At 73.7% G+C, this 113,018-nt stretch carries 108 protein-coding genes (1 of these 108 running past the window's edge); 65 read left to right on the forward strand and 43 right to left on the reverse strand.

From position 1 onward, the window contains the following. Positions 1-155: 155 nt before the first annotated feature. The 3 genes from GNZ18_RS37705 to GNZ18_RS37715 form a co-directional block, all read right to left on the reverse strand. A complete protein-coding gene (locus GNZ18_RS37705; RefSeq protein ID WP_156221867.1) occupies positions 156-350 on the reverse strand; it encodes a DUF397 domain-containing protein in 195 nt (64 codons plus the stop codon). An 80-nt stretch (positions 351-430) separates the two neighbouring features. Then, positions 431-613, reverse strand: a complete 183-nt coding sequence (locus GNZ18_RS37710; RefSeq protein WP_156221869.1) for a DUF397 domain-containing protein — start codon at positions 611-613, stop codon at positions 431-433. Beyond that, a complete protein-coding gene (locus tag GNZ18_RS37715; RefSeq protein ID WP_156221871.1) occupies positions 604-1,419 on the reverse strand; it encodes a helix-turn-helix domain-containing protein in 816 nt (271 codons plus the stop codon). Before GNZ18_RS37715 ends, GNZ18_RS37710 begins: the two co-directional genes overlap by 10 nt. A 160-nt stretch (positions 1,420-1,579) precedes the next feature. On the opposite strand from GNZ18_RS37715, the gene GNZ18_RS37720 reads away from it, so the two are divergent. The 4 genes from GNZ18_RS37720 (at position 1,580) to GNZ18_RS37735 (ending at position 3,543) form a co-directional block, all read left to right on the forward strand. After that, on the forward strand, positions 1,580-1,972 hold the full coding sequence (locus GNZ18_RS37720) for an ATP-binding protein (RefSeq protein WP_156221873.1): 393 nt from the start codon (positions 1,580-1,582) through the stop codon (positions 1,970-1,972). A 56-nt stretch (positions 1,973-2,028) separates the two neighbouring features. Continuing rightward, positions 2,029-2,337 (forward strand): hypothetical protein, encoded by a 309-nt coding sequence (locus GNZ18_RS37725; protein WP_156221875.1) that lies wholly within the window; start codon positions 2,029-2,031, stop codon positions 2,335-2,337. Positions 2,338-2,378: 41 nt separating this feature from the next. Next, a complete protein-coding gene (locus GNZ18_RS37730; protein ID WP_156221877.1) occupies positions 2,379-3,161 on the forward strand; it encodes an SOS response-associated peptidase in 783 nt (260 codons plus the stop codon). Between the two features lie 70 nt (positions 3,162-3,231). Further along, entirely contained in the window at positions 3,232-3,543 is a 312-nt protein-coding gene (locus GNZ18_RS37735; protein ID WP_214616756.1) for a TraR/DksA family transcriptional regulator, read from the forward strand. Between the two features lie 3 nt (positions 3,544-3,546). Here the strand turns inward: GNZ18_RS37735 and GNZ18_RS37740 are convergent, their stop codons facing one another. Further along, positions 3,547-4,380: a methyltransferase domain-containing protein gene (locus tag GNZ18_RS37740; RefSeq protein WP_214616755.1), complete on the reverse strand. Its 834-nt coding sequence runs from the start codon at positions 4,378-4,380 to the stop codon at positions 3,547-3,549. A 361-nt stretch (positions 4,381-4,741) separates the two neighbouring features. On the opposite strand from GNZ18_RS37740, the gene GNZ18_RS37745 reads away from it, so the two are divergent. The 7 genes from GNZ18_RS37745 to GNZ18_RS37775 all read left to right on the forward strand — a co-directional run bounded on the left by GNZ18_RS37745 (position 4,742) and on the right by GNZ18_RS37775 (position 11,982). Beyond that, positions 4,742-5,347, forward strand: a complete 606-nt coding sequence (locus GNZ18_RS37745; RefSeq protein ID WP_214616754.1) for a sigma-70 family RNA polymerase sigma factor — start codon at positions 4,742-4,744, stop codon at positions 5,345-5,347. A gap of 110 nt (positions 5,348-5,457) precedes the next feature. Next, entirely contained in the window at positions 5,458-5,754 is a 297-nt protein-coding gene (gene rsrA, locus GNZ18_RS37750) for a mycothiol system anti-sigma-R factor (protein WP_156221884.1), read from the forward strand. A 356-nt stretch (positions 5,755-6,110) separates the two neighbouring features. After that, entirely contained in the window at positions 6,111-7,040 is a 930-nt protein-coding gene (locus GNZ18_RS37755) for an NAD-dependent epimerase/dehydratase family protein (protein ID WP_312874971.1), read from the forward strand. Positions 7,041-7,314: 274 nt separating this feature from the next. Continuing rightward, the gene (locus GNZ18_RS37760; protein WP_156221886.1) at positions 7,315-7,521 is read left to right on the forward strand and encodes a hypothetical protein; all 207 of its coding nucleotides are present in this window, start codon (positions 7,315-7,317) and stop codon (positions 7,519-7,521) included. Positions 7,522-7,584: 63 nt separating this feature from the next. After that, entirely contained in the window at positions 7,585-8,931 is a 1,347-nt protein-coding gene (locus GNZ18_RS37765; protein WP_156221888.1) for an HD-GYP domain-containing protein, read from the forward strand. Between the two features lie 11 nt (positions 8,932-8,942). Then, the gene (locus tag GNZ18_RS37770; RefSeq protein WP_156221890.1) at positions 8,943-10,292 is read left to right on the forward strand and encodes an HD-GYP domain-containing protein; all 1,350 of its coding nucleotides are present in this window, start codon (positions 8,943-8,945) and stop codon (positions 10,290-10,292) included. A gap of 349 nt (positions 10,293-10,641) precedes the next feature. Then, entirely contained in the window at positions 10,642-11,982 is a 1,341-nt protein-coding gene (locus GNZ18_RS37775) for an acetyl-CoA carboxylase biotin carboxylase subunit (RefSeq protein WP_214616751.1), read from the forward strand. 1 nt (position 11,983) lies between these two features. Here GNZ18_RS37775 and GNZ18_RS37780 read toward each other — a convergent pair whose 3' ends face one another. Next, positions 11,984-12,487, reverse strand: coding sequence for a GNAT family N-acetyltransferase (locus tag GNZ18_RS37780; RefSeq protein WP_156221892.1), 504 nt, complete (start codon positions 12,485-12,487; stop codon positions 11,984-11,986). Positions 12,488-12,579: 92 nt separating this feature from the next. Next, complete coding sequence (locus GNZ18_RS37785; RefSeq protein ID WP_156221894.1) at positions 12,580-13,362, reverse strand: hypothetical protein; 783 nt, start codon at positions 13,360-13,362, stop codon at positions 12,580-12,582. 156 nt (positions 13,363-13,518) lie between these two features. On the opposite strand from GNZ18_RS37785, the gene bioD reads away from it, so the two are divergent. Then, positions 13,519-14,244: a dethiobiotin synthase gene (gene bioD, locus GNZ18_RS37790; protein ID WP_312874972.1), complete on the forward strand. Its 726-nt coding sequence runs from the start codon at positions 13,519-13,521 to the stop codon at positions 14,242-14,244. Between the two features lie 43 nt (positions 14,245-14,287). Here the strand turns inward: bioD and GNZ18_RS37795 are convergent, their stop codons facing one another. From GNZ18_RS37795 to GNZ18_RS37805, 3 genes are all read right to left on the reverse strand, one after another. Next, positions 14,288-14,923 carry a Uma2 family endonuclease gene (locus GNZ18_RS37795; protein ID WP_173391007.1) on the reverse strand — a complete coding sequence of 212 codons (636 nt, stop codon included), beginning with the start codon at positions 14,921-14,923 and terminating at the stop codon, positions 14,288-14,290. Positions 14,924-15,029: 106 nt separating this feature from the next. Then, complete coding sequence (locus tag GNZ18_RS37800) at positions 15,030-15,758, reverse strand: GntR family transcriptional regulator (protein WP_242885886.1); 729 nt, start codon at positions 15,756-15,758, stop codon at positions 15,030-15,032. A gap of 112 nt (positions 15,759-15,870) precedes the next feature. After that, positions 15,871-17,043 carry an 8-amino-7-oxononanoate synthase gene (locus GNZ18_RS37805; RefSeq protein WP_156221900.1) on the reverse strand — a complete coding sequence of 391 codons (1,173 nt, stop codon included), beginning with the start codon at positions 17,041-17,043 and terminating at the stop codon, positions 15,871-15,873. Between the two features lie 75 nt (positions 17,044-17,118). Between GNZ18_RS37805 and GNZ18_RS37810 the strand changes: the two genes are divergently transcribed. After that, positions 17,119-18,786 carry a sensor histidine kinase gene (locus GNZ18_RS37810; RefSeq protein WP_214616746.1) on the forward strand — a complete coding sequence of 556 codons (1,668 nt, stop codon included), beginning with the start codon at positions 17,119-17,121 and terminating at the stop codon, positions 18,784-18,786. Between the two features lie 9 nt (positions 18,787-18,795). Here GNZ18_RS37810 and GNZ18_RS37815 read toward each other — a convergent pair whose 3' ends face one another. Continuing rightward, positions 18,796-19,050, reverse strand: coding sequence for a WhiB family transcriptional regulator (locus GNZ18_RS37815; RefSeq protein WP_156221904.1), 255 nt, complete (start codon positions 19,048-19,050; stop codon positions 18,796-18,798). 294 nt (positions 19,051-19,344) lie between these two features. Continuing rightward, on the reverse strand, positions 19,345-20,286 hold the full coding sequence (locus tag GNZ18_RS37820) for a diacylglycerol/lipid kinase family protein (RefSeq protein ID WP_214616745.1): 942 nt from the start codon (positions 20,284-20,286) through the stop codon (positions 19,345-19,347). An 89-nt stretch (positions 20,287-20,375) separates the two neighbouring features. On the opposite strand from GNZ18_RS37820, the gene GNZ18_RS37825 reads away from it, so the two are divergent. Continuing rightward, positions 20,376-20,843, forward strand: a complete 468-nt coding sequence (locus GNZ18_RS37825) for a hypothetical protein (RefSeq protein WP_214616744.1) — start codon at positions 20,376-20,378, stop codon at positions 20,841-20,843. A 32-nt stretch (positions 20,844-20,875) separates the two neighbouring features. On the opposite strand, the gene GNZ18_RS37830 is transcribed toward GNZ18_RS37825, so the two are convergent. Together GNZ18_RS37830 and GNZ18_RS37835 are read right to left on the reverse strand one after the other, a co-directional pair. Beyond that, positions 20,876-21,688: an RNA polymerase sigma factor SigF gene (locus tag GNZ18_RS37830; protein WP_214616743.1), complete on the reverse strand. Its 813-nt coding sequence runs from the start codon at positions 21,686-21,688 to the stop codon at positions 20,876-20,878. Further along, positions 21,685-22,113 carry an ATP-binding protein gene (locus GNZ18_RS37835; RefSeq protein ID WP_214616742.1) on the reverse strand — a complete coding sequence of 143 codons (429 nt, stop codon included), beginning with the start codon at positions 22,111-22,113 and terminating at the stop codon, positions 21,685-21,687. The genes GNZ18_RS37830 and GNZ18_RS37835 overlap by 4 nt, the downstream gene beginning before the upstream one ends. Positions 22,114-22,952: 839 nt before the next feature. On the opposite strand from GNZ18_RS37835, the gene GNZ18_RS37840 reads away from it, so the two are divergent. Continuing rightward, on the forward strand, positions 22,953-23,423 hold the full coding sequence (locus tag GNZ18_RS37840; RefSeq protein ID WP_214616741.1) for a GNAT family N-acetyltransferase: 471 nt from the start codon (positions 22,953-22,955) through the stop codon (positions 23,421-23,423). A gap of 30 nt (positions 23,424-23,453) precedes the next feature. On the opposite strand, the gene GNZ18_RS37845 is transcribed toward GNZ18_RS37840, so the two are convergent. Beyond that, positions 23,454-24,869 (reverse strand): M1 family metallopeptidase, encoded by a 1,416-nt coding sequence (locus tag GNZ18_RS37845; protein WP_156221909.1) that lies wholly within the window; start codon positions 24,867-24,869, stop codon positions 23,454-23,456. 126 nt (positions 24,870-24,995) lie between these two features. Beyond that, positions 24,996-25,397, reverse strand: coding sequence for a superoxide dismutase, Ni (gene sodN / locus GNZ18_RS37850; protein ID WP_214616739.1), 402 nt, complete (start codon positions 25,395-25,397; stop codon positions 24,996-24,998). A gap of 183 nt (positions 25,398-25,580) precedes the next feature. On the opposite strand from sodN, the gene sodX reads away from it, so the two are divergent. Continuing rightward, positions 25,581-26,045, forward strand: a complete 465-nt coding sequence (gene sodX / locus GNZ18_RS37855; protein ID WP_312874973.1) for a nickel-type superoxide dismutase maturation protease — start codon at positions 25,581-25,583, stop codon at positions 26,043-26,045. On the opposite strand, the gene GNZ18_RS37860 is transcribed toward sodX, so the two are convergent. Together GNZ18_RS37860 and GNZ18_RS37865 are read right to left on the reverse strand one after the other, a co-directional pair. Then, positions 25,940-26,509, reverse strand: coding sequence for an ABATE domain-containing protein (locus GNZ18_RS37860; protein WP_214616738.1), 570 nt, complete (start codon positions 26,507-26,509; stop codon positions 25,940-25,942). The genes sodX and GNZ18_RS37860 overlap by 106 nt on opposite strands. A 153-nt stretch (positions 26,510-26,662) precedes the next feature. After that, entirely contained in the window at positions 26,663-27,883 is a 1,221-nt protein-coding gene (locus tag GNZ18_RS37865) for an NAD(P)-dependent malic enzyme (protein WP_372492368.1), read from the reverse strand. A gap of 395 nt (positions 27,884-28,278) precedes the next feature. On the opposite strand from GNZ18_RS37865, the gene GNZ18_RS37870 reads away from it, so the two are divergent. From GNZ18_RS37870 to GNZ18_RS37885, 4 genes are all read left to right on the forward strand, one after another. Beyond that, a complete protein-coding gene (locus tag GNZ18_RS37870; protein WP_214616737.1) occupies positions 28,279-29,187 on the forward strand; it encodes an ABC transporter substrate-binding protein in 909 nt (302 codons plus the stop codon). Positions 29,188-29,191: 4 nt separating this feature from the next. Further along, a complete protein-coding gene (locus GNZ18_RS37875; RefSeq protein WP_156221915.1) occupies positions 29,192-30,178 on the forward strand; it encodes an amino acid ABC transporter permease in 987 nt (328 codons plus the stop codon). Then, positions 30,175-30,957: an amino acid ABC transporter ATP-binding protein gene (locus GNZ18_RS37880; protein WP_281378241.1), complete on the forward strand. Its 783-nt coding sequence runs from the start codon at positions 30,175-30,177 to the stop codon at positions 30,955-30,957. The genes GNZ18_RS37875 and GNZ18_RS37880 overlap by 4 nt, the downstream gene beginning before the upstream one ends. A gap of 83 nt (positions 30,958-31,040) precedes the next feature. Continuing rightward, positions 31,041-32,009, forward strand: a complete 969-nt coding sequence (locus GNZ18_RS37885; protein ID WP_156221917.1) for a zinc-binding dehydrogenase — start codon at positions 31,041-31,043, stop codon at positions 32,007-32,009. A gap of 42 nt (positions 32,010-32,051) precedes the next feature. On the opposite strand, the gene GNZ18_RS37890 is transcribed toward GNZ18_RS37885, so the two are convergent. From GNZ18_RS37890 to GNZ18_RS37915, 6 genes are all read right to left on the reverse strand, one after another. Continuing rightward, the gene (locus GNZ18_RS37890) at positions 32,052-32,771 is read right to left on the reverse strand and encodes a helix-turn-helix transcriptional regulator (RefSeq protein ID WP_214616734.1); all 720 of its coding nucleotides are present in this window, start codon (positions 32,769-32,771) and stop codon (positions 32,052-32,054) included. A 1-nt stretch (position 32,772) separates the two neighbouring features. Then, complete coding sequence (locus GNZ18_RS37895; RefSeq protein WP_156221920.1) at positions 32,773-33,597, reverse strand: DUF4097 family beta strand repeat-containing protein; 825 nt, start codon at positions 33,595-33,597, stop codon at positions 32,773-32,775. Positions 33,598-33,707: 110 nt separating this feature from the next. Next, a complete protein-coding gene (locus GNZ18_RS37900; RefSeq protein WP_156221922.1) occupies positions 33,708-33,893 on the reverse strand; it encodes a DUF6104 family protein in 186 nt (61 codons plus the stop codon). A gap of 118 nt (positions 33,894-34,011) precedes the next feature. Further along, the gene (locus GNZ18_RS37905; protein WP_214616732.1) at positions 34,012-37,728 is read right to left on the reverse strand and encodes a multifunctional oxoglutarate decarboxylase/oxoglutarate dehydrogenase thiamine pyrophosphate-binding subunit/dihydrolipoyllysine-residue succinyltransferase subunit; all 3,717 of its coding nucleotides are present in this window, start codon (positions 37,726-37,728) and stop codon (positions 34,012-34,014) included. A gap of 263 nt (positions 37,729-37,991) precedes the next feature. Continuing rightward, a complete protein-coding gene (locus GNZ18_RS37910) occupies positions 37,992-38,663 on the reverse strand; it encodes an AIM24 family protein (RefSeq protein ID WP_156221925.1) in 672 nt (223 codons plus the stop codon). Positions 38,664-38,797: 134 nt separating this feature from the next. Then, positions 38,798-39,718 (reverse strand): glutathione S-transferase family protein, encoded by a 921-nt coding sequence (locus tag GNZ18_RS37915; protein ID WP_156221927.1) that lies wholly within the window; start codon positions 39,716-39,718, stop codon positions 38,798-38,800. Between the two features lie 159 nt (positions 39,719-39,877). Here GNZ18_RS37915 and GNZ18_RS37920 point away from each other — a divergent pair, with 159 nt between their 5' ends. Then, entirely contained in the window at positions 39,878-40,546 is a 669-nt protein-coding gene (locus GNZ18_RS37920; RefSeq protein ID WP_156221929.1) for a DedA family protein, read from the forward strand. 42 nt (positions 40,547-40,588) lie between these two features. Here the strand turns inward: GNZ18_RS37920 and GNZ18_RS37925 are convergent, their stop codons facing one another. Further along, a complete protein-coding gene (locus tag GNZ18_RS37925; RefSeq protein ID WP_156221931.1) occupies positions 40,589-41,662 on the reverse strand; it encodes an NAD(P)H-dependent amine dehydrogenase family protein in 1,074 nt (357 codons plus the stop codon). A 251-nt stretch (positions 41,663-41,913) separates the two neighbouring features. Here GNZ18_RS37925 and GNZ18_RS37930 point away from each other — a divergent pair, with 251 nt between their 5' ends. Further along, positions 41,914-42,819 (forward strand): SDR family oxidoreductase, encoded by a 906-nt coding sequence (locus tag GNZ18_RS37930; protein WP_156221933.1) that lies wholly within the window; start codon positions 41,914-41,916, stop codon positions 42,817-42,819. A 95-nt stretch (positions 42,820-42,914) separates the two neighbouring features. Here GNZ18_RS37930 and GNZ18_RS37935 read toward each other — a convergent pair whose 3' ends face one another. Continuing rightward, the gene (locus tag GNZ18_RS37935) at positions 42,915-43,760 is read right to left on the reverse strand and encodes a sirohydrochlorin chelatase (protein WP_214616729.1); all 846 of its coding nucleotides are present in this window, start codon (positions 43,758-43,760) and stop codon (positions 42,915-42,917) included. A 548-nt stretch (positions 43,761-44,308) separates the two neighbouring features. On the opposite strand from GNZ18_RS37935, the gene GNZ18_RS37940 reads away from it, so the two are divergent. From GNZ18_RS37940 to GNZ18_RS37965, 6 genes are all read left to right on the forward strand, one after another. Then, positions 44,309-44,722, forward strand: a complete 414-nt coding sequence (locus tag GNZ18_RS37940; RefSeq protein ID WP_156221935.1) for a roadblock/LC7 domain-containing protein — start codon at positions 44,309-44,311, stop codon at positions 44,720-44,722. A gap of 33 nt (positions 44,723-44,755) precedes the next feature. Then, positions 44,756-45,412: a GTP-binding protein gene (locus GNZ18_RS37945; protein ID WP_156221936.1), complete on the forward strand. Its 657-nt coding sequence runs from the start codon at positions 44,756-44,758 to the stop codon at positions 45,410-45,412. Between the two features lie 140 nt (positions 45,413-45,552). Continuing rightward, positions 45,553-48,102 carry a sensor histidine kinase gene (locus tag GNZ18_RS37950; protein ID WP_312874974.1) on the forward strand — a complete coding sequence of 850 codons (2,550 nt, stop codon included), beginning with the start codon at positions 45,553-45,555 and terminating at the stop codon, positions 48,100-48,102. Beyond that, positions 48,099-48,545, forward strand: a complete 447-nt coding sequence (locus GNZ18_RS37955) for a roadblock/LC7 domain-containing protein (protein ID WP_156221938.1) — start codon at positions 48,099-48,101, stop codon at positions 48,543-48,545. The genes GNZ18_RS37950 and GNZ18_RS37955 overlap by 4 nt, the downstream gene beginning before the upstream one ends. A 235-nt stretch (positions 48,546-48,780) precedes the next feature. Beyond that, positions 48,781-49,134: a DUF742 domain-containing protein gene (locus GNZ18_RS37960; protein ID WP_312874975.1), complete on the forward strand. Its 354-nt coding sequence runs from the start codon at positions 48,781-48,783 to the stop codon at positions 49,132-49,134. Next, the gene (locus tag GNZ18_RS37965) at positions 49,115-49,720 is read left to right on the forward strand and encodes a GTP-binding protein (protein WP_156221940.1); all 606 of its coding nucleotides are present in this window, start codon (positions 49,115-49,117) and stop codon (positions 49,718-49,720) included. The genes GNZ18_RS37960 and GNZ18_RS37965 overlap by 20 nt, the downstream gene beginning before the upstream one ends. A gap of 28 nt (positions 49,721-49,748) precedes the next feature. On the opposite strand, the gene GNZ18_RS37970 is transcribed toward GNZ18_RS37965, so the two are convergent. Further along, positions 49,749-50,471 (reverse strand): cupin domain-containing protein, encoded by a 723-nt coding sequence (locus GNZ18_RS37970; RefSeq protein WP_312874976.1) that lies wholly within the window; start codon positions 50,469-50,471, stop codon positions 49,749-49,751. Between the two features lie 164 nt (positions 50,472-50,635). On the opposite strand from GNZ18_RS37970, the gene GNZ18_RS37975 reads away from it, so the two are divergent. Beyond that, entirely contained in the window at positions 50,636-52,561 is a 1,926-nt protein-coding gene (locus tag GNZ18_RS37975) for an elongation factor G (protein ID WP_156221942.1), read from the forward strand. Between the two features lie 50 nt (positions 52,562-52,611). Here the strand turns inward: GNZ18_RS37975 and GNZ18_RS37980 are convergent, their stop codons facing one another. Then, positions 52,612-53,184 carry a Uma2 family endonuclease gene (locus tag GNZ18_RS37980; protein WP_156221944.1) on the reverse strand — a complete coding sequence of 191 codons (573 nt, stop codon included), beginning with the start codon at positions 53,182-53,184 and terminating at the stop codon, positions 52,612-52,614. A gap of 243 nt (positions 53,185-53,427) precedes the next feature. Here GNZ18_RS37980 and GNZ18_RS37985 point away from each other — a divergent pair, with 243 nt between their 5' ends. Together GNZ18_RS37985 and GNZ18_RS37990 are read left to right on the forward strand one after the other, a co-directional pair. Further along, on the forward strand, positions 53,428-53,991 hold the full coding sequence (locus tag GNZ18_RS37985) for a DUF1707 SHOCT-like domain-containing protein (RefSeq protein WP_156221946.1): 564 nt from the start codon (positions 53,428-53,430) through the stop codon (positions 53,989-53,991). A gap of 127 nt (positions 53,992-54,118) precedes the next feature. Further along, positions 54,119-56,647 carry a hypothetical protein gene (locus GNZ18_RS37990; RefSeq protein WP_156221948.1) on the forward strand — a complete coding sequence of 843 codons (2,529 nt, stop codon included), beginning with the start codon at positions 54,119-54,121 and terminating at the stop codon, positions 56,645-56,647. A 261-nt stretch (positions 56,648-56,908) separates the two neighbouring features. On the opposite strand, the gene GNZ18_RS37995 is transcribed toward GNZ18_RS37990, so the two are convergent. Then, positions 56,909-57,094, reverse strand: coding sequence for a hypothetical protein (locus GNZ18_RS37995; protein WP_156221950.1), 186 nt, complete (start codon positions 57,092-57,094; stop codon positions 56,909-56,911). Positions 57,095-57,209: 115 nt separating this feature from the next. Continuing rightward, positions 57,210-59,126, reverse strand: coding sequence for a DUF8508 domain-containing protein (locus GNZ18_RS38000; protein ID WP_216651571.1), 1,917 nt, complete (start codon positions 59,124-59,126; stop codon positions 57,210-57,212). 176 nt (positions 59,127-59,302) lie between these two features. On the opposite strand from GNZ18_RS38000, the gene GNZ18_RS38005 reads away from it, so the two are divergent. Continuing rightward, on the forward strand, positions 59,303-59,950 hold the full coding sequence (locus tag GNZ18_RS38005; RefSeq protein ID WP_156222071.1) for a class I SAM-dependent methyltransferase: 648 nt from the start codon (positions 59,303-59,305) through the stop codon (positions 59,948-59,950). A 31-nt stretch (positions 59,951-59,981) separates the two neighbouring features. On the opposite strand, the gene GNZ18_RS38010 is transcribed toward GNZ18_RS38005, so the two are convergent. From GNZ18_RS38010 to GNZ18_RS38020, 3 genes are all read right to left on the reverse strand, one after another. Further along, positions 59,982-61,085 (reverse strand): prenyltransferase/squalene oxidase repeat-containing protein, encoded by a 1,104-nt coding sequence (locus GNZ18_RS38010; protein ID WP_156221952.1) that lies wholly within the window; start codon positions 61,083-61,085, stop codon positions 59,982-59,984. Next, positions 61,075-61,839, reverse strand: a complete 765-nt coding sequence (locus tag GNZ18_RS38015; RefSeq protein ID WP_156222073.1) for a class I SAM-dependent methyltransferase — start codon at positions 61,837-61,839, stop codon at positions 61,075-61,077. Before GNZ18_RS38015 ends, GNZ18_RS38010 begins: the two co-directional genes overlap by 11 nt. Positions 61,840-61,928: 89 nt before the next feature. Beyond that, complete coding sequence (locus GNZ18_RS38020; RefSeq protein WP_312874977.1) at positions 61,929-63,215, reverse strand: glycosyltransferase family 4 protein; 1,287 nt, start codon at positions 63,213-63,215, stop codon at positions 61,929-61,931. Positions 63,216-63,489: 274 nt separating this feature from the next. On the opposite strand from GNZ18_RS38020, the gene GNZ18_RS38025 reads away from it, so the two are divergent. From GNZ18_RS38025 to GNZ18_RS38035, 3 genes are all read left to right on the forward strand, one after another. After that, positions 63,490-64,539, forward strand: a complete 1,050-nt coding sequence (locus GNZ18_RS38025) for a glucose 1-dehydrogenase (RefSeq protein ID WP_156221954.1) — start codon at positions 63,490-63,492, stop codon at positions 64,537-64,539. Positions 64,540-64,568: 29 nt separating this feature from the next. Continuing rightward, positions 64,569-66,011, forward strand: coding sequence for a sugar porter family MFS transporter (locus GNZ18_RS38030; protein WP_312874978.1), 1,443 nt, complete (start codon positions 64,569-64,571; stop codon positions 66,009-66,011). 148 nt (positions 66,012-66,159) lie between these two features. Beyond that, on the forward strand, positions 66,160-67,242 hold the full coding sequence (locus tag GNZ18_RS38035; RefSeq protein ID WP_156221956.1) for a hypothetical protein: 1,083 nt from the start codon (positions 66,160-66,162) through the stop codon (positions 67,240-67,242). A gap of 90 nt (positions 67,243-67,332) precedes the next feature. On the opposite strand, the gene GNZ18_RS38040 is transcribed toward GNZ18_RS38035, so the two are convergent. The 3 genes from GNZ18_RS38040 to GNZ18_RS38050 form a co-directional block, all read right to left on the reverse strand. Beyond that, positions 67,333-70,143, reverse strand: coding sequence for a hypothetical protein (locus tag GNZ18_RS38040; protein ID WP_156221957.1), 2,811 nt, complete (start codon positions 70,141-70,143; stop codon positions 67,333-67,335). A gap of 105 nt (positions 70,144-70,248) precedes the next feature. Next, the gene (locus tag GNZ18_RS38045) at positions 70,249-70,815 is read right to left on the reverse strand and encodes a dihydrofolate reductase family protein (RefSeq protein ID WP_156221959.1); all 567 of its coding nucleotides are present in this window, start codon (positions 70,813-70,815) and stop codon (positions 70,249-70,251) included. A gap of 41 nt (positions 70,816-70,856) precedes the next feature. Continuing rightward, positions 70,857-71,684: a metalloregulator ArsR/SmtB family transcription factor gene (locus GNZ18_RS38050; RefSeq protein ID WP_156221961.1), complete on the reverse strand. Its 828-nt coding sequence runs from the start codon at positions 71,682-71,684 to the stop codon at positions 70,857-70,859. Positions 71,685-71,895: 211 nt separating this feature from the next. On the opposite strand from GNZ18_RS38050, the gene GNZ18_RS38055 reads away from it, so the two are divergent. Next, positions 71,896-72,996, forward strand: a complete 1,101-nt coding sequence (locus GNZ18_RS38055) for an SCO2583/SCO2584 N-terminal domain-containing protein (RefSeq protein WP_156221963.1) — start codon at positions 71,896-71,898, stop codon at positions 72,994-72,996. On the opposite strand, the gene GNZ18_RS38060 is transcribed toward GNZ18_RS38055, so the two are convergent. Beyond that, positions 72,983-74,209 (reverse strand): cytochrome P450, encoded by a 1,227-nt coding sequence (locus GNZ18_RS38060; protein WP_312874979.1) that lies wholly within the window; start codon positions 74,207-74,209, stop codon positions 72,983-72,985. The genes GNZ18_RS38055 and GNZ18_RS38060 overlap by 14 nt on opposite strands. A 234-nt stretch (positions 74,210-74,443) precedes the next feature. On the opposite strand from GNZ18_RS38060, the gene GNZ18_RS38065 reads away from it, so the two are divergent. The 8 genes from GNZ18_RS38065 to GNZ18_RS38095 are packed head-to-tail and all read left to right on the forward strand — an operon-like array spanning position 74,444 to position 82,755. Beyond that, a complete protein-coding gene (locus tag GNZ18_RS38065; RefSeq protein WP_156221965.1) occupies positions 74,444-75,457 on the forward strand; it encodes a 3-oxoacyl-ACP synthase III family protein in 1,014 nt (337 codons plus the stop codon). A 14-nt stretch (positions 75,458-75,471) separates the two neighbouring features. Next, positions 75,472-76,224, forward strand: a complete 753-nt coding sequence (locus tag GNZ18_RS38070) for a glycosyltransferase family 2 protein (RefSeq protein WP_214617360.1) — start codon at positions 75,472-75,474, stop codon at positions 76,222-76,224. Next, positions 76,221-77,381 carry a cytochrome P450 gene (locus tag GNZ18_RS38075; protein ID WP_312874980.1) on the forward strand — a complete coding sequence of 387 codons (1,161 nt, stop codon included), beginning with the start codon at positions 76,221-76,223 and terminating at the stop codon, positions 77,379-77,381. Before GNZ18_RS38070 ends, GNZ18_RS38075 begins: the two co-directional genes overlap by 4 nt. Further along, on the forward strand, positions 77,378-78,940 hold the full coding sequence (locus tag GNZ18_RS42830) for a class I adenylate-forming enzyme family protein (RefSeq protein WP_246251200.1): 1,563 nt from the start codon (positions 77,378-77,380) through the stop codon (positions 78,938-78,940). The genes GNZ18_RS38075 and GNZ18_RS42830 overlap by 4 nt, the downstream gene beginning before the upstream one ends. Then, positions 78,937-79,887 carry an NAD-dependent epimerase/dehydratase family protein gene (locus GNZ18_RS42835; protein ID WP_312874981.1) on the forward strand — a complete coding sequence of 317 codons (951 nt, stop codon included), beginning with the start codon at positions 78,937-78,939 and terminating at the stop codon, positions 79,885-79,887. Before GNZ18_RS42830 ends, GNZ18_RS42835 begins: the two co-directional genes overlap by 4 nt. A gap of 31 nt (positions 79,888-79,918) precedes the next feature. Continuing rightward, positions 79,919-80,659: a Clp protease N-terminal domain-containing protein gene (locus GNZ18_RS38085; protein ID WP_156221969.1), complete on the forward strand. Its 741-nt coding sequence runs from the start codon at positions 79,919-79,921 to the stop codon at positions 80,657-80,659. A 41-nt stretch (positions 80,660-80,700) separates the two neighbouring features. Beyond that, positions 80,701-81,582: an alpha/beta fold hydrolase gene (locus tag GNZ18_RS38090; protein WP_156221971.1), complete on the forward strand. Its 882-nt coding sequence runs from the start codon at positions 80,701-80,703 to the stop codon at positions 81,580-81,582. Between the two features lie 60 nt (positions 81,583-81,642). Then, on the forward strand, positions 81,643-82,755 hold the full coding sequence (locus GNZ18_RS38095) for a DUF4037 domain-containing protein (RefSeq protein ID WP_216651572.1): 1,113 nt from the start codon (positions 81,643-81,645) through the stop codon (positions 82,753-82,755). Here GNZ18_RS38095 and GNZ18_RS38100 read toward each other — a convergent pair. Beyond that, positions 82,688-84,214 carry a PucR family transcriptional regulator gene (locus GNZ18_RS38100; protein WP_156221973.1) on the reverse strand — a complete coding sequence of 509 codons (1,527 nt, stop codon included), beginning with the start codon at positions 84,212-84,214 and terminating at the stop codon, positions 82,688-82,690. The genes GNZ18_RS38095 and GNZ18_RS38100 overlap by 68 nt on opposite strands. A gap of 128 nt (positions 84,215-84,342) precedes the next feature. Here GNZ18_RS38100 and uraD point away from each other — a divergent pair, with 128 nt between their 5' ends. The 11 genes from uraD to GNZ18_RS38155 all read left to right on the forward strand — a co-directional run bounded on the left by uraD (position 84,343) and on the right by GNZ18_RS38155 (position 94,731). Next, a complete protein-coding gene (uraD, locus tag GNZ18_RS38105) occupies positions 84,343-84,924 on the forward strand; it encodes a 2-oxo-4-hydroxy-4-carboxy-5-ureidoimidazoline decarboxylase (protein ID WP_312874982.1) in 582 nt (193 codons plus the stop codon). Beyond that, a complete protein-coding gene (gene uraH / locus GNZ18_RS38110; RefSeq protein ID WP_312874983.1) occupies positions 84,921-85,235 on the forward strand; it encodes a hydroxyisourate hydrolase in 315 nt (104 codons plus the stop codon). The genes uraD and uraH overlap by 4 nt, the downstream gene beginning before the upstream one ends. Positions 85,236-85,240: 5 nt before the next feature. After that, positions 85,241-86,107 carry a factor-independent urate hydroxylase gene (pucL, locus tag GNZ18_RS38115; RefSeq protein ID WP_156221975.1) on the forward strand — a complete coding sequence of 289 codons (867 nt, stop codon included), beginning with the start codon at positions 85,241-85,243 and terminating at the stop codon, positions 86,105-86,107. A 17-nt stretch (positions 86,108-86,124) separates the two neighbouring features. After that, complete coding sequence (locus tag GNZ18_RS38120; protein WP_156221977.1) at positions 86,125-87,003, forward strand: FAD binding domain-containing protein; 879 nt, start codon at positions 86,125-86,127, stop codon at positions 87,001-87,003. Next, positions 87,003-87,515, forward strand: coding sequence for a (2Fe-2S)-binding protein (locus tag GNZ18_RS38125; protein WP_156221979.1), 513 nt, complete (start codon positions 87,003-87,005; stop codon positions 87,513-87,515). Before GNZ18_RS38120 ends, GNZ18_RS38125 begins: the two co-directional genes overlap by 1 nt. Further along, complete coding sequence (locus tag GNZ18_RS38130; protein ID WP_156221981.1) at positions 87,512-88,873, forward strand: 8-oxoguanine deaminase; 1,362 nt, start codon at positions 87,512-87,514, stop codon at positions 88,871-88,873. The genes GNZ18_RS38125 and GNZ18_RS38130 overlap by 4 nt, the downstream gene beginning before the upstream one ends. Then, the gene (gene pucD / locus GNZ18_RS38135; protein WP_156221983.1) at positions 88,873-91,170 is read left to right on the forward strand and encodes a xanthine dehydrogenase subunit D; all 2,298 of its coding nucleotides are present in this window, start codon (positions 88,873-88,875) and stop codon (positions 91,168-91,170) included. The genes GNZ18_RS38130 and pucD overlap by 1 nt, the downstream gene beginning before the upstream one ends. Beyond that, positions 91,167-92,480, forward strand: coding sequence for an allantoinase AllB (allB, locus tag GNZ18_RS38140; RefSeq protein ID WP_156221985.1), 1,314 nt, complete (start codon positions 91,167-91,169; stop codon positions 92,478-92,480). The genes pucD and allB overlap by 4 nt, the downstream gene beginning before the upstream one ends. Continuing rightward, positions 92,477-93,472 (forward strand): allantoicase, encoded by a 996-nt coding sequence (alc, locus tag GNZ18_RS38145; RefSeq protein ID WP_156221987.1) that lies wholly within the window; start codon positions 92,477-92,479, stop codon positions 93,470-93,472. Before allB ends, alc begins: the two co-directional genes overlap by 4 nt. Positions 93,473-93,541: 69 nt before the next feature. Next, positions 93,542-94,429 (forward strand): hypothetical protein, encoded by an 888-nt coding sequence (locus GNZ18_RS38150; RefSeq protein ID WP_156221989.1) that lies wholly within the window; start codon positions 93,542-93,544, stop codon positions 94,427-94,429. Then, positions 94,426-94,731 carry a hypothetical protein gene (locus GNZ18_RS38155; RefSeq protein ID WP_156221991.1) on the forward strand — a complete coding sequence of 102 codons (306 nt, stop codon included), beginning with the start codon at positions 94,426-94,428 and terminating at the stop codon, positions 94,729-94,731. Before GNZ18_RS38150 ends, GNZ18_RS38155 begins: the two co-directional genes overlap by 4 nt. Positions 94,732-94,803: 72 nt before the next feature. On the opposite strand, the gene GNZ18_RS42840 is transcribed toward GNZ18_RS38155, so the two are convergent. The 3 genes from GNZ18_RS42840 to GNZ18_RS38170 all read right to left on the reverse strand — a co-directional run bounded on the left by GNZ18_RS42840 (position 94,804) and on the right by GNZ18_RS38170 (position 97,800). Continuing rightward, on the reverse strand, positions 94,804-95,040 hold the full coding sequence (locus GNZ18_RS42840) for a DUF397 domain-containing protein (RefSeq protein WP_312874984.1): 237 nt from the start codon (positions 95,038-95,040) through the stop codon (positions 94,804-94,806). Between the two features lie 126 nt (positions 95,041-95,166). Continuing rightward, complete coding sequence (locus tag GNZ18_RS38165) at positions 95,167-96,612, reverse strand: S1 family peptidase (RefSeq protein ID WP_156221993.1); 1,446 nt, start codon at positions 96,610-96,612, stop codon at positions 95,167-95,169. A 474-nt stretch (positions 96,613-97,086) separates the two neighbouring features. Next, positions 97,087-97,800 carry a TetR family transcriptional regulator gene (locus GNZ18_RS38170; RefSeq protein ID WP_156221995.1) on the reverse strand — a complete coding sequence of 238 codons (714 nt, stop codon included), beginning with the start codon at positions 97,798-97,800 and terminating at the stop codon, positions 97,087-97,089. A gap of 257 nt (positions 97,801-98,057) precedes the next feature. Here GNZ18_RS38170 and GNZ18_RS38175 point away from each other — a divergent pair, with 257 nt between their 5' ends. Continuing rightward, positions 98,058-99,668, forward strand: coding sequence for an MFS transporter (locus GNZ18_RS38175; protein ID WP_156221997.1), 1,611 nt, complete (start codon positions 98,058-98,060; stop codon positions 99,666-99,668). Positions 99,669-99,748: 80 nt separating this feature from the next. Here the strand turns inward: GNZ18_RS38175 and GNZ18_RS38180 are convergent, their stop codons facing one another. Next, on the reverse strand, positions 99,749-100,315 hold the full coding sequence (locus GNZ18_RS38180) for a class I SAM-dependent methyltransferase (protein ID WP_156221999.1): 567 nt from the start codon (positions 100,313-100,315) through the stop codon (positions 99,749-99,751). Between the two features lie 55 nt (positions 100,316-100,370). Between GNZ18_RS38180 and GNZ18_RS38185 the strand changes: the two genes are divergently transcribed. Beyond that, positions 100,371-101,165 (forward strand): AraC family transcriptional regulator, encoded by a 795-nt coding sequence (locus GNZ18_RS38185; protein ID WP_156222001.1) that lies wholly within the window; start codon positions 100,371-100,373, stop codon positions 101,163-101,165. Between the two features lie 2 nt (positions 101,166-101,167). Here the strand turns inward: GNZ18_RS38185 and GNZ18_RS38190 are convergent, their stop codons facing one another. Beyond that, positions 101,168-102,388 carry an RNA polymerase sigma factor gene (locus tag GNZ18_RS38190; RefSeq protein ID WP_156222003.1) on the reverse strand — a complete coding sequence of 407 codons (1,221 nt, stop codon included), beginning with the start codon at positions 102,386-102,388 and terminating at the stop codon, positions 101,168-101,170. 285 nt (positions 102,389-102,673) lie between these two features. Here GNZ18_RS38190 and egtA point away from each other — a divergent pair, with 285 nt between their 5' ends. From egtA to egtD, 4 genes are all read left to right on the forward strand, one after another. Next, on the forward strand, positions 102,674-103,915 hold the full coding sequence (gene egtA, locus GNZ18_RS38195; protein ID WP_312874985.1) for an ergothioneine biosynthesis glutamate--cysteine ligase EgtA: 1,242 nt from the start codon (positions 102,674-102,676) through the stop codon (positions 103,913-103,915). After that, positions 103,903-105,252 (forward strand): ergothioneine biosynthesis protein EgtB, encoded by a 1,350-nt coding sequence (egtB, locus tag GNZ18_RS38200; RefSeq protein ID WP_246251202.1) that lies wholly within the window; start codon positions 103,903-103,905, stop codon positions 105,250-105,252. The genes egtA and egtB overlap by 13 nt, the downstream gene beginning before the upstream one ends. After that, the gene (gene egtC / locus GNZ18_RS38205; protein WP_216651573.1) at positions 105,252-105,992 is read left to right on the forward strand and encodes an ergothioneine biosynthesis protein EgtC; all 741 of its coding nucleotides are present in this window, start codon (positions 105,252-105,254) and stop codon (positions 105,990-105,992) included. The genes egtB and egtC overlap by 1 nt, the downstream gene beginning before the upstream one ends. Positions 105,993-106,072: 80 nt before the next feature. After that, the gene (gene egtD / locus GNZ18_RS38210; protein ID WP_214616696.1) at positions 106,073-107,029 is read left to right on the forward strand and encodes an L-histidine N(alpha)-methyltransferase; all 957 of its coding nucleotides are present in this window, start codon (positions 106,073-106,075) and stop codon (positions 107,027-107,029) included. Between the two features lie 21 nt (positions 107,030-107,050). Here the strand turns inward: egtD and GNZ18_RS38215 are convergent, their stop codons facing one another. Next, positions 107,051-107,797 carry an SGNH/GDSL hydrolase family protein gene (locus GNZ18_RS38215; protein WP_156222005.1) on the reverse strand — a complete coding sequence of 249 codons (747 nt, stop codon included), beginning with the start codon at positions 107,795-107,797 and terminating at the stop codon, positions 107,051-107,053. Positions 107,798-107,985: 188 nt separating this feature from the next. Here GNZ18_RS38215 and GNZ18_RS38220 point away from each other — a divergent pair, with 188 nt between their 5' ends. From GNZ18_RS38220 to GNZ18_RS38235, 4 genes are all read left to right on the forward strand, one after another. Beyond that, a complete protein-coding gene (locus GNZ18_RS38220; RefSeq protein ID WP_173391008.1) occupies positions 107,986-109,107 on the forward strand; it encodes an acyltransferase family protein in 1,122 nt (373 codons plus the stop codon). A gap of 174 nt (positions 109,108-109,281) precedes the next feature. Next, positions 109,282-110,181 carry a tetratricopeptide repeat protein gene (locus tag GNZ18_RS38225; RefSeq protein ID WP_156222009.1) on the forward strand — a complete coding sequence of 300 codons (900 nt, stop codon included), beginning with the start codon at positions 109,282-109,284 and terminating at the stop codon, positions 110,179-110,181. A gap of 699 nt (positions 110,182-110,880) precedes the next feature. Further along, entirely contained in the window at positions 110,881-111,885 is a 1,005-nt protein-coding gene (locus GNZ18_RS38230) for a LacI family DNA-binding transcriptional regulator (RefSeq protein WP_214616694.1), read from the forward strand. 319 nt (positions 111,886-112,204) lie between these two features. After that, on the forward strand, positions 112,205-113,018 hold the 5' portion of the coding sequence (locus GNZ18_RS38235) for an ABC transporter ATP-binding protein (protein WP_156222103.1). The gene runs 350 nt beyond the window's last position; the window shows 814 of its 1,164 coding nt (coding positions 1-814); it begins with the start codon at positions 112,205-112,207; its stop codon lies off the right edge, out of view.

The raw sequence follows: 113,018 nt of genomic DNA on the forward strand, positions 1-113,018 counted from the left end.
TCCAGATGGACATAGAGTGCGGTCAGAAGGGCGTCCAGGTTTGTCTTCACACACTGATCATGGGCGCCCTTCACCATGCCTGCGACCGGTTCAGCAAACCCCCATCAACGATCTAGCCCCAGCCCTTGTCAGGCCGGGGCTCGTGTTGTTGGAGGTTATCGCTTCAGGGCGGTGACCAGGGAGGCGAAGGTGTCGCGGGGGATGACCAGCTTCGGTCCGTGGGGGTCCTTGGAGTCGCGGATGGCGACGAGGCCGGGGGCGGACGCCATCTCGACGCACTCGCCTCCGGTGCTACCGCTGTGGCTGCTCTTACGCCAGGCGGGTCGTTCCGTGCTTGCGATGGATTGCATGTCCGGTAGATGCCCGAGCCCGCCGCGTATCAAGCGTGAGCCCCGGCCCTGTCAGGGTCGGGGCTCGTGTTGTTGGAGGGTTATCGCTTGAGGACGGTGACCAGGGAGGCGAAGGTGTCGCGGGGGATGACCAGCTTCGGTCCGTGGGGGTCCTTGGAGTCGCGGATGGCGACGAGGCCGGGGGCGGACGCCATCTCGACGCACTCGCCTCCGGTGCCGCCGCTGTGGCTGCTCTTACGCCAGGTGGCCTTGTTCAGATCCATCGTTCTGCCTGCACCTTTCGGATGAAGTCGAGCGATTGGTCTACTGGGAGGGCCAGCGCCCGCACCTCTCGGAGCGCGCGGCGGAGAGCGGTGATCTCGTCGTACTCCTCCAGTGTGAACCCGCGCGCCGGGCTCTCGATGTATGCCACCTCCGCCATGTCCTCCATGGTGGCGATCGTAAACGAACTGATGTTGCCGAGGTGGTCGCCGCGCATTTTCACGACGTGTACGGCCGCCTTGAGGGTCCGTGATGCCTCGACCAGGTGCTGGAGCTGCTCGCGCATGATTTCGGGGCTACCGACTTCGCGCAGGAACACGCCTTCGTCGATCAGGAACGTGCAGCCCGGGGGTGCGGGGTTCTGCCGGGTCAGGATGCCCTGGCGCGCCATGCGCTCGTCCGTCTTCTCCTTGTCGCCGTAGAGCAGGACCTCGGCGTAGGCGGGAGTCTGGAGCAGGCCGTGCACGAGCGAGAGGCTGTAGCACGTGAGCTCGGCCGCCGTCTCCTCGACCGGCAGCCACTCGTACCAGGTCGGGAACGTGGCGCCCTTGACGAAGTCCTCCCACAGTTCGATGAGTTCGCCGCCGGCCTCAAGCTCGCGGTCCATCTCCTCTGCGAACTCACGGGTGCAGCGCGTGCGGCCGGTCTCGATCTGGCCGATGTACTGCGGGGTGACGCCTCCGCCGTCATGGGCTCTGCGGGCGACGTTCTCCTGACTCCATCCTTTCGCGTCGCGATATCTGCGGAACCTGCGCCCGAACGCGACCAGGCTCGGGCTGATCTTCGCTTTCGACCGTCGTGGTGCCATGGGGGCATGGTCGCCCAAGCCTGAGCCAACCGGCCACCAAGTCGGCGAATTTGGTCGAGGTTAATTGTCAGGCACCCATCTCCGCTTCGTGATGCCGCCGCTCTTGCGTGCGTCAGGCTCGGGCACAGGAAGAACGCGAATTTCTCCGAGGTGATCCCTTATGTCCGCTCCGGTCAAGGCGCCCGAAATTCCCACGCTCGTCCTTGAATCCACCGATAGGGCGGCGGGTGTTGCGCGGGGGTTTGTGGCGGATGTGTTCGCGGAGTGGGGGGTCGCCGACGACTACGTGGGGCGGCTTGTGGTGTGTGAGTTGGTTACCAATTCCTATCTGCATGGTGAGGGGCCGATCGTGGTGCGCGTTCTGCGGGACGAGCGGGATGGGCGCCTGGTCATCGAGGTGTGGGACGGCGGTGAGGGGCGTCCGGAGGTTGTTTCTGAGAATCTCACCGCTACCTCGGGGCGTGGCTTGGCGCTGGTGGTCGAGATGGCGTGGACGTGGGGAGTGCGTCCGCTGAACGAGGGAGGAAAGATCGTATGGGTCAAGCTTCGCTGACCGGTTATGAGGTGCGGCGCAGGCTCCGTGTTCGCTATCTGAAGTGGCGGACGGAAATGCACCGTGAACTTGTGATCGGGTACCTGGACGCGTTGGCGCCGGAACTTGAGGTGTACGGATGGCGGTGCGTGCCGACGTATCGTCCGGAGGTGATCCTGGTGCGGCAGCCGTTGTTGCGCGTCTACGGCGAGCACGGGGCGGTCACGATGGTGAACGTGATGGCCGTTCCCGGCGGGCGGTGGGGATTCCACGAGGCGGCGTACGGGTGGAGCGGGTTCCTGTTCCCCTGCGAGGGCGACATCAAGGACGCGGCGAAGGGGATCGACCGGTTCCTTCGCGGGCGGTGTGCCGAGCAGAGGGCCTAATCTGCGAGTGTTCCGGCATCGACGCGAGGAGGCCCAGGGTTATGTGCGGTCGGTATGCCACCAGCCGGGCGCGGCAGGAGTTGCTGGACGAGTTCCAGGTCCAGTTCGACGCCGTGGACGGGGAGATCGAGCCCGACTACAACGTCGCGCCCACCAAGCAGGTGCCCGCGATCCTCACCCGGCGGCCCAAGGACGCGCCCGAGGAGGAGGACGCCGTCCGGACGCTGCGGACGCTGCGCTGGGGCCTTGTGCCCTCGTGGGCGAAGGACCTCGCGATCGGGTCCCGCATGATCAACGCGCGGGTGGAGACGGCGCACGAGAAGCCGTCCTACCGGCGCGCGTTCGCCAAGCGGCGGTGCCTGCTGCCCGCCGACGGCTACTTCGAGTGGTACACGCTCCAGGGGAAGGACGACCCGGCGGAGGGGGAGAAGAAGAGCAAGAAGCCGCAGAAGCAGCCGTTCTTCATCCGTCCCAAGGACGAGGCGGTGATGGCGATCGCCGGGCTCTATGAACTGTGGAAAAGCCCCGAGGACGAGTGGATCTGGACGTGCACGGTGATCACCACCAACGCGCCCGACGACCTCGGCCGAATCCACGACCGGATGCCGATGGTGGTCGAGCCGGGCCGCTGGGAGGCGTGGCTCGACCCGGAGCTCACCGACGTCGAGGAGGTGCGCGGCCTGCTGGTTCCCGCGATGGCCGGGACGATGGACGCCTATCCCGTGTCCAAGATGGTCAACAACGTGAGAAACAACGGACCGCAACTCATAGAACCGGCGGCGAACGGGGATAGTTCCGACGACCATTCCGACGCCCTGTTCTGACCGCCGCGCAGGCGGCGGCCGGAAGTGAGAATCCCCCCGCCCGGGAATCCCGGGAGGAGTTCGGAGCACCGTGGACACCGCCACCGCCCGGTCCCGCCTGGAATCCATGCTGGACGACCTCGACCGCTCGATCGCGATCCTGCGCGGCGAGCACTCCGCCCGCGAGAACTGCCCGGCCGACGCGGGGGCCGGGCTGACCGACGGCGACCGGGTCGAGGCCGCGCTGGAGTCGCTGGAGGCCCACCGGGGCGCGGTGGTCGCGGCGCTGGAGCGGGTCGCGTCCGGCACCTACGGCCGTTGCGCCGGGTGCGGGCGTCCGATAGCCGAGGGGCGCCTGGAGGCGCGTCCGGACGCCACCCGGTGCATCGCCTGCGCCTCGTGACCGCTACCCGGAGCGCCTCCTCGCGCTGGCCAGGAGGTGGATGCCGAGGGAGTCGTCGGGCGGCGGCGCGTTCAGCTCCGAGCGGACGAGGCGGGGGAGCGCGTCGGGGGAGGCGCTCAGGACGTGCTCGACGGTCGAGGGCGACAGCGCGGTGCGCGGCCTGATCCACTCGACCTCCAGGCCGACCTCGGTGAGCAGCTCGCGGAGCTGGTCGGCCCAGAAGCAGCGGGTGATCGTCCCGTCCGGCCAGGGGACGAGGACGACCTCGGCGGACGGGACGTCCGACAGGTGCGCCCAGTAGTTCTGCTCGGCCAGCAGCGCCATGCCGAGCGTCAGCGAGTCCACGCACAGCAGGACGCGGCCCCCGGGACGCAGGACCCGCGCGATCTCCGCGACCGTCGTCTCGGTGGCGAGATGGCGGGACAGGACGCGGTTCTCGGCGATGACCGCGTCCATGGAGGCGTCGCCGACGAAGCGGAGGCCGCCGGAGTCGCCGATCACCGGGACGGCCGTGGCGCCCCTGGTTGCGGACCGCCCGTTATTCCGATCATGTCGCCCGTTACCCGGTGCGGCAGGTCGGGCGGGTGGCCGGCGGTCCAGGAGGGGGTCGTGCACCTCCAGGACGGAGTGGCCCGCCGCCGCGGCCCGCCCCGCGCTGCGCCCGCCGCCGCCCGACAGGTCGAGCACGCGGGACGCGCGGCGGGGCAACCACCGCGTGAGCTGGGCGTCCGCGACCGCCCAGTAGAACGTCCAGTAGCGCGCCAATGAGTCCCCCGCCCCCTCGGCGGGGGCGTCGCGCAGGCTCGCGATGGTGGGCTCGGGAGGTCGCGCCGGCACCGGTAGCAACGGTTTGCTCCTGTTCTCGCCGTGTATGTCACTTCTTTCCCCGTCCCGGCCCCGGCATCACCCTCCGTACAGGACGGGGTAGGTGATCCCATCCTGCTGGGAGAACTTCCGGAATCTGTTCCGTGCCTCACCCCGGGTCGGGGAATCGGCGGGCACCCTCCGGCGTTGCACCGTCTCACAACCCAGTACAGCGGAGGTGCAACTCATGACCACAGCCGTTGCCGAGCACAGGCGGAGAGCCGGGGCCGCGGCGCCGCCCGGCGACGCGAGGGCCCCCGTCCGCGTGAGCAGGCCCCGCGGACCGATATCGTCTGTGGGGTACGACGCCGCCGGCGTCGCCACAGCCAAGGGGGTGGGTCAGGTACCGGGCACCACGGAGACCGTGGAGCAGCGCCAGGAGCGGTTCCAGCGCGACGTGCTCCCGTTCTTGGACCAGCTGTATTCGGCCGCGCTGCGCATGACGCGCAACCCGGCGGACGCCGAGGATCTCGTCCAGGAGACCTTCGCGAAGGCGTTCGCGTCCTTCCACCAGTTCAAGGAAGGCACCAACCTCAAGGCGTGGCTCTACCGCATCCTGACCAACACCTTCATCAACTCCTACCGCAAGAGGCAGCGCCAGCCCCAGCAGGCCGCCACCGAGGAGATCGAGGACTGGCAGCTCGCGCGCGCCGAGTCGCACACCTCCAGCGGGCTGAAGTCCGCCGAGGCCGAGGCGCTTGAGCACCTGCCCGACTCCGACGTCAAGCGGGCGCTGCAGGAGTTGCCCGAGGAGTTCCGCATCGCGGTCTACCTCGCCGACGTCGAGGGCTTCGCCTACAAGGAGATCGCCGACATAATGGGCACGCCCATCGGCACCGTGATGTCGCGGCTGCACCGGGGACGCCGGCAGCTGCGCGGCATGCTTGAGGACTACGCCCGGGACCGCGGCCTCACGCGCACGAGCGGGGGGTCGGCATGACCCCGCCCGCCGCCCGCCGCGCCGGGCACCCCGCCGGCCGCCAGACCGGCTCCAGCGACACGCTCGACACCGCGGCCGCCCGCGCGGTGCATGAGGAGGGTGAGTGAGCCATGAGCTGTGGCAACCACCACGAGACCCCGTGCGACGAGGTGCTCGCGCGGGTGTACACCTATCTTGACGGCGAACTCGACCAGGGTGGCTGCGGCGAGGTCCGCGAGCACCTCGACGAGTGCGGGCCCTGCCTGCGCGAGTACGGGCTGGAAGAGGCCGTCAAGAAGCTGGTGAACAAGTCGTGCGCCTGCGAGCAGGCCCCCGACGACCTGCGCACCAAGGTCCTCGGCCGCATCGAGGAGATCTGCGGCGAGATCAAGACCGCGTCCGACGCGGGCACGTCCGGCACCGCCTGACCGCGCCTGAACGCGCCCGCCCGCGCGCGTCCTGAGGCCCCGTGCGCGCGTCCCGGCCCGGACGCGTGTTCCGGCCGCACATCCATCTTGGGCCACCCGGCCCGCCCGCACTTCTCGGATCATGCGCTGTGGGTCCCGCCCGACCGTGGGCCGTCCAGCGCCCCCACGAACCACACCCGTGATGCCTGAGCGTGCCCAGAAGACCCCTGAACGCATCCGAATCCTGGGCCCTGCAAGGTGTCGACCGCGTCCGGGCAGGGCCGTCTGAGGGCTTCTGAGAGCGGCGTGGCAGGTGTGGGACGGGGCGCCGCCGCGGGCGTGCGGCGGGCCGGGTGCTGATCGGTATCGTGGCTGGGGTGCTCGCACTCGTCACCGGCGCGGCCGGATTCATCGGGTCCCATCTCGTCGACCGGCTCCTGGCCGACGGTCACGAGGTCATCGGGGTGGACGACCTGTCCTCGGGCTCCAACGCCAACCCCGGTATGGAGCTGTGGCGGATGGACGTGGCCGACCCGGCGCTGCCCGAGCGGGCCGCCGCGCGCCGTCCCGAGGTCGTGTGCCATCTGGCGGCGCAGGTCAGCGTGCGGCACAGCGTCGCGGACCCGCTCAACGATGCCCGGGTGAACGTGGTCGGCACCGCGAACGTCCTGGAGGCTGCGCGGGCGGGCGGGGCGCGCAAGGCCGTGTTCACCTCCAGCTGCGCGGTGTACGGCGTGCCGGACGCGCTGCCGGTGCCGCCTCACGCGGAGCTGCGGCCGGCCTCGCCCTACGCGGCGTCCAAGGTGTCCGGGGAGATCTACGCGCGGACCTACCGGGTGCTGCACGGCCTCGACGTCACCACGCTGACGCTCGCCAACGTCTACGGGCCCCGGCAGACGCCCGAGGGCGAGGCGGGCGTCGTCTCGATCTTCACCGACGCGCTGCTGGCCGGGCGTCCGACGAGGGTGTTCGGGGACGGCAAGCAGACCCGCGACTACGTCCACGTCCTGGACGTGGTGGACGCCTTCGCCCGCGCCACCGGCGACGTCGGCGGCGGCGAGCGCCTCAACGTCGGCACCGGGCGGCAGACCACCGACCGGGACCTGCACACGCTCGTCGCCGCCGCCGTCGGCGCCCCCGACGACCCCGCGTTCGCGCCGCCGCGCCCCGGTGACCTGCCCGCGATGGCGGTGGACCCGGGCCGCACGCGCGAGGTCCTCGGCTGGACGCCGGCGACCGCCCTGCGCGACGGCCTCGCCGACACGGTGGCGTGGGCGCGGGAACGTTCCGCCGCCGAACGCGCCTGACGGCTCCCCTCCACCGCTCGCCGACCGCTTCCCCGCGCGCTTTCCCCGGCCTCTCCCGCGGATTCTGACTGCGATTGTGACTGCCCGTGACGATGCACGTGCATTCGGTGCTCGCAAAAACGTTCGCCTGCAAACGAGTGCTACCTTTCGGGATGGACAATTGATCACGTCAGGTGACGATTGGTTCACGCTTTGCTCACGATTCTCCGCATGCCTGTGTGGGCCGGGTCGGGCGCGTTACGCTTGGGCGGAAATCAGCGACGGGAGCACGTGCATGCTCGTGAAATCGGGGTATGTGCTCGCCCGGGAGCACCGGGACCGGACGGTCCCGGAGGTCGGCCGCGCGGCCGGCCTGCCCGATGACCACGGGGGGAGGCAAGCAACCATGCTCAAGCGTTCAACGCCGGTCGGCCACGGCCGGTACCCGAGCGCCTCGGCGTCGTCGTCGCTGATGATGCCCAAGGGCGTGTCCTGGGTCTAGTGCCGTCTGGCACGACCGATCCCGGCGGCGGCCCGCTCATTCGTCACTCCCGAGGGGGCGGCAATGCGTGGACTTCCTCCTGCTGCCTGGGCGTACGTCTGCGGTGTGGCCGCCCTCGCGGCCGGCCTCATCGGGACGTCGTCCTTCGCGAGGCTGGACTGGACCAAGCTGGCCGTGCTGGCCTTGCTCTTCCTGATCTGTGACTCGGCGCCCGCGCGCCTGAACGTCGAGCGCGCGAGGGTGTCGCTGAGCTTCGCCGCCAGCCTGGCCTCGGTGGTGCTGCTCGGCCCCGCCGGGGCCGCCCTGCTCGGGCTCTGCGCCCTGGTCACCGGGCAGCGGTTCTTCGCCCCGGTCAAGCGGATCTTCAACGGCGCGCAGTTCGCGCTGAGCGGCTACATCGCCGGGACGGTGTTCGAGCTGCTCGGCGGGCACGAGTTCCGGCGGGGCGAGGCGCGCTGGGTCGAGCACGTCACCGGGCCGTTCCTCGGCGCGCTCGTCACCTTCGTCCTGGTCAACCTGTCGCTGATGGCCGGGGTGCTGCTGCTCAGCCGGCAGGCCGCGCCGCGCGAGCTGCTACACGAGAGCGGGCAGCTCGCCATCGGCTGCCTCGGCTACGGCATGGTCGGGCTGCTGATCGCCGGGCTGTGGCCGCGCGTCGGCCCGCTCGCCGCCGTCCTGGTGCTGCTGCCGCTGTTCATCGCCCGCTGGGCGCTGGAGCAGGCGCACGCGCAGCAGCAGGCGCACGCCGCGACCCTCGCCGCGCTGTGCCAGGCCGTCGAGACCAAGGACTTCTACACCCGCGGCCACTCCGAGCGCGTGTCCCGAGGCTCGGTGATGATCGCGCAGGAGATCGGCATGCGCGCCGACCGGGTCGAGGCCATCCGCTACGCCGGGATGCTGCACGACGTCGGCAAGCTCGGCGTCCCCACGAAGGTGCTCCAGAAGAACGGCCCGATGACCGAGGAGGAGTTCGCCGCGATCCAGCTGCACCCGATGCGCGGGCTGGAGATCGTCCGCGAGATCGGGTTCCTGGACGAGGCGCTCGCCGGGATCATGCACCACCACGAGAAGATGAACGGCCGCGGCTACCCGATGGGCCTGGCCGGGGACGAGATCCCCGAGTTCGCCCGGGTCATCTCCGTCGCCGACGCGTTCGACTCCATGACCTCGACCCGCTCCTACCGTCCGGCCCGCAGCGTCGAGGCGGCCGTGCAGGAGCTGCGCCGGGGCATGGGCGACCACTTCGACCCGGCGATGGTCGAGGCGTTCCTGCGGGCGCTGGACCGGGACGGCTGGGAGCCGCCCGACCCGGTCGTCCTGCCCGACGACGACGTCGTCGAGACCACCCAGCAGGACCACGACGACCCGAGCGCGCCGCTCAAGGTCGCCGGCGACGAAGCACGGCGGTGACCCGGCCCCCCATGAGCGGCACCGAGATGCGCCCCCGCGAGCGGGCGGCGTGGCAGACCATCGACTCCGGTCAGCTGCTGCTGATCGCCACCGCTGGCCTGTTCGTGATCGTGGCGATCACGCAGGTGGCCGCCGTCCGGCTCGTCCAGCCCGACATCGCGATCATCTTCGGGGTGCTGATCGCGCTCGGCGAGCTGTTCCGGATGGTGATGCCCGGCAACCGGGAGGTCGCGCCCATCGCCAGCGCGGGCGCGATCGGCTACGCGATGCTGGTCGGCGTCGGCCCGGAGAACGCCCCGCCGCACGCGCCGCTCGGCGTCGAGGCCGCGACGCACTCGCCGCTCCAGGTCGTCGCGGTGACCGCCGCCGGCATGGTCGTCGGCTCGCTGCCGCACATCGCGGTCGGGCGCTCGCCGCGGCCGGACGCGATGGCCCGGCGGCTGTTCACCGTCGCCGTGGTCGCGCTGTGCTTCCGCCCGCTGGTCTCCCTGCACCTGCCGTGGCAGCTCCTGCTGCTGCTCATGGGCGTCGTCGTCGTGCTCTCCTGCTGCACGGACGTGGTGATCGCCGCGATGATCCGGGCGGAGGCCGTCCGGGTCAGGTTCGGCATCGCGCTGCGCGACGAGGTCGACGCGAAGATGGCGCTGTGCGCGGCCACCAGCGCCACCGCGATGCTCATCGCGGTCGCGACCACCGCGATGGGCGAGGCCGCGCTGCTGATCTTCACGGTGCCGATCCTCGTCACCCAGTTCGCGTTCCGCCGCTACGCCGGGATCCGCGCGACCTACCTCCAGACCGTCCGCGCGCTGTCGCGGGTCACCGAGGTCGGCGGGTACGTGGAGGCCGGGCACTCGCACCGGGTGTCCAAGCTCGCGGTGTCGATGGGCCGCGAGCTCGGCATGTCCGAGGAGGAGCTGCTCGAACTGGAGTACGCGGCGCTCATGCACGACATCGGGCAGCTCTCCCTCGGCGACCCGATCCCCGGCGGCGCGACCGTGCTCGCCTCACCCGCCGAGCAGCGCCGCATCGCCGAGCTGGGCGCCGAGGTGATCAAGCAGACCGGCGTGCTGGACCGCGTCGCCCACATCGTCCAGCTCTCCTCCCACCCCTACCGGACGGGGCACGAGGCCGCCGCCCCCGGGGGCGAGGCCGACGCGCTGGTGCCGCGCCCCGTCCCGCCGCCGCTCGCGGGCCGGATCATCAAGGTCGCCAACGCCTACGACGACCTCGTCGGCGACTCCGCCGACCGCGACCGGGGCGTCGCCGTGCTGGAGCGGCTCCGGCTCGACTCCGCCGCCGAGTACGACCCGACCGTCGTCGAGGCGTTGAGCCGCGTCGTGGACCGCCGCACCCGCTTGTAGCGGGCGGGGCCGCGCCAATTCCGTGGTGCGTTCCATTCAAGCCGGGCCCAAGGCGCTCGCCTGCGCATACGGTGCCCACGGCGGCCTACGTATACCGACTGCCCGTGCCGTGCATACCGACCGTGCTTGTGCAAGTGCGGGCGCCTTGTGCGGACGCTGTGCCCACCCCGGCGCGGACGTCCTCGACCGACGGCTGAGAGCAATTCGAAAAAGCCCTCGGACCCTCCGAACCGGGGGCGCACAAATCTTCGGTCGGGTATTTGTCGGGCGTGTGACCGGACGCGGAGGCGCGGCGGACGCTAGGGTCGGCGGATCGGCCCGCCCCCGACCCGCCGAAGGAGGCCAGCGGGTGTATGAGTCCGTCCTCGTGGCGAACCGCGGTGAGATCGCCAGCCGGATCATCCACACCGTCCGCTCGATGGGGCTCAAGGCCATCGCCGTGTACTCCGAGGCCGACGCGCAGCTCCCGTTCGTCGCCGAGGCGGACGAGGCGATCCTCATCGGCGGCCCCGCCGACCCGTCCCGCGGCTACCTCGACGCGGAGGCCGTGCTGGAGGCCGCCCGCCGGACCAACGCGCGCGCCGTCCACCCCGGGTACGGGTTCCTGTCCGAGAGCGCCGCGTTCGCGCGCCGGGTCGCCGAGCGCGACCTCGGCTGGATCGGTCCGCCGCCGCTCGTCATCGCCCGGATGGCCGACAAGATCAACGCCCGGAACCTGATGAAGGAGGCGGGGGTCCCCGTCGCGCCCGGCGTGTGGGAGCCCGTCCCGGACGCGGCGACGGCGGTGGAGGAGGCCGAGCGCATCGGCTACCCCGTCATGGTCAAGCCCGCCGCGGGCGCCGGCGGCGTCGGGCTCGCCGCCGCCTACGACGAGGCCGCGCTCCGCGACGCCTACGAGGCGGTGCGCGCCCACGCGGCGCGCGTGTTCGGCGACGCCGACGTCCTGCTGGAGCGCTACGTGGAGGGCGCCCGGCACGTCGAGGTGCAGATCCTCGGGCTGGCCGACGGCACCGTGCTCGCGCTCGGCGAGCGGGACTGCTCCGTCCAGCGCCGGTACCAGAAGGTCGTCGAGGAGACGCCGTCGCCGGGCGTCTCACCCGCGCTGCGCGAGCGGATGCTGGCCGCCGCCGTCCGCGCGGGGGAGGCGGTCGGGTACCGCGGCGCGGGCACCGTCGAATGCCTCGTGGACCCCGTCGCCCAGGAGTTCTACTTCCTGGAGATGCACACCCGCCTCCAGGTCGAGCATCCCGTCACCGAGCTGGTGACCGGCATCGACCTCGTCGAGCAGCAGCTGCGGATCGCGGCGGGCGAGCCCGTCTCGTTCACCGCCGCCGCCCCGCGCGGCCACGCGGTCGAACTCCGCGTCCAGGCCGAGGACCCGCTGCACTTCCAGCCGGGCGGCGGCGAGATCAAGGTGTGGGAGGAGCCCGTCGGCGACGGCATCCGCATCGACGCGGGCTACGCCGAGGGCAACACCGTCACCCCCTACTACGGCCCGCTGCTCGCCAAGCTGTGCGTCCACGGCGACGACCGCGACCACGCGCTGCGCCGCGCACGCGCGGCCGTGGCCGCCTTCCACATCGAGGGCGTCCGGACCAACCTGCCGTTCCTGGCCGAGCTGCTCGACCACGCCGAGTTCACCGGCGGCGTGTACGACACCGGGATCGTGCCGCGCATGCGCGCCCGCTAGCTCAGAACGCCAGGGCGTAGGTCACCAGGTTGAGGCCCGGCTTCGGCGCCCAGTCGCGGTCGGGCGTCCGGACGAACCCCATCCGCTCGTACATGCGGTGCGCGTCGCGCATGTTCGACTGCGTCGACAACCGCATGCCCACGAGCCCGGCCGCGCGCGCCCGGTCGGCGCAGGCGCGCACCAGCGCCGCGCCCACGCCCCTGCCGCGCGCCCACTCCTGGACGGCGAGGATCCGGAACTCCCCCTCGTCCGGCCCGGCCAGCTCGGCGTAGGGGCTGCCGGGCGGGCAGTAGGCGACCGACCCCGCCAGCTCCCCGTCGACCTCGGCGACCAGCAGCTCCGTCTTCGCGGCCCAGTCGGCGGTGTCGCGGAGCCTGCTCACATACGGCGACTCCGCCGCCATGAGCCCGCTGCCCACGTACACCTCGACGATCAGCTCACCGATCCGCCCGTACTCCTCCGCCCGCGCCGCCCGCACGGTCACCCGCTCACCCACCCGCGACATCCCTCGATCCACGCTGCTGTTCCTCACGGTCCACGGCGTCACGATAGCCCGGGTGTCCGTCCGGAACGCGCGGGGGCCCGGCGGGCGGCCGGTCAGGGGATGTCGCGGCAGGAGGACTCGCCGGGGAGCAGCGGGCGCACGCGGACCGTGTAGGTCCTGCCCTGGCTGCGCCAGCCGACGTCCGGACGCGCGGCGGGCACCCCGCTCGCGGGGGCCAGCGTGCAGACGCCGCCCGGCACCCGCTCGCCCTTGCCGAGCGGGGCCAGGGGCCACTTCTTGACCGTCCCGGCGCCGGGGTTCTCGACCGAGAGGACCGCGACCTTCGCGGGCGCGTACGGCCGGCCGGGGGAAACGAGGTCGCCCGGCGGCCAGCGCCGCGGGTCGAGCCGCTCGCGGAACCGCACCGCCGGGTCCGACTGCGCCTCCGGTTGGATGATCTTGGTCGTGGCCCGCCCCATCGTGAACTCCAGCACGATGGCGTCCATGACGCGGCCGGGGCCGCTCGTGTGGGAGCGGGCGAGCCCCGCCGCGCGCGCGCCGTCCAGCAGGCGCTGGAGCGCCTCGGGTTTCAGGCGGTACTCCGTCGCCTTCCCCTCGGACGCGACCACGGCGCGACCCGTCGAGTACAGCGAGAATTCGGGGAGCGTCCCGGGGCCGCCCTTGCCGGCGAAGCCCCCGGTCTCGCGCCAGCGGAGCACGAGGCGCTCGGCGGCGGGGTCCGTGGCGGGGGACGCGGTCGTGGGCGACGGCGCGGGCGCCGCCGGAGTGCTCGCGGACGAGCCGGAAGGCGAGCCGGGAGAACCGAGCGAATGCGGGGGCTTGCCGGAGTCCCCGTCACAGGCGGTGAGCGCGCTCGCGCAAGCGAGCGTCAGCACCCAGCTACAACGTGCGTACGGGCCAGCCATGAGCGTTGGACGAGCGAAGCCGTCCCCGGGTTCCCCGCGCCGAGAGGCCCGTGACAAAAACAGGGCCCGAAGACTGTGGATTCCAGTGCGGGACCTCGGCCGCGCATGCCCGCTAGTGTGCGGCTCGTGAGCGTCATCGTGGTTTCCGGTACCTGTACGGGGGTCGGCAAGACCGTCGTCACCGCCGCGCTGGCCGCCGTGGCGGCCGCCCGGGGCGCGCCGGTCGCCGTCGTGAAGCCGGGGCAGACCGGCGTCGTGGACGGTGAGACCGGCGACCTCGACGAGGTGGCGCGGCTCGCCCGCGTCTGCGACCTGCACGAGTTCGCCCGGTTCCCCGACCCGCTGTCACCCGCCGCCGCCGCGCGGCGGGCGGGCGTCCCGCCCGTCCGGTTGCCGGATGTGGCCAAGCGCGTCCAGGAGCTGTCGAGCGGGAACCGGCTCGTGCTGGTCGAGGGGGCGGGCGGGCTCCTCGTCCGCTACGACGAGGAGGGCACCACGATCGCCGACCTCGCCCGCTGGCTCGGCGCGGCCGTCGTCGTCGTCGCCCGCCCGGACCTCGGCACGCTCAACCACACCGCGCTCACCCTGGAGGCGATGGCGCACCGCGGCGTCCAGCTCGCGGGCGTCGTCATCGGCGCCTGGCCGGACGAGCCCGACCTCGCCATGCGCAGCAACGTCCGCGACCTGGAGACCATCGCCGCCCGCCCGCTGGCCGGCGTCCTGCCCTCCGGCGCCGCCGCCCTGGACCCGGCCGAGTTCCTCGTCACCGCCCACCGCGGCCTGGCGCCGTCCCTCGGCGGCTCCTTCGACCCCGCCGCCTTCCGCGCCTCCGTCCAGCCCGAAGGCGGCTAGAAGGCCGCGGGCCCGGCGGGCGTCGGCCCGCCGGGCCGGTGGGTCAGTCCTTCCAGGCCGTCCAGCGGCGGGTGTCGATCTCGACACCGAAGGGCTCGGGAAGGCGGACCGTCTCGCCGAAGGCCCATGTATCGCTGTGCAGGTAGGCGCCCGTGCCCGCGTCGGGGATCGAGTAGAGCCTGGTGGAGGCGATCTTGGGGGAGCGGTCGACGAGAAGGTAGTAGGGGATCTCGACCCGGGCGTATCCCGACCATTTGGACGGCTTGCGCAGGGCTCTCCCCTCGGCCGGGGGCCTGTCGTAGACCGCGCCGTCCTTGGACGTGACCTCCACGACCATCTCGATCTCGTCCGCCACGAGGTACATCTGCTCCGCTTCTCCGGCGGACTCGAACACGTGCTCCTCTGCCACGACGAGATCGGGGATGTAGCCCTGCTCGATGCCCAGCAGGCTCAGGTTCGTCATCTGCCGGGCGGACCAGGGGAAGGACGGGTCGGCGAACGCCGCCCGCTCCATGGCGCGCGTGATGTGGTGAACGATGTTGCCGTGGGCCACGACAGGGGCGGGGGACACGACGATCTCTCCTTCGATGACTTCGACGCGATGCCCCTCGGGGGCGTGGACGAAGTCGTCGAGTTCACCGCGGGTCCACATGTTGTAGGCCGTGTCCGGGAGGGACATACGACCCACATGATCGACCATCGTCACTTTGGGCGACTCCTTCCTCACGTTCTGCTCCGGTCATCGTAGGGAACGCGTGCTCGGAGTGTATGCGGAACGTCACAGGTCAGCGGCGGAGTCTGGTGACGAACTTGTACCGGTCTCCCCGGTAGAGGGACTGGGCCCACTCGACGGGCTGCCCGGTCGTGTCGAAGGCGTGCCGGGAGAGCAGGAGCATGGGCAGGCCCACGTCCACGCCGAGGAGCTGCGCGTCGTGGGGGGTGGCGAGGACGGTCTCGATGGTCTCCTCGGCCTCGGTCAGGTGGACCTCGTAGGCGGTGGCGAGGGTCTCGTAGAGGGAGTGGTGCCGGGACAGCTCGCGGCGCAGGCCGGGGAAGCGGCGGGCCGGGAGGTGGGAGGTGTCGATGGACATCGGCTCGCCGTCGGCGAGGCGGAGCCGGTGGACGCGCAGCACCCGTCCCCCCGGACGGATGCGGAGCAGCGAGGCGAGGCGCTCGTCGGCGCTGACGTAGCCGGCCTCCAGGATGCGGGTCTCGGGCCGCAGCCCGTGGTGCCGCATGTCCTCGGTGTAGCTGACCAGTTGGAGCTCCTGGGAGACCTTCGGCTTGGCGACGAAGGTGCCCTTGCCCTGGATCCGCTGGAGCCGGCCCTCGACGACCAGCTCGGCGAGGGCCTGCCGGACGGTCGTCCGGGACGTCTCGTACTTCTCGGCGAGCGCCCGCTCAGGCGGCAGCGGGCTGCCCGGCGGCAGCGACTGGATCAGCTCGACGAGCAGCTCTTTCAGCTTGTAGTACTTCGGTATGCGCGGCGCCTGGTTGGCGTGGTGCTTGGCGATGTCCCCCAGCGTGGCCCTGTCGAATCCGTGGTCGAATCCGCCCCCGTGCCGGGGCCCGCCCCTGACCTCCGTCACGGCATCTCCTCACGTTCATCATCGGTTTTCCCCGATGTTATGCGTGAAGACTACGGGCGGTAGAGCCCGCGATCTCCGCCAGGGCCGCCGCGAGGCGTGTGAGGTCCGGCTCGCTCAGCGTGGCGCGGGCGGTGAGCCGCAGGCAGGCGCGCCCCTTGGGGACCGAGGGAGGCCGGAAGCAGCCTACGCGGACGCCGTGCGCCGCGCAGGTTTCGGCCGCCCGCAGCGCGGCGTGCGGCTCGCCCAGGAAGACCGGGACGACGGCGGCGGCCGGGTCGGCGGTCTCAAGGCCGGAACCGGCCGCGAGGTTTGCGAGCGCGCGGGCCCGGTCGCGGGCGCGGGCGGGCAGGTCGGGCTCGGTCTCCAGGACGTCGAGCGCGGCGAGCGCGGCGCCGATGGCGGGCGGGTTCAGGCCGGTGTCGAAGATGAACGCGCGGGCGGTGTCGACGAGCGTGTCGATCACCTCGGGCGCGCCGAGGACCGCGCCGCCCTGGGACGCCAGGGACTTCGACAGCGTCAGCGTGCGGATCACGTCCGGTTCGGCGGCGAGGCCGGCGGCGTGGACGGCGCCGCGTCCGTGCTCGCCGACGACGCCGAGCGCGTGCGCCTCGTCCACCACGAGGAGGGCGCCGTGCGCGCGGACGGCCCGGTGCAGGCCGGTGAGGGGCGCGAGGTCGCCGTCCACGGAGAACACGGCGTCGGTGACGACGACGGCGTGCTCCTCCTCGCGCTCGGCGAGGGCGCGTTCGACGGCGGCGGCGTCCCGGTGCGGGGCGATCGCGACGCGGGCCCGCGAGAGCCGGCAGGCGTCCACGATCGAGGCGTGGTTGACCTGGTCGGACACCACCAGCGTGCCGGGCCCGGCGAGGGCGGTGACGGCGCCGAGGTTGGCGAGGAAGCCCGAGGAGAACACCAGCCCCGCGGGGGCGCCGCCGAACGCGGCGAGCCGCCGGTCGAGCTCGGCGTGCAGCTCGGTCGTCCCGGTGACCAGGCGCGACCCGGACGATCCGGTGCCCCACTCGCGTGCCGCCGCGACCGCGCCCGCGGTCAGCCGCGGATCACCGGCGAGCCCGAGGTAGTCGTTGGACGCGAGGTCCACCAGCCCGTCGTGATCAGGTGTGCGGGGGCGCAGCGCGCGGCGCAGCCCCGCCTCCGCGCGGCGCGCGGCGGCGTCGCGGAGCCGGGCCAGCGGGTCTCCCGTTGCGGACATACCGGAAATCCTCCCAGGCCGCGCGCGGAGGGGGACGCCGTACCCGTCCAAAAACCCATGGGCGATGATGGTCGGGTGCCTACCTTGACCGATCTGGTGCGCGACCACACCGACCTCACCGAGACCGATGTGGAGTGGCTGCACGCGCTGGTGTCGGACTGGCAGTTGCTCGCGGACCTGTCGTTCGCCGACCTGCTGCTGTGGGTGCCGCTCCGGTCGGCGGACGTGCTGCCCGCCGAGACCGGGTCCGGCGGCCCGTCCCGCCGCCAGCCCGTCGCGCTGGACACCGGCGCCGCCGTCCCCGGCTGGGTGGCGATCGCGCAGATGCGCCCGACGACCGGCCCGACCGCCTACCCCGAGGACCTCGTCGGCAAGGTCGTCCGGACGGGGCGGCGCGGGCTGATCGACGTGGCCTGGCGGGAGCGGCGGATCGTCCGGGAGGGCGATCCGGAGTGGGGGAGCGGCATCCCCGTCCGGGAGGAGTCGATCCCGGTAAGGCGCGGCGCGAAGATCCTCGGGGTGATCCAGCGCAGCACGAACCTCAGCTCGGCGCGCACCCCGAGCCGCCTGGAGCTGACCTACCTCCAGAGCGCCAGCGACCTCGCCAAGATGATCTCCGAGGGCCGGTTCCCGGTGCCGGGCGAGGAGCCGAACCTCGTCCGCTCGCCCCGGGTCGGCGACGGCCTGATGCGGCTGGACCGCTCGGGCAGGGTCAGCTACGCCAGCCCGAACGCCCAGTCGGCCTACCGCCGCCTCGGCTTCCCCGCCGACCTCGTCGGGGAGTCGCTCGGCCAGGTCACCGCCGACCGGTGCGACACGGGGGAGCCGCTGGAGGAGGCCCTGAGCGTCGTCCTCAGCGGCCGGGCGCCCCGCGAGGTGGAGGTCGAGGCGCACGGGTCGGTCATGCAGTTGCGGACGATCCCGCTGGTCGTCGGCGGGACGCGGATCGGCGCGATCGTGCTCTGCCGGGACGTCACCGAGCTGCGCTGGCGCGACCGGGAGCTGATGACCAAGGACGCCACGATCCGCGAGATCCACCACCGCGTGAAGAACAACCTCCAGACGGTCGCGGCGCTGCTGCGGCTCCAGGCGCGGCGGCTCCAGATCCCCGAGGGCAGGGCCGCGCTGGACGAGGCCGTCCGCCGGGTCGGGTCGATCGCGATCGTCCACGAGACCCTCTCGCACACCCCCGACGAGCTGATCGACTTCGACGACATCGCGGACCGCGTGATCACGATGGCGGGGGAGGTCTCCACCCCCGAGACCAAGGTCACCCCGAAGCGCACCGGCAACTTCGGCGTCCTGCCCGCCGAGGTCGCGACGCCGCTCGCGATGGCGCTGACCGAACTCCTCCAGAACGCCCTGGAGCACGGCCTGGCGAACCGGTTCGGGACCCTGGAGGTGGCCGCCCGCCGCTACGGCGCCGGGGGGCCGTCCCCCGCCCCGGACCCGAACGACGTCTCCCTCTGGGGCGAGTGGCCCACCGCGGGCGAGCACGCGCCGCAGAAGGAGACCCCCGCCGACGGACGCCGCCTCGTGGTGGTCGTCGCCGACGACGGGAAGGGCCTGCCGCCCGACTTCGACGTGGAGAGCAGCGACAGCCTGGGCCTACAGATCGTCCGAACCCTGATCGTGGGCGAACTGGGCGGCCGCCTGGACTTCCGCCCCCGCCAGGGCGGCGGCACGGAAGTGGTGGTCGACGTCCCGGTGGAACAGCACCACAGGCCGGGCCCGCGTTCTTAGAGCAGCGCCCTAGCGTGCCGCGCCGAGGGCGCGCCTGTTGACACGGCGCTTGAGGGCGCGGCGCTCGTCTTCGCCCATGCCGCCCCAGACGCCGGAGTCCTGGCCGGACTCCAGGGCCCAGCGCAGGCAGGCGTCGGTGACGTCGCAGCGCTTGCACACCTGCTTGGCCTCCTCGATCTGCAGGATCGCGGGCCCGGTGTTGCCGATCGGGAAGAACAGCTCGGGGTCCACGTCACGGCAGGCTGCGCGGTGGCGCCAGTCCATGCGGTCCACTCCTTCGTCAGGTGGTGGAATCACTCCACTTTTGTGAACGGTTTCACATGTCGCGAACACCCGGAGCGGCGGTGGTGGCCAGGTCCAGGGGTCGTTGTTCGGCGGCGGTGCGAGCAGGTGGCTGACGACGTTGGGCCCCTGTCGGCCGGCGCACTTTGAGCGTGTCAGCAGGGCGCGGGCAGACGCAAGACCCTTGAGAAAGGATTCTCAAAGTATGGGTGTCGCATGTGTCACATCGGTGGGTCGGCCCTGTTGCTTTGTCGTTAACAGATGGGCCGGACGGCCTCATATGACGATGCGGATGGCCTTCGGTACCGATCGGAAGGTGATGAGCTCCTGCTCGCCAAGGTAGTCGCCGTCGAGCTGAAAGGCCACGGGCCGCTCCGCGCGCAGTGTGATCTCCGCCGCGTCGTGCACGTTCACCACGTGACGTCCCTGGACGGGACGGGTGCGGGGGGTCATCATCCGGGCCAGCGCGGCCAGCGTCGGCGCCGCGTCCAGCGTGCGCGTCGCGAACACGTCGAGGCCGCGCGAGAAGTTCGCCTTGGGGCTCGGATTCACCGGCACCGGGCCCATGAAAGTCCACGGCGCGGTATTGGAGATGAACGCCATGAAGACCCCCGATTTCGTTGGGCGCCCCGGCACTTCCATCGTTAGGGCGGGACGCCGCCGATCGGTCCCGGAGAAGAAATGGCGGATGGCGGTCCGCACATAGAGCGACGGGTCGGCCTTCGCTCCCGCGCCGCGCCGCCGCTCCACCTCCCGGACGACCTCCGCGTCGAACCCGACGCCGCCGCAGAAGGTGAAGTAGCGCTCGGTCCCGCCGGGGTGGCAGGCCGTCCCGAGCCCGACCGTGCGGTACCGGCCCGCGCGCAGCGCGTCCAGGACGACCCGGGTCGCGCCGATCGGGTCGCCTGGAAGCCCCAGCGCGCGGGCGAACACGTTGGCGCTGCCGATCGGCAGGACGGCCAGCGCCGGGAGGTCGGGCGAGGGGCCCTCCGCGAGCAGCCCGTTCACCGCCTCGTTCACGGTCCCGTCCCCGCCGAGCGCGATGACCGCGTCATAGCCCTCCAGCGCGGCCCGCCGCGCGATCTCCGTCGCGTGGCCGCGGTGGGCCGTGTCGGCGATGACGAGGTCGAGGTCCCCGGAGAAGGCCCGCACGAGGAGGTCGCGGGCCCGCCGGGAGGTCGAGGTCGCCTTGGGGTTGGCGATCAGCATGGCGCGCACGGCGCCAGCGTATCGACCGTTCCGACGCGCTTTTCCACGTGGCGGTCCCGGGACGTGCCGCCGGGAGGGGGCGAGTAGGGTTTCAGGTTGTGACGAAGCGTCCGTTCACCGTGCAGGCAGCCGCCGCCCTGGAGGCCGCGGAGGGCCTCGCCGCCGTCGGTTTCGGGGTTTTCACCGGCATCGAGACGGTGGCCGGCTCCGCCGTCGACCCCGTCAGCGCGGTCGGGGTCACCGTGCTCGCCCTCGTCGGCGGCGTCGCCATGCTCGGCTGCGCCCGCGGGCTGCTGCGCGCCGACCAGTGGAGCCGCGCCCCCACGGTGCTCACCCAGCTGTTCGCGCTGCCCGTCGCGTGGTCGCTGTGGCAGAGCGAGCGCCCCGAGATCGCGATCCCGATGGGCGCCGCCGCCGTCCTCGCGCTGATCATGGTGCTCAGCCCGCCGAGCACCGCCTGGCTCGTCGAGGACCCGCAGGAGCAGGGCCCGGACGAGGAGGAGGACGCGGACGGCGCGGACGCCGCCCCGCGTTCCGGTGGCCGGTCGCCGCGTACCGGCCGCTGATCCTCGGTCCGGCCGCCGCCCCCGGCCACTGGTCACTCGTCGGCCGTCAGGCCCTCCCGCAGCTGGGCGAGCGTCCGGGCCAGCAGCCGCGACACGTGCATCTGCGAGATCCCCAGCTCCGCCGCGATCTGCGACTGCGTCATGTTGCCGAAGAACCGCAGCAGCAGGATCTTCTTCTCGCGGGCGGGCAGCTTCTCCAGCAGCGGCTTGAGGGACTCGCGGTACTCCACGCCCTCCAGCGACTCGTCCACCATGCCGAGCGAGTCCGCGACCGCGGGGGCGTCCTCGTCGCCGGAGTCGGGGGCGTCGAGGGACACCGTGGAGTAGGCGTTCGCCGACTCCAGGCCCTCCAGCACCTCCTCCTCGCTCATCTGCAGGTGCGCCGCCAGCTCGCTGACGGTCGGGGCACGCCCCTCCCGCTGCGCCAGGTCGCTGATCGCCTTCGTCAGCGACAGCTTCAGCTCCTGGAGCCGCCGCGGGACGCGCACCGCCCAGCCCTTGTCGCGGAAGTGCCGCTTGATCTCGCCGACGATCGTCGGCGTCGCGTAGGTCGAGAACTCCACCCCGCGCCCGAGATCGAACCGGTCGATCGACTTGATCAGCCCGATCGTCGCGACCTGGATCAGGTCGTCCAGCCACTCGCCCCGGTTGCGGAAGCGGCGGGCCAGATACTCCACCAGCGGAAGGTGCAGCTCGACGAGCTGGTCACGGATCCGCTGCCGCTCCGGGTCGCCCTCCGGCAGCTCCGCCAGACGCTCGAACAACGCGCGGGCCCGCGCGCGGTCGGGGACCGCGCTCTCGGACCGCTCGTTGCCGGAGCCCGCGATGGTCGTCTTCTCCGTCACGGGGCCCCCGCCGCACCCCGGCGCTTCTGCAGCGTCACGGTGACCCGGTCGTCGGAGCCGACCTGGGCGTCGACCTCGCCCGCCAGCGACGACAGGACCGTCCAGGCGAAGGTGTCGCGGCTCGGTTCCTGGCCGTCCACCGTCAGCACCGCCACCGAGATGCGCACCGCATCGCCGGTCAGCTCGAACTCGCAGGTCAGGTCGGTTCCGGGGACGGCCTGCGCGAGCAACATCGCACAGGCCTCATCGACCGCGATGCGCAGGTCCTCGATCTCGTCCAGCGTGAAGTCGAGCCTGGCCGCGAGACCGGCCGTCGCGGTTCTCAGAACCGAGAGGTAGGCACTCGCGGCGGGCAGCTTCACCGTCACCACATCGCGGACGGACAACTGTGTACTGGCGGGCATTGCAGCGGTTTCCTCGGTCACGTCACTCCCTCGCAGGATGGTCCTGCTGCTTCCGAAACTACCGCCTTCCGGCCGTGCTGCGAGACTCCGCGTCCGCGTGTTTGAGGTCTTTATTGCAGGGACCTGGGCGTCAGGCGCTGGACGCCTTCCTCCGGCGGCCCCTGCGGCGATCGCCGGCATCGCTTCGAACGCGGTGTTCATTGCGTTGCCCTTGGCGTCGGCGCTGGGGCGCCTCCTTCGGCGGGTATCGCGGCGATCGCTGGCATCGCTCCGAACTCGCCTTGCGGCTCGCTCCGCGATCAGGCCCTCGCGGTGTTCATTGCGTTGCCCTTGGCGTCGGCGCTGGGGCGCCTCCTTCGGTGGGCATCGCGGCGATCGCTGGCATCGCTTCGAACGCGGTGTTCATTGCGTTGCCCTTGGCGTCGGCGCTGGGGCGCCTCCTTCGGCGGGCATCGCGGCGATCGCTGGCATCGCTCCGAACTCGCCTTGCGGCTCGCTCCGCGATCAGGCCCTCGCTTCGCTCGTGCCTGCCTTCGGACGCGATCGCGATGTTTCCGGTGGGTGGAAGGCTCGGTTACTGCGGGTGGGTGCTTTGGTGCTGTCTGCGTTCGCCTTGCTCGCCTGGTGAGTCGCTCGGCTTCGGGCTCGTCCCGCCCGCTTGGCCGGTGGGGCTGGGGATGTCACGTTTTGGTGGGGGTGGTTCGTCTGTGTTGGTGTGATCGTTTAGGACGCTCCGGCCAGCGGCCCGTCCCTTCCGTCCACGGCGGAGCCGCTCCTCGCGCGCCCCCGGATGTCCCCCGTCCGGGGGCGCGCCCTTCGGGCGTCCCGGCCATCCGGGCTGCTCCAATAGTCTGGAACGTGTGATTCGAACTGCGACGGCCGATGACGTTCCCGCGATCCGGCGGCTGATCCGCGACCTGGCGGAGTACGAGCGGTCCCTGCATGAGGTGAAGGTCACCGAGGAGCAGTTGCGGGCCGGCCTCTTCGGGGACGAGCCGCGCGTGTTCGCGCACGTCGCCGAGCATGACGGGCGGGTCGTCGGGTTCGCCCTGTGGTTCCTCACCTTCTCGACGTGGGAGGGCGTCCACGGGATCTACCTGGAGGACCTCTACGTCGATCCCGGCGTCCGGGGGCACGGGTACGGGAAGGCGCTGCTCACCGAGCTGGCGCGCGTCGCCGACGAGAACGGGTACGCGCGGGTCGAGTGGGCCGTGCTGAAGTGGAACACCCCCGCCATCGGCTTCTACGAGTCGCTCGGCGCCCGTCCGCAGGACGAGTGGAGCGTGTACCGGCTCACCGGGGACGCGCTCGCCAAGCTCGCCCGCGCCTGAGGCCCGCCCCGGGGACGGGCCTCACGCGTGTCACCACGTGGTGGGCTTGTCCTTGGTGTAGAGCCAGGCGTCGAACAGGCCGTCCAACCGCTTGTGGGAGATCCGCTCGGCGAGGTCGATGAACTGCTCGGTCGTCACGTTGCCGTCGCGGTGCGCGCTCGTCCACGCCTTCAGGAGGGCGAAGAAGGCCCGGTCGCCGACGCGGTCGCGCAGCGCCTGGAGCGTCATGCCGCCGCGCCAGTAGGGGGTGAGGGTGAACAGCTCGTCGGTGCCGGGGTCGCCCGCCTCGCGGTCGCGCCAGAGCTCGTTGTAGTACGGCCAGTCCTCGGTCTTGCCGTAGAGGTTGTCGAAGGTCTGCTTCGCGGACGGGCCGCCGTGCTGCTCGTCCCACAGCCACTCGGCGTAGGTCGCGAAGCCCTCGTTCAGCCAGATGTCCTTCCACCGCCGGACGCTGACGCTGTCGCCGAACCACTGGTGGGCCAGCTCGTGGACGATCGTCGGGGTGTCGGGCCGGTAGCCGTAGATCGGGCGGCTCTGCGTCTCCAGCGAGAACGCCACGTCCACGCCCACCCGGATGCCGCCGGTCGAGGCGAAGGGGTAGCGGCCGAAGACCTTCTCCTCCCAGTCGATCGCCTTGATCGTGCCCTCGTGGATCGTCTTCAGCTCGTCCGCGCGGTTCGGCGCGACGGCGGTGATGACCGGGATGCCGCCCTCGGTGCGGCCCTTCCGCACGGTGAACTTGCCGATGGCCAGCATCGCGAGGTAGCTCGCCATGGGGGAGCGCTCGTTCCACACGAACGTGGACCTGCCGCCGCGCGTCCACTCGCCGCCGGGCTCGCCGTTGGACAGCACCTGCGTGCCCTTCGGGACCGTCACGCGGTAGGTGTAGGTCGCCTTGTCGGTCGGGTGGTCGTTGCTGGGGAACCAGGTGGACGCGCCGTCGGGCTCGCTCACGACGTACGCGCCGTCGGGGGTCCTGATCCAGCCGAACTCGCCGAGGTCGGGGCGCCTCACCGACTTCGGCGTGCCCGCGTAGGCGACGGTGACCGTGAAGCGGGTGTCCTTCCGCAGGCCCGCGCGCGGGGTGACGACGAGTTCCTGGCCCTTACGGGTGAACCGCGCGTCCCTGCCGTCCACCTGCACGCTGTTGACGGTGAGCTGCTTCAGGTCGAGGTCGAGGCGCGACAGGTCCTGGGTCGCGCGGGCCTTGATGCGCGCGGTCGCGACCAGCGCGTTGGAGGCGGGGGTGTAGTCGAGCGACAGGTCGTAGTGGGCGACGTCGTACCCGCCGTTCCCCTCCTGGGGGAAGTACGGGTCGCCCGCTCCGGGGGCGCCGGGGGTGAAGCGGTGACCGTGGGACGCGGCGGTGGCGGGGGTCGTGGGCGCCACGAGGCACGCGATGGCGAGCGTGACCACCACCGTCGATCGGACGGGTCTGATGGGCATGATTCGTCCTCTCTCTGACTGTGCGCCATAGAAGATCACGCCGTGTCGTGAAATGTCAGTCTTATCCCGAATATGCCGTGGGGGCCGTCCGAAACGGACGGCCCCCACGACCCGACGCGAACCGCGTCACGCCTGCTTGGTCTCCCAGAAGATCTTGTCGATCTCCGCGATCTTGCCCAGCAGCTCCTCGGCCGCCTTGACGTCCATGCTCCCCTTGGTGCCGGACGCGCCGGCGAGCTTGGTCGCCTCGTTGAACAGCTGGTGGAGCTGCGGGTACTTCTCGAAGTGCGGCGGCTTGAAGTAGTCGGTCCACAGCACCCACAGGTGCTCCTTGACCAGCTGCGACCGCTGCTCCTTGATCAGGATCGCGCGGGCGCGGAACTCCGGGTCCTCGTTGGCCGCGTACTTCTCGGCGATCGCCTTGACCGACTCGGCCTCGATCCTGGCCTGCGCCGGGTCGTAGACGCCGCACGGCAGGTCGCAGTGCGCGGAGACCGTGGTCTTCGGGCGCAGAAGCTTGAGCAACACCTGCGATTCCCTTCCCTCGTTTCGGATCATGCTCAGGTCACCGACATTACCCTCGCGGCCCAGAGCCCGTCCGGGCAGGGCGCTCGGTAATTCGGCCTAAGACCCGGACGCCGGAGCCGTCCGGAACCCTTCCGGTAGCGTCATCACCGGAGAGTGCCGGAGTATGCGGACGGGAGGGGAGCCGTGCCGATCCTCACGCGCCGTTCCGCCGCGCTCTGGGCGCTGCTGGGCGCGGTGCCGTTCGTACTGCTCAGGGGGCGCGGGAGGCTGCGCGCGGTCGCCGTGGAGGGCGACTCGATGCTGCCCGCGCTGCGGCCCGGCGACTGGCTCCTCGTGCGCGTCGCGGGACGCGTCGCCGCCGGCGACGTCGTCGTCGCCCGGCATCCGGAGCGTCCCGGCCTGCTCGTGGTGAAACGGGCGGCGTACCGCGCGGACACCGGATGGTGGCTGGAGAGCGACAACCAGCGCGCCCCAGGCCGCAGCGACAGCTGGGACTTCGGCGCCGTCCCCGACACGCTGGTCGTCGGACGCGTCGTCGCCCGCTACTGGCCGCCGTCCCGCGCCCGACGGCGGATCGACACCAGCGGCACGCTCGGCGGGCAGCCCGCGGGCATGCCCGGCCGTCCCGCGCAGCGCTCGCAGCGGTAGCGCGGCGCCCGCTCCGTCGCAGGGGTGAGGTAGGCGCGTTCGCAGCCCTCGGCGCGGCACACGCCGAGCGCGTCGATGCCCCGCGAGCTGATCCGGGCGGCCAGGCCCATCGCGGCGCGGGCGGCGCACCGGTCGGGGACCGAGCCGTCCTCATTGAGGTGCAGGTGCCAGCCCTGGCCGTCGTGCCGGGTCACGATCGGATGCACGGGGTAGCGGATGAGCAGGGTGTTGAGGCGCTCGATCGCGTCCAGTTCGTCGCCGCGCGCGGCGGAGACGAAGACGGCGCGCAGTTCGGCGCGCAGTTCGCGCATGGCGTCCAGATCGCGGCGCGCCGTCCGACCCGCGAGGTACGGCCGGCGCAGCAGCAGGGCGCGCAGCCCTTCGAGATCACGCAGCTCGTCCCGGTGGGGGCGGCACGTGTTCACGAGATCGACCGCCAGGTCCGCGTAAGAGGCGAGGTCCACATTCGCTCCCGACGGGGGTCAAACCTGATCGTCGAATCCCCAGGATTCATTCCCCCGTGGTGAGAATTACACCGTCACTTTTAGGCCGGACTACCCGCGCCCCAGGTGGGACGCGGGCAGTCCGGAAAAGGACAGCGGAATTGGTCCTGCGGATCAGACCCGGTTGACCCCCTCCGCGCGGGCCTGGGCGGCGACGGCGTCCGCCACGGCGGGGGCGACCCGCGCGTCGAACGGGCCGGGGATCACGTAGTCGGCCGTCAGGTCGTCGCCGACGATGCCGGCGAGCGCGGTCGCGGCGGCCAGCTTCATGCCCTCGGTGATCGAGTGCGCCCGCACGTCCAGCGCGCCCCGGAAGATGCCGGGGAAGGCCAGCACGTTGTTGATCTGGTTCGGGAAGTCGCTGCGGCCGGTCGCCACGACCCTGGCGTGCCGCCGCGCCACCTCCGGCGGCACCTCGGGCGTCGGGTTGGACAGCGCGAACACGATCGCGTCCTCCGCCATCGTCGCGACGCACGACTCCTGGACGGTGCTGCCCGACAGCCCGACGAACACGTCGGCGCCGCGCAGCGCCTCCTCGGTGGAGCCGGTCAGCCCCGCCTTGTTGGTGATCGCGGCGATCTTCTCCTTGGCGGGGTTCAGCCCGTCCCGCCCCTGGTAGACCAGGCCCTTGCTGTCCGACAGCGCGAGGTCGCCGATACCGGCCTCGACCAGGATCCGCGACACCGCGATGCCGGACGCGCCCGCCCCGGCCACGACCGCGCGCAGCTCCGAGAGCGGCTTGCCGACGAGCCGGGCCGCGTTGGTCAGCGCGGCGAGCGCCACGATCGCGGTGCCGTGCTGGTCGTCGTGGAAGACCGGGATGTCGAGGGCGGCGCGCAGCCGGTCCTCGATCTCGAAGCACCGGGGGGCGCTGATGTCCTCCAGGTTGATGCCGCCGAAGCTCGGCGCCATCGCGGCCACGGTGTCGACGATCTCCTCGACGTCCGTGCAGTTCAGCGCGATCGGCACCGAGTCGAGCCCGGCGAACTCCTTGAACAGCAGGGACTTGCCCTCCATCACCGGCATGGAGGCGGCCGGGCCGATGTCGCCGAGCCCGAGCACGGCGGTGCCGTCAGTCACGACCGCGACGACCCTGGAGGTCCAGGTGTAGTCGTAGGCCAGTTCCGGGTTGTCGGCGATCGCCGTGCACACCCGGGCGACGCCCGGTGTGTAGGCGAGCGAGAGGTCGTCGGCGTTGCGGACGGGTATGGTCGAGCGCATCTCCAGCTTCCCGCCGCGGTGCAGCGGGAAGGCCGGATCATCGTCAAGATTTCGTTCCTGGGTGGAATGGTTCCGCGTGTGATTTTTCTGCGTGGGAATGGCCTCAGCAGCCACAGCGACCCCTGTCTGTGAATGTTGGCTTTCGGGCGATGCCGCCGCGGTGGTGGCGGACTGGTGGCCGGTCACCTGGTGGACATCTCGCGACGCACGGGGGTCACCCGTTGCCCGATTGTGTCATATCCCCCTCCGCCTTCTCCGGGGAATGCGCGGTGGCGGAGGTCACCCGGAGCGCGTGCCCCGGCCGTTGCGAGGTCGGGGCGTGGTGGTCGCTTGAAGTAGTTGCACGGGCGCTGTGAGTGGGCAGGGACGGGAGTGACGTACGGGCAGGCTTCGTCGTTGCGTGATTGTTTCGGAGCCTTTATCCAGATCAGGGATGTTGTACGCAAAAATGTGCACCTGCCCCCCCGGGCCCGTCCGGATCCGGGGGAATCACCACTGGAGGGGGACCCGTGACCACCGGTTCTCTGCGCCGCCGCGCCGTCGCCGCGTCCGCGCTCGTGCTGACGGGCGCCCTCGCGCTGTCGGCGTGCGGCGAGAAGAAGGAGTCCACCGAGCCGACGGCGTCGATCACGCCGAAGGGCGGCCCGGACAGCAAGCTCGCGGCTTTGGTCCCGGCCGAGATCAAGGCCGACGGGGTCATCAAAATCGGCTCCGACACCACCTACGCCCCCGCCGAGTTCCTCGACAACAACAAGGTGGTCGGCTTCGACGTCGACCTGTTCGACGCGGCCGCCGCCAAGCTCGGGCTGAAGACCCAGTGGAACACCACGCCGTTCACGGGAGTGATCACCGGCGTGAAGTCCGGGAAGTACGAGGCGGGGATCTCCTCGCTCACGATCAACCCGGAGCGGCTCAAGGACACCGAGATGGTGAGCTACTTCAACGCGCCCATCCAGTGGGTGGTGAAGAAGGGCAACCCGCTGGGCATCCAGGTGGAGAACCCGTGCGGGAAGAAGGTGGCGGTGCAGACCGGCACCGTCGAGGTCCCCGACCTCCAGAAGCGGTCGAAGGACTGCAAGGCCGCGGGCAAGCCCGAGATCAAGATCGACCAGTTCCAGGACCAGAGCACCGCGACCGCCGCGGTCGCCTCCGGCAAGGACGACGCGGGCACCGCCGACTACCCGGTCTTCGTCGACGCCGTCGACAAGTCCAGGGGCCAGCTCGAACTGCTCGGCGACCCCTACGGGCAGGCGCCTTACGGCGTCGCGCTGAAGAAGGGCCAGACGCAGTTCGCCCAGGCGATCGCGGGCGCCTACAAGGCGATCATCACCGACGGGACCTACCAGCGCGTCCTGGACAAGTGGAAGGTCGGCAAGGGCGCGATCACCGACCCGGCCGTGAACCCGAAGGTCTCCTGACCGCATGTCGGACGAAGAGAAGCCCGAGGCGCCCGACCTCGTGAAGCCGGACGGGGCGCGGCCCGAGGCCATCAAGGCCGTGCCCGTCCGGCACCCCGGGCGCTGGATCGCGGTGGCCGTGCTCGCGGTCCTGGCCGCGATGTTCGTGCACATGCTGGTCACGAACAAGCAGTTCCAGTGGTCGTTCATCATCGACAACGCCTTCCGCCCGAACGTCATCGAGGGCGTGCGGACCACCGTCCTGCTGACGGTGCTCTCGATGATCATCGGCGTGCTGCTGGGCATCGTGCTGGCGGTCATGCGGCTGTCGGGCAACCCCATCCTCAGCGGGGTCGCGTGGGTCTACACGTGGTTCTTCCGCGCCGTGCCCCGGCTGGTCCTCGCGGTCATGTTCGGCAACATGGGGATCCTGTACGCCAAGTACCACGTCGGCGGCGTCCCGTTCGCGGGCCAGCTCGGCGACGCGCTCGGCGTGGACATGGACGCCACCCTGTTCACCGTCGACGCCAACACGATCCTGACCGGGTTCATGGCCGGCCTCCTCGCGCTCGCGCTGTCGGAGGGCGCCTACATGGCCGAGATCGTCCGGGCCGGCATGCTGTCGGTGGACCCCGGGCAGAACGAGGCGGCCGGCGCGCTCGGCATGTCCCGGATGCTGGCGATGCGGCGGATCGTCCTGCCGCAGGCCATGCGGGTGATCGTGCCGCCGACCGGCAACGAGACGATCGCGATGCTCAAGGACACCGCGCTGGTGGCCTTCGTCCCCGTCAACAACGAGCTGTTCTTCCAGCTCAAGGCGGTCGGCGACAAGTCGTTCAACGTCTTCCCGATGCTGGTGGCGGCCTGCATGTGGTACCTGCTCCTGTCCAGCTTCCTGCTGGTCGCGCAGTACTACCTGGAGCGGTACTTCGCCCGCGGCAGCGGGATTCCCGAGAACAGGCGCGCCGGGCTGCGCGCGCTCGGCTTCGGCAGCGGCGGAGGAGGGGCATGAGCGGGCCGGACGGCGCGGAGGGCCTGATGGTCAAGGCCGAGGCGGTGCACAAGCACTTCGGCCGGCTGGAGGTGCTCAAGGGCATCGACCTGGAGGTCGCGCCCGGCGAGGTGATGTGCGTGCTCGGCCCCTCCGGGTCGGGCAAGTCGACGTTCCTGCGGTGCGTCAACCACCTGGAGAAGATCGACGCCGGGCGGCTGTGGGTGAACGGCCACCTGATGGGCTACCGGCAGAAGGGCGACCGGCTCTACGAGCTGCGCGACCGCGAGGTCTCCGAGCAGCGCCGCGAGATCGGCATGGTGTTCCAGCGCTTCAACCTGTTCCCGCACATGACCGCGATGGAGAACGTGTGCGAGGCGCCGGTCCACGTCCGGCGCAGGAGCAAGGCCGAGGCGCGCGAGCGCGGCGCGGCGCTGCTGGAGCGGGTCGGGCTCTCCGACAAGACCGACAGCTACCCCTCGCAGCTCTCGGGCGGCCAGCAGCAGCGGGTCGCGATCGCCCGCGCGCTCGCGATGGAACCCAAGCTGATGCTGTTCGACGAGCCGACCTCCGCGCTGGACCCCGAGCTGGTCGGCGAGGTCCTGGAGGTCATGAAGCAGCTCGCGCTGGACGGCATGACCATGATCGTCGTGACGCACGAGATCGGGTTCGCGCGGGAGGTCGGCGACACCCTCGTCTTCCTGGACGGCGGTGTCGTGGTGGAGAAGGGCACCCCCGAAGAGGTCATCTCCAACCCCCGCAACCGCCGCACGCAGGACTTCCTCTCCAGGGTCCTCTGACCCGGACGGCGGACGGCCCGCCCTCTCCGCCCGGAACGGGGGCGGGCCGTTTGGCGTGCGCGCGGCGGGTTAGTGTGCCGTGCATGTTCGCTGTCACCGCCACGCGCATCGACGCAGACGATCCACTGAACGGGCTGACGCTCGGCGAGCGGCCCGACCCCGAGGTACCGGACGGCTGGACGACCGTCACGGTGAAGGCCGCCGCGCTCAACCACCACGACCTCTGGTCGCTGCGGGGCGTCGGGCTGCCCGCCGAGCGGCTCCCGATGATCCTCGGATGCGACGCGTCCGGGGTGGACGAGGACGGCAACGAGGTCATCGTGCACGCGGTGGTCGGCGACCCCGACCGGGGCGGCGGGGACGAGACCCTCGACCCGAAGCGGTCGCTGCTGTCGGAGTCGCACCCGGGGACGCTCGCGGAGAAGGTGGCGGTGCCGCGCCGCAACCTCGTCCGCAAGCCCGCGGAGCTGTCGTTCGAGGAGGCGGCCTGCCTGCCCACGGCGTGGCTCACCGCCTACCGGATGCTGTTCGACAAGGCCGGGGTGGAGCCGGGCGGGTCCGTGCTGGTCCAGGGCGCGGGCGGCGGCGTCGCCACGGCCGCGATCGCGCTGGCGTCGGCGGCGGGCCTGCGCGTCTACGCGACCAGCCGCAGCGAGGCCAAACGCGCGCGGGCGCTGGAACTCGGCGCGGACGCGGCGCTGGAGTCCGGCGCGCGGCTGCCCGAGCGCGTGGACGCGGTGATCGAGACGGTCGGCCAGGCCACCTGGTCGCACTCGCTGAAGTCGCTGCGCCCCGGCGGACGGGTCGTGGTGTCGGGCGCCACCAGCGGCGCGGTGCCGCCCGCCGACCTGAACCGGGTGTTCTTCCTCCAGCTCCAGGTGGTCGGCTCCACGATGGGGACCCGGGGGCAGCTGGAGCGGCTGGCGGGCTTCCTGGTCAAGTCGGGCGTCCGCCCGCCGATCGACCGGGCGCTGCCGCTCGGCCGGGCCCGGGAGGGCTTCGCCGCGATGGCGGAGGGCGACCTCTTCGGCAAGATCGTTTTCACGACCTGAGCGCGGCCCGCGCCCGCGGGCCGGCGGCACGGCCCGCGGGCGTCAGCGGTCGCGGAAGACCTCGTTCCGCATCCGCTCGCGGGTCTCCTCCAGGAGCCGCTGGCAGGCGGCGAGGCCGTCCTCGTCCAGACCGGACCGCTTGGCGCCCTTGCGGACGTCCTCGACGAACTTGCGGAGCAGGCGCTCCAGCTTGAGGCGCGCGACGTCCTCGCTGGTGCCGGTCGCCGTCCGCCAGGCGTCCTCCCAGTTCTGCCGCCACTCCTCCTTCCACGCCTGCCTCTGCTCGCGCCAGTGCTCCCTCTGCCGCCTCCACTCGTCCTTCTGGCGCTCGGTCGACTCCTTCCAGGCGTCCTTGGAGGTGGTCTTGCCCTGGTCGCGCATGTCGCGCGCCGCCTGGGTCAGCTCCTCGCGCAGCGACCGGACCGTCTGCCGGACGTCCTGCTGGACGCCGCGCGCGAACTCCTGCGCCGAGGCGGTGATCTCCTCCTCCAGCTCGGCCAGCTCGTCCATCCGCCGTTCGAGCTCGTCGCGGCCCTTGTCGGTCAGCGAGTACACCTTCTTGCCCTTGACCACCTCGTGGGTGACCAGGCCCTCGGACTCCAGCCGGGCCAGCCTCGGGTAGATCGTTCCGGGCGAGGGCGAGTACACCCCGAGGAAGCGGTCCTGGAGCAGCCGGATCACCTCGTAGCCGTGCCGCGGGCTCTCCTCCAGCAGCTTCAGCAGGTACAGCCGCAGGCGACCGTGGCCGAATACGGGGCTCACGTCACTTCTCCATTCGGGGTTCGGCGATCTCCGGCTCGTCGTCCTCCCGGCCGAGGAGGGTGACGGGGCCCGACACCGTGTTGACCGTGAGCCGTCCCGCGCCGTCGCCGATGGTGCCGGCGACGCCGCGCATGACGGCCCGCTCCCGCTCGCCGAGCCCGGCGAACGAGGTCTCGATGCGGCCGGTGGCCGAGGTCAGCGCGACCTCGGCGCCGGCGGACTCCGGGACGCGCAGCGCGACCTCGCCGGAGACCGTGTTGACCTCGACCCGGCTCGCGCCGACGAGGTCCATGTCGGCGGCGACGCGGCCGCTGACCGTGCGGGCGGCGAGGCGCTCGACCGACCCGCCCGCCAGCGACAGGTCACCGGACACCGAGGTGAACGACACCGTACCGTCCAGCCCCTGCGCCTCGATCGCTCCGGACACGGTGTTCGCGTCGACCGCGCCGCGCACCCCGTCCAGCGTCACCCCGCCGGAGGCGCTCTTGATCGACGTGCGGGCCGCCACGCCCGTGATCAGCGCGTCCGCCGACACCAGCGTGAGGGAGACGGGGCAGTCGCGCGGGACCGTGACGGTGATCGAGGCGTGCACCCGCTGGGTGCGCAGCCACGACAGCACGCCCTCCCAGATCCGCTCGTGCGTGATCGTGAGCATCCCCGCCTCGTGCCCGACCAGCAGCGGCGGGCCCGCCACCTCGCCGACGATGACCGAGGGGCGCTCGTCGGAGGCGAGCACCGACACGCTTCCGGCGATCAGCGTCGTCCGCAGCGCCACCACCCCGTCGAAGCCGAGGGTGGTCGGTTCGTCGATCGTCCAGCGCGACATCGCGGTAGCCCTTCGTCAGACGCCCTGCCAGTAGACACGATATGTCGCGTTCCTCGGAAGTCAAGATGTATCGTGTCTCCGCCGCCGGGTGGGCGTCGGCCCTCGCCGCCCTAATCCCCGTCCTCGTCCTCGTCGTCGAGGCGGGCCAGCCAGGTCGCCAGCCGGTCCACCGGCGTCTCGAACTCGGGGTTGAGGTCGACGAACTCGCGGAGCCGCTCGGCGAGCCAGGTCAGGCTGACCTCCTCGGCCCCCCGGCGGTCGGTGAGCTCCTCGATCCCCCGATCGGTGAAGTACATGGCGTTCTCTCTCCAGGGCCCCTCCGGGGCCGTTCCCGGGCCTCGCGCCGAGGCCCCCGTACGCCGAGGGCCCCGGCGCGGGCGTGCCGCGCCGGAGCCCCCGGTCCTTCCCGCGTGCCTACTTCTCGCCGAACAACCGGGTCAGCAGGGCCTCCTGCTCGGCCTGGTGCAGCTTCGCCGAGCCGACCGCCGGGGACGAGGACGCCGGACGCGACACCCGCGACAGCCGCAGGCCCTCGATGTGGTGCGGCAGCTTCAGCGCCATGAACGGCCAGGCGCCCATGTTCGCGGGCTCGTCCTGCACCCACACCACCTCGGTGTGCGCCGGGTACTTCGCCAGCTCGGCGCGGATCTCGTCGACCGGCGGCGGGTAGAGCCGCTCGACCCGGATCACCGCGGTGTCGTTGGCGCCCGCCGCGTCCCTGGCCTTCACCACGTCGTAGTAGATCTTGCCGGTGGTGAGCAGCACCCGCCGCACGCCCGCCGCCTCGACCGCCGGGTTCTCGTCGGGGATGACCGGCTGGAACGCGCCGCCGGTGATCTGCGCGACCGTCGAGGTCGCCGCCTTCAGCCGCAGCAGGTACTTCGGCGTGAACACGATCAGCGGCTTGCCCCGCCCCGACAGCACCTGCCAGCGCAGCAGGTGGAAGTAGTTCGCCGGAGTGGTCGGGTAGACCACGGTCATGTTGTCCTGCGCGCACAGCTGCAGGTAGCGCTCGATCCGCGCGGAGGAGTGGTCGGGCCCCTGCCCCTCGTAGCCGTGCGGCAGCAGCAGCACGACGCTGGAGTGCTGGCCCCACTTCTGCTCGCCCGAGGAGATGTACTCGTCCATGATCGACTGGGCGCCGTTGGCGAAGTCGCCGAACTGCGCCTCCCACGCGACCAGCGCGTCGGGACGGGTCATGGAGTAGCCGTACTCGAAGCCCATCGCCGCGTACTCGCTCAGCAGCGAGTCGTGCACGTAGAACTTCGACACGCCCTGGCCGAACTGCTTGAGCGGCGCGTACTCCTCGCCGGTCTTGCGGTCGAACAGCACCGAGTGCCGCTGGCCGAACGTCCCGCGCCGGGTGTCCTGGCCGACGAGCCGCACGGGGTGGCCGTCGATCAGCAGCGAGCCCAGCGCGAGCAGCTCGCCGGTCGCCCAGTCGATCGCGTCGTCCTCGATCATCTGGGCGCGGCGCTGCAGGATCGGCTGGAGGCGCGGGTGGACGTTGAAGCCCTCCGGCAGGCTGACCTGGGACTCGATGATCCGCTTGACGGTCTCCTGCGTGATCGCCGACCCGGCCCTGCCGTGGTCGATCGGGATGCGCTCCTCGACGTCGGGCTTGACCACCGAGCCCGGCTCCAGCGGCTTCTTCACGGCCTCGCGGGTCTCGATGAACGCCCGCTCCAGCTGCTCCTGGTAGTCGCGCAGCGCCTGCTCGGCCTCCTCGACCGTGATGTCGCCGCGGCCGATCAGCGCCTCGGTGTAGAGCTTGCGCACCGACCGCTTGGCGTCGATCAGGTCGTACATCAGCGGCTGGGTGAACGAGGGGTTGTCGGTCTCGTTGTGGCCCCGCCGCCGGTAGCAGACCATGTCGATGACGACGTCCTTCTTGAACGTCTGCCGGTACTCGAAGGCCAGCCGCGCGACCCGCGCGCACGCCTCCGGGTCGTCGCCGTTGACGTGGAAGATCGGCGCCTGGATCATCCGCGCGACGTCGGTGGAGTAGACGCTGGAGCGCGAGTACTCGGGCGCGGTGGTGAAGCCGACCTGGTTGTTGATCACCACGTGCACGGTGCCGCCGGTGCGGTAGCCGCGCAGCTGCGACAGGTTGAGCGTCTCGGCGACCACGCCCTGCCCGGCGAACGCGGCGTCGCCGTGGATCAGCACGGGCAGCACGCTGAACCCGGCCTCGCCGACGTCCAGGAGGTCCTGCTTGGCGCGGACGACGCCCTCCAGCACCGGGTCGACCGTCTCCAGGTGGGAGGGGTTCGCGACCAGCTCGGTGTGGATCTTGGAGCCGTCGGCGGCGACGAAGTCGCCGGACGCGCCGAGGTGGTACTTCACATCGCCCGAGCCCTGGGCGCTGCGCGGGTCGAGGTTGCCCTCGAACTCCCCGAAGATCTGCCCGTAGGACTTGCCGACGATGTTCGCCAGGACGTTCAGCCGCCCGCGGTGCGCCATGCCGATGACGACCTCGTCGAGGCTGGCGCCCGCCGCCGCGGAGATCACCGAGTCCAGCAGCGGGATGACGGACTCGCCGCCCTCCAGCGAGAACCGCTTCTGCCCGACGAACTTGGTCTGGAGGAACGTCTCGAACGCCTCGGCGCTGTTCAGCCGCCGCAGGACGTGCAGCTGCTCCTCGCGCGAGGGCTTGTCGTGCGGGACCTCGACGCGCTCCTGGATCCAGGCGCGCTCCTCCGGGTCCTGGATGTGCATGTACTCGATGCCGACCGTGCGGCAGTAGGCCATCCGCAGCACGCCGAGGATGTCGCGCAGCTTCATCGTCGGCTTGCCGCCGAACCCGCCGGTCGCGAACTCGCGCTCCAGGTCCCACAGGGTGAGGCCGTGCTTGAGGATGTCGAGGTCGGGGTGGCGGCGCTGCTTGTACTCCAGCGGGTCGGTGTCGGCCATCAGGTGGCCCCGGACCCGGTAGGCGTGGATCAGCTCGTGGACGCGGGCGACCTTGGCGACGTCCTCCTCGTGGGAGGCGGAGATGTCCTTGACCCAGCGCACCGGCTCGTACGGGATGCGCAGCGCCTCGAAGATCTCGTCGTAGAAGCCGTCCTCGCCGAGGAGGAGCTGGTGGATGCGGCGCAGGAAGTCGCCGGACTGCGCGCCCTGGATGATCCGGTGGTCGTAGGTGGAGGTCAGCGTCATGACCTTGCTGATCCCCATGCGCGACAGCGTGTCGCTGGAGGCGCCCGCGAACTCGGCCGGGTACTCCATCGCGCCCACGCCGATGATCGTGCCCTGGCCCGGCATCAGCCGCGGGACGGAGTGCACCGTGCCGATCGTCCCGGGGTTGGTCAGGCTGATCGTCGTGCCCTGGAAGTCGTCCAGCGTCAGCTTGTTGCCGCGCGCCTTGCGGACGATCTCCTCGTAGGCGGCCCAGAACTGGCGGAAGTCCAGCGTCTCGGCGGCCTTCACGCTCGGCACCACCAGCTGGCGCTGGCCGTCGGGCTTCTGCAGGTCGATCGCCAGGCCGAAGTTGACGTGCTCGGGCCGGATCAGCACCGGCTTGCCGTCCACCTCGGTGAAGGCGGCGTTCATCTCCGGCATCGCCGCGAGCGCCTTGACGATCGCGTACCCGATCAGGTGGGTGAAGGAGACCTTGCCGCCGCGGCCGCGCTTGAGGTGGTTGTTGATGACGATGCGGTTGTCGATCAGCAGCTTCGCCGGGACGGCGCGGACGCTCGTCGCGGTGGGCACCCCGAGGCTGGACTCCATGTTGGCGGCCGTCCGCGCGGCGACGCCGCGCAGCCTGACCTCCTCGGCGCCCGCGGGAACCGGCGGCGGCGCGGCCTTGGGGGCCGCCTTGGCCTGGGCCTCGGCCTGGGGCTTGGCCGCCGGCGCCGGCGGCGAGGCGGGCTTGGCTACCGGCTGCTTGGATGTCGGCGGAGCGGCCGCTGTGCCGTTCGCGGCCCGGGGGGCCGCTCCATCGGTGGCCGGGGTGGTCGCGGACGCGGGCCGGGTGTCCGGCTGGTAGTCCGCGAAGAAGTTCCACCAGGCCTCGTCAACCGAGTTCGGATCCTCGAGGTACTTCTGGTACAGCTCGTCGACCAGCCACTCGTTGGCACCGAAGTCTGTGTTCTTGGGGTCGGCACTAGTTTGCGACGACTCTGTCGACACGGCGGAGATCGCCCTCTTCCGCAGCTCGCAGGTGAGTTATAAGACCCAATAAGGCTACTCGCACTTGCACCTCGCGGTGTCCACCCGGGGTGCCGCCCACCTCCCGTGGCCGTTCACCGGGGGCCGCGCGGTGAACGGACGGGCGTGTGCGGCGCGCCGCGTCCCCCACGGCGCGGGGTATGCCGGCGACGGGTGCGAGGGGGCCCGTGCCGTGCGCCGAGGGGACCGCCGGGGGTGGCCCCGACGGAGGATCAGACGGGGGATCAGTGCGTGTGCGGCGCGACCGTCGGGCCCTCGCTGGCCTGGATGAGCACGAAGCCCTGGCCCTGGTAGGCCAGCTGCATCGCCTCGCCGCTGCCGCGCCCGATCAGGGCGGACGCCTTGAACGTGCGGTTCACGCCGACCTGGAGGCTGGTGCTCCACGCCACGGCGGACTGGCCGTCGGCGAAGGTCGGGGCGCGGCCGCAGTCCAGCATGACCGGGGTGCCGTGGGTCGTGAGCGCGACCCAGCCGGTGCCCTGGAGGGTGGTGTTGAACAGGCCGCCGGCGGCGATGCCCGCGCCCTGGACGCGCTGGATGTCGGACTGGAGGTGGGAGTCGTAGGCGAGGATGTTCTTGCCGTTGACCGTGATCCCCTCGTTCTCCAGGTAGAACAGGTGGATGTCGTCGGCGTCGTTGGCGACGAACAGCAGCCCCTGGCCCTTGACGCGCATGAGGGGCACGCCCTCGCCGGTCAGCGCCTTCTTCATGAACTTGCCGATGCCGCCGGCGCCCTCGTAGTCGAACTCCATCTGGCCCTGGAAGGCGACCATGGAGCCCTGCCGGGCGAGGACGTCGCCGTTCAGGTGCACCCGGAGCATCTTGGAGTTCTGGAGTGCGAAGTGGCCGGGCAACTGCTGGCCCTGGTCGATGTTGCCGAAGAACTGGCTGCGCATGGTCGGCTGGCCTCTCGTGTCCTGTCGTGGGGATCTATCTGGAGATCCGTCAGCATAACGACGGGATGCGCCAGGTCATGAACTTTCCCGGCAGGTGGCGCCCCGACCGCGGCGGACGTGGCCGACCGAGCCGGTCAGCCGGAGGCGAGCCGTTCGCGGCCGTGCGGCGCCGCCCAGTCGAGGAGGGGGCCCTTGGGGACGATGCGGGTCGGGTTGATTGTGGGGTGCGTCACGTAGTAGTGGCGCTTGATGTGGTCGAAGTCCGTCGTCTCGCCGAACGCGGGGATCGAGTACAGGTCGCGGGCGTAGCCCCACAGGTTCGGGTAGTCGGCGAGGCGGCGCAGGTTGCACTTGAAGTGCGAGTAGTAGACGGCGTCGAAGCGGGCGAGCGTCGGGTAGAGGCGGACGTCGGCCTCGGTGACGGCGTCCCCGAGCAGGTACCGGCGGCCGGCCAGGCGCTCCTCAAGGCCGTCGAGGGTGGCGAACAGCGCGTCGAACGCCTCCTCGTAGGCGTCCTGCGCGGTGGCGAAACCGGCCCGGTAGACGCCGTTGTTGACGGTCCGGTAGACGAGGTCGTTCAGCTCGTCGATCTCCGGGCGCAGCTCCACCGGGTACAGGTCGGGCGCGCCGGGCCGGTGGAAGGCGGTGAACTCGGTCTCCAGCATCGTGGTGATGTCGGGGAAGTCGTTGGTGACGAGACGGCCCGTCTCGGTGTCCCAGACGCAGGGGACCGTGTACCGGCCCGTGAACCCGGGGTCGGACGACAGGTACAGCTCGGACAGGAACACCGTCCCGGTGACGGGGTCGTGGTCGGGGAACCGCCAGCCCCGCTCGTCGCGGATCGGGTCGACGACGCCGACGCCGATGACCTCCTCCAGGCCGAGGAGCCGCCGGACGATCAGCGTCCGGTGCGCCCACGGGCAGGCGTAGGAAACGAAGAGCCGGTAGCGGCCGGATTCGGCGGGGTACCCGCTCCCTCCGTCCGCCGTGATCGTTTCGGTGAAGCGGTTGCGCTGCCGGACGAACCGTCCGCCCTCGACCTCCTGCGCGGTCATGACGGGCTCCTCCCCAGGTCGACGTCACGGCCCCGGACGGTCGTCCCCGCGGGGGATCCGCGCCCGGGAACCCCACGGCTACGATAACCGTCAGTAGCTTTGTCGAACTAGTCGGACTGGTCGCGGAGCGGCTGGAACCAGCAGGTGGCAGGGGAGCACATGCTCGAGAACTTCAACGCTCTGGCCGACGGGCTTCCCCCGTGGCTGGTGCTCCTGCTCATCGCGGGCCTGGTGTTCGCCGAGGCGGCCCTGTTCTTCGGGTTCGTCTTCCCGGGCGAGACCGCGATCGTGGTCGGCGGCGTCCTCGCCAGCCAGGACAAGCTCTCGCTGCCGGTGCTGCTGGTCGTCGCGGTGGTCGCCGCCGTCGCGGGCGACTCGGTGGGCTATGAGATCGGCCGCAAGTTCGGGCCGCGGCTGCTGGAGACCAGGGCGATGAGCAAGCACCGCGCCAAGGTCGCCAAGGCGCAGGACCTGATCCGCCGCCGGGGCGCGTTCGCGGTGTTCATCGGCCGGTTCACGGCGCTGCTGCGGGCGCTGATGCCCGCGCTGGTCGGCAGCTCGCGGCTGCCGTATCCGAAGTTCCTGCTGTTCAACTTCATCGGCGGCGTCACCTGGGTGCTGACGTTCACGCTCGGCGGCTACTTCGCGGGCGAGGCGTTCGACCACGCCGCCAAGCTCGCCGGGCGCGGCCTGGCGATCGGGCTCGCCGTCGCCGCCGTCGTCGCGATCGTGGTGTGGAGCGTCCGCAAGCACCGCCGGGAGGCCCACGAGGAGGCCGAGGTCGAGGCGGAGGAGTCGGAGCACACCCTGGAGCAGACCCACCCCTGAGGCCCGCACGGGCGGAGGGCCGGCGGGTGGGAGGCCGGCGGGCTAGAAGCCGCCCGAGGGGTCGAGGCGCATCCGGCCGCCGACGTGCGGTAAGTCCAGGAAGGTGCGGATGCCGGGCGGGGCGGCGCACACCACCGGGATCGCGTTGAGCGCGTGGCACGCGGCCGCCGACAGCGGGTCGGTGATCCAGTCGTCGCCGGTCGTCAGCGTGACCGACGGCAGCCCGTGCACCCGCACCGCGTAACCGGGCGGCCCCCAGAGCGGCTGCCGCGCGGCGTCCGCCTTGTGGATCGCCTCGATCGTGAGCACGGGGCGGCCCGCCGCGATGCCGTTGAACGTCCAGCGGGCCGCCGCGACCGTGCCGCGCGGGATCAGCCCGGACGCGACGCGCAGGTCGGCGCCCGCGAGGCGGTGGTCCACGTCGACGTCGATCTCGTCGAGGTCGATGTGCAGCCCGGCCGCCATCAGGTGCAGGCTCTCGGAGTACAGCGACCGCATCGCGGTGCGGGCGGGCCGGAGCGCGCGCAGGTAGGACTCCTCGTCCCGGCCGAACCCGATCATGTGGTGGACCATCGGCCAGGACGGGTGCCGGGCGAGGTCGTTGCACTCGCGCGCGTACACGTGGGAGATCCCGCACGACATCCGCGACAGCATCAGCGGCAGGACGTCCGCCATGAAACCCCGGTTGATCCCGCAGCCGTGCAGCGACGTCCGGCCGCGCTTGCACGCCTGCTCCAGCTCGTTCACCAGGAACGGCCCGTGCGCCGCCGGGTAGACGAGCCCGTTCATCGAGATGACGTTCTTGCCGGAGGACAGCAGCGCGCACACCGTGTCGAGGTCGGCGTAGGGGTCCCCGGTGGGGCCCGGCGCGTAGACGACGCAGTCGGCGTCCAGGTCGAGGATGTCGGCCAGCTCGCGGGTCGCGGTGATCCCGGTGGCCTCGCGCCCGGCGAGCACCCCGGCGTCCACGCCCTCCTTGGCGGGGCTGTGCACCCAGACCCCGGCCAGCTCCAGGCGGTGATGGTCCAGCACGCCCCGCAGCACCCGGCATCCGAGCGCTCCGGTCGCCCACTGCACCACGCGGAGCGGGCGGGGGCGTGCGTCGGCGGAACTCATCGAGGAATGACCTCCGGTGCTCCGTCGCGGCGGCGGGGTACCGCGATGGGTGTGGAGACTACGCGGAAAGGACGGCGAAATGCGGCAATCGTCGCAACTTTCTGGGAAGCCGCAGCGTGCGCCGGGGATGCCGCCCGCACGTGCGCGGGGTGCGCGGCCGAGCCGGATTCGGTTAGCTGGTGCCCCCCGGTCGCACCGCTTCCGGCGGTGCGACCGGGGTGGCGGTGATGGGCGAGCGTGAGGAGACAGGGATGGCGGAACTGCGCTTCGACGGCCGGGTCGCGGTCGTGACGGGGGCGGGGCAGGGCCTCGGCCGCGGGCACGCGCTGGAGTTGGCCGCGCGCGGCGCCCGGGTGGTCGTCAACGACCTCGGCGGCGACCGGTCCGGCGCGGGCGCGTCCGCCGGGCCCGCGCAGGCGGTCGCGGACGAGATCACCGCGGCCGGCGGCGAGGCCGTCGCCGACCCCGGCGACGTCGCGACGCCCGAGGGCGCGGGGGCGATCGTCCAGACCGCGCTGGACGCCTTCGGACGGGTCGACATCGTCGTCAACAACGCGGGCATCCTGCGCGACCGCTCGTTCAAGAACATGACGGTGGCGGAGTTCGACGCGGTCATCGCCGTCCACCTGCGCGGATCGTTCCTGGTCACCAGCGCCGCGTGGCCGCACCTGCGCGAGCGGGGCTACGGCCGGGTCGTCAACACCTCGTCCCCGGCGGGCCTGTTCGGCAACTTCGGCCAGGCCAACTACGCGGCGGCCAAGATGGGCCTCGTCGGGTTCACCAGGACCCTCGCGCAAGAGGGCGCCAAGTACGGGATCGGGGTCAACGCGATCGCGCCGATCGCCTGGACGCGGATGACCGAGGACCTGCTGCCCGCCGAGTTCGCGGACCGGCTCGGCGCCGAGCAGGTCGCGCCGCTGGTCGCCTACCTCGTCCACGAGGACAACGCCGAGACCGGCGAGGTCTACACGGTCGGCGGCGGACGGGTCGCGAAGGTCTTCGTGGCGGAGGGCCCCGGCTACGCCCAGGCGGGCACGCTGTCGGCCGAGGACGTCCGCGACAACTGGGCCGCGATCAACGCGGCCGAGCCCAGCACCGCCCACCGGAGCATGGGCGAGCAGATGGGGCCGCTGATCCGGCGGCTGACCGGCGGCTGACCGGAGGGGAGCCCGAGCGGCCCGCCGGCCGGGCGGGACGGGGGCGGACCGGTCCACGCCGCCCGTCCCGCGGGCCGGGGTCCGAACCGGCGGGACTAGCCGGCCAGCGCGGTCGCCAGGGCCTCCACGTAGCGGAGGGCGGCGAGGCGGGCCAGCGCCGGGTGCGCGCCGAGGGGGCCGGAGTGGGCGGCGCCGATCGCGGCCGCCGCGGCCGCGACGTACTCCCACTCGGGCTCAAGGCCGATGAGGTGGGGCGCGAGGGCCACCGAGGCGGCGCCGGACGCGCGGAGCTGGTCGGCGGCGCCGCGGACGGCCATCTCGTCGCCGAGCGAGGCGGTGAAGACCGGCGCCGCGAGCCGGGAGGCCAGCAGGACGCTGGTGACCTCGGCCTGCCGGACGGCCGAGGGGCCGCCCGGGGTGGCGACGACGAAGCCGGACGCGCCGGTCACCATCGTCATCATCCTGATCCGGTCGGCGCGGGCGAGGCCGGCGTCGGCGAGGCGGTCGTGCAGCGCCTCGGCGATGAGCGGGTGCGGGCCGAGCGGCTCGGCGGCGACCGCGGGCGCGGGCGCGGCGGCGACGGCGGCGCGGACGGCCGACTCCAGCGCCGGGTCGGGCCCGGTGGACATGGGGACGACGACGGCGGCGGGCTCGTCGGGGTCGCCCTGGGTCAGGCCGGCGAGCACGGCGGGCAGGCCCGCCTCGTCGCCTTCGACGTAGCCGACGTGGGCGGGCTGGCCGGTGTGCTCGATCTCGACGAGCCGGGCCAGCTCCGCGGCGATCTCGGTGCCGGCCCGCCGCGCGGCGCCGGGGACGGCGAGGACGAGTGTGGGGGATCCGGGGGGCAGCAGGAAGGACTCGTCGCCGCGATGTCGCCCGCCGCGCGGTGTGCGGCGGCGTCGCGACGGGAGTGCCTCGGATGCCTGGCTTTCGGGACTCACGGCGGGAATCGTAACGCCCCCGGGCCCGGGAGTCGGCCTTCCGCCCTGGCCGGGCCTGCTTCGTGGCGCGTCCGGGGCGCCGTCGTTCCCGCCCCTGTCACTGCCTGTATAGATCGTCGATCTCCTTCCCGTGTCGTCGCGCCCGCTTCGCTGGATGGCCGTGCCGACGGTCGTCGCCGGCGGTCGTTCCGGGGACTCCGCCGAACGTTGAGCGAAGCAGCAGAGTATGGCGCATTCCGCTCCCGGCGACAGGGGGAAATGAACTATCTTGTTCGGATTTGCCGTTATCTCATTCCGAACACCGCCCCGCCGGCCCGGTGCGAGCGTCCCTCCGGTGGTACGGCGTTCATCCCACGAACGCTCAATAGCGGCAATACACGTGAATGGGACCGAAGGGGTTGCGGTGCCGACAAGGGGCGCCTTTATGATCGCAGCACCCCGCGCGCCGGCCCGAGGGACCGCCAGGGGACGGTGCCCGGTTCCGGGAGGCTCCGGGGGTGGTGTCCGGCCTCGGGGGTGACGTCCGGCTACGGGGATGAGGGAACGCGATGACGCACAACACCGTGTCCGGTGAGCTCAACTGGCTGCTGAACGACTTCGCCGACCGCGTGACGACCGTCCGGCAGGCGGTGATCCTGTCCCGCGACGGGCTGGCGGTCGCCGCGTCCAGCGAGTTGGGCCGCGAGGACGCCGAGCACCTTTCCGCGCTGGCCTCCGGCGTGCAGAGCCTCGCGCGGGGCGCCGGGCGGCACTTCGCGGGCGGCAACGTCCGCCAGACCATCATCGAGATGGACGCGCTGCTGCTGTTCGTGACCGCCGCGGGCGACGGCACCTGCCTCGCCGTGCTCGCCGAGGCCGAGGCCGACGCGGGCCTGGTCGCCTACGAGATGGCGGTGCTGGTCAAGCGCGTCGGCCAGCACCTCCAGGCCAACCCGCGCTTCGGCACCGCCGACCGCTACTGACCGGACGCCGCGGCGTGCCGGAGGAGGTGCCCCATGGTCTCCACGGTCCGGGTGGACCCCGAGCGGCCTGACGGGCCGGTCAGCACGAAGATCCTCATCGCCGGCGGGTTCGGCGTGGGGAAGACGACGATGGTGGGCTCGGTCAGCGAGATCAGGCCGCTGCACACCGAGGAGCCGCTGACCGAGCGCGGCGTGCTCGTGGACGACACGACCGGCGTCGGCGGCAAGACGACCACGACGGTCGCGATGGACTTCGGCCGCATCACGCTGTCGGAGCGGCTGCTGCTCTACCTGTTCGGCACGCCGGGCCAGGACCGGTTCTGGTTCATGTGGGACGAGTTGGCGACCGGCGCGATCGGCGCCGTCGTGCTCGCCGACACCCGGCGGCTGCCCGCCTGCTTCCCCGCCGTCGACTACTTCGAGCGGCGGTCGCTGCCGTTCGTCGTCGCGGTCAACTGCTTCGACGGCGCGGAGCGGCACCGCCCCGCCGACGTCGCGGACGCGCTGGACCTCGACCCCGGCGTCCCGGTGGTGCTGTGCGACGTCCGCCGCCGCGAGTCCTCGAAGCGGGTGCTCATCGCGCTGATGGAGCACGTGCTCACCTGGGCGGAGTCGGGGCGGGCGGGCGGGGGCGCGGAGCAGGAGGACGGTGGAGGGGCCGGCGGGGCCGGGGTGGCGCCCGCGGGCTGACGATCATCAGTGCGGTCCCCGTGAACCTTCGACGTAGTAGGCTCCGGCAGACCCCCGTACACCCCGCATCGGGAGGTTTCACAGTATGTCCCAATCATGGCAACGCCGAAGGCCGTCCACGTGAGCAGGGTCCACGCGCCGTGAGGGCGCTCCGCTTCTCCTCCATCCGGTCGAGGATCACGCTTCTGGTCCTCGTGCCGCTGCTCGCGCTGGCCTCGCTGTGGGTGTTCGTCACGAGCATCACCTACGGGGACGCGCGGGAGCTTCTGCAGGCCCGGGAGTTCCAGAACAAGTCGGTGCTGCCCACGCAGCGGCTCATCGACGCGCTGCAGAAGGAGCGGCGGCTGTCGCTGGCCGAGCTCGGCGGCGCGCGGACCTCCGACCGGGGCCAGATGCGCATGCAGCGGCAGTCGACGGACGAGGCGCGGGAAGAGGTGCGGCGGGGCAGCCGGGACGGGAGCATGCGCGGGGCGATCCAGCCCGCGATCGTCCGGCGGATCGACGCGTTCGTCGCGCGGATCGGCTCGCTGGAGGCGACCCGCCGCGCGGTGGACGAGCGGGTCGTCGGCCGCGACCGGGCGCTGCGCGAGTACTCCGACCTCATCGACGCGGGATTCGGCGTCTACTCCGCGACGACGGCGGGCAACGGCGCCATCACCGCCGACGCGCGCACGCTGACCGCGATCGGCCGCGCCCGCGAGTTCCTCGCGCGCGAGGACGCGCTGCTCACCGGCGCGCTCGCGGCCGGGAGCCTCACGCCCGCCGAGCGCGGGGAGTTCGCGCAGCTCGTCGGCGCGCAGCGGATGCTCTACGCCGACACGGCGCCGAACCTCCCGGCCGCCGGCCGGGCCCGCTACGAGGCCATCGCGACCTCGCCGCTCGCCGTCCGGCTGCGGACGCTGGAGGACCAGGTCATCCGCGGCGACGAACCGGCCCCCGCGAAGACGCGCGGGGCGCGCGCGGGCGGCCGGGGCGCGCAGCCGAACCGGGGCGCCGAGCGGGCGCAGCCGGTCGACGCGCCGGTCTGGCGGTCGGTCGCCGACACCGTCAACGGCCGCCTCTACGACTTCGAGAACCAGGCGCTGGACGACGTCATCGACCGCGCGCACGGCATCGCGGTGGGCCTCGTCCTGCGGCTGGCGCTCGCCGGGGGCCTCGGCCTGCTCGCGGTGGTGCTGTCCACCTACATCGCGGTGCGCGTCGCGCGGCGGCTGCTGCGCGAGTGCCGGACGCTCGCGGGCGGCGTCGTCGACTTCACCCGGCAGCGGCTGCCGCTCATCGCGGCGCAGGTGCGCGCGGGCAAGACCGCCGAGCCCGAGCCGCAGCCCGAGGTCGAGTACCGGATCGGCGAGATCCGGCAGATCGCCGAGTCCTTCGACCGCGCCCGCGAGGCCGTGCTGCGCGCCGCCGCGGGCGAGGTCGCGGCCCGGCGCGGGATCAGCGAGGTGTTCGTCAACCTCGCCCGCCGCAACCAGGCGCTGCTGCACCGCCAGCTCAGCCTGCTCGACACGATGGAGCGGCGCACCGAGGACCCCGCCGAGCTGTCGGACCTGTTCCGCCTCGACCACCTCGCGACCCGCATGCGCCGGCACGCCGAGGGCCTGGTCATCCTCGCGGGCAAGACCGCCGGGCGCGGCTGGCGCCGTCCCGTCCCGCTGGTGGACGTGGTGCGCGGCGCGGTCGCCGAGGTCGAGGACTACCCCCGCGTCCGCGTCCAGCCGCTGCCCCGGGTCGCGCTGCTCGGCTCCGCGGTCGCCGACGCCATCCACCTGCTCGCCGAGGTCGTGGAGAACGCCACGACGTTCTCGCCGCCGCAGTCGCCGGTGCGGGTCAGCGGGCACCCCGTCGCGAGCGGCTTCGCGATCGAGGTCGAGGACCGCGGGCTCGGGATGACCGACGAGGCGCTGCGCGCCGCGAACGCGCGGCTGGCCGAGCCGCCGGAGTTCGACCCCTCCGACAGCGCGCAGCTCGGGCTGTTCGTCGTCGGGCGGCTCGCCGAGCGGCACGACATCCAGGTCACGCTGCGCCAGTCGCCCTACGGCGGCACCACCGCGATCGTGCTGATCCCCGCCTCGCTCGTCGTCGAGGCCGCCCAGCCCGAGGTCGCCCGCCGCGCCACCGGCCCGATCGAGGCCGTCACGGCCCCGGCGCTGTCGGCGTCGGCGCGGCCGAGGGCGGACCAGAGCGGCGTCGTCCGGCTGGTGGCGGGCACCGACTCGGCCGCCCCGGCGCCGGCCGCGCCGGTGCCGTCGGCGCGCCCCGAACCCGAACCCGTGCCCGAGCCCGCCGCGGACGAGCCGCCCGCGGCCCCCCTCAAGGACGGCGAGCTGCCCAAGCGGCGGCGGCAGTCGCATCTCGCCCCGCAGCTCAAGCAGCGGGTGGACGCGCATCTCGCCGAGCAGGACCGGCGGCGGCCCGAGCCGTCCGGCACGATGCCGCTCTCCGCCCCCGTACCGGCGGACGCCCGGCCGGAGCCGGGCGGCGCGGGGCCGGGAGGCGCGGGACCGGGAGGCGAGGCCGCCCCACAGGACGCGCCGGAGGCGGACGACCCCCGCTCGCCCGAGGCGCTGCGCTCGATGATGTCCGCCATGCAGGACGGGTGGCGGCGCGGCCGGGACGAGTCCGCCGGGTCGGCGGACGAGCCCGGCACCGGGCGGAACCGAGGCGACCAGGAGGACGACACCCGATGACAGATGCCCAGCACTCCGGCACGGAGGTTCCGGGCGGAGGCGGCGGTGAGCTGAACTGGCTGCTCGACAGCCTCGTGCAGCGGGTCGCGCCGGTGCGGAACGCGGTGGTGCTGTCGAGTGACGGCCTGCGCATCGCCGCCTCGCGCGGCCTCGCGCGCGAGGAGTCCGACCATCTGGCGGCGGTCGCCGCGAGCTTCCAGAGCCTCGCGCGCAGCGCGGGGGAGTCGTTCGGCGGCGGGCCCGTCCGGCAGACGATCGTCGAGATGGAGTCGTCGTTCCTGTTCGTCACCGCCGCCGGGCAGGGCGCGTGCCTGGCCGTCCTCGCCGCCGGTGACGCCGACCTCGGGATCATCGCCTACGAGATGGCGATGCTGGTGACCCGGGTCGGCCAGCACCTGTCGGCGAACCCGCGGTCCGCCGCGTCCGAGCCGGGCGGCGTGTGAGGTGGACGGCGGACAGTCTCCCGGGCCGCCGCTCCCCGGGAACGGCGAGCCCGGCCCCGGCGAGCCCGGACCCGGTGCTTCGGAGCCCGGTGCTCTGGGGCCCGGTGCTCTGGGGCCCGGTGCTCTGGGGCCCGGTGCTCTGGGGCCCGGTGCTCTGGGGCCCGGTGCTCTAGGGCACAGCGCCAGGCACGGCGCGGCGGGGACGGCGTGGTTCGACGACGCGGCCGGCCCGGTCGTGCGCCCCTACGCGCTCACCGGCGGCCGGACGCACTACGACGGCGTCGAGTTCGACCTCGTGTCCCTGGTCACCACCGTCGTCCCGGCGGAGCCCGCCGATGATCCGCCACCGGCGTCCGCGCCCCCCTGGGCGCGGGAGCCGGAACATGAATTGATCTTGGAGCTTTGCCGCACACCGCTGTCGGTGGCCGAGATAGCGTCGGATCTGGAACTCCCCCTCGGGGTGGTCCGCGTCCTGCTCGGCGATCTTCTCGATCACTCGCTGATCCAGGTCCGTCCCCCCGCGCCGGTGGCGCAGTTCCCCAGCGAGCGCGTACTCAAGGAAGTGATCGATGGAATCCGTGCGCTCTGACGCGGCCGCCGCACCCGGCGAGTCCGCGCTGACCGTCAAGATCCTTGTGGCCGGCGGCTTCGGCGTCGGCAAGACCACCCTGGTGAGCGCGGTGAGCGAGATCCGCCCGCTGCAGACCGAGGAGGCCCTCACCGAGAAGAGCGTCGGCATCGACGACACGTCGGCGGTCGCGAACAAGACGACCACGACGGTCGCGATGGACTTCGGCCGGATCACGCTGCCGAACGGCCTCGTGCTGTTCGTGTTCGGCACGCCCGGCCAGGACCGCTTCTGGTTCATGTGGGACGAGCTCGCCAAGGGCGCGCTCGGCGCGGTCGTGCTGGTCGACACGCGGCGGCTGGCCGACTGCTTCGCCTCGGTCGACTACTTCGAGCGGCGCGGCGTCCCGTTCATCATCGGCGTCAACCGGTTCGACGGCGCCGGGCGGCACTCGCCCGACCAGGTCCGCGACGCGCTCGACCTGCCCGCGGACGTGCCGGTGGTCGACTGCGACGTCCGCGACCGCGAGGACGCCAAGCAGGTGCTGATCACGCTCGTCGAGCACATCATGCGCACGATGAGCGGCCGGCAGTCCGTCACGTACTAGCCGGCCGCCCGTACCGTCACCCGACCCGTCACCCCACCGGGCCCTGGGCGAGGCCCGGCGGGGGACGGAAGTCGGCGAAGTCGAAGCCGGGGGAGACCACGCAGCTGACGAGGACCTCCCGCCCCCCTGTGGGACGGGCGGCCTGCCACACCCCGCCGGGGATGACCGCCTGCGGGATCTCGCCCGCCGCGAGGTCGGGCCCGAGCTTGATGGTCCGCGGCGTGTCGCCGGGCGCGTCGCCGTCGCCGCCGAGCAGGAGCGCCAGCGGTCCGCCCGAGTGCCACAGCCACACCTCGTCGGAGCGGACGGCGTGCCACATCGACTCCTCGCCGGGCGGCAGCAGGAAGTAGATGCCGGTCGCGGAGCTGCGCTCGCCCGGGTAGCCGTCCGGGGTGAGGCGCGCGGCGGTCCGCCATGTCTCACGGAACCAGCCGCCCTCGGGGTGCGGCAGCAGGTCCAGGGCCTCCGCCGTGGCGGGACGCGCCAGGAACGCCACGTGGCGGCCGTCGGGCCCGCGCCTGGCGTACCGGATCCCGGTCACGGCCGCGGCCGACAGGTCGATCTCGTCGGGCGGCGGGGACAGGCCGGGGTCGAGGCCCACCGCGACGACCTGGCCCGCGGCGAAGGCGTCGTCGGCGATCGCGAGGGCGGCGGTGTCGTCGTCGGGGGCCCAGACGGCGCCCGCGTCCGCCAGGGCGAACCGGGGTCCGGGCCGGGTCTTCCACGCTTCCAGCGTCGTGATCAGCAGCACGCCCCCGAGCCTAGGCGAGCCGGGCGATAAGCGTTTCCCTTTGGAGGGCCCCGCTGGCAGCATGGGGCGGGTCATGCGGCCGAGTGATGGGGGCGAGATGCGCCAGGTCTTCGAACACTCCACGTTCCCTGCCAGGACGAGAGCCTTCGAGGACTTCACCGCCCATGACCGACTCCACCCGTTCCACCCTGAACCTCGGCATCCTCGCGCACGTTGACGCGGGCAAGACCAGCCTGACCGAGCGGCTGCTGTTCGACACCGGCGCGATCGCGCGCCTCGGCGGCGTCGACACCGGCGACACCCAGACCGACCGCGGCGAGCTGGAGCGCAGCCGCGGCATCACGATCCGCTCCGCCGTCGCGTCGTTCGGCTTGGGCGCGCTGCGGGTCAACCTGATCGACACACCGGGCCACGCCGACTTCATCGCCGAGGTCGAGCGCGCCCTCGGCGTGCTGGACGGCGCCGTGCTCGTGCTGTCGGCCGTCGAGGGCGTGCAGGCGCAGACCCGCGTGCTGATGCGGACGCTGCGCGAGCTGTCGCTGCCCACGCTCGTGTTCGTCAACAAGATCGACCGCATGGGGGCGCGGCGGGACGGGACGCTCGCCGCGATCCGGCGCGGGCTGCCGGGGCGCGCCGTCCCGCTGAACGACGTGCTCGACGTGGGCACCCCCGCCGCGCGCACGGTGCCGTGCCCGCCCGATCCCGAGATCCTGGCCGAGGCCGACGACGTCCTCCTCGAAGCGCTCGTGGACGGGCGCGACCCGGGGCCCGGCGCGGTGCGGGCGGCGCTGCGCGCGCAGACGGCCGCCGGGACCGCCCAGCCGCTGTACTTCGGGTCGGCGCTGACCGGCTCGGGCGTCGCGGACCTGCTGGACGGGATCGCCGCCCTGCTGCCCCCGGCTCCCACCGGCGGCCGGGGGGAGCCGCGCGGGTCGGTGTTCGCCGTCGAGCGGGGGCCGACCGGCGAGAAGGTCGCCTACCTGCGGCTGTTCGCGGGGGAGCTGCGGCCCCGGCAGCGGATCACCCTCCAGGGAGGGGACGGCGCGCACACCGGCCAGATCACCGGCCTCGACGTCGTCGGCGCGTCCGGGACGCGCGCCGGACTCACGGCCGGGAACATCGCCCGGATCCGCGGCCTGTCCAGGGTGCGGGTCGGCGACCGCCTGGGGGAGCCGGAGCGCGCCGTGCCCGCGTTCCCGCCGCCGACCCTGGAGACGGTCGTCTCGGCGCGGCGTCCCGCGGAGTCGGCGCGGCTGCGCGCGGCGCTGCTCGCCCTCGCCGACGAGGACCCGCTGATCCGGGCGCGCCCGGCGCCGGGCGGCGCGACGTCCGTCCTGCTGTACGGGGAGGTGCAGAAGGAGATCATCGGCGCGCGGCTGCTCGCCGACGCCGGGGTCGAGGCGGTGTTCGAGGAGAGCCGCACCGTCTACGCCGAGCGCCCGGTGGGCGTCGGCGAGGCCGAGGAGGACATGGACTGGCGGCGCCGCACCCCCGACTTCTGGGCCACGGTCGGGCTGCGCGTCGAGCCGGGGCGCGGCGTCACCTTCCGCCGCGAGGTCGAGTTGGGCGCGCTGCCGCACGCGCTCGACCGGGCGATCGAGGAGACCGTCCGCCGGACCCTCGACCAGGGCCTGCACGGCTGGCCGGTGACCGACTGCGCCGTCGTGCTGACCCGGTCGGGCTACGCCTCGCCGGTCAGCACCGCCGCCGACTTCCGCGGCCTCACGCCGCTGGTGCTGATGGCGGCGCTGGTGGCCGCCGGGACGCGCGTGTACGAGCCGGTCCACGCGTTCGAGGCGGAGATCCCGGCGGACGCGCTGAGCCCCGTCCTCGCCCGGCTCGGCGCCCTCGGCGCGGACGGGCTGGAGCCCGAGCCGTCCGCGGGCGGGGGATGGACGGTGCGGGGCGGCATCCCCGCCTCCCGGATCCGCGACGCCGAGCGGTCGCTGCCCGCGCTGACCCGGGGCGAGGGGACGTGGTGGTCCCGGCCGTCCGGCGACCGGCCGGTCACCGGCCGCCCGCCCGCGCGCGACCGCACCGACGGCAACCCCCTCGACCGCGAGGCCTACCTGCGGCACCTGGCCCGGTGAGGCGCGACCGGGGCGCGTTCCGAACCTGGGCCGCGGCCTTGGCGCACCGGTCAGTCCATCTCGGAGAGGCGGGCGGGGTCGAAGGAGATCGTGAAGGGGCGCTCCAGGGCCAGGGTCTCGCCGGCGCGGGCCCGGCCGGCGACCCGGTAGCCGCCGTCCGCGAGGTCGAGCATCGTGACGGTGGGGCGCGGCTCCAGGTCGATGAGCCAGTAGTGCGGGATGCCGGTGGCCGCGTACTCCTCGACCTTGCGGACGCGGTCGATCTGCTCGTTCACCGTACGGGGGGTGACGACCTCGGCGACGAGGATCAGGTCGGGGCCGTAGTAGGTGCGGGTGCGGCGCTCCAGGGCGGCGCGCGCGACGTCGCGGCTGACGGCGAACACGTCCGGCTTGCGGATCCCGGCGGGGGTCGTGACGTCCTGCGGGGCGCCCGCGACGTGGACGTCGGCGTCGGCCTGCCGCGCGGCCTCCTTGAGGATGCCCCGCAGTTGCTGGGCGGCGTGGTCGTGCCACAGGTCGCCCGGCAGCTCGTGCAGCCAGCCGTCGGCGAGCTCGTAGCGGCGGCCCTCCTCGGGCAGCGCGTCCAGGTCGTAGAGCGTGTACGGGCCGTACGTCGCGCCCATGGACCTTCTCCCCCCTCGTCCTCCGAGCCGTGCCGTAGGCCGTTCCGGGGGGTGCGGGGGACGTCCCCCACAAGAGACCGGGCCGTTCCCGAATCTAGTGGACGGACGTCCGGCGGTCCGGAACCAAGATCGCGCGTCGGCCGGATCCGGGCGAATCTCTCGAAAGGCGAGCGATGGTGAGTTACGATACATCGCGAGTCGGCGCCCCATCGTCGGGAGGCGGCGGCGTGGAGGAGAGATGCGATGAGCGCCGAGCAGCGGAAGGCCGGGGCCGCCCTGCGCGCCTCGGACGGCGACCGCGACGAGACCCTCGTGCGGTTGCACACCGCCTACGCCGAGGGGCGCCTGACCGACACCGAGCTGGACGAGCGCATCGACCTGGCGCTCGCCGCCCGCACCCGCGCGGAGCTCGGCCGGGTGTCGGACGACCTGCCCGCCGCCAAGGCCCCGACGGCCGTCCCGGCCGGACGCCCGGCCGGGCGGTTCCAGATGGCCTACAAGAGCGCGGTCAGGCGCAGCGGCCGGTGGCGGCTGCCGGAGCGGTTCACGACCGTCATCTACAAAGGGCACTCGCTGCTCGACTTGCGCGAGGTGGAGCTGGAGGGGCCGGTCACCACGATCCGCGTGCTCGCCTACAAGTCCACGGTCGAGATCGTCGCCCCGGCGGGCGTGCGGGTCGAGGCGGAGGGCGTGGGGGTGTCGTCCGAGGTCGGCGGCGTGCCGCCGGTGGACGCGCCGGTGATCCATGTCCGGGGATTCGCGTACAAGGGGGAGATCGAGGCGAAAGATCGGTTTCGCCGGGCCTGAGGTGATAGAACGCTCCCACGGCTAGGATCGGCCGCCGTTCACGTCGATGTCCGGGCACGGGCGGATGTGGCGCGGTTTGATGGTGATCCATCGCGAACTCGGGCTGCGGCCGGTGAATGGAGCGCGTGTGACGGCGAGGACCCCCGGGCAGGACGAGGCGCGGCTCGCGATCGAGGACGAGCCGGTCGACTCCCGCCGGATCCGGCGGCGCCTGACCTTCGGCGTCGCCGGCGACCTCGCCGGGCTGCCCGCGTCGCTGTCGCCCTGGCAGCGCGCCTACGAGGCGTGGCGGTCCGCGGGCCTGCCGTGGGGGCACGGCCCCGCGCCGGGCGTGCCGTCCGAACCGCTCGTCACCGCCCCCAGGCCCGCCGGGCCCGCGCTCGCGCCCGTCCGGGCGGACGAGGCGCCGCCCGCGCGGAAGCCGACCAGGACACCGGTCGACGAGAAGGTCTACTCCCCGCCGCGGCCGCGCCGCGTCCCCGGCCGGACGCGCGGGCTGCGGGCGGGCGTCGCGGTCGCGGCCGGGCTCGTGCTGGTGGCGGGCGGGGCGATCGTCCTCCTCGGCCGGGACGGGGGCGGGCCCGACCGTCCGCGCGTCCCGGCGGCCGTCCCCGCCGACCGGCTGTTCGCGGCCGACCCGGCGGCGATGGCGGACGGCCTCGTCCAGGACCTCGCCGCCCTCGGCTCGGACGGCGCGACGCTCGTCGCGGCGGGCACGGAGGGACCCGGCGCGCAGGGCCGCGAACGCGCCGAGTTCCTGTACTCCGGCGGCCCGGGCGGTGCGGGGCGCGCCTGGCGGGCGGCCCGCGTCCGCGCGGCCGACGGCTCGGAGCCGCCGCTCGGCGACCGCCCCCGCCTGGTGTCGGGCGGCCAGGGGAGCTGGGTGGCGCTCGGCCGCGACGCCGCGGGCGCCGTCGTCGCCTGGACGGGCGGGGACGCCGCGACCTGGACACGCCAACCCGCGCTCGGCCCCGCGTTCCGGCCGTCCGACGAGGTCAACGCGCTGGCCCGCACCCCGCGCGGGTTCGTGGCGGCGGGCGCCGCGTCCGGCCGGGCCGTGGTGTGGAGCTCGGCCGACGGGCGCGCCTGGCAGCGCCTCGACGGGCTGCGGGCCGCGGGGATCACCCGGCTCGACCGGCTCGCCGCGTCCGGGGACGTCCTGGTCACGCACGGGACGTACGAGAAGAAGGTCACCCGCAAGAAGGGCCGCCGGAAGGCCACGCGGACGGTGCGCGGCGAGGGCGTCTGGCGCTCGGCGGACGGCGGGCGGACCTGGACGGCCGCCGACGTCCCGCAGGGCCAGGGCTCCTACGGGGCGACGAAGGGCCTGGCGGCGGGGCCGGGCGGGTTCGCCACCGTTCGGGAGGGCCGCCGCACGACCGGGCGCGGGAAGCACCGCAGGACGACGCGCTTCGCGGTCCTGTTCACCTCCCGGGACGGGCGGGGCTGGCGCGCGGCGGGAACGTTCGGCGGCGCCGCGTACACCGGCGTCGAGCGCTTCGGCGGGAGCGCGGCGGGCCTGGCCGCCCTCATCACCGACCGTGTCGAGGGCAGGGACGGCCGCACGGTCCTGCGCAGCGCCGACGGCCGCGCCTGGCAGCCGACGGGCACGGTCGCCGGAGCGGGCGACGGGCCCGCGACCGAGGTCAGCGGGCTGACGGTCGCCGCGGACGGCACGGTCGCGCTCACCGGGCACCGGGGCGAGGACGCCTACCTGTCCGGCGTGGACCTGGCCTCCGTGCCCGGCGCCGTCAACACCGAGCGGACGATCAGAGCCGCCGCCCCGGGCCCCGGGCGGGTCGTCGCGGTCGGCGGCACGAACGGCGCCGCCGCCGTCTGGAGTTCGCCGGACGGCCGCCGGTGGACCCGCGCCGCGCTTCCCGCGACCCGCGGCCGGCTGTCCGACGTCGCCCACGGGACGGGCGGATGGCTCGCCGTGGGCCGCGCGTCCGGCGCGTCCCCCGGCCCGCTCGCGTTCGTCTCGCCGGACGGCGCGTCCTGGACGCAGGTGCCGTTCCCGGCGGTGGGCGAGGGGCCCTCCGCCGTGACCACCGGCCCCGCCGGCTACGTCGCCGTCGGGACGGGCGCGGCGTGGCGGACCACCGACCGCAAGGTCTGGAGGCGCACCGGCATCGAGGGCAGGCTCACCGACGTCACCGCGACCGCGCGCGGGTACGTCGCGGTCGGCGCGCGCGACACGGCGCCCGCCGTCTGGACCTCGCCGGACGGCCTGGCCTGGACGCCGGTCAGACTCCCCGCCGCCCTCGTGCCCGGCCCGCTCACCAAGGTGGTGGCGCGCGGCGACGCGCTGGTCGCGATCGGCGCGGGCCCGACGCCGCTGGTGTCCACCGACGCCGGGGCGACCTGGGCGCCCCGGCCCCTCGCCGGCGCGCCCGCCGCGCCGGCACCGGCGACCACCGCCGTGGCGGCGACGCCGAAGGGCTGGGTCGTCGCCGGCTCGCTCGGCCGGGCGGCCGGGATCTGGGCGTCCCGGGACGGCGCGGCCTGGCGCCGCGTCCCCGCCGCCGGGCTGGACGGCGCGGGCGACGCGCGGCTCACCGTCATGGCGTCCCTGGGCGGCGACCTGCTGGCCCTCGGCACCCGCACGGACCACCGCGGTACGGCCACCCTCCTGTGGCGCGCCGCGTCACCCTGAGGGCTTGCGCGGGGGGCGGAGGCTCCTCAGCCGTTGCAGCCGCAGGAGCAGCCCTTCGCGCAGGAACATCCACTGCTGTGTCCGCAACTACATCCCTTTTTCGTCATGAAACGGAACGTAATGCGCCGCGCGCCGCGCGGTCTATGACCTGACCGCACCACCGTCCCTGACCTGGACGGGAGGTCGGGCTGTCGCCGGGGTGGTTCGACACGGGCCGTTCCGGGGCGGGGGTCGGCGGAACGGCCCGTGTCGCTCTTGGGCTCAGGTATGGATGTTGAGGTCCACGCCGAGCAGGACGAGGAACCACAGGAAGATGGCCAGCAGTGCGCTGACGATGCGCCGTAGCAGGCTCGCGGTGAGGTAATCGTGGTCCCAGGCGATGAACAGGCCCACGATGATGTAGAGGAGTCCGAACAGGCCGATGTGCGGCCGATATCGATATGCCATGGGGGTGGTCTCCTCCTCGGAGGGGTCTGGACGCACCCTCCGGTGCCCGGCTCGACGCGCCGATAACATCGCCCCCCGAAAAGGACAGTGCTAATTCCACCCTTGACCCGGACCGTTAATGCGGCGGCCCGGCCCGCTTCTCCGCGAGGTCGATCCGCACCACGGCCGGATCGCGGTCGCCCGCCCGGTCGGCGAACTCGGCGGCCCGGTGCACCACGTCGAACTCGTGGCGGCGGCGCCGCAGCGCCGGGCTGAGCAGGATGTGGTCGAGCGTCTGCGCGTTCCCGCCGGTCACGGCGGTGTAGCGCTCGGGCGCCGGGAGCCGCTCGGGCAGGTCGGCCAGCCCGCCCTCCCTGACCAGCCGCCGCACGGGCGCGCCGGTCTCCCGCTCCCCGAGGTCGCCCGCGACGATCACGGCGGCGTCGCCGTCCACCTTCCGGACGGAGCGGACGAACCCCGCGACCACCTTCGCCTGCGCGTCCCGGCGCCACGAGCTCGGGCGGGTGGGCGGCTGGAACCGCCCGAACAGCGGCTGGTCGTCGCTGGAGCGGCCGAACCACTGCCCGGCGACGACGATGACGCGCCGCCCCCGCCAGGTGATCTCGGCGGCGAGCGGCTTGCGCGAGTCGGCCCAGGCGGCGTCGCCGGGGGCGATCCGGCCGGGGCTGAGCGTCAGCCCGGCCGCCCCGTCGCGCCGCACGACCGCGACCGCCGTGACCGCCGGGTCGAGGCGGCCGGGGGACGGCTCGTCCTGCATCGGCTCCGCCGGGGCCGGGCGGTCGCCGAACACGAGCCCGCGGTCGGTGCGGAACAGGAACCCGACCCGGGAGTTGGCGCCGCGCTCGCCGCCGTCGGCGTTGTCGCGCGGGTTCACCGACCGCCAGTCGTACCCGGGCCCGCCCGCCGCGCTGATCGCCGTGATCAGCTCCGCGACCGTCTGGTCGGCGGCGACCGTGCCGTCGTCGGCCTCGCCGCTGTTGTCCCCGATCCCGCTCACCGCGATGAGGTCGGGGGACCGCAGCCCCCGCACGATGTCACCGGCGAGCGCCTGGAATCGCTCGGGCGGCGAGTCGGGGTCGAGCCCCTCCAGCCCGGCGGTCGCGACGGCCAACTCGCCCGCCAGGGCCGGACGCGTCGCCTCGGGCGCCAGCCCGCCGCCCGCCCGCCGGGGCGTGGCGGTGGGCAGCAGCTTGAAGTCGCCGTAGGCGTAGTCGAGGACGCCGTCGCACGCCCCCGGCAGCCGGTCGCCCACGTTCATCGCGGGCAGCGGCGCGAGCGCGTCGTCGAGGAGGACCCGCTCGGGGTTGGCGTCGCCGTCCCGCAGCAGGATCCCGCCGCGCGCCGTCCGCGTCCCCGCCCCGGCACCCCCGGCGGGCAGCACGGGCAACTCGCCGTCGCGGGACGGGCCGACCGCCACGGCGTCCTGGACGCGGACCCGCATGCCCTCCAGCGACTCGTAGAAATCGAGCCCGTTCGCCCGAGGGTCGAAGCCGCCGCGTCCCTCCACGTCGCCGGGCCCGTCCTTGACGCGGCTCGTCGGGGCCGTGCGTCCGCCGGGCCCGAGCGCGGTCGGCGCGGGCAGCGGCACGCCGTGCGCGACGACGCCGGCGGCCGTGGCGTCGATCTCCGTCCGCGTCAGCCCCTTGGACGCGGCGCCGCCCGGACGGAACTCGCTGACCCTCCCGTCCACCTCGACGCCGTCCCCGACCACGGCGCGCGGCCGGGTCCGGGTGAAGACGAACACGCCCTCGGAGGTGGCGTCGTCCTTGTCGGGACGGGGGTCCTGCATCCAGAAGCCGTTGCCGGTCAGCGCGGTGACGACCCCCGGAACGCCCGCCACGACACGGCGGTTCAGCGGCGACAGGTGCGCGGCGCCCTGGATGTCGTGGATGCGCACGGCCCCGGCCGCCCGCGCCGCCGAGGGGGCCACGCCGAACGGGGCCGGAACCGCGACCACCGCCGCCACGACCCCCGCGAGGACCGCGCGCCGCCCGCGCGTCGTGAGCCGTCCCACCGAACCTGCGCCCGCCACCCGCACTCCATGATCGACTAGGTGTCCCGACCGGACAGGCAGAAGGATCGCATGCCGGGCGAACGCTGACCAACGCCCTCGGATAGGGTGCGCGACGAAGGAGAGCGATGACCCACGAACAGGCGTCCGCCGCGACGGGGACGACCGGCACCCCACCGGCGGAGACGCCCGCCCCGATGCCCGCCGCCCTGCTGCGCGCGGCCCGCGCCGCCAAGGGCTTCATGCCCGACGCCGAGGGCCTCGCCCTGTACGAGACGGCCCTGCGCTACGGCGCGCGGCTGGCCGAGGCCGGCCCGATGCTGGAGGTCGGCAGCTACTGCGGCAAGTCGGCCGTCTACCTCGGCACGGCGGCGCGCCGGGCCGGGACCGTCGTCGTCACCGTCGACCACCACCACGGCTCGGAGGAGAACCAGGCGGGCTGGGAGCACCACGACCCGTCCCTGGTCGACCCCAGCACCGGACGCATGGACACCCTCCCCACCTTCCGCAGGACCATCGCCGCCGCCGGGCTGGAGGACCACGTCGTCGCGGTCGTCGGCCGGTCCCGGACCGTCGCCTCCCTCTGGCGGACGCCGCTGTCGCTGCTGTTCATCGACGGCGGCCACGCCGCGGAGCACGCGCACGGCGACTACGAGGGGTGGGCGCCGCACATCGCGGCCGGCGGCGCCCTGGTGATCCACGACGTCTTCCCCGACCCGAGGGACGGCGGCCGCCCTCCCTACGACGTCTACCTCCGCGCCCTGTCCGGCGGGGCCTTCGAGGAGCGCCGCGCCGAGGGCTCCCTCCGCGTCCTGGAGCGGACCGGCGCCCCGCTCGCCCTGTAGGCCGGCGGAGCTCGGCGGAGGTCAGCGGAGGTCAGCGGGGGACGGGCAGGAGGGCGCAGCCGCAGGCGGCCGGGTCGGAGGCGTCGCAGGGCCCCAGCGGGCGGCCCGCGACCTCCTTGAACAGGCGCGCGCCGGGGGACGCGCCGTCCAGCGCGTCCGCCGCGAGCACGACCGCCGCCGCCGTGTAGGTCGAGCGGTCGCCGGGGAAGTGGCGGCGGTGCTCGAACTGCCAGCCCGTCCAGTAGGAGCCGTCCTCGTGCCGGAGGTGCTGGATGCTCGCGAACAGCTCCAGCGCCCCGTCGCGGTCGCCCGCCGCGTCCAGCGCCATGACCAGCTCGCAGCTCTCGGCCGCCGTCACCCACGGCTGGTCGGACACGCAGCGGCAGCCGAGCCCCGGCACGACGAAGGTGTCCCACCCGGCGGCGAGCCGCCGCGCCGCGTCCGCGCCCCGGACGGGCCCGCCGAGCACCGGGTAGTACCAGTCCATCGACCAGCGGCTCTTGTCGGCGAACGCCTCGGGGTGCGCGGCGACCACGTGGCCGAGCTGGTCGGCGGCCAGCTCCCAGTCGGGCCGGTGCTCGCCGAGCCGCTCGGCGAGCGCGACCGCGCAGCGCAGCGACTGGTAGATGGACGAGCAGCCGGTGAGCAGCGCGTGGTCGGAGGCGGCGCCGTCCTCGCCCCGGATCCAGATGATCTCGCCGCGCCGGGTCTGGAGCCCGAGCGCGAAGTCGACCGCCCGGCGGACCGCCGGCCACATGCGCCGCGCGAACCCCTCGTCCCCGGTCATCAGCAGCTCGTGCCAGACGCCCACCGCGACGTAGGCGGCGTGGTTGGACTCGCCGCCCGGCTCGGTCACCTCGCCGAGGATCCACTTCGCGGGCCACGACCCGTCCGGCCGCTGGACGCCGCGCAGCCACTCGTACGCGCGCCGCGACTCCGCGCGCAGCCCCGCCACGGTGAGCGCCATCGCGGCCTCGACGTGGTTCCAGGCGTCCACGTGCCCGGGCACGCCTCCGGTGGGCGAGAACCAGGGGATCGCGCCGGACGCCTCCTGCTGCGCGGCGATGCTCCGAGCCGTCGCGAGGACGTCGTCCGCGCCGACCACGCCCGGGACCGACGGGAGGTCAGAGGGCATCCGCCGTCTCCCTGGCCGGGGCGGACGGCGCGCCGCCCGGCGCGGCGGGCTTGCCGAGGTAGACGACGACGCTCTTGCCGATCACGGGGTTGAGGGCGCGCTCGGCCAGCCGGGTCGCGAGCGGGCGCTTCATGATGTCCCAGACGAGGACCCTGTGGTAAACCTTCGCGAGGGGGTTCGCGTCGTTGTCCACCCCGACGGCGCACTTGATCCACCAGTACGGGGCGTGCAGGCCGTGCGCGTGGTGGTGCCCGCCGACCCGGAAGCCGACCGCCTTCAGCTTGGCCTCCAGCTCGGCGCGGGTGTAGATCCGGACGTGCCCGCCGGGCGCGGTGTGGTAGTCCTCCGACAGCGCCCAGCAGACCCGCTCGGGCAGCCAGCTCGGCACCGTCACCGCGAGCCTCCCGCCCGGCCGCAGGACGCGCAGCAGCTCCCGCATCGCGCGCATGTCGTCCGGGATGTGCTCCAGCACCTCGGCCGCGACGATCCCGTCGAAGTGGTCGTCGGGGAAGGGCAGGTCGAGCGCGTCGCCGCGCACGGTCTCGGCCGACGCGCCGTCGGGCACCTCGCCTTCCAGGCGCATCGCCCCGAACATCGCCTCCACGCCCGCCAGCTCGTCGGCGTCCTGGTCGAAGGCGACGACGCGCGCGCCGCGGCGGTACAGCTCGAAGGCGTGCCGTCCGGCGCCGCAGCCCAGGTCGAGGACGCGCTCGCCGGGGGTGACGCGGAACCGCTCGAAATCCACGGTCAGCAGGGTCGTGCTCCTTCCGTACGGGGCGCCGCGAACGGCCCCCTGGTGGCCGGCGCGCTGCCCGGCGTGATGCCCGGCGCGGCCCGCCGGGGTCAGCGGCGCGCGGCCAGCCGCCGGTAGCGCTGCTGCTCGATGGCGGCCCGGTAGTGCCCGACGGTCGCCTGCGCCACGGCGGGCCAGGCGAAGCGCTCTTGGACGCGGGCGAGACCGGCGGCGCCGGCGCGCTCGCGCTCCTCGGCGGAGTCGTGCAGGCGGCGCAGGGCGGCGGCCAGCTCCTCGGCGTCGCCGGGCTCGACCAGCACGCCCGCGTCGCCGACGACCTCGGGCAGCGCCCCGGCGCGGCTGGCGACCAGCGGCGTCCCGGACGCCATGTGCTCGACGGCGGGCAGCGAGAAGCCCTCGTACCGGGACGGGACGACCGCGATCTCCGCCGAGGCCGTCAGCTCGCCCAGCTCGCCGTCGCTGATCCCGTGGACGAACCGCACGCGCTCGCCGAGCGCGAGTTCGCGGACGAGCCGCTCGGTCGGGCCGTCCTTCTGCGGGCGGCTCACGACGACCACGTGGACGTCGCGCTCGGTGGCGAGTTTGGCGACCGCGCGCAGCAGCACGTCCACGCCCTTGATCGGCGCGTCCGCGCTGGCCATCGCGACGATCCGGCCGGGGACCCGCGCGCCGCGCGGGTGGAAGATCCGGGTGTCGACGCCGAGCGGCAGGATCTCGATGTCGCGCGGGTCGACCTTGAAGTCCTTGACGATGTCGACCTTGGAGGACTCCGAGACCGTCAGCACCGTGCCGATCCGCCGCGAGACCTGCGACTGCATCGCGACGAACCCGTACCAGCGGCGCTTGCCGAGCCGCTCCAGGACGCCGCCCGCCGCCTCCAGCTCGATCCGCCGGTCCACGCTGATCGGGTGGTGGATGCTGGTGACCAGCGGCAGCCCGAGCCGGGCGATGCCGAGGTTGCCGAGGCCGAGGACCTGGTTGTCGTGCGCGACGTCGAAGTCGCGGCGGCGCCTCCTCAGCTCGCGCAGGACGCGGATGCTGAACGTCAGCGGCTCGGGGAAGCCGCCGGTGCGCATGTGGGCGAACTCCAGCACGTCGACCCAGTCGCGGAACTCGGCGCGCGAGGGGGTGCGGAACGGGTCCTCGTCGCGGTACAGGTCGAGGCTGGGGATCTTGGTGAGCGCAATGTCGTCGCGGTCGAGCTCGGGGTAGGGCTGCCCGGACAGGATCTCCACGGCGTGCCCGAGGCCGGCCAGCTCGCGGCTCAGGTGCCGCAGGTAGACGCCCTGGCCGCCGCAGTGCGGCTTGCTCCGGTACGACAGCAGGGCCACCCGCAACGGCCCGTCCGGGTCGCCGCCACGCCAGTCCTCGCCCACGCACCACTCCCGTCAGTCGCGGGACCCCGGTCGCACACGCACCGGCGTCCCCAGGACACCGCCGATGAAACTAGACCTTAGCCTCCGCACGTTACGGCTGAGTTCAATATTGGGCATGGCGTCCAAAAGTGTTCCGAAGAGCACATCAGCGGCAGAGTGCCGGACCGCCGCCGCGCGGGTCGGGCCCGCCGGGACGTCCATCATTCGCCCCGGATGATCCCACGGACTGATCGCCCGGTGTGTCGGGGGCGTCACAGCGGGCAGTCACACCGGGATGAAGGCGATCACGGTGGTTCCCGGCCGGCCCGACCAGGTGCGGGTGGAGGAGCGGCCCGACCCCGTCCCGGGGCCGGGCGAGCTGCTGGTCGAGGGGCGGCTGCTCGGGATCTGCGGCACCGACCGCGACATCGTCGAGGGCGACGGCTACGGCTGGCCGCCGCCCGGATGCGACCGCCTCGTGATCGGGCACGAGTCGCTCGGGACGGTGCTGTCGGCGCCGCCGGGCAGCGGGTTCGCGGAGGGCGACCTGGTCGTCGGCCTCGTGCGGCGCCCCGACCCCGTCCCCTGCGCGCCCTGCGCGAACGGCGAGCCGGACTTCTGCCGCAACGGCCGCTACACCGAGCGCGGCATCAAGGAGCTGGACGGGTTCGGCGCGCGGCGCTGGACCACGGAGGCGGACTACGCGGTCAAGCTCGATCCCGCGCTCGGCGACCGCGGCGTCCTGCTGGAGCCCGCGGCGGTGCTCGCCAAGGCGTGGGAGCAGACCGACCTGATGTTCACCCGCTCGTCGTGGCGGCCCCGGGTGGCGCTGGTGACGGGCGCGGGGCCCATCGGGCTGCTCGCGGCGCTCCTGGCCGTCCGGCGCGGCCTGGAGACGCACGTCCTCGACATCCGGGACAGCCCGGCCAAGCGCGCGCTGGTCGAGGACCTCGGCGCCGCCTTCCACACCGGCGACGCCGGCGGCCTCGGCGTGACGCCGGACGCGGTGATCGAGTGCACCGGGAACGGCCCGCTGGTGTTCCGGCTCACCGAGGTCGTCGCGCCGGACGCGGTGATCTGCCTGACCGGCATCTCCTCGGGCACCCGCGCCGTGCCCGTCGCGGCGGACGCGGTCAACCGGGAACTGGTGCTGGAGAACACCGTGCTGGTCGGCTCCGTCAACGCCGCGCAACGCAACTTCCGGCAGGGCGCGGACGCGCTGGCCAAGGCCGATCCCGGCTGGCTGGACCGGCTGATCACCCGGCGCGTCCCGATGGAGGGCTTCGCCGAGGGCCTGCGCGAGCACGGGGACGACATCAAGGTCGTGGTCGACCTGCGGGCCTGAGACCGGCGTACCGGGGGAGGGGGGCTGACGTGCAGGGATATTCCGGCGCGCCGGTCGCGGAAGGGCCGGTCGGGGGGATCTCGGCCGAGGGGCGGCGGCGGATCTGGTTCCACGCCGTCCTGATCGCGGTGGGCGGCTTCCTGTTCGGCTTCGACACCGGCGTCATCTCCGGGGCGCTGCTGTTCATCAAGACCGACTTCCATCTGAACTCGTTCGAGCAGGGCAGCGTCGTGAGCGTGCTGGTCCTCGGCGCGATGGCGGGGGCGCTCGGCTCGGGCCGGATCGCCGACCGGATCGGCCGCCGGTGGATCTTCTGCCTGGAGGGCGTCGTGTTCCTCGTCGGGACCGCGATCGCCGTCCTGTCGACCGGCTACGGGATGCTCGTGGCGGGGCGGCTGGTGCTCGGCCTCGCGGTGGGCGCCGCGTCGGCGACGGTCCCGCCCTACCTGGCGGAGATCTCGCCGAAGGAGATCCGCGGCCGGCTGCTCACCCTGAACCAGCTCATGATCACGATCGGGATCCTCATCGCCTACCTGGTCAACCTGGTCTTCTCCGGCGGCGGGACGTGGCGGGCGATGATCGGCGTCGGCGCCGTCCCCGCCCTGGTCATGGTCGTGTCGGCGGTGCGGGTGCTCCCGGAGTCGCCGGAGTGGCTGCTCGCCCACGGGCGGCGGGCGCAGGCGCGGGCGCTGGTCGCGTCGGTGAGCGACGGGGAGACCGCCGACCGGCTGATCCGGCGGCGCGAGGAGCGGCTCCGGCGGGCCCGCGAGCAGGCCGACCCCGCCGACCGGGACGCCACCGGATGGCGCGCGCTGCGGGCGCGGCGGGTGCGCCCCGCGCTCGTCGTCGGGCTCGCGCTGGCCGCCGGGCAGCAGTTCGGCGGCATCAACACGATCATCTACTACGCGCCGACGATCATCGAGGAGTCCGGGCTGACCGCCTCGAACGCCATCGTCTACTCGATCGCGATCGGCGCCATCAACCTCGTGATGACGCTGGTCGCGATCCGGCTGATCGACCGGCTCGGGCGCCGCGACCTGCTGCTCGCCTCGTTCGCGGCGATGGCGGCGACGATGGGGCTGCTCGGCCTGGCGTTCGTCGCGGGCTGGACGTCCGGCGTGTCGCTGCTGTTCATGGTCCTCTACATCGCCGCGTACGCGGGCGGGGTCGGGCCGGTGTTCTGGACGCTGATCGGCGAGCTCTTCCCGCCCTCGGCGAGCGCGACGGGCTCCAGCGCGTGCACGGCGGCGAACTGGGCGTCCAACTTCACCGTCAGCCTGGTCTTCCTGCCGGTGGTCTCGCTGATCGGCGAGGGCGAGACCTTCTGGATCTTCGCGGTGATCTCGCTGGCCGGGCTGCTGTTCACCGCGCGGTTCGTCCCGGAGACGAAGGCGCGCGACTTCACCGAGGTGGACCGGGATTTGCAGGCCCGCTTCGGCGCGGGACGCCCCGGCCGCGGGATCGCCGGCTGATACCCGCCGGAAACATGCGCTGACCTGGCCTTCGGCCCCGCGGCCACCGGGGCGGCGCCGGACGGCCGGGTTGTTGATTAGTGCCGGATCATCGGCAGTCCGTGACCGATATCGGAATACCCGCCGAAACGGTCGCTACGATTCGCCGATGCTGAGCAACATGGTTGGGAATACGGCAGAGAATTCACGGACGCTTCCAGACCTTTGCGCCGACTTCATCGAGACCACCCGGCGCCACGACTGGGACGCGGCCGGGCTCGCGCACGACGCCGCGATCTTCCGCGCGCAGGAGGCGGACACCGCCGAGCGGACGCAGGCCCTGGCCGTCCTCGCGCCGGTGCTCGCCGACGTCGCGCTGGGCGAGGGGCCGGACCTGGCGATCCTGGCCGGCGGCCTCATGGACCTCGGTGCCGACCCCGGCGCGGCCCTCGAAGCGTTGACCGCCCGCGTCGCCGAGTGCCTGGAGCTGGCCGCGCGCTTCCCGGCGCTGTGGGACAGCGCGGGGGGCACCGAGCTTCCCTCCCCCGAGGACAACGCGCAGGTCCCGGTGGTGCTGGACCGGCTGAACGCCGACCCCGACGGCCTCGCGCTCCCACCCGTCGAGGCCGGGCACGCCACCGAGGCGTGGTTCACCGCCGCGACGTGGGCGCAGAGCCTCCTCGTCCCGCTGCAGCACCGCGAGGTGCGGGACTCGCTGCCGAACCGCGAGCGGCTCACCGCGGCGGCCGAGACGGCGTCGGGGCTGCTGCCCGCCGCGTCCTGGGTGAACGGCCTGCTCCGGGTGCTGGACGATGAGACGCTGATCGTCCTGCACCGCCCGACCGGCAGCGGCTACCGGCTCACGATCGGCGGCATCGGCGACAACTTCCAGCTCCACACGCTGCTCGCCGCGACCCTGATCGGCGGCGGCCACATCGAGGGCACCCCGCCCGACCCGGAGTGGGTGACCGCCGCGACCGACGGCCAACCGCGGCCGGTGGGCGGCATCGAGGGCCGCTTCAACCTCGTCGACGGCCACGGCGAGTGGATCTGGAACGAGGGCCGACCCGCCGACATCCCCCTCCTGGACGGCCACCGCGTGATCGTCCTCGACCCGCCGGCCTACCCCCGCGCGTGGGACACCGGCCGCCTCTACCCGCTGATGCGGCCCACGATCACCCTCGACCACGTGCTGACGCCGGACGAGGCCGCGGGCTGGACGGCCAGGATCGCGCCCGCCAACAACCCCTGACGCTCCCCTCGGACGACGGCGGCCGGACGCGCACCGCCGGGACCAGCGCGGCCGGGGCGGGCGCGTCCGGGCCGGATACCGGCCGCCGGTTCAGTGGCCCTCGTCGCGGCCTCCGCCGTTCCACCACGCGACGGCCTTGTCGACGGCGATGCCGGTGACCCAGAGGTCCTCCGGGTCGTCGGGCATCAGCACCTCGCGGAGCGCGTCGTCGAGCTGCCAGGAGCCGGTCTTGGCCGCGTGCCCGCCGGTCTCCGGGTCCTGGAACAGCGCCTCGACGTCGGGCGGCAGCAGCGAGCGCTCGTGGTCGCGGCCCACCGTGAACGGGTACCCGCACGCGGCGGACGCGGCGGTGGGCACCGGCAGCCCCGTGCGCTCGGCCAGCGACCGGATCGCCGCCACGTCGTAGGGCGCGGGCCCCCGCTCGGCGATCAGCCGCAGGAGGCGGGCGATGCGGTCGGCCCCGCCCCACCCCTGCGGCTTGGGCCGGTACCTCTCGTGCCAGCCGGGGAAGGTGAAGTCGCGGAACGCCCCGTCCGGGGAGTACTCGACGGCGACGGAGTCCTTGTGCGGGTGGTTCTGGAACGACAGGACGATCATCGCGCCGCCGGGGGTCCGCCAGACGCGGCCGACCGGGTCCTGGGTGGCCTGGGCCGCGAACCACAGCCGCCGCCACCGGCCGCTCCCGTCGCCCCAGGGCGTGTTCCCCCAGGCGGCGAGCGTGTCGAGCAGCCTGGCGCGGGCGTACTCGGCCGTCCACGGCATGGCCGCGAGCAGCGCCTTGCCGCCGAGCGCCCCGAACGGGAAGTACACGCCGGGGGCGGTCTCGGGCAGCTCGACGCGCCCGACCGGGTGCGGGGTGTCGTAGGCGGGGCCCGTGCCGGCGGCCTCCTCCAGCACCTCCGCGAGGTACCGGACGGCCACGACCTGCCCGACCGACCGCCCCGGCCGCAGGTCGGGCCGCGTACGCAGGCGCGCGGGCAGCACGGCCGGATGGTCGGTGCCGAGGGCGTCGTGCAGGCGCAGCACCCGGAACAGGCAGGCGGCGGCGCGCCGCGCCAGCTCGGCCACCCCGTTCAGCAGCCGGGGGTCGGTGACGTCGGGGAGGACGCGGGGCAGCTCCTCCTCCAGCTCCTTCGGGTGGACGAGCGCCGCGTCGACCAGCCGGGCGACGTCCGCGCGGTCGACGCGGCGCAGTGCCGCCGACCCGGCCGGGTCGGTGGGGGAGAGGTGCGGCCAGAAGCCGGGCGGCGGCATGACCTCTTCGCCCTGCACCGGGTCGTAGTGCACCCGGACGGTCGGCCGCCCGTCGGCGACCAGGCTGAGGAGTCCGCGGTCGAGCGTGACCAGCACGGGCGAGTCGGCGCCGGGGAACGTGACCTCGACGGCGGCGGGGCTGCGCGGCCACCGGGTCTCGGCCGCCGCCGCGCCGTCCGGCACCTCCAGGCCGCCGTCCACCAGCCGGTAGGTCTCGGGGCGCCGCCCGTTCAGCCGCGACAGCCAGAACTCCCCGCCGTCGTGCCACGGGAACGTCGCGCCGGGGAACTCCCCGTCGCGGCGCCGCACGGTGCCGCCGGGGCCGTGCACCTCGACGCGCTTGCCCGCGACCCCCAGCGTCAGATGGTCCTCGTGCAGGACGACCGTGACCGGCGCCGCGCCGACGTTCGGGAAGCGCAGCTCCTCCGGGACGCCGGCGCGCAGCGCCCGCCACAGCGCGTCGACCGGGTCGGTGACCTCCACGTCGGCGAGCGCGTCCCTGACCGGCGACGCGGTCGCGGCCAGCGGGGTCAGCCACGGCAGCGACCGCTCCAGCCCGAGCAGGTCGCCGGCCGCGCATTCGGCCTTCCACCCGTCGGTCAGCTCGGTCAGCACGCGCCGGATCGGCGGCCGCGCCCACAGCGCCGTGAGCACCGCGGGGTAGTCGACGTTGTCGTACCTGCCCACCTGCTCGGCGTAGGCGGCGAGCTGGGCCCGCGCCGAGCGGTCGGTCTCCACCTTCGCGGCGAACGCGGTGAAGTCCGCGGCGTCGGACGTCCAGTGCGGCGCGTCCGCCTTGAGGGGCGCCTTCCGCCGTCCGGTGAGGGGGTCGGCGTCCGGGTCGAACCAGCGCCCGAGCGAGGGGAACACCCGGTCGCCGGCGGACCCCGCCAGCCGCATCAGCTCGGCGGCGGGCTGCGCGCCCAGCTCGACGAGCCACCGCCTGGACAGCCGCCGCCCCGCGTCGACCAGCCCGAGCAGCAGCAGCCACCTCCGGTGGTGCTCGGCCCGGGTCTCGGGGTCGTCGTAGAGGTCGGGCCGGGCCGCGATCAGCAGGTCGAGGAACTCGGGGTCGCCGGCGAGCCGCCGCAGCGCCCCCTCGACCGCCTCCCACACCGGCAGCGGCGCCCTGGCCAGCAGCCCGCCGCGCAGCAGCCGCGCGGCGATGTGGCCGGTCTCCTCGGCCTCCTCCACCCCGGCGGCCCGCGCGACCGGTAGCAGGTCGGCGACCACGTTCGGATACGGGACGACGCCCGCGTCGAGGAACGCGCCCAGCGCGGCGCGCGCCCATTCGTGCGCGACCGCGGGCTCGGGGTGCATCGCCAGCCGCCGCAGGTGATCGTGCAGCAGCGTCGCGGTGATCACCCCGTGCGGGACGAACTCCACCAGCGTCCGCTGCACCCGGGCCGTGTCGATGTCGAGGCCGAACAGGCGGTGGTGGGCGTCCTCCACCTCGCGGGCCCGGCCGAACAGGAACGCCGCCTGCTCGACCTGCCCCGCCTCCGCGAACCGGAGCGCCGCGCCGTCGAGGAACGCGGGCACGTCCGCCGCGGCCCGGCCACCCGCGATCCGCAGCGTGCGCGCCCGCGCCTCGCGCGGATCGTCCGCCCCCAGCGCCACCGCATCCGAAACATCCGAAACGTCCACCCTCACCCCTCCTGATCACCGCGCCGCGAGCCTAGCCACCCCCACCGACACTCGCCGTCCCTTTCCGCACACCCACCGAAACCCCCGCGAAGCCGCCGGACGCGCCTACTCCTTCGGCGCGGGCCGGTAGCAGAGCCGGACGACGCCCGAGGGGAAGGTCGTGGTGTTGACGAGCTCCAGCCGGCCGGGGCCGATGTCGTCGAAGACGCGCGGCCCGGCCGCCCACAGGTAGGGGCTGACGTTGAACCGGTACTCGTCGACGAGGTCGTGGGCGATGAGCGCGCGGGCGAACTCCCCGCCGGAGGGGGAGACCAGGTTGCCGTCGTGCTCCTCCTTGAGGCGGCTCACGGCGGTGGCGAGGTCGCCGTCGAGCAGGGTGGCGTTCCACTCCAGCGGACCGGTCAGCGACCGGGACGCGACGTACTTCGGCATCCCGTTCATCCGGGCCGCGTACGCCTCGAAGCCGGGCACGGCCGCCAGGCTCGGCCACACGGCCGCCAGACCCTCGTAGGTCTTGCGTCCGAGCACCATGGCGTCGGCCGCCTGCCACATCTCCAGCCCGTCCCGCACGCTGTCGGGGTCGGTGACCAGCCAGCCGCCCTGCGGTTCGGCGGAGGGGGCCTCGAAGGCGCCGTTGACGGTCATGGCCAGATTGATGATCAGTCGTCCCATGGGAGGCTCCTGGTTCCTGTGTCTGTGCTGGGGTCGGTGTCTTACAGGTCGTCGCCGGCGGCGAGGTCCGCCGCGAGCTTGTCGAGGCTCTGGCCGAAGCCGATCTCGATCCCGGCGACGAAGTCGGCGGACTCGATGGTGCTGCCGGTGATCCGCCAGTGCGCGTCGAGCCGTGTGCCGGTGCCGGCCGGGGTCAGGTCGAGGGAGACGTGGGCGGTGAAGGCCGGGCCGCCGTCGGGCAGCAGCGAGGACATCCGGTAGGCGAGGCGCTCCCGGAGGCGCGCCTCCTCGACGGCGCCCTCGGCGCGTCCGGCGACCACGTCCGTGCCGTCGGTGTCGTCGAGGTCGCGGTATTCCAGGACGATCCGCCCGCCGGGCCGCGCCTCGAAGACGAGCTCGGAGACGCGCAGGTCGTCGGGCGTCCACCAGCGGGTCAGCAGCGACGGCTCGGTCAGGTGCCGCCAGACCCGCGCGGGGCTGCCCGCCAGCGACCGGCGGAACCCGAACGAGCGTCCGTCGGCCCACCCAGGCGCCTCGGCGGCCCGCCGCTCCGCGTCGAGGCCGGCCGCGTGGCGGTCGTGGACCTCGCCCGGCCCGCCGGGCCGGTCCGCGGTGTCGGCGAGCCGGTTCAGGGCGGTCGCCAGGTCCCGCAGCGGGCCGGGCCGGAGGGCGTAGAGGCGGCGCTGGCCGACCCGCCGGGAGGAGACCACGCCGGCGCGCTCCAGCGTCTGGAGGTGCTTGGTGGTCTGCGGCTGGCGCGCGTCGGCGAGCCGGGCCAGGACGCCGACCGGCCGGGGCCGCTCGGCCAGCAGGCTCACCAGCCGCCAGCGGGCCGGATCCGCCAGCGCGGCGAGGAGTGTCGTGTCCATGGCCCGAAGTATTCTCCACAGCGAATATTCTTGTCAAGGAATAATTCCAGATAGGATGAACCAGGCGGCGATCATGGTGGTCGAGTGCGTGCGCCACCGCCCGTTCCGCTCCCCCTTCTGGTGAGGGCGGGACGGCCCGTGCGGGGGATTCCAGTGGGGGAGGGGTCGGTTAGCCTGGGCTCACCTCGCCCGCGCCGGAGAGAGTTCGCAGATGCCCGCAGATGCCGACGAGCACGCGTTCGACGACGGACCCGTGTTCGACGACGATTTCGTCAGGAGTGCGGCGTTCACCGAGCCGTCCGCTCGTGAGCGCGCCCACGTGCCCGGGAGGCGCGAGCGGTGGCGCGCCCGGCGGGAGGAGCGAAGATCCGCGCCGTTCGGGGGAGGACTCGGCCGGGAGTGGGGCGGACGCCGTCCCCGGTGGGCGCTCTTCCGGGGCTCGCGGCACGCGGGGTACCGGGACCCGAGCCACCGCAAGGCCGTCGTCCAGGTGATCAGCGGCGTGATGGTGCTGCTGCTGATCTCCACCGCGCTGTGGTGGTGGAACCGGCCCGGCGACGCGGGCGGCGCCGCCGGCGGCGCGGCGCTGCTGCCGCTGCCCGCGCCGAGCCCGGGGGGCGGCCCGGCCGACCCGTTCGCGGGGTCGCCGGCGGCGGACTACGCCGACGGCGAGGCCGGGCTCCAGATGCCCGACCCGAAGGCGGTGAACGGGCTCTCCGAGGCCGACATGGCGCTCGCCTACGTCCAGGTCCGCAAGCTGCTCGTCGCGGCGAACCTCGATCCCACCGTGGTGTTCGAGCGCAGGCCCGACGCCTTCGCCAGGCTGCTGGAGCCGCGGCAGCGCCGCGAGTTCGAGCGCTCCCTCGACCGCAAGGGGCCGAAGAACAGCCGGGCGTGGGTGACGAGTTTCGCGGCGGGCAGCGCCGAGCGGGCCGCCGACGTGGTCAAGGTGCGCGGCACGGTGACCGCGCGGAAGCAGCGCGACCAGGGCGCCGACGGCGCGAAGGTCACGACCGACCACCTGTTCGTGTACGCGGTGCGGCGCCCCGGGTCGCCCTCGACGACGATGCGCGTCATCGTGCGGCGCGCGACGGAGGTCTTCGTCCACCGCGAAGGCGGGAGGGTGCGGCTGCGGATCGTCCGCACCGACAGCTCCACCGCGCCGATGGCCTGCGACTTCGGGGACGCCTTCGTCCACCCCACCTTCCCGGGGACGCCGGGCGCGGCGCCCCCCGGGAAGCCGGTGGACCCCTACGACCTGTCCGCGCCGATCCAGGCCGCCCAGCCCTGCCAGCAGGTCACCCACGTCTGAGGTCCAGGGACACCTCCAGGCTCGCGTAGGAGGGCACCAGGACGCGGCGCGCGGCGCGGCGGGAGGTGATCCGGTACGGGCGCCCGGCGGCGTGCAGCGTCCCCAGCATGCGGGCGACCTGCTCGCGGGCGACGGCGGCGCCGAGGCACAGGTGGCGGCCGCCGCCGAACCACAGCTGCCGGGTCTCGGGCACATAGGGGCGGCGCACGTCGAACGGCCCCGCGCCGTTGGTGGCGAGGTAGGTCAGCACCAGGACGCGCTCCCCGGCGCGCAGCCTCCGTCCGGCGACCACGGCGTCGCGGGCGACGTGCCGTCCGATCACCGGGGCGGGGGCGGCGACGCGCAGGCCCTCGCGCACGGCGTTGCCGGTCAGCGAGGGGTCGGCGAGCAGGGCGCGCTGCTGCCCGGTGTCGTGCAGCAGCGCCACCGTCCGGACGGTCCCGGACGCCCCGGTCTCGGTGCCCGCGATGACCAGCAGCGTCGCGAGCCCCCGGCTCAGCGGCAGGCCGAAGCCCATCTCGCGGCAGCGGCCGAGGAGCGTGCCCGGCCCCGCGCCCGCGTAGGCGGCCGGGACCGCGGCGGTGATCTCCGCGACGATCGCGCGGGCCCGCGCGACCGTCGCCGGGTCGAGGTCGGTCGAGGACGTGGTGCCGACGGCCAGCGAGGCGAGCCGCTCGCCCGCCGCGAACAGGTCGCGGTAGGCGGCGTCCGGGCGGTCCGCGGGGAGCCCGAGCAGGTCGGCGACCATCCGCCCGGACAGGACGCGGGCGGTGTCGGCGACGTCCACGACCGCGCCGGCGGCCAGGCGCCGGGCGAGGTCCGCGTGGTGCGCCCCCTGGGAGCGCTCGACCAGCGCGCGGGCGGCGTCCTCGGTGAACAGGTCGCGGGCGCGGGTGCGCACCTCGGCGTGCCGGGCGCCGCCGAAGAACCGCCCCATGTCCTCGCCGAACAGCTGCGTCCACAGGTGCCCGACGCCGCCCTCGCCGTTCATCGCGAACGAGCCGTGGTCGTTCAGGACGCGGCGCGCGAGCACCGGGTCGGTCACGACCCAGCCGAGCCGGGGGACGCGGACGAGGGGCCCGGCGTGGCGGGCCGCCTGGAGCAGCGCGTACAGGCCGCGGTTGCCCTCCCACAGCAGCCGCGCCTCGTGCCGCGCGGCGTTCGCGGCCGCCGCGCCGCCGCCCGCCGTGTTCCTGATCTTTGTGCTGGTCACTCGGTGATTGTGCCGGGTGCCGCCCGCGCGCCGGCATCCGTATCCCCACGTAACGGGATGAGTGGTAGTACTCACGGCGAACCGGGTTACAACGCCCAGGCGATGTTCCGTAGGGTCGCGGTGTCCGGGACCGGTCCTGGTCCGAGAATCTGAGCCCGACCAGGCACGAAGCGGCGCCGGCCCGTGGGGGACCCCGGGGCTCGCCGTCCACGGAGAGCGCGAGGAACCCTGCCCATGAGAGCCCGTATCACCGCCGTCGCGGCGCATCTGCCCGCGCGCACGGTCACCAGCGCCGAGGTCGAGGAGCGCGTCGCGGCCGAGAGCGGCGCCGCCGGACACCCCTACCGGCCGCGTCCGACGATCGTCGAGCGGATGACCGGGATCCGCGTCCGGCACGTCATGCGCGACGACGAGCAGGCGTCCGACCTGGCCGCGGCGGCGGCGCGCCGCGTCCTCGCCGGGCGGGGCCTGGCCCCCGAGGCGGTGGACCTGCTGGTCTTCGGCTCGGCGTCGCAGGACCTGGTCGAGCCCGCGACCGCGCACATCGTCGCCGCCAAGCTCGGCGCCCGCTGCCCGGTGTTCGATGTGAAGAACGCCTGCAACAGCTTCCTCAACGGCCTCCAGGTGGCGGACGCGCTGGTCCGCACCGGGCAGCACGAGCGCGTGCTCGTGTGCACGGGAGAGAGCCCCTCGCGCGCCATCCGCTGGAGCGTCCGCGACCGGGCCCAGTTCGCGGACGCGTTCGCCGGCTACACGCTGTCGGACGGCGGCGCGGCGGCGCTGGTCGAGGCCGCCCCGGACGGCGGGATCTTCTACCGCGACTTCGCGGCCGTCTCCAGCGCGTGGCGGGTCGGGACGCTGCCGGGCGGCGGCTCGATGCACCCGCGCGACCCCGAGCGCACCTACTTCAGCGGCGACGGCCGGCGCCTGAAGGACGCGTTCGCCGCGGGCGGCCCCGAGCTGTTCGACACGGCGCTGGAGAAGACCGGGCTGGGCTGGGACGACTTCGCGGTGGTCGCCGTCCACCAGGTCACGGTCCCCTACCTGGAGGCGACGCGGGCGGCGCTCGGCATCCCCGCCGACCGGCTGGTGGTGACGCTGCCCGAGCACGGCAACCTCGCCTCGGCGAGCCTGCCGCTCCAACTCGCGACGGCGCTGGAGCGGGGGCGCTGCCGCCCCGGCGACCGGGTCGCGCTGGTCGGGCTCGCCGGCGGCATCAGCCTCGGCGTCGTCTTCGCCGAGCTGTGAGCGGGGGCAGAACGGTGAACGTGTGGGTCGTCGTCCCCGCCTACGACGAGGAACGCTCCATCGGCGCGACGCTGCGGAGCCTCGCCGGGCAGAGCGACACCGGCTTCACGCTCGTGGTCGTCGACAACGGCAGCGCCGACGGCACGGCGGCCGTGGTGCGGGAGTTCGCCGCACGGCACCCGGGGCTGGACGTCCGGATCGTCCCGGAGCCGGAGAAGGGGACCGGCGCCGCCGCCGACACCGGCTTCCGGCACGCCATCGCCGCCGGGGCGACGCACCTCGCCCGCACCGACGCCGACTGCCTGCCCGACCCCGGGTGGGTCGCGGCGGTGAAGCGGGCGTTCGCCGACGGGCTGGAGATGGTGTCGGGCCCGCTGCGACCCCGCACCGACGAGTTCCCGCTCAAGCTGTGGGAGCGGCGGCTGCTGCCCGCCGTCATCGGTGCCGCCGCGCTGTTCGGACGGTTCCGTCCTGGCAACCAGGACCCCTGCTACCTCGGCCCCTACGTGATGATGCCCGGCTGCAACATCGCGATCACCGCGGACCTGTACGAGCGGGCGGGCGGCTTCCCGCGCACCCGCATCGAGGACGTCCACGAGGACCGCGCGCTGGTCAACCGCGTCCGCCGGCTGACCGCCGCCTACGGCCTGCGCCGGGACGTCGCCGTGTACGGGTCGGTGCGGCGGCTGCGCGCGTTCGGCCTGCTCAGGACCCTCGGCTGGTACGCCGACCACCGCTACCGGCCCCCCGTCGTGGACATCCGGTGAACTGGGAACGGCGCCTCTACCTGGCGGCGCACCCGCTGGCCTACCCGCTGCTGCGCGGCGCCGCCCGGCGCGGCCCGGCCGTGCGCGTGCCCGGGGTCGGCGTGGTGGTGAACGACGCGTCCGCGGCCCGCGCCGTCCTCATGGACGGCGAGACGTTCCGCAAGGACGGCCCCGGTTCGCCCGGTGACCTGTGGACGCCGGTGCTCGGGCCGTCCGTCCTGCTGAACATGGAGGGGGAGGCGCACCGCGCGCTGCGCCGGCGCCTGACCGAGCTGTTCACACCGTCCTCCACCGAGGAGCTGTGCGCGCGGGTGCTGGCCGAGCCGCTCGCCCGCCTGCGCGACCGGCTCGCGCGCGGCGCGACCGTGGACCTGGTCGCCTTCTCCCGCGTCGTCGCGGGCACGGTGATCGGCGAGGTCATCGGCCTGGACGTGCGGGACGAGGCGGACGTCCGCGCCCTGTTCGAGCGCGGCGAGCGGATCGCGGCGACGGTGTCGCTGCGGACGCGGCGGCTCTCCCCGTCCCAGGTCGCGCGGGCCCGGGAGGTGCTGGACCCGCTCGGCGGCATCGCCGCCCGCTCCTACGCCGCCGGGGACGAGTCGACCGTGATGGGCCGGATGCGCGCCCTCGGCCTCGCGCCGGACGAGGCGCGCGGCGCCGCCGCCGCGTTCTTCCTCACCGGGACCGAGACGGTCGCGACGCTGATCCCCCGCCTGGTCGCCCTGCTCGCCGACTCCGGGACCCTCGGCCGCGTCGCCGCCGACCCCGGCGGCCTGCTGGACCGCGCGATCGAGGAGGCCATGCGGGTGGCGACGCCGACGCCGGTGATGCTGCGCAGCGTCCACCGCGCCGCCGAGGTCGGCGGGGTGGCGGTCCGCCCCGGCGACCGGATCCTGATCGCCACCCACAACTGCTGCCAGGCCGACGGGGCGTTCGATCTCGACCGCTCCCATCCGCCGGAGCTGCGGAGGCTGTGGTTCGGCGCGGGCCCGCACTTCTGCATCGGGTACCCGCTGGCGATGGCCGAGATCCGGCTGGTCGCCCGGACGCTCCTCGCCGCCGCGCCGCTGCGGATCACCCGCCGGGCGGCGGCGCGCGGCGTCCTCATCCCCACCTACCGCCGCCTGGCCGTCCGCACCGAGAGGGCTCCCGCATGACGCTGATCCGCCGGTTGGCCGACCAGGCCGCCCGCACACCCGGGGCCGTCGCCCTCGTCGCCGGGGACGGAGCGGAACTCACCTACGGCGAGCTGCGGCGGCGGGTGCTGGCCGTGCGGCACGGGCTGCTGTCGGCCGGGCTCGCGGAGGGGGACGGCGTGCTGTTCTCCGTGCGGCCCTCGCCGGAGTCGCTCGTCCTCGCGCTCGGGGTCGTCGCGGCGGGCGGCGTGGTCGTGTTCGCCGACCCGGGCGCCGGTCCCGAGATGTTCACCGCGCGGCTCCGGCTGGCGCGCCCGCGCTGGTCGGCGGCCGAGTCGGTGCTGTATGCGGGGAGCAGGCTGCGGCCGGTGCGGGCGTATGCGCGGCGTCGCGGGCTGCTCCTGCCGAACCTCGCCGACCTGCGGATCCCCGGCGAGGGGCCGATGCGGCATGTCCATGTGGGGCGGCGGCTGCCGGGTGTCCCGCGCGGCGCGCTGCCGTTCGCGGACCTCGTCCGGGGCGACGCCCCGGAGCCGGAGGGCGACGGCGACCCCGGCGCGCCCGCCGCCGTGATCTTCACCTCCGGGACGACCGAGGACCCGCGCGCGGTCGTCCACACGCAGGGGTCGCTCGCGGCGGCGCTCGACCTGTTCCGGGAGCGGATGCCGCTCGGGCCCGGCGACGTCGTCCACACCGACCAGCTCATGCTCGGGCTGCCCACGCTGGTCTCGGGGGCGCGCTGGTCGATGCCGCCGCCGCCCTGCGCGCCCGCCGAGTTCGCGCGGCTGATGCGCGAGCGCGGCGCGACGCACACGTTCTGCGTCCCCGCGCACCTCGCCGAGGTCCTCGACGCGGCGCCCGCGCTGCCGGACACGCTGCGGCACGTGCTGCTCGGCGCGGCCCCCGCGCCCGCCGGGATCCTGCGGCGCGCGGTCGCGGCGGCGCCGTCGGCCGAGGTGCTGTCGGTGTACGCGATGACGGAGATCCTGCCGGTCGCGATCGCGTCGGCGGAGGAGAAGCTCGCGCACGTCGCCTCCGGCGCCGGGGGAGACCTGCTCGGCGCGCCGCTGCCCGGGGTCGGCGCGCGTCCGGCGGACGACGGCGAACTGCTGCTGTCCGGGCCCAACCTGTGCCGCGGCTACCTCGGCGCGGAGCCGCTCACCGAACTCCCCACCGGCGACCTCGTCCGGCTGGACGGGGGGTCGCTCGTCCTGACCGGCCGCAAGAAGGACATGCTGATCCGCGGCAAGTTCAACCTCTACCCCGGCCTGTACGAACCGGCGATCGCCGCGCTCCCGGACGTGGCGGACGCCGCGATCGTCGGCGTCCCCGACCCGGGCACCGGCGACGAGGAGGTCGTGCTCGCCGTCGTCGGCCCCGGCGACCTGCCGGGGCGGCTGCGCCGCGTCCTCCCCGGCGTCATCGACCACGACGCCCTCCCCGACCGCGTCGTCGTCCTGGCCGAGCTGCCGCGCTCGGGGCGCGGGCGCAAGCTCGACCGGGCCCGGCTGCGCGACCTGGTCACCGCGGGTGCGGCGGGTACGGCGGGCCCGGCGGGTACGGCGGGTACGGCGCGGTGAGGGTCGCGGTGACCGGCGCGTCCGGGTTCGTGGGCGGCGCGGTGTGCCGGGCGCTGACCGCGGAGGGCGCCACCGTCCACGGCTTCGGCCGCCGCGGGGACGTCCCGGCCGCCCATCTCGGCGGCGCCTCCTACCGCGCGTGGGACCTCACCCGGGGCCCGCTCCGGGACGCGCCGCCCGTCGACGCCGTCGTCCACTGCGCGGGGAGCGTCACCGACTGGGGACCCGCCGCCGAGATCTTCGCCGGGAACCTCACCGGGACGCGCAGCGCCATGGCCGCCTTCCCCGGGGCACGGTTCGTGCACGTCAGCACGGCCAGCGTGTACGACCCGTTCCGGCCGAGCGTCATGGTCACCGAGGACGAGGCGCCGGTGGCCCGCTACCTCAACGCCTACGGCGCGTCCAAGGCCGCCGCCGAGCGCGCCGTCCTGGCCCGGGGCCACGGCGCGGTCGTGCTGCGCCCGCACGCCGTCTACGGCCCGGGGGACCGGGCGCTGCTGCCGCGCGTCCTGTCCGCCGTGCGCGGCCCGGTGCTGCCCGCCGTCGGGACGGGCCGCCAGCGCGTCAGCCTCACCTCGGTCGGCAACCTCGCGCGGGCCTGCGTGCTGGCCGCGACCGGCCCGGTTGCCTCGGGCGTCTTCAACATCACGGACGCGTTCCCGGTCGCGATCGACGACGCCTTCCGGGAGATCCTGCGCGAGCGCGGCGTCCGGGCGCGGCCGGTCTACGCGCCCGCGCGGCTCGCCGGGCCCCTCGCGGCCGCCGTCGAGGGCGCGTTCCTGCTGGCCCGCCGCCGCGAGCCGCCGCGCCTCACCCGCTACGCCGTCGGCCATCTCGCGGTCGAGCGGACGCTCGACATCACCGCCGCCCGCGCCGTCCTCGGCTACCGGCCGCACCCGACGACGTTCGCGGGCGCCGCCTCCTGGGAAACGTCAACCACGGGTTGACGACCAAGGAGCGTCAACCTATGGTTGACGCATGACGGAACCCACTCCGGCGGGCGGCCAGGTCCGCCTCGACGAACTCATCAGCACGATCAAGAAGGTGCACCCCGACGCCCTCGAACAGCTCACCAGCGCCGTGCTCGCCGCCGAGCACCTCGGCGAGGTCGCCGACCACCTCATCGGCCACTTCGTGGACCAGGCGCGCAGGTCCGGCGCGTCCTGGACCGAGATCGGCAAGAGCATGGGCGTCAGCAAGCAGGCCGCGCAGAAGCGGTTCGTGCCGAAGGGGGCGACGCCCGACCTCGACATGTCGCAGGGCTTCTCCCGCTACACGACCCGCGCCCGCAACGTCGTCGTGTCGTCGCAGAACGAGGCGAAGGCGGCGGGCAACACCGGGATCGGCGTCGCGCACGTCGTGCTCGGCCTGCTCGCCGAGCCCGAGGCGCTCGCGGGCAAGGCGATCACGGCGCAGGGCGTGTCGCTGGACACGGTCCGCGAGACCGCCACGGCGGTGCTCCCGCCGCGCGCCGAGGAGGTCCCCGCGCTGGTCCCCTACGACGCGGAGGCGAAGAAGGTCCTGGAGCTGACCTTCCGCGAGGCGCTCCGCCTCGGCCACAACTACATCGGGACCGAGCACATCCTGCTGGCCCTGCTGGAGTTCGAGGACGGGACGGGCCTGCTCAGCGACCTCGGCGTCGACAAGGGGACGGCCGAGGCGAACATCCTCGCCGCCCTCAAGCCGCTGATGGACAACGTCCCGGACGAAGAGGAGTGAGACGCCGATGAGTTCCGGGTGCGGCGGCGGTCGTACCCGGTATGGAGACCCTCATCAAGGCCAACGGCGTGGACCTGTGCGCCGAGACGTTCGGGGACCGGGACGCGCCGCCGCTCCTGCTCATCGGCAACACGATGCTCACCTGGCCCGGTGAGCTGTGCGAGGCGCTGGCCGGGAAGGGCGGCGGCCCGGCCAGGTTCGTGATCCGCTACGACCTGCGCGACACCGGACGCTCGACGACCCTCACCCCCGAGGCCCCCGGCTACACGCTGCGCGACCTGGTCGCCGACGCGGCCGCCCTGCTGGAGGCCCTCGGCCTGCCCGCCGCGCACGTCGCGGGCTTCGGGGTCGGCGGCTGGATCGCCCAGCTCCTCGCGCTCGACCACCCGGACCGCGTCGCCACGCTCACGCTGATCGCGACGCGGCCGACCGCGCCCGGCCCGGCCGACGCCGACCTGCCCGAGCACGCGCCGGAGATCATGGCCCATTTCACGAACCCGCCGCCCGTCGACTGGACCGACCGCGCGTCCGTCGCCGCGGCCGCGGTCGAGAACGCGCGCCGTTTCGGCGGCGGCGGGTTCGACGAGGCGGAGGCCCGCGCCGCGGTCGAGGCGGTCCTCGACCGGATCGCCGCCCCGGCCGACGGGCAGGGCCGCGCGTACCGGGCGAACCTGATGGGGAGCACGTTCGCCGCGCTCGACTCCGGCGACCGCTGGCGCGAGCGCCTCGGCGAGATCACGGCGCCCACCCTCGTGGTCCACGGCGAGGACGACCCGTTCTTCCCGCTCGGCAACGGGCGCGCGCTGGCCGCCGAGATCCCGGACGCGCGGCTGGTCACCGTCCCGGGCATGGGCCAGGAGCTGCCCCGGCGGGCCTGGGACGTGATCGTCCCCGCGATCCTCCGGCACACCTCCGGAACCTGATCGCGCGAGCGGCCCGATAACCGGTCGCCCGAGCGGCGCGTCCTCTGGTGGAGTGGGCCCGTGAATGCTCGACAGGGTGGCGCGGCGCTCGCCGGGGCCTTCCACGCCGATGTCGTCCGGCCGCTGCTGGCGCGGGTGATGCCGGGGCTGCGGTACGCGGCGGCGCGGCTCGGCTCCGGGTCGGACGTGCTCGGGCTCGACGACGCGATGAGCCGCGACCACGACTGGGGCTGCCGCCTCACGCTGCTGGTCGACGACCCGGACGCGGTGCCCGGCATCGACCGGCTCCTCGAACGCGACCTGCCCGCCCGCTACGGCGGGCATCCCGTCCGGTTCCCGGTGACCTGGGACGCGGCCGACACCCACAACGTGGAGGTCGCGACCGTCGCGGACTTCTGTCGCTCCCGCCTCGGCGTCGACCCGACGCGCCCGCCGGCGGTCGCGGACTGGCTCTGCCTGACCGGGCAGGCCGTGCTGGAGGTGACGGCCGGGCCGGTCTTCGAGGACACGACCGCGACGCTGGCGCCCGCCCGCGCGACCCTGCGCCACTACCCGCCGGACATCGAGCGGTACGTGCTCGCCGCGTGGTGGCGGCGCGTGTCCCAGTGGATGCCGGTCGTCGGACGCACCGCGCGGCGCGGCGATGAGACCGGCTCGCGGCTGCTCGGCGCCCGCGTCGCCGAGGACCTGTGCCGCCTGGCGTTCGCGCTCTCCCGCGCGTGGATCCCCTACGCGAAGTGGCGCGGCACCGCGTTCGCGCGGCTGGACGTCGCGCCCTCCCTGGAGGGCCCGCTCGCGGCGGCGGTCTCGGCGGCGCGCTGGGAGGACCGCGAGGCGGCGCTCGCGCAGGCTGCCGAGCTGCTCGGCGCCCTGCAACGCGAGCGCGGCCTCCCCACCCCGGACTCGGTCGTGACCCCCTTCTGGGACCGGCCGTTCCGCACCATCGACGAGGCCGTCTGGGCGGGTCTGCTCGCCGACGTCCGCGACCCGGAGGTGGCGGCGCTGCCGCCCGGCGTCGGGTCCGTCGAGCAGTGGGCCGACGGCGTGGACGTCCTGACCTCCGGCGACCGCAGGGCCGCCCTGCGCGCCGCGTACCGGGCGTGGATCAGCCCAGCCGCAGCGCCAGGAAGAAGTCGACCCGGTCCTCAAGACGCGACAGGTCGCGACCGGTGAGGTCCTCGATCCGCTGGATGCGGTAGCGGACCGAGTTCACGTGCAGGTGGAGCTGCTCGGCGCACCGCGCCCACGACCCGGAGTTCTGGAGGAACGTCTCCAGCGTCCGGACGAGATCGGCCTTGTGGACGTCGTCGTAGGTGCGCAGCGGGTCCAGCAGCCTGACCCTGAACATGTGCCGGACGTCGTCGGGCACGCTCGCCAGCAGCAGCACGTGCGTCGCCAGCTCGTCGTGCCGCACCACGCACACCGGGGCGGCGCGCCCCGCCGCCAGCCGCCGCGCGTACCGGGCCTCCTCCACGGCGCCGCGCAGCTCCCCGGCGGGGACGACGTCGCTGACCCCGACGGCGAGGCCGCCGCCGTCGGCGAAGCCGGGGGCGAGCGCGTCCAGGGCCGGCTGGATCTCCCCGGCGAGGTCGCGTCCGGCGCCCTCCACCTGGACGAGCGCGACGGCCTCCTCGTCCAGCAGCCCGAGGACCGGGCGCGGGGCGGCCGGCACCTCGCCCAGCACCTCGCCCAGCACCGCCCGCAGCTCGCCCGGCCGCAGCGCCCCGCCCCCGGACGCGGCGACCGCGGCGAACCGGGCGGCCGCGTCCAGCCCGGACAGCTCCAGCCGCGGCGCGATCTCCTCCGCGCCCGCCGCCGCGGCGACCAGCCGCACCAGCTCCTGCGCGAGACGGCCCCCGACGCTGAGCCGGTCGTCGAGCCGGGCCCGCTCCAGCGCGACGATCGAGGCCAGCTCGGTGGCGAGCGCGCGGCGCTCGACGGACCAGTCGTCCACGTCGCCCTCGCAGGCCAGGAACCAGTCCGCGACCCGCGGCGTCGCCTCCCCAGCGACCGGGAAGACCGACACGCCGGCGTGCGGGCGCGGCAGCCGGCGCGCGGTCAGGAACGCGCGGGCCAGGTCGGCGCCGTCGGGCACCGGCTCCGGGCCCGCGACCAGCCGCCCGGTGGGCGCCAGCACCCAGCACCGCATGCCGAGATCGCCGGACACCAGCTCCAGCACGGCGCCCAGCCCGGTGCCGCCCCCGCCCGCGTCGGCGACGAGCCGCCGGTGCCGGTCGAGCACGGCGGTCAGGTCGGCGGCGCGGGCGCCCGACAGGTGCCGGACGACCTCCTCGGTGATCGTCGCGAACGCCACGTCCTCCGCCACCGCGAACAGCGGCATCCGGTGGGCGCGGCAGGCCGCCACGAGATCGTCGGGGAGCGCGCCGCGCGCCAGGCCCCCGGCGAGCGCGGACGCGCCCGCCGCCGCCAGCGCCCGCACGAACGTCTCCGAGTCGGCGGGGCCCGACCGCCAGACCAGGCCCGTCAGCACCAGCTCCCCGCCCCGCAGGTACCGGCCGGGCTCCAGCAGGTCGGTGGTGACGACCCAGCGGACCGCCCGGTCCAGTTCGTCCTGCCCGGTGACCAGCTCCAGCCGCGACTCGGGCAGGTCGAGCAGCGCGCGCAGCTTCATATGCCCTAGTTAACTGGAGGAACGTACAAAACCCCGCCTCGGCGGGGCGGCGCGGTTCGGATCTCCTGTCCCTCGACCCCGGTAGGGGCCCCTGTGTGTACTTCAGGGAGCGGATCGAGGAGGCGCGGGTGACCATCGAACGACCGGTCGGGGTGGCCGGGCTGGAGGTGCTGAACTCCCTGCCCGCCCGGGCCGCCCGCGCGGAGCTGCTGACCTGCTGCGCGTCCCGCCGCTGGGCGGACGAGGTCGCCGCCGGACGCCCCTACCCGGGCCTTCCCGCGCTGCGCTCCGCCTCGGCGGTCGCGCTCGCCGCGCGGGACTGGGCCGGGATCAGGGAGGCGCTCGCCGCCCACCCCCGCCTCGGCGACCGGCCCCACCACGAGCGGCCCCAAGGCGAACGGCCTCGGGGCGGCGACCGGGAGGCGGCGTGGTCGCGCGGCGAGCAGTCGGGCGCGGACGGCGCGGCGGCGGAGGTCCGCGCGGCCCTCGCGGCGGGCAACCGGGCCTACGAGGAGCGGTTCGGGCACGTGTTCCTGCTCTGCGCGACCGGGCTGGGCGCGGCCGAGATGCTCGCCGCGCTGCGCGCCCGCCTGGGCAACGACACCGGGACCGAGCAGGCCGTCGTCCGCTACGAGCTGACCAGGATCGTCGACCTGCGGCTGGCGAAGCTCCTCGACGTGATCGGCGAGGCGAACGGGAGGAACGCGTGAGCCTTTCGACGCATGTGCTGGACGCGGCGCGCGGCCTGCCCGCGCGGGGCGTGGCCGTCCGGCTCGACCGGCGGGACCCGGACGGGGGCTGGACGACGCTCGCCGAGGCCCGCACCGACGCCGACGGCCGGATCGGCGAGTGGGGCGTGCTCCCCGGGCCGGGCGTGCACCGGCTGACCTTCGACACAGGGGGGCTGTCGGAGTTCTATCCCGAGGTCACGGTCGCGTTCACCGTCACCGACCCGGGGCGGCACCTGCACGTGCCGCTGCTGCTGAGCCCGTTCGCCTACTCCACCTACCGAGGGAGCTAGCCCCCATGGCCATCGTGCTCGGCCCCAACCGCTACGGGAAGGCGGAGACGCGCGTCGTCCGCGTCAGCAGGGACGGCGACGCCCACCGGATCAAGGACCTGAGCGTGAGCGTGTCGCTGTCCGGCGACATGGACGAGGTGCACCTGAGCGGCGACAACTCCGCCGTCCTGCCGACCGACTCGCAGAAGAACACGGTGTTCGCGTTCGCCCGCCAGCACGGCATCGGGGAGATCGAGGACTTCGCGCTGCTGCTCGCCCGGCACTTCGTCGACTCCCAGCGCGCGGTCGCCCACGCCCGGGTGGAGATCCACGAGTACGGCTGGGACCGGATCGCCGGGCCGCACTCGTTCGTCCGCGACGGCGGCGAGGTGCGGACCGCGCTCGTCCACAGCGACGGGACGGGCGGCGCCGAGTCGGTGGTGTCGGGGCTGACCGACCTGGTCGTCCTCAAGTCCACGGGCAGCGAGTTCCACGGCTTCGCCGAGGACGCCTACACGACGCTCGCGCCCACCGACGACCGGATCCTCGCCACGGCCGTGACCGCGCGGTGGCGGTACCGCGCGCTCGGGGCTCCCTGGGGCGAGTCCTACCGCGCGGCCCGCGCGGCGCTGCTGGGCGCGTTCGCCGGGACGCACAGCCTGTCCCTCCAGCAGACGCTGTACCAGATGGGGCGCCGCGTGCTCGGCGAGCGGCCCGAGATCTGCGAGGTGCGGATGGCGATGCCCAACAAGCACCACTTCCTGGTCGATCTGAAGCCGTTCGGCCTGGACAACGACAACGAGGTCTACTTCGCGGCGGACCGTCCGTACGGGCTGATCGAGGGCTCGGTGCTCATCGACGACGCCCCGGACGCCCCATCTGCGTGGGTATGACGGGTACGGGGGAAGAGATGGAGTTCATGCGACCGGCCACCTGGGCGGACGCGCTGGCGGCCAAGGCGGAGCACCCCGGGGCGCTGCCCATCCAGGGCGGCACCGACGTCATGGTCGAGATCAACTTCGACGTGCGGCGCCCCGAGGCGCTGCTGGACCTGAACCGCGTCGCCGAGCTGACCGAGTGGGACACCTCCGGCGGGCGGCTGCGCGTCGGCGCGGGCGTCCCGTACGCGCGGCTGATCAGGGAGCTGGGGGACCGGCTGCCCGGCCTCGCGCAGGCGGCCCGGACCGTCGGCTCCCCGCAGATCCGCAACCGGGGCTCGGTCGGCGGGAACCTCGGCGCCGCCTCGCCCGCCGGGGACTCCCATCCGCCGCTGCTCGCCGGGGACGCGGTGGTCGAGGCCGAGTCGGCGGCGCGCGGCGTCCGGATGATCCCGGCGGCGGAGTTCTACCTCGGCGTGAAGCGCAGCGCGCTGGAGCCGGACGAGCTGATCCGCGCGTTCTGGAGCGCCCCGGCGTCCGGCCCGCAGTACTTCTCGAAGATCGGCACCCGGAACGCGATGGTCATCGCGGTGTGCTCGTTCGCGCTCGCGCTGCACCCGGAGGAGCGCCGGGTCGGCACCGGTGTCGGCTCGGCCGCCCCGACCCCGCGCCGCGCGCCCGCCGCCGAGGCGTTCGCGTCCGCCGAGCTGGACTGGGAGGGGCGCGGCCCGCTGCCGGACGCCGCGTCCCGCCGGTTCGGGGAGCTGGTCGCGGACGCGGCGGCGCCGATCGACGACGTCCGGGGGACCGCCGGGTACCGCAGGCACGCCCTCGCGGTGATGGCGCGCCGCACCCTCGCCTGGGCCTGGAACGACCACCGCGCCGCCACCCCGGAAAGGAGGGCGTCCTGATGCGCGTGACCATCACCGTGAACGGCTCGGCCGAGACCGTCGACGACGTGTGGGAGGGCGAGAGCCTGCTCTACGCGCTGCGGGAGCGGATGGGCCTGCCCGGCTCCAAGAACGCCTGCGAGCAGGGCGAATGCGGGTCCTGCACCGTCTATCTGGACGGCGTGCCGGTCTGCTCGTGCCTGGTCGCCGTGGGCCAGGCGCAGGGGCGCGACGTCCGCACCGTCGAGGGGCTGACCGAGGGGCCGCCCGGCGACGCGGGGGAGGCGCGGCTCGATCCCGTGCAGCAGGCGTTCGTGGACGCGGGCGCCGTGCAGTGCGGGTTCTGCACGCCGGGGCTCATCGTCGCGTCCCACGACCTGGTCGAGCGCAACCCCGAGCCGTCCGACGCCGAGATCCGCGAGGCCCTCGCCGGGAACCTGTGCCGCTGCACCGGCTACGAGAAGATCCTGGACGCGGTCCGCCTCGCCGCCGCGCGTAAGCGGACGGCCGGGGGGAAGGCGGTGCGGTCATGAGGACCGTCATCGAGAACGCCCACATCGTGACCGTCTCCGGCGAGGAGTACCCCGGCGGCCACATCGTCGTCGACGGCGAGAGGATCGCCTCGGTCGGCGCGGGCCCGGCGCCGGCCGCCCCGGAAGGCGGGGCGGTGGAGCGGATCGACGGGCGCGGCTGCCTCGCCACGCCCGGCCTGGTCAACGCCCACCACCACCTCTACCAGTGGGCGAGCCAGGGCATCGCCACCGGCGCCACCCTGTTCGAGTGGCTGACCACCCTGTACGAGCCCTGGTCGAAGATGGACGCGGAGGTCGCGGGTGGCGCCGCGAGCGCCGGGCTCGGCTGGCTCGCCAAGTCGGGGTGCACCACGTCCACCGACCACCACTACCTGTTCCCGAAGGGGCGCGGCGACCTGTTCGCCGCCGGGATCGAGGCCGCGCGCGAACTCGGTGTGCGCTTCCACCCGTGCCGGGGGTCGATGGACCTGGGGCGGTCCGACGGCGGGCTCCCGCCCGACGAGGCCGTCGAGGACATCGACACGATCCTCGCCGAGACCGAGGCCGCGCTCGACCGCTACCACGACCCCTCGCCCGGCTCCATGCTCCGCGTCGCGGTCGCGCCCTGCTCGCCGTTCTCCGTCACCCGCGACCTGCTGGTCAGGTCGGCGGAGCTGGCGCGCTCCCGGGGCGTCCGGCTGCACACCCACCTCGCCGAGACCCGCGACGAGGAGGAGCACACGACCGAGCGGTTCGGCATGACGCCGGTCGAGTACATGGACTCGCTCGGCTGGCTCGGCGCGGACGTGTGGCTCGCGCACTGCGTCCACCTGCACGACTCCGACGTGAAGCGGCTCGCCGAGACCGGCACCGGCACCGCGCACTGCCCGAGCTCCAACGCCCGCCTCGGCTCCGGCATCGCCCGCGTCTCGCACCTGCTGGAGGCGGGCGCGCCGGTCGGGCTCGGCGTGGACGGCCCGGCGTCGGCCGAGATGGTCCCGCTCGCCGGGGAGATGCGGCAGGCGATCTACATGCAGCGCGCCCGGTACGGGCCCGCCGCGCTGACCGCCCGGCAGGCCCTGGAGATGGCGACGCTCGGCGGCGCCCGCTGCCTCGGCCGCGAGGCCGACCTCGGCACGCTGGAGCCCGGCAGGCTCGCCGACATCGCGCTGTGGCGGATCGACGGCTTCCACGCCGCGATCGACGACCCGGTCGTCGCCCTCGTCTTCGGGCAGACGCCGCCGCTGGAGCGGCTGCTGGTCGGCGGGCGGACGATCGTCCGCGACGACGCGCTCGTCTCCGTCCCCCAGGACGAGGTCGGACGGCGCGGAGCCGCCGCCCACCGCCGTCTCATGACGCTCGCGCAGGAGGTCCTCTGATGGTGGCCCCGGTGAAGTCCCCCGGCCATGTGGCGGCCCCCGGCATCGGCGGGGTGGGGGAGAGCGCGGCCCGTCCCGACGGGACGCTCAAGGTCGCGGGCGAGTTCGCCTACGCGTCGGACCTGTGGATCGACGGGATGCTGTGGGGCGCGACGCTCCGCAGCCCGCACCCCCGCGCGCTCATCCGCGCGATCGACATCGGGCCCGCGCTGGCGCTGCCCGGCGTCCGCGCCGTCCTCACCCACGAGGACGTGCCCGGCCGCGCCGCGTTCGGCGTGGACGGCGTCGAGGACCAGCCCGTCCTCGCCTCCGGCCAGGTCCGGCACCAGGGCGAGCCCGTCGCGATCGTCGCCGCCGACCACCCCGAGACCGCGCGGCGCGCGCTGGAGCTGATCGGCGTCCGGTACGAGGTGCTGGAGCCGATCACCGACGCGCGCGCCGTCATCGCCGACCCCGAGCGGCTGAAGGTGCAGGACCGGGGCGGTGTCACCCGGTACCAGCCGGTCCGGGTCGGGGACGTGGACGCCGCCCGCGAACGCGCCGACGTCGTCGTCTCCTCGGAGTTCGAGGTCGGCATCCAGGACCAGGCGTTCCTCGGGCCCGAGGCGGGCCTCGCGATCCCGTCCGAGGACGGCGGCGTCGACCTGTACGTCTCCACGCAGTGGATCCACAACGACCTCAAGCAGATCGCGCCCTGCCTCGGCCTGCCCGAGGAGAAGATCCACATGACGCTCGCGGGCGTCGGCGGCGCGTTCGGCGGCCGCGAGGACCTGTCGATGCAGATCCACGCCGCCATGCTCGCGCTGCGCACCGGCAGGCCGGTGAAGATGTCCTACAACCGGTACGAGTCGTTCTTCGGGCACGTCCACCGGCATCCCGCGCTGATGCGCTACGAGTACGGCGCCGCGTCCGACGGGCGGCTGCTGTACGCCGACGTCGAGATCGTGCTGGACGGCGGCGCCTACACCTCGTCCTCGCTGAACGTCGTCGGGAACGCCGCCTCGCTCGGCGTCGGCCCCTACGAGATCCCCAACATCAGGATCGACGCGTACGGCGTCTACACCAACAACCCGCCGTGCGGGGCGATGCGCGGCTTCGGCGCCGTGCAGGCGTGCTTCGCCTACGAGTCGATGATGGACAGGCTCGGCGAGGCGTGCGGCCTCGGCCCGGTCGAGATCCGCCGCCGCAACGCCGTCTCGCAGGGCTCCCGGCTCGCGACCGGGCAGGTCATCGAGTCGCCCGCGCCGCTCGCGCCGATGCTGTCGCGGCTGGAGACGATGCCGATGCCGCCGGAGCTGGACGCCTCCGACCCGCGCAACCTGCCCGGCGGCGTCTCCCAGGCCACGCGCGGCGAGGGCGTCGTGCGCGGCGTCGGCTACGGCGTCGGGCTCAAGAACATCTGCTTCTCCGAGGGCTTCGACGACCTCGCCACCGCGCGGGTCCGGCTGGAGGTCATCGGCGGGGAGGCGACCGCGCTCGTCCACACGGCGGCGGCGGAGGTCGGGCAGGGGCTCGTCACGATCCAGGCGCAGATCGCCCGCACCGAGCTGGGCGTCCAGAGGGTCACGATCGCCCCGGCCGACACCGGCGTCGGCGACGCCGGGTCCTCCAGCGCGTCCCGCCAGTCCTACATGTCGGGCGGCGCCGTGAAGGCGGCCTGCGAGGCGGTCCGCGCCGACCTCCTCGACCTCGCCCGGCGCTCGCTCCCCGAGGCCGCCCACGTCGCCGGAGGCAAGATCGTCGCCGCGTCGGGCGCCGTCCTCGCCGCGGTCGAGGACGTCCTCGGCGACACGGTCATCGAGCACACCCGCGAGTACCACCACCGCGCCACCGAGCGCATGGACCCCGTCACCGGGCAGGGCCGCAGCCACACCCAGCTCGCGCTCTGCGTCCACCGCGCCGTCGTGGACGTGGACGTCGACCTCGGGCTCGTCAAGGTCGTCGAGCTGGCCGCCGTCCAGGACGTCGGGAGGATCCTCAACCGGCAGGCGCTGGAGGGCCAGATCCACGGCGGCTCCGCGCAGGGCCTCGGGCTCGCCGTGATGGAGGAGATCCTCGTGACGGACGGCCTCGTCCGCAACCCCTCCTTCACCGACTACCTCATCCCGACGATCCTCGACATGCCGCCGATGCGGCTCGACATCCTGGAGTACCCCGACCCCGAGGCCCCCTACGGCCTGCGCGGCGCGGGGGAGCCGCCCACGCTGTCGTCCACGCCCGCGATCGTCGCCGCCATCCGCGACGCCACCGGACGGCCCCTCACCCGGGTGCCGGTGCGGCCGGAGCACGTCATATGAGGTACGACCTGGTGATCCGCTCGCGGCGGGCCGTGCTGCCGGACGGCGAGCGCCCCGCCGCGGTCGCCGTCCGGGACGGGCGCGTCGCCGCGATCACCCCGTACGACGCCCCGCTTCCCGCGTCCGCCGAGACCCGCCTCGGCGACACGGCGCTGCTGCCGGGGCTCGTGGACACCCACGTCCACATCAACGAACCGGGCCGCACCGAATGGGAGGGCTTCGCCACCGCGACCCGCGCCGCCGCGTCCGGCGGCGTCACCACGCTGGTCGACATGCCGCTGAACTCGCTGCCGCCCACGGTCACGCCGTCCGCGCTCGCGCTCAAGCGCGCCGCCGCCGAGGGCGCGCTCTTCGTGGACGTCGGGTTCTGGGGCGGCGCGGTCCCCGGCAACCGCCTCTACCTGCGCGCCCTCCACGACGCGGGCGTGTTCGGGTTCAAGTGCTTCACCTCCGACTCCGGCGTCCCCGAGTTCCCGCCGCTCGGCGCCGCGCGGATGCGGGAGGCGTTCCAGGAGATCGCCTCGTTCGGCGGCCTGGTCATCGTGCACGCCGAGGATCCGGCCGATCTCCGCGCGCCGTCCGGGGGCTCCTACGGCGAGTTCCTCGCGTCCCGTCCGCCCTCGGCCGAGCGGCGGGCGGTCGAACGGGTCATCGCGCTCGCGGCGGAGACCGGCGTGCGCGCCCACATCCTGCACCTGTCCGCCGCCGACTGCCTGGACCCGCTGGCCCGCGCCCAGGCCGACGGGCTCCCCGTCAGCGCCGAGACCTGCCCGCACTACCTGACGCTCTGCGCGGACGATGTGCCTGGGCCGTCCGCGACGTCCTACAAGTGCTGCCCGCCCATCCGCGACGCCGCCAACCGCGACGCCCTGTGGCGCGGCCTCGAAACCGGCGTCGTCTCCTGCGTCGTCACCGACCACTCGCCCTGCGTCCCCGAACTGAAACGCGGCGACTTCGCCACCGCGTGGGGAGGCGTCTCGTCCCTCCAGCTCGGGCTGCCCGCCGTCTGGACGGAGGCCCGGTCCCGAGGCCGCTCGCTGGCCTCGGTCGTCCGCTGGATGGCCGAGGGGCCCGCCGCCCTCGCCGCCCTCCCCAAGGGCCGCATCGCCGTCGGCCGCGACGCCGACCTCGTCGCCTTCGACCCCGAGGCGGACTTCACCGTGGACGCCGCGTCCCTGCACCACCGCCACCCCGTCACGCCCTACGAGGGACGCACGCTGTCGGGCGTCGTCCAGGCGACCTGGCTGCGCGGAACCCGCGCCGGCGACGCCCCCATCGGACGCCCGCTCGCCCGAACGGAGACCCGATGACCTTCACCGCGCTCCCGGACCTCGCCGTCCGGACCCTCGGCGGCTCCGTCCTCGCGGCCAGCGACGAGTCCTTCGCCGAGAAGGAGAACCTGCTCAACCCGTGGGCGCCGGCCTTCGTGCCCGCGACGTTCGGCCCGAAAGGCCAGCGGTACGACGGCTGGGAGACCGCCCGCCGCCGCGCCCCCGGCCACGACTGGGCCCTCGTCCGCCTCGGCCTCCCGGGCGTCGTCCACGGCGTCGTCATCGACACGGCCTGGTTCAAGGGCAACTACCCGCCGCACGCGTCCGTGGAGGCCACGGCCATGGACGGCCACCCCTCGCCCGCCGAACTCGCCGCCGCCGACTGGACCGAACTCGTCCCGAGGAGCCCCCTCCAGGGCGACACCGCGCACGCCTTCCCCGTCGCCCCGGGAGGTCTCGCCACCCACGTCCGCCTGAGGATGTTCCCCGACGGCGGCATCGCCCGCCTGCGCGTCCACGGCGAGGTCGTCCCCGACCCCGACCGCCTCACCGGCCTCACCGTCGACCTGGCCGCCCTGGAGAACGGCGCCCGCGTGGTCGAGTGCTCCGACGCCTTCTACTCCTCCCCGGACAACATGCTGTTCCCCGGCCTCGCCCGCACCCAGGCCGACGGCTGGGAGACCGCCCGCCGCCGCGACGACGGCAACGACTGGGCCCTCATCGCTCTGGCCGCCCCCGGCGTCGTCCGGCTCGCCGAGATCGACACCACCCACCTCAAGTTCAACGCCCCCGCCGAGGTCGCCCTCACCGGCCTGGACGAGCACGGAACCCCCACCGTCGTCCTCCCGCGCACCCGCGTGCAGCCCGACACCCGCCACCACTTCCGCGTGACGTCCCCCGAGGTGACCCATGTCCGCGTGGACATCCACCCGGACGGCGGCCTGGCCCGCCTCCGCCTCTACGGCGACCTGACCCCGGCGGCCGACCACGCCCTCACCACGCGCTGGCAAACCCTCCGCAACAGAATGTGACGCAGTACACACAGACGGTCATTCAATAGTGCCACTATCCAATAGTGATCGCACAGTAACGTTCCGTGCATGCCCACTGCCGAACACGAATCCCCCATCCAAGTCATCCGCGACAATCCGCAGGTCATACCGCAGCTCATGCGGGTCGCCTTCGACATCGAGATGTCCGACGACCTGGTCGTCCGGACGGCCTCGGAGGACTTCAGCCAGCTCGCCCCCACCGCCTACCGCGCCGACAACGTCGTCGAGATCCGCGAGGCTGGCGCCGCGAAGCCCTCGCTCAACGTCATCGCGGAGACCCAGCGCGCCGTCGACCCGAAGAAGTACCGGAGCTGGCCCGTCTACCTGACCGCCCTCTACGCCAGGTCCCAGTGCCCCTGCTACCTGGTGGTCCTGTGCGCCTCGCCCAAGGTCGCCGACTGGGCGCGCAAACCGATCGCCATCGGCCACCCCGGCTTCGCCCTCACCCCCCTGGTGATCGGCCCCGGCACCGGCCCGCTCATCACCACCACGAGCGAGGCCGCGCGCATGCCCGAACTCACGGTCATCGCCGCCCTCGCCAACGTCACACCCCCCACGGAGGAGTCCCTGGAGATCACTCACGCGGCTCTCGCCACGATCGACAACGCCGGGCACGAAAACGCCCAGATGTACACTGACATGGTGCTCGGTGTGCTCCCAAAGGCCGCCCGCAAGGTTCTGGAGGAACTTGTGAACACCGGTACCGACGAGTACAAATTCACCAGCGAACCCTTCCTGCGCCACGAGGCCAAAGGCAAAGCGGAGGGAAAAGCCGAAGGCAAGGCCGAGGCGGTGCTGTCGATCCTCTCCGCACGGGGTCTGGCGGTGCCGGACGAGGCCCGGGAGCGGATCATGTCCTGCCAGGACCTCGACGCGCTGGACGGCTGGCTGACCCGCGCCCTGGCGGTCGACTCGGTGGAGAGGCTCTTCCAGTGAGCTCGGCGACCGGGTACAAGTTCAAGAGCGAACCCTTCCTCCGCCACGCGGCCGAGGGCGAGGCCCGGGGCCGCGCGGAGGGCGAGGCCCGCGGCCGGGCGGAAGGCACGGCCAGGGCGATCCTGGTGGTTCTCGCCGCACGCGGGCTGGCGGTGTCGGAGGAGGCCCATGAGCGGATCATGGCCTGCCGCGACATCGGGACACTGTCGGGGTGGCTGGTCAGCGCCACGATGTGCGAGTCGACGGACGGATACTTCGGCTCACCGTCGTCGCTCAGACGACCTGACGCGTCGAGGACCTGACGCGTTGAGGACCTGAAAAGGCGCCCCGGGGTTCCGGGGCGCCTTTTCGGGTGGGCTTGGGGGTGGGGGCGGTCAGGCGTCCTCGGCCGGTTCCTCCTCCAGGAGGTCGTCGAACTCGCCGTCCTTGACGCCCGCGATGAAGGCGTCCCACTCGGCCTCGGTGAAGTAGAGGATCGGCCCCTCGGGGTTCTTCGCGTCGCGCATGACGACGGCCCTCTCACCGAAGTCCTTGTGCTGGACGGGTACGTCCTTGCCATCGACGAACTCGATGATGACCCCGTCGCTGAGGATCGGTTCCTGCTCGGTCACTGGCGCACCTTCCTCGTCCCGGCTCTGTCGCGTCCAAGGCTAGTGGGGGCCGGGGCGCCGCCACAGGAAAAGCAGTCCCCGGCCGTCCGGTGTGGGGAGGGACGACCGGGGACGATCAGGGGGTGGTCAGGGCTTGTTGAAGCCCAGCGTGAAGTCGCCGGAGCCGTTGTAGGCGTGCACGCGGTACCGGTAGGTGCCGGGGCCGCCGTCGTAGCTGACGCGCTCGTCGGGGTCGGGGCTGGTGGAGGCGGCGACGTTGGTCCAGGTGCCTCCGTTCAGCTTCTGGAGGTAGAGGTCGAAGTCGACGCCGTCGGGGCCGTCCAGGCAGGCGGTGTGCGCGCCGGACGCGGTGGTCGTGTAGTCGCCGCTCGGCTGGTAGTTGCTGGCGCCGGCGGTCACGGACGCCTCGGCCTTGGTCTGGTAGCCGTCGCAGGGGCCGGGGTTGCCGGGGCCGCCGCCCTCGGTGACGAGTTGGCGGCCGTCGCGGGCGAGGATCTGCAGGACCTCGTTGACCGGCTGGAAGTAGGTGGTGTCCTGGGAGTCCTGGCCGTTGTTGCAGGAGCCCGAGGTGCCGGAGGTGATGCCCTGCGCCTGGCCGCCGGTCTCGGAGATCAGCGCGCCGCCGGAGTCACCGGGGTCGGCGCAGATGTTGGCCTGGATGAGCCCGCTGACCGAGCCCTCCTGGTAGTTGACGGTGACGTTGCGGGCCTGGATCGGGCCGCACCACAGCCGCGAGTTCGTGGTGCCGCCGGAGCGGCAGGCGCGGGCGCCGACGGGGGACTCGGTCGCGCCGAGGACGCTCTCGTACGAGCCGTTCCACTTGGTGACCTTGGGCGTCGGCGTCCACTGGCTGTTGGTGTCGATCCAGGAGTAGTCGTCACCGGGGAAGGAGGAGCCTCCGAAGGTCCCCTGGGCGACCTGGTTGGAGCCCTTGGTGGCCTCGCCCACGCCGCCGCAGTGGCCCGCGGAGATGAAGCCGCCGGTCACGGCGAAGGCGACGGAGCAGCCGTACTGGGTCGTCCAGTAGCGCTCGCCGCCGACGATGTCGTACACGAGGTGGGGCCTGGCGGTGGAGCGGACGATCCGCACGGCCCCCGCGTCCACGCCGCTCGCGGCGACGAACCTCTGCGCGGCTGCGGGGGAGGAGGTGGCGACGACGACCCGGTTGCTCTGGTTGTCGACGTACCACGAGGTCACGGACTTGGCGGCCGACGCGGCGTGCCGGTTCAGCTTCGTCTGGACGGAGTCCAGCGCGGCCGCGCCGAACTTGACGATCTTGGGTTGGGCGCCGGCTGCCTCGATCGCCTTGGCGGCGGAGGCGTCGGTGGTCGCGACGACGACCTTCGAGCCCGGGGCGACCCAGGCGCCGCCGAACCTCTTGCCGAGGGCGAGCCGGAGCCGCTTCTGGACGTGGGCGGCACGGTCGCCGGAGTGCGCCGGGGCGAGCGGCGCGGCGCCGGCGGGGGGACGGGGGGCGGGGGAGGCCGGTTCCTGCGCGTGCGCTGGGGTCGCCAGCGCCGCGACGAGTCCGGCCGCCACCGCGATGCCCAGCACACGGTGTTTGCGGGACATGTCACTCTCCAGGTGGTGGGGGTGGGGAGAGAAAGGGGCGCCCTGCCCGGACTGTAGGGCGAATCCGTAAAGGGCCACAATTCATCGCATTGAAGTGTTTTTTCACTGTTGATTGCGTTGTGGTCGAACGCCGGGCGGCGCGGCGGGGCAGGGGGTGGTCCGGTCCGCCACCTGGTGACGTCCGGGCCGCGATCCTCTACGATCACCTCGTTCCGCGGCGCGAACTCGCGCGGCGGGCGCGGCCGTGGACTTTCGTCAGGGATGGTGGCATGAGCTGGACGGCATATTCTCCGTCGGCCCCGACCGGGGTCAGCTGGGTAAGGCGCGCATTCACGCGGTGAAGGCGCGCACCTAGGACGCGTGGACGGCGGCGCCGACCGGTGGGGTGATGCCTGAGGCGGGCCCCACCGGGAAGACCGCGAAGCGAGGTGCCGCCCGCCGGGGCGCGGTCACGCCCAGGGGTACGGCCGGGCGCTAGCCGGCGCCTCCGCAGGCGCTCTCGCCGGCGCGGCCGAGGCAGAGGGACGGTTCCGCGGGGCGGTTGAGGTCGCCCTCCAGGATCCCGAACGCCTGGTCGACGATCTCCGAGAGCGAGCCGAACGCGCCGGGGTGCCGGCGCGCGACGTCGGCCGCCGCCTGGAAACCGCAGGTCGCGGCGGCGGCGATGACGTGCGGGCGCAGGTCGGTCTCGGGGTCGGACCGCATCCGCTCGCTGATGATCTGGGTCAGCAGCAGCTGCTTCTTCTGCGCGTGCTCCAGGCTGCCCGCCATCAGCGTGGGGCTCTCGGCCATCATCGTCAGCAGGCAGCTGAACCGCTCGGGGTCGAACCCCAGTTCGCCGCGCTCGCAGGCGCGCGCGACCTCGACCACCGTGTTGCGCAGCGCGGTCATGATCGGTTCCTCGGCCGGACGGCTGGCCAGCATCGCCATGATGGCGCGGGTCTGCTCCTCCTGGAACGTCAGGGCGACGTCCTCCTTGGAGGCGAAGTAGCGGAAGAACGTCCGGGACGAGACGTCCACCGCGTCGGCGATCTCCTCGACGGTGGTCGCGTCGAACCCCTTCTCGGCGAAGAGCGTGAACGCGGCGTTGACGAGCGCCTCCCGGGTGAGCCGCTTCTTGCGTTCGCGCCTGCCCGGGGGCTGGGGGTCCGGACCCTCGGAACGGGCTTCGGGGGCGGTCGCGGTCATGGGCGAAGTGTAACCAGCGGGGAACGTGCAGCCAAGCGGCAGGGGCTGACGCTTGTCGTGATATGAATCATGTCGTGCTGAGACGACGGGCATTTGACGACAAGTGTCGCTCTATGACAGTTTTACGTCGCGGGGTTCACGGGCCCTCGCCCGAGCGGGCCCGCACCGCCCGAGCGGCACCGCCCGCGAGCGCCGCACAGCTTGCCGACATCCCTGAAACCACGCATGACCAGTAAATATTCGCATGGAGGCCGAAGATGACTCAGTCACAGGGCGCCGAGGTGCTCCACCCGGGCGCCCCCAGATCCGCCGCTCCGCCCGAACGGCGGGCGAGGGCCGGGCACGGGCATCCCTGGCTCACGCTCGTCGCCGTGGCGCTCGGCGTGATGATGGTCGGGCTGGACGCCACCGTGGTGTCCATCGCCAACCCCGCGATCGCCAAGGACCTCGGGGCCAGCCTGTCCGGCCTCCAGTGGGTCACCAACGCCTACCTGCTCGCCCTGGCGGTGACGCTGATCCCCGCCGGGAAGATCGCCGACCGGTTCGGGCGCAAGCGCACGTTCCTCGCCGGGGTGGTCGGCTTCGCCGTCTCCTCACTGCTGATCGGGCTGTCCGGCGGCCTCGGCATGGTCATCTTCTGGCGGGTCGTGCAGGGGTTCGCGGGGGCGCTCCTGCAGCCCGCCAGCCTCGCCATCCTGCGCAACACCTTCCCCGCCGACAAGCTCAACGCGGCCATCGGCGTCTGGGGCTCCACGGTCGGCATCTCGATCGCCGGGGGCCCGATCGTCGCCGGGCTGCTGGTCGAGAACGTCAACTGGGAGTCGGTCTTCTTCCTGAACGCGCCGCTCGGCGTGATCGCGCTGGCCATGGGGCTGTGGGTGATCCGCGAGTCCAAGGACGAGGAGTCGGCGGGCTCGTTCGACCTGCCCGGCGTCGCGTTGCTGACCGGCGCGCTGTTCGCGCTGGTCTGGGGCCTGATCAAGGCCGGTGAGCACGGGTTCGGGGACGCGGTCCCGCTGGTGTCCTTCGCCGCCTCGGTCGTGCTGTTCGCCGCGTTCGTGTGGAACGAGCTGCGGGTCGAGCGGCCGCTGCTGCCGCTCGGGCTGTTCCGGTCGGTGTCGCTGTCGGCCGCGACCGGGCTGATCGTCCTCGGCTTCTTCGGGATGTTCGGGACGATCTTCTTCATCACCCTGTACCTCCAGCAGGTGCACGGGATGAGCCCGGTGGACGCGGGCGTCCGGATGCTGCCGATGACCGGGATCTTCATCGTCGCCTCGCCGATCGCGGGCGTGCTGACCAACCGGTTCGGGCCGCGGCTGCCGCTCGCGCTCGGCATGGGCTTCACCGCCGCCGCGATGTTCGGCCTCTCGCGCATCGGGGTGGACGCGCCCTACGTCCAGCTCTGGCCGTGGTTCGTGCTCGTGGGCCTGGCGTTCGGCATGGTGATCGTCGCGGGCACCGAGGCGATCGTCGGCAACGCGCCCGCGCACCTCGCGGGCGTCGCGGGCGGGCTCCAGCAGACCGCGTCGCAGGTCGGCGGCGTGCTCGGCACGTCCGTCCTCGGTGTGCTGATGTCGACCAAGGTCGGGGACGTGCTGGTCGAGCGGCTGACGGGCGCGGGCGTGCCCGGCGCCGCCGCGCAGCGGCTGTCGGGGCAGGAGGGCCTGGTCTCGCAGGGCGTCGCGCCCGTCCCGCCCGGCACCCCGGCACCGGCGGCCCAGGCCATCACCGACGGGAGCCACCTCGCGTTCATGGACGGCTTCCAGACGTCGCTGACCGTCGCCGGGTTCGTCGCGCTGGTCGCGATCCTCGCGGCGCTGCTGGTCCGGCGCGGCGCGTCCCCGGTCGAGGGCGCCGCCGTCGCCTGAGCCCCGCATGACCCCCGGAGCGCGGGCTCCGGGCCCGCGCTCCAGAGGGGGGACGGGCCCGGAGCCCGCCGCCGTGAGGGTCAGGGCTTGCGGGCGGAGAAGCGGAACGAGCCCGTGCCGAGCCCGATCGCCACATCGGTGAACCCGGCCGCCTCCAGGCGGCCGGGCAGCGTGTCCGGGTCGACGATCACACAGGTGTCGAAGAGGTGGATGAGGCGGAACACGCGGCCGTCCAGGCCGTCGCTCCCGGCGAACACGCCGCCGGGGCGCAGCACCCGGCACGCCTCGGCGAACAGCCGATCCTGCTCCCGCGGGGACGGGACGTGGTGCAGCATCGTGAAGCAGACCGCCCCGCTGAACCCCGCCTCCTCGAACGGCATCGCGGTTCCGTCGCCGTCGACGATCCGGGCCGAGGACCCGGCCAGTCCGCGCAGCCGTCCCGCGAGGACGGGGTCGATCTCCAGCGCGGTCAGGCCGGGGACGCGCCGCCGCAGCACCCGCGTCGTGGCCCCGTACCCCGGGCCGATCTCCAGCACGTCCGGTCCGAGGTCGACGCCGTCGAGGGCCCAGGGCAGCAGGTCGCGCTCGACCTTCCGCGCCCAGGAGGCGGACCGGCAGCACCACTGATGGAAGCGATTCATCGGCATGGCAGGACACTAGGATCGGGGTCCCCGTGCCGGGAACGAGGTGGCAGGACGGATGATGTCGCGATCCGGACAGGCGGCCGCCGCGCCCGGCCGGGACGCCGGCCCGCGCTTCCCGAGCACGTCCGACGCCTCGCTCATGGTCGGGAGCTTCGCGATGCCGTCGCGGTGGCGGTTCGGCACGCACACCCATCCCTGGCACCAGCTCGCCTGGGCGGCCGAGGGGGTGCTGACCGTCGAGACGGGCGAGGGTCTGTGGGTGCTCCCGCCCGTCCGCGCGCTGTGGATCCCGGCGGGGGTGCCGCACGCGACGGCCGCGCACCGGTCGTCGGTCATGCGCAGCCCCTACCTGCGGCCGGACGCCTGCCCGGTGCGCTGGAGCGCGCCGACGGTCGTGCACGTCCCGCCGCTGCTGCGCGAGCTGATCGTGCATCTGGCCGGGTCCCGCGCGTCCGGGGACGCCCGGGTCCGCGCGGAGGCCGTGCTCTGCGACCTGGTCGAGCCGGTGGACGCCGGGCCGGTGCTGCTGCCGCTGCCGTCCGACGGGCGGGCCAGGCGCGTCGCCGAGGCGCTGCTGGCCGACCCCTCCGACGGCCGGACGCTCGACGCGTGGGGGCGCGCCGCCGGGGCCAGCGGCCGCACGCTGGCGCGCCTGTTCCTCGCCGAGACCGGGATGAGCTTCGGGCGGTGGCGGACGCAGGCGCGGCTGCGCGCGGCGCTGCGGCTGCTCGCCGAGGGCCTGCCGGTGGCCGCCGTCGCCGGACGGGTCGGCTACGGGACGCCGAGCGCGTTCGTCGCGGTCTTCCGCCGCGCGTTCGGGGTGTCGCCGGCCCGGTACTTCACGGCGGGGTGACCTCAGCCCTGGCCGGGGCTCGGGGCCGGGTTGGACGTGGGGCTCGGGCCGGGCGTGCCCGGGTCCTCGCCGGGCGGGTCGGTCGGGGTCTGCGGCGGCGTGGTCGGGTCCGTGCCGCCGCCCGGCGGGGTCGTGGGGTCCGGGGAGCCGCCCGGGGGAGTGGTCGGCGGCTTCGGCGGCGTGGCCGGAGGGGTGCCCGGCTTCGACGGCGCCGCCGTGGACGGATCGTGGGAGGCCCTCGGCGCGGGCGCCGAACGGCTGGGCGCCCGGTGGGCCCCAGGCGAACCCGGAGAGCCCGGCGAGGTGCCGCCTCCCGGGCCCGCCTCCACGGGACGCGGCGGGTCGCCGTAGGCGGTCGTGACCGGGGTGTGCGTGCCGCGCTCGGAGCCGGTGACGCCCGGCGGGTGCCCCCGCCCGTCACCGGTCAGGGTGGAGGCGGGCTCGGTGTGCCCGGTGCTGGAGGTCGGCACCAGCGACGCGGCGTCGCCGCCCTTCGCCGACGGCCAGGACGCCAGCAGCCCGACGACGGCGGCCGCCGAGGCCGCCAGGCCCGCGACGGCGCCCGCGCCCCTGGAGACGCCGCGGCGCCGCGGCGGTCGCTCCGTCCGGCCCGGGGCGATGACGACCAGCGGCGTGGGCGCGGCGACGGTCGGCAGCGCGCGGACGGCCTCGTCCTCGCACGCGGCGAGGACCTGCTCGCGCAGCCACGCCGGGGCCCGTTCGGGTGCGCGCCCCGCGAGCAGCCGCGGCAGCCTGCCCTTCTCGAACGCGGTGATGAGGTCGAGGTAGGCCGTCCCGCGCATGAGCGTGTCGAGGACGGCGCGCTCCAGCCGCGCCCGCGCGACGTCCAGCAGCTGCGCGAGCGTGTCGGGCGCGATGCCGAGCACGCGCGCGATGTCGTGCGGTTCGAGCCACTCGCCCGCCCACAGCAGCAGCACCTCGCGGTGGTCCGAGCGCAGCCCGGCGGCGGCCCGCAACAGCGGGTCGGACCCGCTGAACAGGGGCGCGGCCCGTCCGGCGGGCACGGCGCCGGGGCCGGTGCACGTGGTGCGCGCGAGCGAGTACAGCCAGAGGACGGTGTCGCCGCGCGGCGGCTGGTGCACCGCCGCGACGAAGGTGTCGCGGACCGCTGCCGCCGCCCGCTCGTCGCCGACCAGCGACCAGCAGTAGGCGTAGAGGCGGGCGGCGTGCGCGTCGTAGAGGGAACCCAGGTCCCCGCGCATGTGACCTCCCGGTGGGGGCTCTGCCGGTGCCGGTTGTCACGACGTCGGAGCAACAGGGACAAACCGGCGGGTATCGGGACTCTAGCGGCTCCTGCCGACGCGTGAGAAACCAGGGACGGAACGCGACGCGAACGGGCCCGCCCGGAAGGCACGCAAGGTATCGGGGAGGTCGGCGGAGAGTGACGTTCATGGAGATTTAAGGAAGTTCCCGAAAATCACCGGATACCTGATGCGGTTCAGCAGGGAAGGATTCGAACCCGTTATCGAATTTCGGAGGGGGACCGGGTGACCCGGCTGACCGTGGACGACGTCTACCAGTACATTCGCGGTGTCTGTTTCAAGACGGGCCCGCCCGGGACGGTCGGCGCCGAGACCGAGTGGTTCGTCGTCGACGCCGCCGATCCGGCCGCGCACGTCCCCGCCCCCCGGGTGCGCGAGCTGGTCTCGGCGGCGGGCGCGCCGGGCGGCGGGAGCAGCGTCACCTACGAGCCCGGCGGCCAGCTGGAGCTCAGCTCGGCGCCCTTCCCCGGCCTCGCCCCACTGCACGCGGCGCTCACCCGCGACATCGCGCACATCCGGGACGCGCTGGAGCCCGCGGGCCTCACGCTCGCCGGGCACGGCGTCGACCCGGTCAGGCGCCCGCGCTTCCAGGCCGACCATCCGCGCTACCAGTGCATGCGCGACTACTTCGACTCGGGCGGGTTCGCGGACGTGGGCCTCGCGATGATGTGCTCGACCGCGTCCGTCCAGGTGTGCCTGGACATCGGCGCCGACGCCGCCGACGCGGCCCGGCGCTGGCGGCTCGCGCACGCGCTCGGCCCGGTGCTCGTCGCCGCGTTCGCGAACTCGCCGCGGCACGCCGGCCGCCGCACCGGGTTCCGCTCGTCCCGGCAGGGCATCTGGACGCGGCTCGACCCGTGCCGCACCCGGCCCGTCCTGCGCGACGGCGCGGACGCCGACCCCGCCGAGGCGTGGACGCGGTACGCGCTCGACGCGCGGGTCATGCTCGTCCACACCGCGAAGGGCGAGTGGGTGTCCGCGCCCGGACTGTCGTTCGGCGAGTGGCTGGCCGAGGGCGAGCCGTGCGCCGAGGACCTGGAGTACCACCTGTCCACGCTGTTCCCGCCCGTCCGCCCGCGCGGCTGGCTGGAGCTGCGGATGATCGACGCGCTGCCCGAGCGGTACTGGCCGGTGCCGGTCGCCGTCGCCGCCGCGCTGCTGGACGACCCGGCCGCCGCCCGCGCCGCCGAGGCCGCGACCGAACCGGTCGCGGGCCGGTGGGAGCGGGCCGCGCGCTGCGCCCTCGCCGACGCAGCGCTCGCCGACGCCGCGCGGGCCTGCTTCCGCGCGGCGCTGGACGCGCTGCCCCGGCTCGGCGGATCCGGCCTCGTCCCGCTGGTGGCGGAGTACGCCGAGCGCTACGTCGAGCGGGGGCGCAGCCCCGCCGACGACGAGCCGGCCGCACCGCCCCAGGCCCCGACCCCGACCGCCTTCCCGTCCCTGGAGGATCAGACATGGCACCGATGAGCCCCCCGGGCTCGACCGCCGAGTACGACGAGGAGGCGCTGAAGGAGCTGATCGCCGGCGAGCTCGGCGCCGCCCGGAACCGCAGCTTCGGCCTGACCACCGACGCCCTCGCCGACGCCGACCTCACCGCGCAGGTCTCGCCGCTGATGTCGCCGTTCGTGTGGGACCTCGCCCACATCGGCAACTACGAGGAGCTGTGGCTGCTGCGCGGGGCGGCCGGGATCGAGCCGATGCGCCCGGAGATCGACGGGCTGTACGACGCCTTCGAGCACCCGCGCGCGGAGCGCCCGTCCCTGCCGCTGCTGCCGCCGGACGAGGCGCGGTCCTACATCGCCACCGTCCGCGCCAAGGTGCTCGACTCGCTGTCGTCCGTCCGGTTCGACCCGGGGAACCCGCTCACGTCCGGCGGGTTCGTGTACGGGATGGTCGTCCAGCACGAGCACATGCACGACGAGACGATGCTGGCCACCCACCAGCTCCGCAAGGGCGCGCCCGCCCTGCTCGACCCGCCGCCCGAGCCCGTCGCGAGCCGTCCCTCCGGCGCGGACGAGGTGCTCATCGAGGCGGGCCCGTTCCAGATGGGCACGTCCGACGACCCCTGGGCCTACGACAACGAGCGCCCGGTGCACCTGGTGGACGTCCCCGCGTACTACATCGACGTCGAGCCCGTGACCAACGCCGCCTACACCGCGTTCATCGAGGCGGGCGGGTACGACGAGCCGCGCTGGTGGACCCCGGCGGGGTGGGAGTGGCGCAACTCGTCCGGGAAGCGGGCCCCCGCCTTCTGGACGCGCGAGGACGGCCGGTGGCTGCGGCGCCGGTTCGGGCGGACGGAGCCGGTGCCGCCGGGCGAGGCCGTCCAGCACGTGTGCTGGTACGAGGCGGACGCCTACGCCCGCTGGGCGGGGAAGCGCCTGCCGACCGAGGCCGAGTGGGAGAAGGCCGCCCGCTGGGACCCCGCCGTCCAGCACTCGCGCCGCTACCCCTGGGGCGAGGTCTACGAGGAGGGCCGCGCGAACCTCGGGCAGCGCTCGCTGCGCCCGTCCGAGGCGGGGGACTACGCGTCCGGCGCGTCGGCCTACGGCGTGCGGAGGCTCATCGGCGACGTGTGGGAGTGGACGTCGTCGGACTTCCACGGCTACCCCGGCTTCCGCTCCTTCCCCTACAAGGAGTACTCCGAGGTGTTCTTCGGCCCCGAGTACAAGGTGCTGCGGGGCGGCTCGTGGGCGACGCACCCGCTCGCGGTCCGCGGATCGTTCCGCAACTGGGACTACCCGATCAGGCGCCAGATCTTCTCCGGGTTCCGCTGCGCGCGCTCGGCAGGGGAGGCCGCCTGATGTGCCGCCACCTCGGATACCTGGGTCCCGGCCGGACCCTGCACTCGCTCGTCTACGACGGCGAGCACTCGCTGGAGCACCAGGCGTACGCGCCGCGCATGACGCAGGGCAACCTGCTCAACGCCGACGGGTACGGCATCGGCTGGTACGGGCCGGGCGACGCGGCGCCCGTCCGGTTCCGGCGCGCGCAGCCGATCTGGACCGACGCCTCCTTCCGCGAGATCGCCGGCGCCGTCCGCACGCCGTGCGCGGTCGCGGCGGTCCGGTCGGCGACCACCGGGTTCCCCGTGGACGAGTCGTGCGCCCAGCCGCTCCGCGCCGGGACCCGGCTGTTCAGCCACAACGGCAAGATCGAGGGCTACGCGGGGGTGGAGGGCAAGCTCCGCGAGCTGGCGGGGGACATCGCGGAGGTCCCCGACGCCCGCGCGCCGCTCGACTCCGCGCCGCTGTTCGCGCTGGCCGCGCGGCTGTGGCGGGAGGGCGCGCCGCTCGGCGCGGGCCTCGCCGGCGCCGTCGAGGCCGTCGCCGCGCTCGCCCACGGCCGCTACAACCTGCTCGCCTCGGACGGCACGTCCCTCGCCGCCACCACCTGGGGCGACTCGCTGTTCGTCCGCGAGGGGGAGGAGGAGATCCAGCTCGCCTCCGAGCCGCTGGACGGCGATCCCGCCTGGCGGCCCGTCCCCGACCGGTCGCTCGTCACCGCCGGGCTCGCGTCCGGCGTCCGCGTCGACCCGCTCTGATTCCCCGTTCCGACACGTTCAAGCCGTGCCGCTCCCAGCCCGGGCCAGCTCCGGGCCGGGTCCTTCCGAAGGAGAACCACGTGGACAGGTTCCTGACCGCCGACGACCTCGCCAAGACGCTCCGCCTGGACGTCAGGGAGGGGCTCGCCGGCACCCCCAAGACACTGCCGTCCAAGTGGTTCTACGACGAGCGCGGCAGCGCGCTCTTCGAGGAGATCACGAAACTGGAGGAGTACTACCCGACCCGGCGCGAGCGGGAGATCCTGGTCACCCGCGCGCCCGACATCGCCGCCGCCACCGGCGCCCGCACGCTGCTCGAACTCGGCGCGGGCTCCGGCGAGAAGACCCGCGTGCTGCTGGACGCGCTGAACGGCACGCTCCGCTCCTACGTCCCGGTGGACGTGAGCGGGGACTTCCTCGAAGAGGCCGCCGCCGGGATCGCGGCCGACCACCCGGACCTCACCGTCCACGCCGTCGTCGCCGACTACGAGCAGCACCTGCACCTGCTGCCCACCGGCGAGCGTCGGCTGGTCGCCTTCCTCGGCGGCACGATCGGCAACATGCCGCCCGCGACCCGCGTCGGCTTCCTCGGCGGCCTGCGCGCCACCATGGGCGAGGGCGACTTCCTGCTGCTCGGCGCCGACCTCGTCAAGGACACCGGGCGCCTCGTCCGCGCCTACGACGACGCGGCGGGCGTGACCGCCGACTTCAACCGCAACGTCCTGCGCGTCATCAACCGCGAGCTCGGCGCCGACTTCGACCCGGACGCGTTCGAGCACGTCGCGCGCTGGGACGCGGCCGAGGAGTGGATCGAGATGCGGCTGCGCTCGACCCGCGACCAGGACGTCAGCGTCCCCGGCCTCGACCTCGCGGTGTCGTTCGCGGAGGGGGAGGAGATGCGCACCGAGATCTCCTCGAAGTTCCGCCGCGAGCGCATGGAGGCCGAACTCGGCGCGGCCGGGCTGGAGACCGCCGCGTTCTGGACGGACGCGGCGGACGACTTCTGCCTGGTCCTCGCCCGCCCCGCGCTCGACTGAGCCTCCCGGGAGGAGACGGGATCAGCCCTGGCCTCGTACGGGGTGCGCGAGGCCGAGGCGCTTGATGTCCTCGGCCAGGCGGGCCGCCACGTAGCGGTGGCCCGCCGGGTTCGGGTGCGTGCCGTCCTTGCGGATGTAGAGGGTGGCGTTGCCGGTGCCGTTCCGCCGGTTCCCGGTGATCCACTGCTCGGCGATCGGGTCGATGAACGGGATCTGGAGCCGCGCGGCGAGCGGCTTCAGCGCGTCGCGGATGTCGACCGCCTTCTGCGGCGGCGGCGCGCTGCCCCACAGCGGGCCCATCAGCACGACGCGGGTGCCCGGCCAGCGCTGGCGGGCGCGCTCCAGCACCGCGTTCGCCGCGGCCGCGACCTGCGCGGGCGGGAACCGCCAGTCGTTGTGCCCGCCGGACACGATGAGCAGGTCGGGCGCGGGCCGCCAGCCGAGCTGGCCCTCGAACAGGTTGAGGTAGGCGTCGCCGACCGCGCTGTGCGCGACGAAGCCGGTGCCCGCCCGGCCGCCGACGATGACCTGCCAGCCCAGCAGCCGCGCGGTCGCGGGCGCGTACGTCGTCTCGGGCAGCGCGCCCCGCTCGCCGACCGTGTAGCTGTCGCCGAGGAACATCACCACGGGCGGCGCCGGGCGCTTGGACGGCTCGTCCGCCGCGGCGGAGCGGTGCGCCGACCCCCCGCAGCCCGCCACCGACGGCAGGCCCAGGCCGAGGCACAGCGCGAGGATCGCCGCGCCGCGGCGGGCGCGGCGAGATGTCATGGAGGACCACCAAATGTTCCGGGGAATCGCACCGCATCTTACTGATCCCCGCACCGCGGCCGGGCCGGTCCGCGCCGACTCGCCGTGGCGGCCGCCGATCGAGACCTCATCGTTTCCTACACCCGCCGTTTACCGCGTCCTCACCCGCAGGCTCGTCCCCCGCAACCGGGCACCGAGAGGGTTCCGCGGTGACCCGGCGTGCGCGGCTGCGCGAACTCGACCTGCTCCGCTTCCTGGCGGCCATGGCGGTGGTGCTGTACCACTTCACCGGCTTCGGCGGCGACGGGGCGTGGCCGGAACCCGCGCGGGAGGTCTTCCCCGAGCTGGCGGGGGTCACCAGGTACGGCTACCTCGGCGTCGACCTGTTCTTCGTCATCAGCGGGTTCGTGATCCTGATGAGCGCGTGGGGGCGCGGCCCCGGCGAGTTCGGGATCTCGCGGCTGGTCAGGCTGATGCCCGCGTACTGGGCGAGCGTGCTGCTCGGCGCGGTCGTCTACGCGCTGTTCCGGGAGGGCAACGGCGTCCCCGGGCTGGTCGTCCCGAACATGACGATGCTCCAGGGCGGGCTCGGCATCCGCAACGTGGACGCCGTGTACTGGACGCTCTGGGTCGAGATGCACTTCTACGTCCTCGCCGCGATCCTCGCGGCCGTCGGCATCACCTACCGGTCGTGCCTGATCTTCATGGCGGCGTGGATGTTCGGCGGCGTCTTCGCGGACGAGGCGGGCAACGAGCTGCTCCAGATCATGCTGGTGCCGACGTGGAGCCCGTACTTCATCGCGGGCATGGCGCTGTTCATGATCCACCGGTTCGGGCCGACGCTGCTGCTGTGGGGCTATGTGGCGGTGTCGTGGCTGCTGGCGCTGCACTGGGGCACCTGGCGCGCCGGAACCGCCTTCAAGGGCGCCGACGACACGGTGGTCGGCGTGGTCGTGACCGCGATCTTCGCGGTGATGATCCTCGTCGCGACCGGGAGGCTCGGCCGGATCCGCTGGAGCGGCCTCACCCTGCTCGGCGCGCTCACCTACCCGCTGTACCTCGTCCACTCGCAGCTCGCGCTGCCGCTGCTGGACGCGGCCTACCCCGAGCTGAACCGGTGGGCGGCGCTCGCGGCCGTGACCGCGGCGTCGCTGGTGCTGGCCTACGCGGTGCACCGGCTGGTCGAGCGGCCCGGCGCGGCCTGGCTGCGGGCGAAGCTGCTCGCCTCGCTGGCGCCGATGCGCCCGGCGGCGGAGGCGGCGCCGGGAGGTGCCGGCGCGGCCGCCGTACCGGCGGCGCGTCCGGCCGACGCGGAGCTGATCCGGCACTGATCCGGCACTGATCCGGCACTGATCTCGGCACCGGAAGAACGGCGCGGCGGTGGCCGGATCGGGACGCCGGGGCCGGTACCTGGGCGAACCCGGTAACACTTCCTCGATCATCATCGTTGATTCTGATGACCCGGGCTCTGCCGTCCCGGGGGTTTCGGGGCGAGGATGGGACAGATGCGGTCGTTCAGCCGGCACGGGTCGGAGATGGTCACGCCGTCGGCGGTCGACCCTTGTATGGACGACGACGGGGCGCGGCGGTTGCGCGAGTCCATGCGCCGCCACGACTGGAGGGCGGTGCGGGGCTTCTTCGCCGGGATCGAGGACCCCGACGACCGGTCGTTCTACATCGGCGTCTGCGCGGGCGCGCCCGGCGTCCAGGACTGGATCACCGAGTGGTGCCGGACGCAGCCGAAGGCGACGCTGCCGCTGACGATCCGCGCCGCGCACGCGCTCACCCGCGACGCCGCGGCGCTGGCCGAGGAGTGCCTGGCCGAGGTCGTCGCCCGCGACGAGAAGGACGCCCCCGCCCGGGCTCTACTCGTCGCCGCCGCGATCGCGGGGGATCTCGACGAGGCGGAGGCGAGGGAGCGGTTCGACGAGGCGGTCCGCGTCCACCCGGGGCACCTGCACGCGCACACCCGGATGCTCGCCTACCTCCAGGCGCGGGACGCCCACGACGACGCGCTCGCGTTCGCGCACGAGGCAGTGTCCACGGCGCCCAAGGGGAGCCCGCTGGGCGTCCTCGTCGCCGAGGCCCACATCGGGCGCTGGCGGTCGCTGCCGACGGCGCGGCGCGGCGCCTACATGTCGGGTGACGCCGTCCGCGCCGACCTGGTCGCCGCCGCCGGGGACTCGATCCGCAGCTCCGCCTACGAGGCCCGCCCCGGCTGGCCCGCGATCCACAACGCGTTCGCGTTCGCCTTCGTGATGGCGGGCGAGGTCCGCTGGGCCGCCAAGCAGTTCGAGGTGATCGGCGACCGCGTCACCGAGCGCCCCTGGGACGCCTACCGCGACGACCCCGTCGAGGCGTTCGCCGAGCTGCGCGAGTGGGCGCGCACCTGGATCGACACCTGAGGTGTGACGTTTTCGCGCGGGGGCGCGCTGAACGAGGTGAGGGTGGTCGACCGGTGTGAGCGGGCGCCGGACGGCCGCTCGCCTCCGGCGGGTCCGCCTCCCCCGGTCGGACCCGCCGGAGGACTGTCTGATAAGACCCGGCCCACGCCCCTCGCCTGGCGGCTGTGTTCATGAAGTCCCGGCCCACGCCCCTCGCCTGGCGGCTGTGCTCGTGAAGTCCCGGCCCACGCCCCTCGCCTGGCGGCTCGGGGCGTGACCGCGCCTTGGCGGACGCGGCATCGCTTCGCGATCTTCGCGGCGGGGCCTCGCCTCCGGCGTCGGCCCCGCCGCTCAGTTACGCGCCCGCGCGGTGGCCGAGGCCGCTTCGGAACCCGCCTGTTGGTTCCCGTGCCGGGTGACGCCGGAGGGCGGCTCTCCTACCGGATGGAGTTTCCAACCCTTCGGGTAAGGCGGCATGTCCCGGCGCCGGAGCGCTCCGATCAGGGAGGCGGACCAGAGCTGTTCGCGCACCTTGATAGGGCCGCTGATATGGGCGCCGACGTGTGTTTCGTCACGTGCCGAAATGGCGGCCACCGTGGAATTCTCCTGCTCGCGGCCACCCTGAACCGCATCAGTTAACCGTTTCAGTGAACCGATTCAGCAGACCGGTCGCCAACTCCGGTCGCGGTTTTCGTCGGTGCGGGCATCTAGGGTTGAGGCGTGCCAGACAGGCGCAAGCGCGCGACCATACGCGAGGTGGCGCAGGCGACGGGGTTGTCGCCTGCGGCCGTGTCCTACGCGCTGCGGGGCATCCAGACGTCGGAGGAGACCCAGGAGCGGGTCCGCGCGGCGGCGGAGGCGCTCGGCTACGAGGCGCACCCGATCGCCCGCGCCCTGGCCAGCGGACGCACCGGCCAGGTTGGCCTGCTCTGCGGTTCCCTGGAGGATTACTGGCAGCAGTCCCTGGCGGTGGGCATCGGCCGGGCGCTGCTCGCCCGCGACCGCTACGCCCTCATCGTGGACGCGGGCGGCGACCCCGAGCGCGAGCTCGCCCTCGCCCGGCGGCTGCGCGACCAGCGGGTCGACGGGCTGATCGTGCAGCCGCTCGACCCGTCCGCCGCGCTCTGGCCGGAACTGGCCGACACGATCCCGGTGGTGTCCATCGGCGACGCGCTGCGCGGCGGCCGGGCGCAGGGCGAGGTCGTGTTCGACAACCGGCGCGGCGTCACGCTCGCGCTGGAGCACCTGCGCGACCTCGGCCACCAGCGGCTCACCGTGTTCACCTCGACGCTGGCGAGCACCCCCGACCGCCCGGCCGACGTCCACGTCGACGCCGAGGCCGAGCGGCTCGGCCTGCGCGTGGACGTCGTGGTCGTCCCGCAGTCGCTCGCCGAGGCCACCGACGTCGCCATCCGGGTGCTCGGCGGCCCGAACCGTCCTTCGGCGGTCTTCTGCTTCGCCGACTCGATCGCCTACGGCGTGTACGCGGCGACGCGCGAGCTGGGCCTGGACGTCCCCGGCGACGTCGCGGTCTGCGGCTATGACAACCACCCGATGTCGGCGCTGCTGACGCCGCCGCTCACCAGCGTCGACTGGGACATCGAGGGAATCGTGCACGCCGCCGTCCGCCTGGTCGTCGACGTCATCGACGGAAAGCCGCGCAAACGCCGCGTCGTCCGCGAACCGTCGCTGCGGGTGCGGGCCTCGACCGGCCGTGTCGATTAGGTCACGTCGCGGCCCGTGCCGCGCCTTCGCGTGTCCGCGCTCTCGCGACCTCGCGGCGGTATGGCGATCGTCACTTCTTTATGCGCCCTTCCGCGTCCTTCCGTGTCGGCCGGGAGCGGGCGGGGATGAAGGGGTTGATAACGATTCGGCGGTGTTCCACGGTGCTACGCTACTTTCCCCTGATTTCCGGTAGATACGCTTAACATGCGTGGTTCCGGACATACCGGGGCACGGGGTCGACGGTACCCATTGGCTACGGTTGGGTAGAAGGCCGAAATCGATGACCGGCGTTGCGGCGCCCGACGAGGACGTGAACCGTTTGATCACCTTTGAGGGCGTGACCAAGCGCTACCCCGACGGCACCGTCGCCTTGGACGATGTGAGCCTGGAGTGCCCCACCGGGCAGATCACGGTGTTCGTCGGCACGTCCGGCGGGGGCAAGACGACGGCGCTGCGCACCATCAACCGGATGGTGGAGCCGACCGGCGGGCGGGTGCTGATCGACGGGCAGGACGTCCGCGAGCGCAAACCCGCCGAGCTGCGGCGCGGCATCGGCTACGTCATCCAGCACGCCGGGCTGTTCCCGCACCGCACGATCGAGGACAACATCGCCACCGTCCCCTACCTGCTGCGCTGGAACAAGAAGAAGGCCCGCGACACCGCCCGCCAGTTGATGGAGCGCGTCGGGCTCGACGCCGGGATGGCCAAGCGCTACCCCTTCCAGCTCTCGGGCGGCCAGCAGCAGCGCGTCGGCGTCGCCCGCGCCCTGGCCGCCGACCCGCCGATCATGCTGATGGACGAGCCGTTCAGCGCCGTCGACCCGGTCGTCCGCGCCGAACTGCAGGACGAGTTCCTCCGCCTCCAGGACGAGCTGCACAAGACCATCGTGTTCGTCACCCACGACATCGACGAGGCGATCAAGCTCGGCGACCGGATCGCGGTGTTCCGCACCGGCGGCGAGCTGGTCCAGGTCGCCGCCCCCGAGGACCTGCTGGCCCACCCCGCCGACGACTTCGTGGCGGGCTTCGTCGGCCAGAACCGCGGCATCCGCAGCCTGTCCTTCGCCGACACCGCCGAGCTGAGCCTGCGCGACGACCTGGTCCGCCCGGTGACCGCCGCGCCCGCCGACACCG

Source organism: Actinomadura litoris (genome assembly GCF_009733595.1).
Taxonomy (GTDB): domain Bacteria; phylum Actinomycetota; class Actinomycetes; order Streptosporangiales; family Streptosporangiaceae; genus Spirillospora; species Spirillospora litoris.

Bases quoted from the DNA above. Each gene is read 5' to 3' on its own strand.
- GNZ18_RS37705 (WP_156221867.1), bottom strand. From the start codon at position 350: ATGCAATCCATCGCAAGCACGGAACGACCCGCCTGGCGTAAGAGCAGC.
- GNZ18_RS37710 (WP_156221869.1), bottom strand. From the start codon at position 613: ATGGATCTGAACAAGGCCACCTGGCGTAAGAGCAGCCACAGCGGCGGC.
- GNZ18_RS37715 (WP_156221871.1), bottom strand. From the start codon at position 1,419: ATGGCACCACGACGGTCGAAAGCGAAGATCAGCCCGAGCCTGGTCGCG.
- GNZ18_RS37720 (WP_156221873.1), top strand. From the start codon at position 1,580: ATGTCCGCTCCGGTCAAGGCGCCCGAAATTCCCACGCTCGTCCTTGAA.
- GNZ18_RS37725 (WP_156221875.1), top strand. From the start codon at position 2,029: ATGCACCGTGAACTTGTGATCGGGTACCTGGACGCGTTGGCGCCGGAA.
- GNZ18_RS37730 (WP_156221877.1), top strand. From the start codon at position 2,379: ATGTGCGGTCGGTATGCCACCAGCCGGGCGCGGCAGGAGTTGCTGGAC.
- rsrA (WP_156221884.1), top strand. From the start codon at position 5,458: ATGAGCTGTGGCAACCACCACGAGACCCCGTGCGACGAGGTGCTCGCG.
- GNZ18_RS37760 (WP_156221886.1), top strand. From the start codon at position 7,315: ATGCTCGTGAAATCGGGGTATGTGCTCGCCCGGGAGCACCGGGACCGG.
- GNZ18_RS37765 (WP_156221888.1), top strand. From the start codon at position 7,585: ATGCGTGGACTTCCTCCTGCTGCCTGGGCGTACGTCTGCGGTGTGGCC.
- GNZ18_RS37770 (WP_156221890.1), top strand. From the start codon at position 8,943: ATGAGCGGCACCGAGATGCGCCCCCGCGAGCGGGCGGCGTGGCAGACC.
- GNZ18_RS37780 (WP_156221892.1), bottom strand. From the start codon at position 12,487: ATGTCGCGGGTGGGTGAGCGGGTGACCGTGCGGGCGGCGCGGGCGGAG.
- GNZ18_RS37795 (WP_173391007.1), bottom strand. From the start codon at position 14,923: ATGTCCCTCCCGGACACGGCCTACAACATGTGGACCCGCGGTGAACTC.
- GNZ18_RS37805 (WP_156221900.1), bottom strand. From the start codon at position 17,043: ATGTCCGCAACGGGAGACCCGCTGGCCCGGCTCCGCGACGCCGCCGCG.
- GNZ18_RS37815 (WP_156221904.1), bottom strand. From the start codon at position 19,050: ATGGACTGGCGCCACCGCGCAGCCTGCCGTGACGTGGACCCCGAGCTG.
- GNZ18_RS37845 (WP_156221909.1), bottom strand. From the start codon at position 24,869: ATGCCCATCAGACCCGTCCGATCGACGGTGGTGGTCACGCTCGCCATC.
- GNZ18_RS37875 (WP_156221915.1), top strand. From the start codon at position 29,192: ATGTCGGACGAAGAGAAGCCCGAGGCGCCCGACCTCGTGAAGCCGGAC.
- GNZ18_RS37880 (WP_281378241.1), top strand. From the start codon at position 30,175: ATGAGCGGGCCGGACGGCGCGGAGGGCCTGATGGTCAAGGCCGAGGCG.
- GNZ18_RS37885 (WP_156221917.1), top strand. From the start codon at position 31,041: ATGTTCGCTGTCACCGCCACGCGCATCGACGCAGACGATCCACTGAAC.
- GNZ18_RS37895 (WP_156221920.1), bottom strand. From the start codon at position 33,597: ATGTCGCGCTGGACGATCGACGAACCGACCACCCTCGGCTTCGACGGG.
- GNZ18_RS37900 (WP_156221922.1), bottom strand. From the start codon at position 33,893: ATGTACTTCACCGATCGGGGGATCGAGGAGCTCACCGACCGCCGGGGG.
- GNZ18_RS37910 (WP_156221925.1), bottom strand. From the start codon at position 38,663: ATGCGCAGCCAGTTCTTCGGCAACATCGACCAGGGCCAGCAGTTGCCC.
- GNZ18_RS37915 (WP_156221927.1), bottom strand. From the start codon at position 39,718: ATGACCGCGCAGGAGGTCGAGGGCGGACGGTTCGTCCGGCAGCGCAAC.
- GNZ18_RS37920 (WP_156221929.1), top strand. From the start codon at position 39,878: ATGCTCGAGAACTTCAACGCTCTGGCCGACGGGCTTCCCCCGTGGCTG.
- GNZ18_RS37925 (WP_156221931.1), bottom strand. From the start codon at position 41,662: ATGAGTTCCGCCGACGCACGCCCCCGCCCGCTCCGCGTGGTGCAGTGG.
- GNZ18_RS37930 (WP_156221933.1), top strand. From the start codon at position 41,914: ATGGCGGAACTGCGCTTCGACGGCCGGGTCGCGGTCGTGACGGGGGCG.
- GNZ18_RS37940 (WP_156221935.1), top strand. From the start codon at position 44,309: ATGACGCACAACACCGTGTCCGGTGAGCTCAACTGGCTGCTGAACGAC.
- GNZ18_RS37945 (WP_156221936.1), top strand. From the start codon at position 44,756: ATGGTCTCCACGGTCCGGGTGGACCCCGAGCGGCCTGACGGGCCGGTC.
- GNZ18_RS37955 (WP_156221938.1), top strand. From the start codon at position 48,099: ATGACAGATGCCCAGCACTCCGGCACGGAGGTTCCGGGCGGAGGCGGC.
- GNZ18_RS37965 (WP_156221940.1), top strand. From the start codon at position 49,115: ATGGAATCCGTGCGCTCTGACGCGGCCGCCGCACCCGGCGAGTCCGCG.
- GNZ18_RS37975 (WP_156221942.1), top strand. From the start codon at position 50,636: ATGACCGACTCCACCCGTTCCACCCTGAACCTCGGCATCCTCGCGCAC.
- GNZ18_RS37980 (WP_156221944.1), bottom strand. From the start codon at position 53,184: ATGGGCGCGACGTACGGCCCGTACACGCTCTACGACCTGGACGCGCTG.
- GNZ18_RS37985 (WP_156221946.1), top strand. From the start codon at position 53,428: ATGAGCGCCGAGCAGCGGAAGGCCGGGGCCGCCCTGCGCGCCTCGGAC.
- GNZ18_RS37995 (WP_156221950.1), bottom strand. From the start codon at position 57,094: ATGGCATATCGATATCGGCCGCACATCGGCCTGTTCGGACTCCTCTAC.
- GNZ18_RS38005 (WP_156222071.1), top strand. From the start codon at position 59,303: ATGCCCGCCGCCCTGCTGCGCGCGGCCCGCGCCGCCAAGGGCTTCATG.
- GNZ18_RS38010 (WP_156221952.1), bottom strand. From the start codon at position 61,085: ATGCCCTCTGACCTCCCGTCGGTCCCGGGCGTGGTCGGCGCGGACGAC.
- GNZ18_RS38025 (WP_156221954.1), top strand. From the start codon at position 63,490: ATGAAGGCGATCACGGTGGTTCCCGGCCGGCCCGACCAGGTGCGGGTG.
- GNZ18_RS38035 (WP_156221956.1), top strand. From the start codon at position 66,160: ATGCTGAGCAACATGGTTGGGAATACGGCAGAGAATTCACGGACGCTT.
- GNZ18_RS38045 (WP_156221959.1), bottom strand. From the start codon at position 70,815: ATGGGACGACTGATCATCAATCTGGCCATGACCGTCAACGGCGCCTTC.
- GNZ18_RS38050 (WP_156221961.1), bottom strand. From the start codon at position 71,684: ATGGACACGACACTCCTCGCCGCGCTGGCGGATCCGGCCCGCTGGCGG.
- GNZ18_RS38055 (WP_156221963.1), top strand. From the start codon at position 71,896: ATGCCCGCAGATGCCGACGAGCACGCGTTCGACGACGGACCCGTGTTC.
- GNZ18_RS38065 (WP_156221965.1), top strand. From the start codon at position 74,444: ATGAGAGCCCGTATCACCGCCGTCGCGGCGCATCTGCCCGCGCGCACG.
- GNZ18_RS42830 (WP_246251200.1), top strand. From the start codon at position 77,378: ATGACGCTGATCCGCCGGTTGGCCGACCAGGCCGCCCGCACACCCGGG.
- GNZ18_RS38085 (WP_156221969.1), top strand. From the start codon at position 79,919: ATGACGGAACCCACTCCGGCGGGCGGCCAGGTCCGCCTCGACGAACTC.
- GNZ18_RS38090 (WP_156221971.1), top strand. From the start codon at position 80,701: ATGGAGACCCTCATCAAGGCCAACGGCGTGGACCTGTGCGCCGAGACG.
- GNZ18_RS38100 (WP_156221973.1), bottom strand. From the start codon at position 84,214: ATGAAGCTGCGCGCGCTGCTCGACCTGCCCGAGTCGCGGCTGGAGCTG.
- pucL (WP_156221975.1), top strand. From the start codon at position 85,241: ATGGCCATCGTGCTCGGCCCCAACCGCTACGGGAAGGCGGAGACGCGC.
- GNZ18_RS38120 (WP_156221977.1), top strand. From the start codon at position 86,125: ATGGAGTTCATGCGACCGGCCACCTGGGCGGACGCGCTGGCGGCCAAG.
- GNZ18_RS38125 (WP_156221979.1), top strand. From the start codon at position 87,003: ATGCGCGTGACCATCACCGTGAACGGCTCGGCCGAGACCGTCGACGAC.
- GNZ18_RS38130 (WP_156221981.1), top strand. From the start codon at position 87,512: ATGAGGACCGTCATCGAGAACGCCCACATCGTGACCGTCTCCGGCGAG.
- pucD (WP_156221983.1), top strand. From the start codon at position 88,873: ATGGTGGCCCCGGTGAAGTCCCCCGGCCATGTGGCGGCCCCCGGCATC.
- allB (WP_156221985.1), top strand. From the start codon at position 91,167: ATGAGGTACGACCTGGTGATCCGCTCGCGGCGGGCCGTGCTGCCGGAC.
- alc (WP_156221987.1), top strand. From the start codon at position 92,477: ATGACCTTCACCGCGCTCCCGGACCTCGCCGTCCGGACCCTCGGCGGC.
- GNZ18_RS38150 (WP_156221989.1), top strand. From the start codon at position 93,542: ATGCCCACTGCCGAACACGAATCCCCCATCCAAGTCATCCGCGACAAT.
- GNZ18_RS38165 (WP_156221993.1), bottom strand. From the start codon at position 96,612: ATGTCCCGCAAACACCGTGTGCTGGGCATCGCGGTGGCGGCCGGACTC.
- GNZ18_RS38170 (WP_156221995.1), bottom strand. From the start codon at position 97,800: ATGACCGCGACCGCCCCCGAAGCCCGTTCCGAGGGTCCGGACCCCCAG.
- GNZ18_RS38175 (WP_156221997.1), top strand. From the start codon at position 98,058: ATGACTCAGTCACAGGGCGCCGAGGTGCTCCACCCGGGCGCCCCCAGA.
- GNZ18_RS38180 (WP_156221999.1), bottom strand. From the start codon at position 100,315: ATGCCGATGAATCGCTTCCATCAGTGGTGCTGCCGGTCCGCCTCCTGG.
- GNZ18_RS38185 (WP_156222001.1), top strand. From the start codon at position 100,371: ATGTCGCGATCCGGACAGGCGGCCGCCGCGCCCGGCCGGGACGCCGGC.
- GNZ18_RS38190 (WP_156222003.1), bottom strand. From the start codon at position 102,388: ATGCGCGGGGACCTGGGTTCCCTCTACGACGCGCACGCCGCCCGCCTC.
- egtB (WP_246251202.1), top strand. From the start codon at position 103,903: ATGGCACCGATGAGCCCCCCGGGCTCGACCGCCGAGTACGACGAGGAG.
- egtC (WP_216651573.1), top strand. From the start codon at position 105,252: ATGTGCCGCCACCTCGGATACCTGGGTCCCGGCCGGACCCTGCACTCG.
- GNZ18_RS38215 (WP_156222005.1), bottom strand. From the start codon at position 107,797: ATGACATCTCGCCGCGCCCGCCGCGGCGCGGCGATCCTCGCGCTGTGC.
- GNZ18_RS38225 (WP_156222009.1), top strand. From the start codon at position 109,282: ATGCGGTCGTTCAGCCGGCACGGGTCGGAGATGGTCACGCCGTCGGCG.